Raw genomic sequence first — 112831 nt, forward strand, 5'->3', positions numbered from 1 at the left:
GTTTCCAGCGCTTATCCCAGAGTCAGGGGCAGGTTGCTCACGTGTTACTCACCCGTTCGCCACTGATCCACAGAGCAAGCTCTGCTTCACCGTTCGACTTGCATGTGTTAAGCACGCCGCCAGCGTTCATCCTGAGCCAGGATCAAACTCTCCGTAAAAGAAAAATACTGACAACGACCGGAATAGGCCGAAGCAGCGAGTTTGAACTGACCAAAAAGATAAATCATTGCTGACTATCCATACGCCGACACCCGAAAGTGCCGGACTTTGATCCAAAGGAATCTCACCTCAGCCAAAGCTGAGATCGAGGTTATTTGGCATTTGACAAGTGCACGCTGTTGAGTTCTCAAGGATCGGATGCTCCCACACCACCCCCGCAAGGGCTTCGTAGTGAGGCAACTTCTCTACCTTAGGACGACGCTCTGAGACCGTCAAACCCGACACGCCGACGATCTCGAGAGACCGTGATGTTCGGATGACGGCGGAGAGCTCGTCCCGATGACCCGTCCTAGACCTGAGGTCAGACCCAATCGCAGAGCGACTGTTTCTTTTTGGAGGGGGTGGTTCGCCAGCTTGAGGGCGGCGGGCCTTTCGGCCTCTCGCTCTTCCCTGTGGGGCGAACAAGTAATAAGTTACGCGGGGTTCGGAGACTGGGCAAATCAGCCCCGCATCCCGGGCGTGTCGAGCCCGTGGACCCGTTCAGCGCTTGTAGTTCGGCGCCTCGACGACGATCTGCACGTCATGCGGGTGGGACTCCTTGAGGCCCGCCGAGGTGATGCGGACGAACTTGCCTCGCGACTTGAGTTCCTCGACCGTGCGGGCTCCGACATAGAACATCGACTGCCGGAGTCCGCCCACGAGCTGGTATGCGACGGCTGACACGGGGCCGCGGTAGGCGACCTGCCCCTCGATGCCTTCCGGGATCAGCTTGTCGTCGCTCGGCACATCGGCCTGGAAGTAGCGGTCCTTCGAGTACGAGGTCTTCTTGCCGCGCGTCTGCAAGGCGCCGAGGGAGCCCATCCCCCGGTAGAGCTTGAACTGCTTGCCGCCCTGGAAGACGACTTCACCGGGCGACTCGTCGGTACCGGCGAGGAGCGAGCCCAGCATGACGGTGTCGGCACCCGCAACGAGAGCCTTCGCGATGTCTCCGGAGTACTGCAGACCACCGTCCGCGATGATCGGAACGCCGGCCTCGCGCGCTGCGAGCGACGCCTCATAGATGGCGGTCACCTGCGGAACCCCCACTCCGGCCACCACGCGCGTCGTGCAGATCGATCCAGGACCGACTCCGACCTTGACCGCATCCACTCCGGCATCGATGAGGGCCTGCGCCCCTTCGCGGGTCGCGACGTTGCCGCCGATCACATCGATGTGTGCGAAGGAGGCGTCCGCCTTGATCCGCTTGACCATATCGATGACGCCGGCGGACTGACCGTTGGCGGTGTCGACGACGATGACGTCCACACCCGCATCCCGCAGCGCTTCGGCGCGCTCCCACGCGTCGCCGAAGAAACCGATCGCCGCGCCCACACGGAGCCGGCCCTGATCGTCCTTCGTAGCGAGGGGGTACTTCTCGCTCTTGTCGAAATCCTTGATGGTGATGAGGCCGGCGAGCTTGCCTTCGTCGTCGATGAGCGGCAGCTTCTCGACGCGGTGATGCGCGAACAGGGCGATGACCTCGTTGGCGCCGATGCCGACCTTGCCGGTCACCAGGTTCTCGCTCGTCATGACGTCGCGGACCTTGGTCGTCTGGCGCTCGAAGCCCGAGACGAACCGCATGTCGCGGTTCGTGACGATACCCACGAGCTTGCCGTCCTCATCGATGACGGGAAGACCGGAGATGCGGTACTGACCGCACAGGTTGTCGACTTCTTCGATCGTCGCGTCGGGTGTCGTCGTGATCGGGTCGGTGATCATGCCCGACTCGCTGCGCTTGACGCGATCCACCATGGCCGCCTGGTCGGCGATCGACAGGTTGCGGTGGATGATGCCGATGCCGCCCTCGCGGGCGATGGCGATCGCCAGCCGCGATTCGGTGACGGTGTCCATCGCCGCAGAGAGAAGAGGAGTCGCGACGGTGATGCGTCGCGTGACCCGGGACGAGGTGTCGGCCTCGGACGGGATGACGTCCGTGTGGCCGGGCAACAGCAGGACGTCGTCGTACGTCAGTCCCACGAATCCGAACGGGTCGTTGTGCTCCATGTGCTCTCCTGCGTCGAACGGCTTGTCTGAATTCTAAGGCGCGGAACGCTCCTTTCATTCCCGAGACCTGGGATCTGGCCAGACCGCGGGGTGTCGATGGTTGCGGCAGGGAAACACAGCGGCAACAATCGCTGGATACGGTCGTGTGGCGCCGGGGGCACCCGTACCTCTGCGCGCTGACCATGCTTCAACCAGGAGGTGTCGGTGACGACCACCCGCTCTGTGCGCGCCCGCAATCGATGGCGACGCGTACTCGTAGCCCTTACCGCCGGAGTCTTCTCCGGCGCTCTGCTGTTCGGCCTCGCGAATCCCGCGGTCGCCGGCACGCAGGACCCCGAGGACTTCCCGTTCGCCGTACAGGGCAACGTGCGGGTGGCCGGTGACCCCGTCGAGGGCGCCACCGTCGTCGTCTCGGGCGGTGAGTACACCGGAGAGGCCCAGACCGCGGCCAACGGCTCGTGGCGGGTACCCGTCCCCACGAAGGACGTGCCGTACACGGTCGAGCTGGTCGAGGACTCCCTCCCCGACGGCGTGACCGCGCCCGACGGTTTCCAGTTCACTCAGGAGGTGGAGTTCGGGGCCACGAGCAACGTGACCCGGAACTTCACGCTGGGAGCGGCGGAACGGACGACGACGTCCTTCGTCGACCAGTTCCTCTCCCGCGCGGTGAACGGTCTGAACTTCGGCCTCATGCTGGCCCTCGCGGCGATCGGCGCCTCCCTCGTGTTCGGCACGACGGGCCTGTCGAACTTCGCCCACGGTGAGATGGTGACCTTCGGCGCACTGGCAGCGCTCTTCCTCTCGGTCGGACTCGATGTCCCGATCTGGGTCGCGATCCCGCTGGCGGTGATCGTCTCGGGGCTGTTCGGATTCGGAATGGATGCCGGCCTCTGGCGACCCCTTCGCCGGAAGGGCATCGGCACGGTCCAGCTCATGATCGTGTCCATCGGTCTCTCGCTTGCGCTGCGTTACGTCTTCCAGATGTTCATCGGCGGCGGCACCGTCACCCTCCCCGGCGGGGAGACCTCGGTGATCGCGGGCCTCGGACCCGTCCGTCTGACGGTCACCGACGTCGTGAGCATGGGCGTCTCGATCGTCGTGATCATCGCCTTCGCGTTCTGGCTGATGCGCACACGCATCGGTCGCGCGACGCGGGCCGTCTCGGACAACCCGTCGCTCGCGGCCGCCAGCGGCATCGATGTGGATGCCGTCGTCCGCATCGTCTGGATCATGGCCGCAGCTCTTGCAGGCCTGTCGGGCGTCCTCTGGGCGTACTTCCGCCCCGGCATCAAGTGGGACATGGGCACCAGCATCCTGCTGCTCGTCTTCGCGGCCATCACGCTCGGCGGTCTCGGAACCGCCTTCGGCGCCCTCGTGGGCGCGATCATCGTGGGCCTGCTCGTCGAGGTGTCGACGCTGTGGATCCCCTCGGACCTCAAGTACGTCGGCGCGCTCGTCGTGCTGATCGTCATCCTCCTGTTCCGTCCGCAGGGTCTCCTCGGACGCCGCGAGCGAATCGGATAACCGCGCATGGACATCCTGCAGATCCTCAACAACACCGCCGCGCAGATCCTTTCGCCGGTCACGCTCGGATTCGTCCTGGCCGCCATCGGGCTCTCGGTGCACTTCGGCTTCGCCGGCCTGCTCAACATGGGTGTCGCCGGCTTCATGGCCATCGGCGCCTACGGCTTCGCGATCTCGACGCTGACCTTCAACCTGCCTTGGTTCGTCGCCGCCCTCGTCGGACTCGTCGGCGCGGTGCTCTTCTCCGTCGTGATGGGCATCCCGACGCTGCGGCTTCGCGGCGACTACCTGGCGATCGTCACCATCGCAGCGGCGGAGATCGTCCGCCTGCTGTTCCTCACCGCCTCGTTCCGCGAGGTGACCGGCTCCGCCGACGGACTGTCGGGGTTCCAGGGGAGCTTCCGCTCCTTCAACCCGCTTCCCCCCGGGCGCTACGGCTTCGGGCCGTGGACGTACCAGTCCGACCAGTGGTGGGTCATCATCGTCGGCGTCATCACCATCTCGATCGTCGTCCTCTTCGTGTGGCTGCTCATGCGCAGCCCGTGGGGCCGCGTCATCCGCGGCATCCGCGAGGACGAGGACGCCGTCCGCTCGCTCGGTAAGAACGTCTTCGCGTTCAAGATGCAGGCGCTCATCGTGGGCGGCGTCATCATCGCCGCCGGCGGCATCCTGACGGCCATGGGGACCAACGTGAACCCGAACGTGTACGTCACGTCGCAGACCTTCTACGTGTGGACCGCTCTGCTGCTCGGTGGCGCGGCGACCATCTTCGGCCCGGTGCTCGGCGCCGTGCTGTTCTGGGTGGTCCGCGCATTCCTGTCCAACCTGCTCCCGGCCCTGTCGCAGATCGGCGTCCTGCCGTTCCTGTCGTCGGAACAGAGCCAGATGCTCGTGTTCGTCCTGGTGGGTGTCGCTCTCATGCTGCTGGTCATCTTCCGGCCGCAGGGCATCCTCGGAAGCAAGAAGGAGCTGACCTTTGTCCGCTGACGTCGCGCCCCCCGCTCCCCGGCCCAAGGCCACCGGCCTGCACAAGGGCGAGATCCGCCCCGGTGTCGAGAAGGTCGACCCGATCATCGTCGCCGACGGGGTCAAGCGTGTCTTCGGCGGTCTCACCGCCGTCGACGTCGACCACCTCGAGATCCCGCGGAACGCCATCACGGCGCTCATCGGCCCCAACGGTGCCGGCAAGACCACGCTGTTCAACCTCCTGACCGGCTTCGACAAGCCCAACGAGGGCACCTGGTCGTTCGACGGCCAGAACCTCGCCGGCATCCCGGCCTTCAAGGCGGCCCGGATGGGCCAGGTGCGCACCTTCCAGCTCACGAAGTCGCTGGGCCTGCTCACGGTGCTCGAGAACATGAAGCTCGGCGCGCCCGGTCAGGGCGGCGAGAGCATCTGGCGCGGCATCCTCCCCTTCCTCTGGCGCAAGCAGGAGACCGTCATCGAGGAGAAGGCCCGAGGCCTGCTGCAGCGCTTCAAGCTCGACGCCAAGGAGAAGGACTTCGCGGCCTCGCTGTCCGGCGGCCAGCGCAAACTGCTCGAGATGGCACGAGCGCTCATGAGCGACCCGACCCTCGTCATGCTGGACGAGCCCATGGCCGGCGTGAACCCGGCACTGACGCAGTCGCTGCTGGACCACATCCTCGACCTGAAGGACCTCGGCATGACGGTGCTGTTCGTCGAGCACGACATGCACATGGTCCGCCACATCGCCGACTGGGTCGTCGTCATGGCCGAGGGCAAGGTCGTCGCCGAAGGTCCGCCCGACACCGTCATGAAGGAGCAGGCCGTCATCGACGCCTACCTCGGCGCCCACCAGGACGTCGACCTCGGCGTGGTCACCGGCCGCTACGAAGGCGAACTGACCGCTGAGGCACAGGAGCTGGTCGAGGAGCAGCACAAGCTGCAGGACGCCGTCGAGGCGGATGCCACGACCCACGCTGCGGAGGACTCCACGGCACCCGGTACCCCGGGCTCCACGCCCGGAACGGAGGACAAGAAGTGAGCGACACCGCCGCATCCCCCGCGGGCTCCACCGCGACCGCACCCGCACAGAACGTCGTCGAACTCCGCGATGTGCACGCCGGCTACCTGCCCGGTGTCAACATCCTCAACGGCGCGAACCTCACGGCCGCCAAGGGTGAGCTCATCGGCATCATCGGCCCCAACGGCGCCGGCAAGTCCACGATGCTGAAGGCGATCTTCGGGCAGGTCAAGGTCCGCTCCGGTCAGGTCGTGCTGAACGGCGAGGAGATCACGGGCCTGCGGGCCAACAAGCTCGTCGCCAAGGGCGTCGGCTTCGTGCCGCAGACGAACAACGTGTTCCCGAGCCTGTCGATCGCGGAGAATCTGCAGATGGGCGCCTATCAACGGCCGAAGGTCGTCTCGGAGCGCATCGAGTTCGTGACCTCGATCTTCCCCGACCTCGCGAAGCGCCTGCAGCAGCGGGCGGGTTCGCTCTCGGGCGGCGAGCGGCAGATGGTCGCCATGGGCCGCGCGCTCATGATGGACCCCTACGTGCTGCTGCTGGACGAGCCGTCGGCCGGACTCTCGCCGTCCCGCCAGGATGAGGCGTTCCTGCGGGTCTCGGAGATCAACAAGGCCGGCGTCACCACGATCATGGTCGAGCAGAACGCGCGTCGATGCCTGCAGATCTGCGACCGCGGCTACGTCCTCGATCAGGGCCGCGACGCGTACACCGGCACCGGTCGCGAACTGCTCAACGACCCGAAGGTGATCGGCCTGTACCTGGGCACGCTGGGCACCTGACCCACGAACCGTACGACGCCGCCCCCGGTCCTCAGGATCGGGGGCGTCGTCTTTCACGCGCGCAGCGGATGCGGGGATGCGGGGCGTACGAGTTTGCTGTGCCCGGCTTTGCCCTGCGAAGCGATGCCGGGCCATATGAGAGCGGCCCCGGTCCGAAGACCGGGGCCGCACCTGGGATCGTCGATCAGCCGATGCTGAGGAACGAGTTGTTGTTGTCCGCGTCGTACTGGAAGATGCCGATCGTCGCCTCGGTCGGGTCGCCGACCTCGTTGAACTTGATCGCACCCGAGACGCCGTCGTAGTCCGCGACCTCACCCGAGATGATGATGTCCGCGCACTCCTCGTACGTCGTGCACTTCGTGCCGCCGTTGGTGCCCGACACGTTCTGCAGGTGCGCAGCCACGTCGGGGCCTTCCGCCGAGCCGGCCTCGAGCGCCGCGAGCGCGAGCAGGATGACCGCGTCGTAGGACTCCGGAGCGTAGGTGAAGTCGGCGAGCTCGGGGTTACCCTCGCCCGTCCAGAACGACTGCAGCGTGTCACGGAACGCCGTGATGCTGTCGGGGTCGACGGCCGGGTAGGTGCCCTTGGCGCCTTCCATGGTGCCCTCGGGGAACTCGTCACCGAAGTTGGCCAGGTTGCCGTCCACGAGGTACATCTTGTCCGACGGGAAGTCGGCACCGACGAGCTCGGGGATGATCGTCTTGACCTCTTCGAACGTGATCAGCGCGATCGCGTCGGGGTCAGCGGCCAGCACGTCCTCTACCTGGGCCGAGAAGTTCGTGTCGCCCGTGTTGTACAGGGCGGCCGAGACGACCTCACCACCGGCGCTCTCGAACGCCGCCTTGGTGAAGCAGGCGAGGCCCGTGCCGTACGAGTCGTTGAGGATGATCAGGCCGAGGGTCTCGGCGCCGTCGTTCGCGATCAGGTTGCCGAGCACCTCGCCCTGCAGGGTGTCGGACGGAGCCGTGCGCCAGTAGAGACCGTTGTCCTCGTAGCCGGTGAAGGCCGCGGACGTGTTGGCCGGCGAGAACTGGATGGCGTCGGCCGCGATGACCTGGTCGATGAACTGCAGCGACGTACCGGACGATGCGGCACCGATGATCGCGGTCGCGCCGGCGTTCAGCAGGCGGGGGATCTCGGTCTCGTACGCCTTGTTGTCGGTGTCGCCGGAGTCGCCCTGCTCGAGGTTGATCGTCACACCCTTGGCGGCTTCGTTCACATCGGCTGCGGCGAGCTCGGTGCCGGCGATCTCGGGCGGGCCGAGGAAGGCGAGGTTACCGGTGACGGGGAGGGCCGTTCCGATCGTGTACTCGAGGTCGGTGGCCGGACCCTCGGAGGTCGAGGTGTACTCCGGGGTGTACGAAGCCGGTTCGGCCTCGTCGCAGTTGACCGGGAAGTCGAAACCGGCGGGCTCTTCGGAAGCGCCGCCGGAGGCAGTGGGGGTCGAGGAACCGGCGCAGCCGGCCAGGACCATTGCGCTCGCACCGATCAGGGCGATGGCGCCCATGACCTTTGCGGAACGCGAACGGGAGAGAACGCTCATTGTGCTCCTTGCTGTGGTGACACGGGTCAGTTCGGGACCAGCCCGGTGTGTTCAACCTAGCGGCGCGCTCGTCTCCTCAATGTTGCCGTTCGTTAACGATGTGTAACGAGGTGGGCACGCTCCCATAATGGCCGCGAAAAGCGGCATCGGTCAGCTCAGACCGGGTCGGGGACGACCGTCTGCGCCCCCGTCCGGCTGCGTCGTGAGGACACGAGGGAGTCCACCGTGAAGACCGCCACGGCGACCCAGACGAGGCCGAACCCGATCCATCGCTCGAACGGCATGGGCTCCCCCAGGATCAGGACACCGGTGAGGAACTGCATGATCGGGGCGACGAACTGAAGGATGCCGACGACGGTGAGCGAGGTGCGTCGAGCGCCGGCGGAGAAGAAGAGGAGAGGGATCGCGGTGACGGCACCGGCCAGCAGGAGCAGCACCGTGTGCCCGGTGCCTTCCCGGCCCATCGTCAGGCCGGAGGTGACGCCGACCAGGACGAGCTGGAGGACGGCGATCGGCACGAGCCAGAGGGATTCGAGCGTGAGGCCGCTCACGGCATCCACTGACTGGCCGATCTTCTTCTTGACGAGTCCGTAGGTCGCGAAGCTCGCCGCAAGGGCCAGGGCGATCCACGGCACGCGCCCGACGGCGACGATGATCACGATGACGGCCGCCCCGGCGATACCGACGGCGACCCACTGCGCGGTGCGCAGGCGTTCCTTGAGCACGATGACGCCGAGCAGGACGGTCGCGATCGGGTTGATGAAGTAGCCGAGGCTCGTCTCGACGACGTGACCCGTGAGGGTGCCGATGAGGAAGACCTGCCAGTTGACGTAGATGAGCAGGCCCGCCAGCACGGTCCAGAGCATCAGACGGCGATCGCGCAGGATGACCCGCATCCGACCCCATCCGCGCGTGATCGCCAGCAGCGCGACGCAGAAGACCAGGCTCAACAGGATGCGCCAGCCGACGACCTCCCAGGGCGTCGTCGGCGCGAGGCTGACGAAGTACAGCGGCAGGAAGCCCCACAGCACGTAAGCCGAGAAGACGAAGATCGCGCCCAGGGACTTCTCGCGCGCGGCCTGCTCGGGTGTCATGAGCACAAGCCTACGACGGTCATGACAGCGCACACATCCCGCGGACTGCCGACCGCCGTGCGGATCCTGCCATCGGCATGGCGGACAACGAGAGAGGGCCCGGATGCCGACGCATCCGGGCCCTCTGCTGATCGCTGGGCGTCAGCGGACGACGACCGCCAGGACGTCGCGAGCCGACAGGACGAGGAACTCGTCAGCGCCGAACTTCACCTCGGTGCCGCCGTACTTGCTGTACAGGACGCGGTCGCCGACGGCGACATCGAGCGGAACGCGGTTGCCGTTGTCATCGATGCGGCCGGGGCCGACGGCCACGACCTCGCCCTCCTGGGGCTTCTCCTTGGCGGTGTCAGGGATGACCAGGCCACTCGCGGTGGTCTGCTCGGCCTCGACCTGCTTGATGACGATGCGGTCTTCGAGCGGCTTGATGGAAACCGACACGGTCTACCTCTTTCTTGCTGGTGGGGTCCTGCGACAAGACTCATCAGCACTCGCCTTGCGAGAGTGCTAACGAAAGTCTAGAGCGCGGTTGGCACTCATGCAACGCGAGTGCCAACAGGATGACGGATGCCGCGGCGCCTAGGCTTGCGGAATGGAACAGGCCGAACTCACCGCCCTCCTGACACCCCAGGGACTGCGGCTGATCGACGAGGTCGGGCCCCTGCCATCCACCTCCGAGGTCGCCTCCGCCGTTTCGCGCCTGCGCGCCGCCGGCCACTCCCCCGACCTGGTGTCCGCCGTCGTCGGACAAGCCCACCTGCGCGTGCGGGCGGAGGCGAAGTTCGGTCCCTTCGCCGACCGGATGCTCTTCACCCGCGCGGGGCTCGAGCAGGCGACGCGTCTCGAGATCGCCGCCCGCCACGCCGGTCGGTTCCGCGATGCCGGGATCGCCCGCGTCGCCGACCTCGGCTGCGGAATCGGCGGCGACGCGCTCGGCCTCGCCGGCATCGGACTCGATGTGCTCGCCGTCGACGCGGACGAGACCACCGCCGCGCTCGCCGCGTACAACCTCGCGCCCTTCGGCGACGCCGTCACGGTGCGGCACGGTCGCGCCGAGGACACGGACCTCGACGGTTGGGACGCGGTGTGGCTGGACCCCGCCCGCCGGACGGCGGGTCACAGCGAAACCAGCCGCACCCGCCCCGAGGACTGGTCGCCGTCGCTCGACTGGGCCTTCGCCCTCGCGGAGCGGATGCCGGTGGGCATCAAGCTCGGACCGGGGCTGGACCGGGGCCTCATCCCCGACGACGTCGAGGCGCAGTGGATCAGCGTCGACGGGTCGACCGTCGAGCTCGTGCTGTGGTCGCGGGCGCTGCGGCGCCCGGGCGCGACCCGTTCCGCCCTCGTGCTCCGGGGCGGTGCCGCGGCCGAACTCACCGCCGCGGCCGATGCCCCCGACGAGCCCGTCCGGGAGCTCGGCACGTTCGTGCACGAACCCGAGGGCGCCGTCATCCGTGCGCGCCTGATCGGCGAGGTCGCGCGCGAGCTGCAGGCGGGGATGGTGGCCGACGGCATCGCCTACCTGACCTCGGATGCCGCGCTGACGAACCCCTTCGTGCAATCGTTCCGCGTGCGGGAGGTGCTGCCGATGAAGGTCCCGGCGATCAACGCGGCCCTGCAGGCGAGCGGGATCGGCACGATCGAGATCAAGAAGCGGGGTGTCGACGTCGACCCCGCGCAGTTCCGGCGCAAGCTCGCGCTGCGCGGCGACGCATCCGCGACGCTCATCCTGACGCGTGTGGGCGAGGGTCGCGGCGCGAAGCGGGTCGCGGTCCTCGCCGACCGGGTGTGACCTAGCCCGCGAGGCCGCCCTGCATGGCCGCCCACCACAGCCACCCGGCGCTGTAGACCAACGATCCGAGGCTGAGCCCGAGTCCCCACAGCGCCGTCTCGCGCTTCTCCCACGGGCGCCGGAGAGCGAGGACCGCCAGCACGACACCGATAAGACCGACCGGGAAGCCCCAGCCGACGAAGCACGCCAGTACGAGCGCCAGCGACCCGAACAGCAGCGACCACCCGGCGCTGCGCGGCAGCGCGGGCGCCGGCGGGATCCAGCGGATATCGGGAGAGGCGACCTCGGCGGGGTCCGGGTGCACCGCGAGCGGCGGCGCCACCGGGAGGGGCTGCGTCAGCTCCCGACGGAACCCGCCGCGGTGCGCGCCCGGGAGGACCGAATCGGTCGGCGCGAGCACGACGTCGGAGGATGCCGGTTCGACGGCGGCGGGCTGATCCGCAGCGGGCGCGGCGGGCGGCGGCATCCGCTCGTCGGTCATGACGCCGGCTCCACCTGGATGGTCGTGACGGGGAGGGTCGAGTCCGCACCGAAGGCGTGGGTAGAGGCGGGGCGACCGCTCATGATGAGCTCGGACGCGAGCGCCGCAATCATCGCCCCGTTGTCGGTGCACAGCGACAGCGGCGGGATGCGGACGCTGACCCCGGCGGCCTGCGCGCGCTCGAGCGCGACGTCGCGGAGGCGCTTGTTGGCGATCACGCCGCCGCCCAGCAGAAGCCGGGGCACATCGTGACGCGCGCACGCGTCGAGGGCCTTGGTCACGAGCACGTCGACGACGGCTTCACGGAAGGATGCCGCCACGTCGGGCACCGACACGGGTTCCCCGGCCGCCTCGCGCTGCTCGACCCACCGCGCGACGGCGGTCTTCAGGCCGGAGAAGGAGAAGTCGTAGCGGTGCGCGGCCATGTCGGACGCGCGCGACATCCCGCGCGGGAACCGGATCGCCTGCGGGTCGCCCGACGCGGCCGCCCGGTCGATCTCGGGGCCGCCCGGGTAGGGCAGACCGAGGATCCGGGCGATCTTGTCGAAGGCTTCGCCGGCGGCGTCGTCCATGGTCTCACCGAGCAGCTCGACGTCCGAGACGAGGTCGCGCACGAGGAGCAGGGACGTGTGCCCGCCGCTCACGAGCAGCGCGACGGTCGGGTACTCGACCTCGTCACCGGTGAGGATGTCGGCGGCGATGTGACCCACGAGGTGGTTGACGGCGTAGAGCGGCGTGTCGAGGCTGACCGCCAGCGCCTTCGCTGCGCCCACGCCGACCATGAGTGCCCCGGCGAGTCCCGGACCGCTCGTGACCGCCACGGCGTCGAGGTCAGTGAGGTCTACCTGCGCCTCGGCGAGCGCCGCCTCGATCGCCGGCTGCAGCGCCTCGAGGTGGGCTCGGGCAGCGACCTCAGGGACGACTCCCCCGTAGCGGGCGTGCTCGTCCATGGAGCTCGCGATCGTGTTCGACAACAGCGTTCGGCCGCGGACGATCCCGATGCCGGTCTCGTCGCAGCTCGTCTCGATGCCGAGGACCAACGGCTCCCGCGTCATGTCAGCACCATCCTTCGGCGGCGGTCGGTGCCGTGGTGTGCCGGGCTTCCCAGGCGACGAGGTTCAGCTGCATGACGATCGCGTCGACGTCGTCGGGCTGGTAGTACCGCGGTCGGCGACCCACCTCGGCGAATCCCTCGGAGAGGTACAGGTCGGCCGCTCCCGGATTGTCGGCCCGCACCTCGAGGAACACCTCGCGCGCGCCGCGCGAGCGGGCGGTGGCGAGCAGTTCGCGCAGCAGCGCGCGTCCGCGGCCGTGACCGCGCGCGTCGGCGGCGATGGCGATCGTCTGGATGTCGGCATCCGCTGCGCCCTGCACGGCCCGGACACCGCCATAGCCGACCAGGCGCCCAGCCTCGACGTCGACGACGTACCGGCCGTGCGGGGAGGCGAGCTCCCCCGCCATGAGTGCCTCGCTCCACGCATCCGTGGGGAAGGACGCACGCTCGAGGCGCATGATGTCGTCGAGATCGGCGACGGTCGCGGTGCGGAGGGTCACGAGCCGACCTTCTTCCGCGCACCGGGGAGCGTCACGTCGGGCGCCCGCAGGTAGAGGGGCTCGCCGAGGGACTCGACCCGGTCCGCCGCGACCGCGCGCGCCGCCGCGAGCGCCACCATGGCGCCGGGGATCGCCGTCACGTCGCGGCGGTCGACACGGTGCCCCGCGAGAGCGTCGTCGATGCCGTCGCGAGGGACGAGTGTCGCCTCGGTCACCCGCCGCGGGAGTCCGTCGTCGTCGACGCCGTCGTAGACGGTGTACGCGAACTCGCGCCGGCGCGCGTCGGTGACGACCGCGAACGGCGGGACGTCCGCGAACGGGTCCGCCAGCAGGATCGCCAGAGCCGCCGCGTCGTGGCTGCGCACCGGGACGACCGGGATGCCGCGGCCCAGCGCGAACGCCCGTGCCGCCGCGATGCCGACCCGGAGCCCCGTGAACGGGCCGGGGCCCATCCCCGCGGCGACGTGGGTCAGGGCGACGGGCTCCGGGACGCCGGTCGCGCCGATCGGGCCGTGCGCGGCATCCGCCATCACCTGCTGGAGCAGGGAGCCGATGATCTCGGCGTGGCCGAGCGGGTCCGCGCTGGCGACCTCGGCGCGCACCGCACCGTCGGCATCGGTCACGGCGACGGCCGTGCCGAGGGACGTGTCGATGCCGAGGATCACAGCATCAAGGGTATCCGGGCAGACGGATGCCGCGATGCGGCCGCAGGCTCACGGATGACGCGTGACGGTGACGATGCGCGGGGCGGCGTCTTCGAGCTCGGCTGCGTAGGGGCCGGTCGTGCCGCAGGCGTTGTCGACACCGGTGCCGCTCCAGCCGCGCTCGATCTCGAGTTCCCACCACGAGTCGACGAGTCCGTCGACCATGCCACGGCCCCACTCGACGATGGTGACCGAACGGTCGGGGTCGAGCCCCAGGTCGTCGAGCTCGGCCGGGGAACCCAGCCGATAGGCGTCGACGTGGACGAGCGGCGGACCGTCGACCTCGGACGGGTGGGTGCGTGCGATCACGAAGGTGGGGCTCTGCACGGGTCCGCGGACCCCCAGGCCCTCGCCGATGCCCCGGGTCAGGGTCGTCTTGCCGGCGCCGAGAGGACCGGTGAGGACGAGCAGGTCGCCGGGCCCCAACACCGCGCCGAGCTCTCGCCCGAGCTGCTCCATGTCATCGGGGGAGGCGATCTCGCGTCGTCCCTCGAACTGCTCCATCCCGCTCATGACCGCACCTCCCGTCGCGGTACGCGCGGACCGATGCGCGTGACGATCTCGTAGTTGATGGTGCCGGCGGCCTCGGCCCAGTCGGTCGCGGCGGGGACGCCCGTCGTCGGGTCACCGAACAGGACCGCCTCATCGCCGACGGCCACCGGAACGTCGCCGACATCGACGACGAACTGGTCCATCGCAATACGTCCGGCGACGCGGAACGTGCGCCCGCCGATCGAGACGGGGCCGGCACCGGAGGCCGCGCGGGGGACCCCGTCGGCGTATCCCATCGAGATCAGCGCGAGTGTCGACTCGCTCGTCGTGCGGTGCAGGTAGCCGTAGGAGACTCCCTGCCCGGCGGGCACGCGGCGTACCGCGGCGACGGCCGCGCGCAACGTCATCGCCGGACGCAGGCCCAGGTCGGCCGACGACCGGTCGTCGAAGGGCGAGAGGCCGTAGATCGCGACCCCGAGCCGGACGCAGCCGAGCCGCGCCTCGGGCAGCGAGAGCGCGGCATGGGATGCCGCGATGTGCCGCAGCGTCGGCCGCAGCCCGGCGGCCCCGGCGGCGGCCTGCGCGACCGTGAAGCGCGACAGGGCGGTGCGGTCGTCGTCCGCCGACGTGTTCGACAGGTGACTGAAGATGCCGACGACGCGGATCGCGCCCTGCCGCTCGAACTCCGCCGCCTCGGCGAACACCGTGCCGTAGTCGGCCGGCGCGATCCCGTTGCGACCGAGCCCCGTCTCGACCTTGAGCTGCACGGTGACGGGCCGTTCCGGCGACCCGGCCGCTGCGGCCGCGCGCAGCTGATCCAGGCTCGACACCCCCAGCTCGATGTACGCCGCGGCTGCCTGTGCGAAATCCGCACCCGGAGCGTGCAACCACGCCAGCACCGGGGCGTCGATGCCCCCGGCGCGCAGCTCGAGCGCTTCGCCCACGTCGGCGACGGCGAGGCGCGCCGCGCCGCCGGCGAGCGCGGCACGGCCGGAGCGGACGGCGCCGTGGCCGTACCCGTTGGCCTTCACGACGGCGATCACCTCGGAGTCCGTGACCCGCGCGAGGTGCCGCACGTTGTGCTCGATCGCGCCGACGTCGATGACCGCTTCGCGCGCGACGCCCTCCGGCATCCGGGTCATGCGACGGCCTCGGCGACGACGTAGGCCGTCGCGAGTCCCGCGTCGTGCGAGAGCGACAGGTGCACGGCGGTGATCCCGCGGCCGGCGACGGTCGCGGCGGTCTCTCCGGAGAGGGCGAAGACGGGGCGCCCCGACGGTTCGGAGGCCACCTCGATGTCGGTCCAGTGCACGCCGTCCGACCCGCCGAGCGCCTTGATGAGCGCCTCCTTCGCCGCGTACCGGGCGGCGAGGGAGTGCGGTTTGAGGCTCTGCTCGGCGGTCGTGAACAGACGCTGCATGAGCTTCGGGGTGCGGGCGATGGACTGCTCGAACCGCGGGATGTCGACGAGGTCGACACCGATGCCGATGATCATGACCCCTCCCCCCTGGCCGCGTCTGCGGCATCAGATCAGGATATCCGGGGTGCGCGGGAGGACGGTCGCGCGGCGCGGCCGGAACGCTCAGCCGACGGCGAGGCGGACGACGCGCTCGACGGCGTCCAGACCGGGCGAGAGCTGTGCGTCGGAGCGTGCGTAGGTCTCGCGGGAGCGGCCGTACGGGTCGACGACGTCGTCGTCGGCGGGGTCGGCGGGCGGCAGCACGAGCCCCCGCTGCCCGGCGAGGACGGCGAGCGCGCCGCGCAGACGGTCCCGCGGCTCCGCGCCGACGGCGCCCGCCCGCAGCGCCTCGTCGGGGGTCGCCGCGGCGAGGCGCTCGAACTCCCGGATCGTGAACGTGGTCCGCAGGTGGCCGGGGGCGAGCTCGACCACTGCGCGCCGGTGGTCGCGATCCATGGCGAGCACGAGGTCGGGTCCGCGCAGGATCGCCTCGGTCAGGTACCGCGACCCGTGCGCCGCGATCCGGTCGGCGGCCACGCCGCGCGCAGCGGCGAGCTCGGCGGCTTCGACCGGCATCCGGACACCCTCTCGGGCTCGGATGCCCGCGCTCGTCGCGACGACACCGAGGTCCGCGAGGCGCTGCTCCAGCACGAGGGCGGCCAGCGGCGAGCGGCAGATGTTGCCCGTGCAGACGGTGAGGATGTGGATCACGGGGAGCCCTTCGAGACGGATGCCGCGGCTCGCCCTGCACCGATGTCACCGCCTCGGTGCTCGGCGGGACGGTGGCGCGGGGGCGGGACGCGGACGGGCACCCGATACGGTAGGCCCGTGCAGGATCAGCTTAGCGACGGCCCCTCGTCCCCCGCGGTCGATGCGGAGACCCCGCTCGCCGAGCCCGAAGGCGAGAAGCCCCGGCGTCGCGGGCGCCGCCGGAAGCGCACCGACTGGCGTCTGGGCGGTACGGGTGTGCGGCCGTGGAACGGCAGCCTGCTGCTCATCGCGCTGATCAGCTTGGGCGCCGCGATCTTCGCGGGGTCCCTGGTGCAGCTGCTCTGGAGGTCGCCCTCGGCGCCCCTGGTCTCGACGGCGATCCTGTGGGTCGGGATGATCGTCCCGGTGGTGGTCGCCTTCCGCCGCGGGCGCCCCTCCGGGTTGCTCCGCTTCCGCAGCGCCGACCTGATCTGGGGTCTCGCGCTCGGTCTCGGGCTGCGGGTGATGGAGGGATGGGTGACGGATGCCGCATCCCGCCCGTTCCCGACGACGAACGTGACCTCGACCTGGCTATGGGCCGGAGCCCTCCCGGCGGGGCTCGTCGGCCCCGTGATCGAGGAGTTCTTCTTCCGCACCGTCGTCCTCGTGGCGATGTACGGGCTGCTGCGGCGCACCGCGGGACGCCTGGCGGCGGCCGTCGCCGCGGTGCTGGTCTCGACGGCGACGTTCATCCTCATCCACGTCGTCGACGGATCACTGCCGCTGGGAGAGTCGCTCTCGGTGGGCGCCGTAGGCCTCGTGTGCGCGACCCTGGTCATCCTGACCGGCCGGATCTGGGGCGCCGTGCTCGCGCACATCGTCTACAACACGGTGATGCTGCTCCTGATGGCCGCGGGCGCGGCCGTCTCCGGCGGGCAGTGACACCACCCGCCGGAGCGATCCGCTTGGGTCAGGGGCGACCCATGCCGAAGTAGGTCCAGCCCGCGGCGCGCCAGGCGGCGGGGTGGAGGGCGTTGCGCCCGTCGACGACGACGCGACCGGCGGCCAGGGATGCCGCGTGCTCGGGCGCGAGCTCACGACGGTACTCGTCCCACTCGGTGACCAGGATGACGGCGTCCGCGCCGGTCAACGCCTCGTCGCGGTCGGCGACGTACGTGAGCTGCGGGTGCTGGCGACGCGCGTTCTCGATCGCCTCGGGGTCGGTGAGGGTGACGCTGGCGCCGAGTCCGTGCAGGCGGACGGCGACATCGAGTCCGGGAGAGTCGCGGATGTCGTCGGAGTGCGGCTTGAAAGCGGCGCCGAGCACCGTGACCTTCTTGCCGTAGAGCTCGCCGCCGAGGCCCTCCACCACGAGCTGGACGGCGCGCTCGCGGCGGCGCATGTTGATCTCGTCCACTTCGCGCAGGAACGCGACCGACTCGCCGCGTCCGAGCTCCTCGGCACGGGCGGAGAAGGCGCGGATGTCCTTCGGGAGGCATCCACCGCCGAAGCCGATGCCGGCGCCGAGGAAGCGGCGGCCGATACGGGCGTCGTGGCCGATCGCGTCGGCGAGCATCGTGACGTCGGCGCCGGCGACCTCGGCGATCTCGGCCATCGCGTTGATGAAGCTGATCTTGGTGGCGAGGAACGCGTTCGCCGACACCTTGACGAGCTCGGCGGTGGCGTAGTCGGTGACGATGAAGGGCGTGCCCTTCGCGATCGACGGGTGGTAGACCTCGCGCAGCACCTGCGTGGCACGCTCGCCCTCGTCACCGGCGGGTACTCCCGCGACGAGGCGGTCGGGGTCGACGGTGTCCTGGACGGCGAAGCCTTCGCGGAGGAACTCGGGGTTCCACACGAGGGTGGCGCCCGTCTCGCTGACGCGGGGGGCGAGGGATGCGGCGGTGCCGACGGGAACGGTGGACTTGCCCGCGACGATGTCACCCTCGGACAGGTGCGGCAGCAGCGCGTCGACGGCGGCGTTGACGTAGGTGAGGTCTGCGGCGTAGCCGCCCTTGACCTGCGGCGTGCCGACACCGACGAAGTGGACCTTCGCACCGGCGGCGGCGGCGAAGTCGGTCGAGAACGACAGTCGTCCCGAGGCGATGCCCTCGGCGAGGATCTCGGACAGGCCGGGCTCGAAGAAGGGCGCCTCGCCGGCGGCGAGCGACGCGATCTTGCGCTCGTCGACGTCGATACCGACCACCTCGTGGCCGATCGAGGCCATGGCGGCGGCGTGCACGGCGCCCAGGTAGCCGCATCCGATGACAGAAAGTCGCATTGAGAAGTCCCTCCACAACGGCACCGTGTCGTCGGCGCCCCGGTCGTGTCTACCAGATTCCGATGACGGTCATTTGTCGCGGGTGTGTCATCCGGCATCGCGATCGTGTCAGCGCAAGCGGGCCGTCGCGCGTGCAGGCGGCGCGGCCAGCGTCTCTTCGACCCAGCTCTCCAGACGCCAGGCCGGGACTCGGAAGAGCCGCGCGACATCGAAGACCGGATACCCCGCTTCGAGCACGGCAGCGACGGCGAACTGCTGGGGCGAGGTGAAGGCCTGGGCGGGCAGGACCTCGCGGAGATCGCGCAGCGACCTCGGAGTCGCGGCTCGGTGGCCACGGTGCGGCGGGTCGGGCCATTCTGAGACCGGGACGCCGTTGATCGTGATGGGAGCGCCGATCTCGGCGGGGCCGCCGCCGACGAGGGGCTCCCGATCGGCCGGGTGCGCCCGAGGGGACGGCGACGCCGAGTCCGGATGCACGGCGGGCGGGGCCGCGCCCGCGACGCCGACGAGAGCCGGTTCCGGTGCCGCCTCGGCGACGGAGGCGCCGGCATCGGGCCCGTAGAGCTCGATCTGCCGGCGGCCGTACTGGACGATCGCGTCCTCGAGCAGTCGGCGCAGTTCCGTGCGTCGGCGTCGCCGCACGATCGCGAACGGAAGACCCACGGCCGGGATCAGGAGCACGAGCAGCCAGAGCCATCCCATGGGGTGGTGATCCAGCCAGAGCAGCAGGGCCGGGCGGTAGCTCCACGCCGCCGTATCGACGAAACGCTGCGTGACGCTCGCGCCATCCTCGGCGCGCACCGGCGTCTCGCCGAGCCCGCGGATCCGGTTGGCGCTGAGGACGATGTGCGCGTCGTCGCTCACCGACACCCCCTGGCCTTCGCCGACGGTGATGGTGTTGCCGCGGAGTTCGACGCGCGCGCCGCGGAGCTCGACGCCGGTGGCGGGGCCCTTCATCCGCGAGGTCGTCACCGTCGCGTCCCCGACGTCCCCTTCGACGCGCAGCGGGATGCCGCCGGTCGAGACCAGCGTCGAGTCGGTGACCTCCACCGTGTGGGCGGGACCGATGATGCGCAGCCCGCCGGCCACGCCGTTGGTGGTCAGGTCCTCCACGGTGACGCCGTTGCCACCGTCGATGAGGACTCCCCCGGTGCGGTTGTCGAGTGCGGTGACGCCCTCGAGGAGGAAGTCCGCCATGACGTAGGTGGTCGCTCCCCCGGCGTTGGGTCCGGTCGCACGAGGCCCGCCCGCGATCCGGACGCCCACCCCGTCGGAGTGGCTGACGGTGGTGTCGACGATCGCGACGCGAGACGCTCCGCGATTGACCACGATGCCGTCGCCGCCCGTGCCGGTCAGCACGGCATCCTGGATGCGGACGCCGCGGGATGCCCCCGTGACGTTGATCCCGGATACGACGGGCGCCTCCACGGTGACCCCGGTGACGGTCGAATCCGCGACCTCCGAAAGGTACAGGCCGAAGGCCAGCCGACGATGAGTGGTGTCGGTGAGGACCGCCTTCGCGAGTCCCGGGTCTGTCGCTGTGACGGAGACTCCCCCGGTACGGCCGCTCCAGAATCCGAGGTCGGAGAAGTCGGTGTGCGAGGCCTCGAGGACGCCGTTGCGCACCATGAGGTAGCCGCGTCCGTCGCTGAGGTCCCCATCGGGCGCGTCCGCCGCCGAGTCCCAGGATGTGATGACGAGCGGCTTCTTCTCCGCCCCGTTCAGCGTGATGTTCCCACCCCAGCCGACGAGCTCCGTGTATCCGACGGTGTGACTCAGGAAGCGGATCGTGGTCCCGGGGGCGTCGATGCGCAGTGTCGCGCCGGAGCGGACGATGACCGACTTCGTGAGGTCGTACGTGTTCTTCGCGCTGAGGCGCAAGGCACGCCGGTCGACGAGGTCCGCGATGCCGTAGGGCTCGGCTCGTGCCGAGAGCACGACGACGCCCATCTTCGCCAGGAGGGGGTCGTCCCACGCCATCCTCGACACCAAGGTCAGCGCTGCATCATCGACGGCGGCGATCGTCTCGCCTTCTGTCACCTGGACCCGTTCGGTGAGATCCTCGCCCCAGGTCTTCCCGCCCGCCGCCGAGGTCGGTGTCGGTGTCGCGGTAGGCATGAGTCCGAGCTGATCCAACAGCTCCTTCGTGAGCGAGTCCGTCGGCGTCGGCGCGGGCGACGCCGACGCGCTGGGCGTCGGGGCACCGGCATCCGCTCCCGATTCGGACCACGGCAGCGGGACGCGGCCGACGAGGTTCGACGCGACGACGATCCCGACGGCGAGCGCGACGGTCAGCAGCACCATGACCGTGCGGGTGACGGCGGTACGGCGCAGGGAGGTCTCGCCGCGTTCCTCGGCGGAGATGGCAGGGGGCTGCTCGGGGGTCGTCACGAGGCTGCCACCGTCTCCGCATCGTGCGCGCCGGAGAGGCTCGCCTCGGTCTGGCCTTCGCCGCCGCGCGTGGTGGCCGAGCGGGTCAGCCATCCCTGCTTGTTCATCGTGAACAGCGCGAACGTCTTGATCGGCAGCGCGACGAGGATGATCATCGCGGTCACGAGTGGCAGGAGGACGATGTCCTCCGGCCGGCGCCAGAGGTGGGAGAACCCGCGGATGCCGCGACCGACGACTGTCCAGATGACGGCGACCAGCAGGGCGGGGACCGGGTGCTCGGAGCGCACGGACAGGACGACGTAGGCGAGCGCCGTGAACATCGTCACCGGCGTGAAGAGGATCTGCATCATCGCGATCTGCGAGATCAGCGGCACCTTGAAGACCCACCCCTTGCCGATCGCGGTCAGGTAGCAGCGGTAGGAGTTGCGGCTCCACCGCACCCGCTGCTTCACGAAGGCGCGGAAGGTACCCGGGAACATGGAGAGAGCGCGCGCACTGTCCTGATGCGTCACGCGGAACCCCTGAGAGAGGACGAGCCACGTCATCCGCCCGTCGTCACCGGCGACGCACTGGCGCCCGAAGAACATCTCGCGTTCGAGCTTCTCGACCTGCGGCACGATGACGCTCGTCCGGTAGGCCGCCGTGCGCCCCGAGGCGCAGATGACGCCGCCGAAACGCCCCATCGCGGGTGCGTAGTCGGTGTAGCGGAGGTCGATGATCCAGTCGGCGACGCGCCGCCACACGCTGCTGCGCGGGCGGTACACGTTCTGGCGGGTGGAGACGGCGCCGACGGATGGGTCGATGAACGGCATCTGCACGGCGTCGTGCAGTCCCTCCTCCCACGATGTGTCGGAGTCGGCGAAGATCACGAGCTCGGTGTCGACCATCCGCATCCCGTGGCCGAGTGCGGATCGCTTGCCATGATGCTCGAACATGACGACCTCGACGGTCGGATACGCCAGGGCTTCGATGCGCTCCTGGGCTTCGGTGTCCTCCGTGTCGAGCACGATGATGATGCGCGTGGGTCCCTGCGCGACCCACGTGCCCAGGCACCGCACGAGGACGTCCGGATCCTCACGGAACGACGGCACCACGACGGTCGTCGTCGTCCGGAAGTCGTTGACGACCGGCCGCGCGGTCGCCGACAGGACCTTGCGGATCGCCCAGTAGCCCCACGACACCACGCCGAAGATCCCGAAGGGCAGCACCCACCACACGTACGACACCCACTCGGCAGGCATGACCGTCCCCCAGTACGGCTCCACCGCTTGGGGTCGACGAAGCCTCGACCGCCTTTCGGGTCGGCGGTCGGATGCCGCACAGCGTAGCGGTTACGCGCGGCGCTGCGCGAGAGATGACGCGATCAGGGCGTGCAGGCGAGGCTCGCACGCACCTCGGCGCCGCTGGCCGTGCGGTTGTCGCAGCGGATGACGCTGCCCTGCGTCCGAGCCGCCCCGGCGACATCGATCGCGTAGGCGTCGATGGCCGCGTCGATGGTGTTGCCCTCGATCACGGCGCGCCCTCCCCACCCGTCGGCCACCTGCTGCACCTCGATGCCGATGCCCGCCGAGGTCACCCGGTTGCCGGCGATCCGCCAGTCGTTGCCTTTCACGTCCACGGCCGAGTCGACCACGGCGACATCCGAGAGGGTCAGGGTGTTCGCCTCGGCGACCCCGCCCGAGCTGCCCTCCTTGATGTCGATCGCCTCGGCCGTCGTGTCCGAGACGGTGTTGCCGACCAGACGATTGCGGTCGCTGCGGTCCGGCTCGCAGCCGGTGTAGCGACACCAGTTCGACTCCGCCGACCCGACGTAGATGCCCTCGCCGTACTCGGCGGTGACGATGCCGGTGCGGCGCACGCTCGAGTTCGAGACGGTGCTGTCCGTGGTGCCGGACCGCAGGTGGATGCCCTCTTCGCCGATGTCCTCGACGACGAGACGGTCGAAGACGATGTCGGATGCCGCATCCGCGACGATCCCCTTCGACGCGCCCGTGATCGCGAAGCCCGCGATGCGCCAGTGCGCGGCGCCGTCGACGTGCAGGGCGTAGCCCGTCGTCGCGTCCCCTCCGTCGATGCGCGCCTGCGCCGATCCGCAGAGGACGATGGGCGCTGCGTCCGAACCGGAGGCGCTGACGACGAGCCGGCCCGCGTACGTGGTGTCGGCCAGGCGCAACACGTCTCCCGGAGCGGCCGCGTCGACGGCTCGCTGGAGGTCCTCGATCGACGAGCCCACCACGCGCGCACCGGTCGGGCAGGACGGCGCCGACACGGGTGCGGCCGGGGGTACGCAACCCGCCGCACCCGTGAGAACCAACAGCGTCGCGGCGAGGGCGAGGGGGATGTGTCGTGCGCGCACTGCCTCATCCCGTCGCGGGGCGCGCGACCGGCGCCCGTCTCGGCAAGTGTAAAGGGGTGACGCGCCCGGCCCGGATCGCTATCCTGGGCGCCAACAACGCACCATCACTCCGAGTTCTGACATCACCTCACCCGAAGAGGACGTCACGATGAGCACCTCCGCAGAGGGCGCCCCGGAGGCCGGATCGACCCAGCCCCCGCACACCGGCGTGCCCGAATTCACGCCCGACGACCGTGTCGCCCCCGAGGACCAGTCCCTCCTCTGGCCGGACGCGCACCTGCTGGCCGCGCCGCCGCCGGGCTACCAGCCGCTCGAGATGCCGGCGGCGTGGGAGCCCGAAGCGCAGCCCGCCCCGGCACCCGGCTACCCGCCGCAGGCGGCCGGACCGCCGCCGGCCGCAGCGGCGCAGCCCGTCGCTCCCTCGATCGGGGCGACACCGGTGGCGCCGCCGGCGTCGCAGCCGTGGCCGTACGCGCCCTTCGCACCGTCTGGCCAACAGCCGCCGGCGCCCGAGCCTGCACCGCCGCCCGCGACCGGGCCGGTACCGGGTTACGTCATCTCCGTGCCCTACGAAGGCTCACCCGCTCCGGCCGCGCCCACCGCGCCGAAGCCCCCCGCGCGTCCGGCGACGCCGCGGAGCTTCCGCGACCTGCGCTACGGTCCGCTCGCGGGGCGGGATTTCGGCTCGATGCAGGAGTTCGCGGTCGCGGCCGTCCTCGAGGCAGGCTACGCCGAGGAGGACGTCGCTCGGTTGTTCCGGTTCGCGCCGTGGCAGCTGCGCGCTTGGGTCGACGAAGCGCGGAACGCCTCGTTCGGGCCGGGCGGTGGCCCGGGCTGATTCACTCGACCGTGACGGACTTCGCCAGGTTGCGCGGCTGATCCACGTCGAGGCCCTTCGCAGTGGCGAGACCCATCGCGAAGATGTGCAGCGGCACGACCGCCAGCAGCGGCTCGAAGAGAGGGCCGGCGAGCGGGATGCGGAGTACCTCGTCGGCGAACGGGAGGACGGCGGCATCCCCTTCTTCGGCGACGGCGATCACACGAGCGCCACGGGCTCGGATCTCCTGGATGTTCGAGACGACCTTCTTGTGCAGCTCCCGCGACGCGCGCGGCGACGGCACGATGACGAAGACGGCCTGACCCGGCTCGATGAGCGCGATGGGTCCGTGCTTGAGCTCGCCGGCCGCGAACCCTTCGGCGTGGATGTAGGCGAGCTCCTTGAGCTTGAGGGCGCCCTCGAGCGCGATCGGGTACCCGACGTGACGGCCGAGGAAGAGCACCGACTGGGTGTCACCCATCCAGCGGGCGAACTGCTCGATGTGCTCCTGCTCCGTCTCGAGGACGCGGGCGATGCCGGCCGGGATGGCCTCGAGCTGCGCGACCGCGTCGCTCGAGACCTCGGGCGAGAGGGAACCGCGCACCCGACCGATGTGCAGGGCGAGCAGGTACAGCGCAGTGATCTGCGCCACGAACGCCTTCGTCGAGGCGACGGCCACCTCGGGGCCGGCGTGGGTGTAGACGATCGCGTCGGACTCGCGCGGGATGGTCGCGCCCTGGGTGTTGCAGATCGAGAGCGTCTTCGCGCCCTGCTCACGTGCGTACTTGACGGCCATCAGGGTGTCCATGGTCTCGCCGGACTGCGAGATCGAGACGACGAGGGTGTCGGGACCGATGACGGGGTCGCGGTAGCGGAACTCGTGGGCGAGCTCGACGTCGACGGGCACCCGGGTCCACTGCTCGAGCGCGTACTTGCCGACCATGCCGGCGTAGGCGGCGGTGCCGCAGGCGATGACGATGACGCGGTTGATGCCGATGAACAGGTCGTCGAGGCCGTCGAGTTCGGGGATGACCACGGTGCCCTCGTGCAGCCGCCCGCGGAGGGTGTTGGCGACGGCTTCGGGCTCCTCCGAGACCTCCTTCGCCATGAACGACGACCAGCCGCCCTTCTCGGCGGCCGACGCGTCCCACACGACCTCGAACGGCTCGACCTCGACGGTTCCTCCCGCGAAATCGGTGACCTCGACGCCCTGCGGCGTGATGGCGACGATCTGGTCCTGCCCGATCGCCAGCGCGTTGCGGGTGTGCTCGACGAAGGCCGCGACGTCCGAGCCGAGGAAGTTCTCCCCCTCGCCGAGCCCGATCACGAGCGGCGAGTTGCGGCGCGCTCCGACGACGAGACCAGGCTCGTCCCGGTGCATCGCGAGCAGCGTGAACGCACCCTCGAGTCGGGCGACGACGCCCCGGAAGGCGGCGACGAGATCACGGGATGCCGCGAACTCGCGCCCGAGCAGAACGGCGGCCACTTCGGTGTCGGTCTCGCTGCGGAACGTGTAGCCCTCGGCGAGCAGCTCGGTTTTCAGCTCGGCGAAGTTCTCGATGATGCCGTTGTGGATGACGGCGAGCTTGTCGTCGTCGGCGAGGTGCGGGTGCGCGTTGGTGTCGGTCGGCCCGCCGTGCGTCGCCCAGCGGGTGTGTCCGATGCCGGTCGTCCCGTCGGGCATCGGGTGCGCGGAGAGGTCGTCGCGCAACACCTGCAGCTTGCCGGCGCGCTTGCGCATGTCGAGGTCGCCGTCCCGGTCGATGACGGCGATGCCGGCGGAGTCGTAGCCGCGGTACTCGAGACGGGCGAGGCCCGAGAGGAGGATGGCCTGGCTGTCCCGAGGCCCCACGTATCCGACGATTCCACACATGCGCTCCATGCTAGGTGCGGGCGGCTGGGACTCCGCCCCGCCGCGAGCGCCGGGCGCGTCGCCTCCGGCAACGGCAAGGGGTGGTGCCGGAAACATGCTTTTGGTACCCAGGTAGTTCCGCGTCCCCAGCGCGGCCGTGCCCCCCACACGATGGAGTCCCCCATGTCCGCATCCCTCCGCGCCCGCCGACGGTCGGCGCTCGCCCTCACCGCCGCTCTCGCTCTCGCCCTGTCCGTTCTGCCCGCCGGTGCGGCGTCGGCCGCGGTGTCGACCTCGTGCACCGGCACGACCCAGTCCGCCGTGCAGAAACGCATCCTCGCTGACGTCAACGCCGCCCGGAAGGCGAAGGGCAAGTCGGCCCTGTCGCTGAGCTCGGCGATGTCGACCGTCGCGGTGAACTGGTCGGGCAAGCAGGCCGCCGCCAACCGGATGAGCCACAACCCCAACTACGCGTCGCAGATCCCGAAGGGGTGGACGCGCGCGGGCGAGAACGTCGCCTTCGGGTACACGCCGCAGAAGGTCACGGCCGCGTGGATGTCCTCCACGGGACACCGCGCCAACATCCTCGGCTCGTACAACCGCATCGGCATCGGCGTGGCCTGCTCGTCGAAGGGTCTCCCCTTCTACACACAGGTCTTCGGGTACTACCCGGCCAGCTGAACCAGGCGGGGCGGTGTGCCGGGTCGTAGACTCGCGCTCACATCGCAGCGTCGCGTCGCCGCCGAGGAGGACCGATGCCCGACACCCCGCCCCGCCCGCCGCTGCCGCAGGGGACCCCGCCACGACCGCCGCTTCCGGCGCCGGGGCGGCGAACGCGGGCATCCGTTCCCGCCCTCGTCCTCGCGGGGTACGTGCTGGCGCTCGCGCTCATCGCGTTCTGGCCGACGCCGGTCGATGCCGATGTCGCCCCGCTCATCGACGCGCTGTCGCGGCGTCTGCCTGCCATCACCCGGCCCCGGGTCGAGTTCGCGGCCAACGTCGCCCTGTTCGTCCCGTTCGGCGTGCTGCTTCCGTTGATCCTGCGCCGCTCGCTCGAGCTCGTGCTGCCGATCGCGATCGTCGCGACGGTCACGATCGAGTGCATGCAGGCGCTGGCGCTCGCGCAGCGCGTCCCGAGCGTGCTCGACATCATCGCGAACGTGACCGGAGCGAGTGTCGGGATGCTGGGGCTCGCCCTGTGGCGGAGGGCGCGGCGCGCGTGAGTCAGAGCTTGCGCAGGCGCACCGTCTCGACGGTGTGGTCGGCGGCCTTGCGCAGCACCAGCTTCGCCCGGTGGCGAGTCGGTTCGACGTTCTCGACGAGGTTCGGCAGGTTGATCTCGTTCCAGTAGCCGAGGGCGCGCGTGACGGCCTCCTCGTCCGAGATGTCGGCGAACACTTTGAAGAACGAGTTGGGGTTGGAGAAGGCCGCCTCGCGGAGGGCGAGGAAGCGGTTGACGTACCACTGGGCGATGTGGTCGTGGTCGGCGTCGACGTAGATGGAGAAGTCGAACAGCTCGCTGACGGCGATGTCGTGCGGGTTAGGCGCGGGCGCGAGGACGTTGAGTCCCTCGACGATGATGACGTCGGGACGCCGCACGGTGACCTGCGCGTCGGGGATGATGTCGTACCGCATGTGCGAGTAGTACGGCGCCCTGACCTCGGCCTCCCCGGACTTCACCGCGAGGAGGAAGTCCACGAGCGCCCGGCGGTCGTACGACTCGGGGAAGCCCTTTCGGTCCATGATCCCGCGCCGCTCGAGCTCGGCGTTCGGGTAGAGGAAGCCGTCCGTCGTCACCAGCTCGACTCGCGGGGTGCCCGGCCAGCGACTCATCAGTTCGCGCAGCAGACGTGCCACGGTCGACTTTCCGACGGCGACGGATCCGGCGACCGCGACGATGAACGGCGTCGTGGCATCCGTCTCGCCGAGGAACTCCGCGGTGTCGGCGCCGAGGCGCTTGGTCGCCGACGCGTAGAGCGAGAGCAGTCGACTGAGCGGAAGGTAGACCTCGCGCACCTCGGTGATGTCGAGACGGTCGCCGATGCCGCGCAGCTGCACGACCTCGGTCTCGGCGAGGGGCTGCTCCATGCCGGCGGCCATCCGCGCCCATTCGGCACGGGGGATCTCGCGGTACAGCGAATCGTTCGTCGTCGGCGGCTCGTCGGGGGACATTGCCGCAACTCTAGCCGTGCCGCCGACGCCCCTTACGCGCGCGCGTGCGCGTCCGCGTGCCGTACCCTGAGATCCGGTGTTCCATCGCGGCGATTCTGCCGCTCTCGACGGGGGTTTTCTCATGTTCCGACGCGTGCTGGCGGTCGCGACCGCGCTGGTGCTCGCGGCATCCCTCGGCATCGCCGGAACACCGACATCGGCGGATGCGGCCGGACCCGGCTGGTACAAGACCTCCGGCTCGCGGATCGTCAACGCATCGACGGGCAAGACCGTCACGCTCAAGGCCACCTCGTGGTTCGGGATGGAGACCGAGACGTGCGCGCCGCACGGCCTGTGGTCCATCTCTGTGAAGCAGGGGATGGCGCAGATCGCGGGCATGGGATTCAACACCGTGCGGCTCCCCTACGCGAACGAGTGCCTGAGTCGGAAGAATGCGACCTCGATCAACACGGCGATGAACCCGACGCTCGCGAATGCGACGCCGCTGAAGATCATGGATGCCGTCATCGCGACCGCGCGCTCGTACGGGCTGCGCGTGATCCTCGACCGCCACCGTCCCGGTACGGACGCGCAGTCGGAGCTCTGGTACACCGACAAGTACTCCGAGAAGCGGTGGATCTCGGACTGGCGGATGCTCGCGGCACGCTACAAGTCCGACCCGACGGTGATCGGTGTCGACCTCCACAACGAACCCCGGGGCAACGCGTGCTGGGGTTGCGGTGTGCGCTCACGGGACTGGCAGGCGGCCGCGGTGCGCGCCGGGAACGCGGTCCTGGAGGTGAACCCGAAGCTCCTCATCATCGTCGAGGGCGTGCAGTTCGCCCCCGACGGGAGCGCCACCTGGTGGGGCGGCAACCTGCGCGGTGTCGCGAAGAAGCCGGTCACCCTCAAGGTCAAGAACCGCGTCATCTACTCACCGCACGAGTACCCGTCGTCGATCTCGGATCAGCCGTGGTTCCACACCTCCAACTACCCGGCGAACCTGCCGGGCGTGTGGGAGCGGAACTGGGGCTTCATCGCGACGAAGAAGATCGCCCCGGTGTTCGTGGGCGAGTTCGGCACGAAGCTGCAGACGACGTCCGACAAGCAGTGGCTCGCGAAGCTGACCGCATACATGAAGGGCAAGGGGCTCAGCTGGGCCTACTGGTCGTTCAACCCGAACAGCGGCGACACCGGTGGTCTGCTCAAGGACGACTGGTACACGCGCGACAAGGCGAAGCTCGCAGCGTTGAAGCCGATCCTGACACCGAAGAACGTGCCGTACCCGGCGGCGCCGACGCCTGCGCCCCAGCCGTCGCAGCCGCAACCCCAGCCCTCGCAGCCGCAACCGCAACCGTCGCAGCCGCCGGCCGTCGGCGGAACGTCGACGGCCTCGTCGAACGGGGTGTCGGCGACGCTCACCGTGACGAGCGCGTGGGAGGGCAAGTACCAGGTCGGGCTCTCTCTGACCGCACCTTCGTCGGGGAAGGTGCGCGCGTGGACGGCCTCCTGGGCGTCGCCGGGCGCCAGGGCGGTCGACAATGCGTGGGGCATGTCGTGCTCCGTCGCGGGATCCGGTTCGTCGTCTGCTCGCGTCACGTGCCGCGGTACCGAGTGGGGTGTCGCGAACCTGACGAACGGCGCGCGCGTCGACGTCGGCGTCATTCTGAGCGCCGCCCAGCCGCCCGCGAAGCCGAAGCTCTCGCTCTCGGTCACCCGCTAGCCTCGGATCGTGCGCCTCGGAGTCCTCGACATCGGCTCGAACACCGTCCACCTGCTGGTCGCCGATGTGCACCCCGGCGGGCGTCCGCTGGCGGCGACGAGCAACCGCACCGTGCTCCGGCTCATGCGCTACCTCGAACCCGACGGATCGATCAGCGCGGAGGGGGTCGACGCGCTCGTCGCGGCGGTCGAAGAGGCCCGTGCGGTCGCGGAGCGCGAGAACGTCGTCGAGCTTCTCGCGACCGCCACGAGCGCGGTGCGCGAGGCGACCAACGGCGCCGAGGTCATCGCCCGCATCGAGACGGCGCTGGGGCAGGACCTGCAGGTGCTCGGCGGCGAAGCCGAGGCGCGCTTCACCTTCCTCGCGGTGCGCCGGTGGTTCGGCTGGTCGGCCGGGCAGATCCTCCTCTTCGACATCGGCGGCGGGTCGTTGGAGCTCGCCGCGGGGCGCGACGAACTGCCCGAGGTCGCGGCATCCGTCCCCCTCGGCGCCGGCCGCATGACGGTCGAATACCTGCACGACGACCCGCCCGGAGAGGATGCCGTCGAGCAGCTGCGCGAGCACGCGAAGGCGGCCCTGAAACCGGTCGTCGCGCTCATGTCCCCGCAGCCCACGCCCGAGCACGTCGTCGGCTCGTCGAAGGCGATCCGCTCGCTTGCGAAGCTCGTCGGCTATCCCGCGCCCGGATGGGCGGGCAGCGAGCGCATGGTGCTGCCGCGTGGGACGCTCGGGTCGTGGATCCCGCGGCTGGCGCGGATCCCGGCATCCGCTCGGCAGGAACTGCCGGGGATCACGGCGGACCGCACCTTCCAGATCGTCGCGGGTGCGGTCGTGCTGCACACCGCGATGACGGCGCTGCAGGTGGACGAGCTCGAGGTATCGCCGTGGGCGCTGCGCGAGGGCGTGCTGCTGCGCTACATCGAGTCGCTCAGCTGGAACGCTCCGACGGTCTGAGCGCTACGGCGTGACCATGCCGCCGTTGACGTTGAGGGTCTCGCCCGAGACGTAGCTCGACTCCGCCGAGGCGAGGAAGACGAACGCCGGCGCGATCTCGGCGGGCTGACCGGCCCGCTTGTACTCGTTCTCCTCGTCGAACGCCCGCATCTGCTCGTCGGAGACTCCGTCGCTCACCTGCAGCGCCGACCACACCGGGCCGGGCGCGACGACGTTGACCCGGATGCCGCGGGGAGCCAGCTGCTGTGCGAGACCCTTCGACAGGTTGTTGATCGCCGCCTTGGTCGCCGCGTAGTCGAGGCGGTCGGGAGCCGGCTTGTAGGCCTCGAGCGAGGCGGTGCTGATGATGGATGCCCCGGGCGGCATGTGCACCAGGGCGGCCTTCACGATCCAGAAGAACGCGAAGACGTTGGTCTCGAAGGTCTCGCGGAACTGCTCGTCGGAGAGGTCCTCAACGCGGGGGACGGCGACCTGCTTGCCGGCGTTGCTCACGAGGATGTCGATGCCGCCGAGGACGTCTGCCGCCTCCGCGACGAGTGCGCGGCACTGCTCGCGGTCGCTGATGTCCGCGACGATGGCATGACCCCGCACGCCGGCGTCGGCGATGACCTGCAGCACGTGCTCGGCATCCTCCTGCTCGTCGGGCAGGTGCACGATCACGACATCGGCTCCCTCGCGCGCGAACGCGATCGCCGCCGCGGCGCCGATGCCGGAGTCGCCGCCCGTGACGAGCGCCTTGCGCCCCCGCAGACGGTCCGATCCGCGGTAGGTCGACTCGCCGAGGTCGGGGACCGGCGTCATGCGCGCCTGCACGCCCGGCTCGGGCTGATGCTGCGGGGGCGGCTCGATGCGGGCATACCGGGTGACGGGGTTGTCGAAGGTGTACTGATCGGTCATCGCGCCACCGTAGGTCGGGATACGGCATCCGCTCGCCCCCTTGCCAGCGGCGGCTCGCGGTGGCAGGGGTCGCGTGCCGGGCCGCCGGGATCATGACAGGTGCCCGCCCCCCGCGCAACCGTTCTGTCGAGGTCCCCCGCGTTCCTAGAGTGAGCGCGTGCCGAGCGACCCGTCCCCCACCCCCGAGTGCACCGTCTTCTTCCTGCCCGGGTTGGGGCTGGATGCCACCGCTGCCGACCCGATCATCGCCGCCGCCGATCCGCGGATGCGCATCGTGGGCGTCGACCTGCTCGACCGCGGGCGCGCGGCATCCGTCGACGATCTCGCCGACACGGCGCTCGAGCGGATCGCGGCCGAGGCCGACGGCGGTCCGTTCCTCGTGTGCGGGCACAGCCTCGGCGGCAAGGTCGCCGCCCGCGTCGTGGCGCGTGTACTCGCCGGCACCGAGCCGGTGTTCGGGCTCGCGGGGGCCGTGCTGCTCGCACCCTCTCCGCCGACGCCCGAGCCGATGCCGGACGACAAGCGCGCCGAGATGCTCGAGACTGCGCAGGGCGAGCACCTGTCGCGGGAGGATGCCGCGGCCTTCGTCGCCGCGAACGTCGCCGCCCCGCTCCCCCACGCCTTGCACGTGACCGCCGTCGACGCGATCGTGCGACAGCCGGCATCCGCCTGGCGGGACTGGCTCACGGCGGGCAGCCTCGAGGACGCGACCCGCCTGGTCGGGGTCCTCGATCTGCCGGTGGTCGTCCTCGCCGGAGAGGACGACGACGCTCTCGGCGCGGATGCGCAGCCCGCCCTGGTCGCCGACGTGTACCCCCGCGCCCGCGTCGAACGGATGCCGGGTGCCGGCCATCTGCTGCCGTACGAGGCTCCCGAGCGGGTCGCCGCCGCGCTGGCCCAGCTGTGGGATGCGATCCGCGCGTCGGCCCCGACGGTGCCCGCGGAGTGGGGACGCGTGCTCGCGTCCCCACGCGTGGACGTCGCCGTGCGGCGCACGTTGGCCCACCGCGCGATCGCGGACGACCCGCACCGCGTGCCGCGCGCGCTCACCGCTGCGCAGGTGCAGACCCTGCGGCGGATCGCCGACCGGATCGTGCCGCAGCAGGGAGCGGCGATCGACGTCGCCGCGCGGATCGACGACATGCTCGCCGACGGCGGGACGGACGGATGGCGGCCCGCGGGGTCTCCTGACGACACGATCGCCTACGCGCGCGGACTCGACGCGATCGCCGAGATCTGGCCGGGCGACGCCGCGCAGCAGCGCGCGCTGATCACGCGTCTGATCACCGACGGGATGCCCGCGGCCGGTCTGGGGGCCGACGGCATCCGCTCCTGGTTCGAAGATGCACGCAACGACATGCTGCGCGTGTGGCTGTCGCACCCGGCCTCGCTCGCGCGGATCGGGTTCGACGGCTTCGCGATCGGCGGCACGGGCGCGCGACCGGCGGGGTGGACGGTGATCTCCGGCGGCGCACGCGAGTCGTGGGAGCCGGCCGAGCTCGGCGAGGGCGCCGCATGAGCGGCGACGGTCGCCGGGTGACGGACGCCCCGGGGATGCGGCGGTTCGACACCGACGAGGTCGTGGACGTCGTCGTGGTGGGCACGGGTGCGGGCGGCGCTCCGCTGCTCGCCCGCCTGGCCGAGGCGGGCTTGCGGGTCGTGGCGCTCGAGGCGGGCCCGGACTTCGCGCCGGGCGAGTTCACCCCTGACGAGTTCGAGTCGACGAAGATCAACTGGATGTCCGAGCGCCTGAGCGGCGGGGAGGACCCGACGGCGTTCGGCCCGAACAACAGCGGGTACGGCGTCGGCGGCAGCACCCTGCACTGGGGTGCGTTCACCCCGCGCCCGGACGTGCGCGACCTACGACTGCGCACCGAGACCGGGCAGGGCCGCGACTGGCCCATCGACCACGCGGAACTCATCCGCTACATCGCGCGTGTCGAGTCCGACATCGGCGTGAGCGGTCCCGCGCACTACCCCTGGGATCCGGCCCGCCGGTACGCCTACCCTCCGGTGCGGCGTAACGGCTCGTCGGACGTGATGGTGCGCGGCTGCGACGCGCTCGGCATCACCGCGACCGACGGCCCGGCCGCGATCCTCACCCGCGACCGCGATCAGCCGTACTACGGCCTGCGTCCCGCGACGCTCGACAACGGCGACATCCACCAGGGCGACCGGTTCGGCGCGAAGGCGACGACCGCGAACACTTACCTGCCCGCCGCGGTGGCGGCCGGCGCCGAGGTGCGCCCCGACTCGTTCGTGCACGGGATCGAACAGGATGCCGCGGGCCGGGTGACCGCCGTCGTGTACCGCTCGGGCGGCGTCGACGTGCGCCAGCGCTGCGCGGCCCTCGTGCTCGCCGCGGGTGGTGTCGAGACGCCGCGCCTGCTGCTGCACACGGATGTCGCGAACGCCAACGGTGCGGTCGGACGCGGGTTCATGGCGCACGGCGCCGTGCAGGTCTGGGGCCGGTTCGACGAGCAGATCCGCGGCTACCGCGGGTACCCGTCGTCGATCATCAGCGAGGACTTCGTGCGCCCCGACGACGCCGACTTCGTCGGGGGCTATCTGCTGCAGAGCCTTGGCGTCATGCCGCTGAACTTCGGCACGCAGCTCGTGCGCGGGGCGGGCCTGTGGGGCGAGGAGCTCATGTCGGCCGTCGACGAGTACCCGTTCAGCGCCGGCATCGGCATGAACGGCGAGTGCCTGCCCGACGACCGCAACGCGCTGACGCTGAGCGACGAACTCGCCGAGGACGGGATGCCGCGCGCCGAGATCTCGTTCTCGCAGGGTGACAACGAGCGGGCCATCGACCGGCACGGCGTCGCGGTGATGGAGCGCATCCTGCGCGCGGCGGGGGCGCGCAGCACGCGGGTCACGCAGCGCTCGGCGCACACCCTGGGAACCGCGCGCATGAGCGACGACCCCGACGACGGCGTGGTCGACGCATCCGGTCGGTCGCACGAGGTCGAGAACCTCTGGATCTGCGACAACTCGACCTTTCCGAGCGCACTCACCGCCAACCCGGCGCTGACGCAGATGGCGCTCTCGCTGCGGACAGCCGACCTCATGCTCGCGGGGCGCTGAGGTCGGGCGTGCGTGGGCGTGTTGCGTTCACGGATGCAACAGATCCGCCCCGACACGCCGCTCCGCGACCCACGGATGCCGCATGTCGCCCGGCATCCATTGCATCCGTGCACGGCGCACCCGCATCCGGCAACTCCCCCGACACACGCCTGCGCTAGCCTGACCGCAGATCCTCGTCAACGGCGACGAACCACCGCTGTTCTGGGGAGGAACTCATGTCTGCTCGCTCGTCGATCCGACGTCGTCGCAAGCGGTCCGCTCCGAAGCCGCCGGGCCTGCCGTGGTGGGCCTACGTCGCGCTGGCGGTGACCGCGCTCGGTGCGATCGCCCTGGTGGTGGCCGCGCTCATGGAGTACTGACTCAGCCGACGCGTGACGCACGCGGCGCCCACCACGGCCGCCGCGCCGCCGGCGTCGGCGCCGCTGCGCCGTCGAGGCTGAGCGGCACGGGCACCTCGAGCACGACGGCGTCGTCGCGCTGGTAGATGCGCGCCCCGGTACCGAGCACATCTTTCGCCCGCAGATCGGTACCCGCGACGGGTACGCGGTCGAGCACACCGATCGACCACGTGCGCACGATCAGGGTGCCGTCGGCGACATCGACCGACAGCCACACCTTTCTCGCCTCGGAGTGCTTGATCGCGTTGACGAACCCTTCGTTGACGACGGTCGCGACCCGGCGTGACAGCGCGGGCTCCTGCAGGGCGTCGGTCGCCTCCGGAGAGATGTCGCTCGATACCCCGAGCACCGAGCTCCAGGTCGCGACGAGCTCGAAGAGGTCCTCGTGCGCGCTCTGCAGCGTGCCCTCGAGCGCGGCGGAGTCGGCTTCCGCGATGAACGCGAGGATGGAGTCGAAGGCGGCATCCGTCTCTCGCCGGAACGTCTCGATGTCCTCGGGCGTCAACTCCCACTCGTCGGCGGCGGCCGCCAGCAGCACGCACCTGCCCTGCACGCGACCGTGGAGCACGTGCGCCGCATTGCGCAGCGGACGACGGGCCGAGGCGGTCTTCGCGGTCAGCGTGCGGGCGACGAGGCTCAGCACGGTTTCGAGGCGGTGGGCGCTGTCGGCGGCGCGGGCGATGGCGTCGGTGCACGCCGCCAGGGCGATCGCGACGAGCGGCAGCGAGATCAGTGGGACGAAGCGGGTCGGATCGGTCGGCCCGAGGATGCCCCACGCCACGACGGTCATCGCGACACCGGCCACGAGCCATACGGCGACGAGGACCCGTCCGCGCCGCGCGGGCGACCTGCCGCGCGAGAGCCACCGGATGAGGGCGTCGGCGGCGAGCGTCACCGGAGCGCCGGCGAGGATCGCCGCGAGCGCGGCCCACGGTCCGTTCACGTGGTGCGCGTACGGCACCGCACCAGTAAGGAAGACGAACCCGGTGAGCAGATACGGCGCGGGTCGCAGCATCGTCAGCGGCGAGCGCGACGCCGTGTCGACGGTGTGCTCGCCTGTGTCGCCCTCGACGGCGCGCAGGTCGAGCGCCGCGCGTTCCTCGAGGCGGTGGCTGGCGGCGCGCACCACCTCGGAGTACTCGCGGACGGCGGCGAAGTCGATCGTCCCGCCGAGCATCTCGTCGCGGCGCCGCCGCAGGCTCGAGATCAGCGGGGCGAGCATCTGCCGGTTCTCGGACTCGAACCGCGCGAGTCGGCGTCGGCCGGCGGTCAGAGCCGCGATCGCGTCGGTGAGCCGTCGACGCGAGCCGCGGGTGAGCTCGACGGAGCGTACGGTCATCGCGATGATCGACAGGCCCGCCAGCCACACGAACACGTTCGACCCGATGCGCGCGCCGAGCCCGTCGAGGTCGGGAGCTGCGTCGTAGAGCCCGACGTAGATGGCCTCGTTGACGAACGGGCGGATGCCGGCGGCCAGGGCGACCGCGGTGAGGACGAGGATGCCGCGGTGCGACGCGCGGCGCAGGCGTCGCTCGGCGAGCGCGACGGGCACGAGCAGCAGCGCGAGCGCCGCCACCCCGAGGAAGCCGACGAACACGACGTGCGCGAAGCCCGCGACGTCGCCGAAGTGCTGGAACGGGGCCATGACGGTGACCGAGATGAGGATGCTGATCCACAGCGCAGCGGGCGAGAGGAAGGCACCACTGCTGACGGCATCCCACCACACGTGAGCGCCGAGACCGATGCGTCGCCGAAGGGCGGCGGGTGCGGGATCTCCCCCGGCCATGTTTCGTCTTTCCCCGGTGGGCCCGGGCTGGCCCGGCGACAGTCTAGCGAGAGGTCAGGCGCGGTGCGCGTGAACGTCGGGGGCGATCGGCGCGTGCGGCTGAGGTCGCTTCTTCGTGCGGGCGCGGACGAAGTCGCCCACCCGGCGCGACAGCTTGTGACTGGGTATCTCGACGATCTTGAAGAACACCCACGACAGCGGGATGGACAGCACGATGCTCACGAGCGCGGCGATGCGGAGGTTCTGGTCGCCGAATAGATGCGCCATGGAGATGACGACCGGTTCGTGGACGAGGTAGAGGCTGAACGAGATGAGCCCGAACCACTGCATGACGCGGCTTTCGAGGAAGCGCCGGAAGATCGGCACGACGATGGCTGCGATCACGGCGACGACCGCGCCGATCGTGGTGACGGCATCGAACGGCTTGACGAGGAACCGGAGGGACTCGAACGGCCGGATGAGCCACGGCGAGACGAGCAGGATGGGTGCGACGAGCAGGAGCAACGCCTGCGTGCCCCGGCTCGGCTTCCATGCCCGGATGGTCGGCAGCCAGGTGGCGATGACGACGCCGATGAGGAACATGGGCAGGTAGACCAGGGCACGGTTGCCGAGCGATGCCGAGACCCCGATCCCCACGATCGCGGCGATCGCGAGGATCCAGTTGTAACGGGCGAACCGAACGCCGAGGAACACGAAGACCGGCAGCAGGAACGAGAAGGCGATCTCCCACTGCAGCGACCACAGCGGGCTGACGAGGTCTCCGGTGCCGAAGAGCAGGGTCGCGTCGCCCCAGATCGCTCCGGGGCTGACCGGCTTGCTCGTGATGTCGAGCCAGGCGCTCTCCATGCCGCGGTCACGCGGGATGATCAGCACCCACCCGAGGTAGACGATGATCGCCGCCCACACCGGCAGGTAGAGACGCAGCAGTCGCTGGGGGTAGTAGCCGACCCACGAGAAGTCGCGGCCCTGCTTGAGCACGGGCAGGGTGAGGACGACGCCGCTCAGGACGAAGAAGATGAAGACCGCCCCCGCGCCGTCCCAGAAGATGTGGAGGGGCGTGTAGGCGAGGAGCTCGGGAAGTCCATTCTGTGCGCGGCCCTCGAGGTAGGGCTCCGCGAACAGCGGGAACGTCAGCATGATGTGGTGCACGAGGACGATGAGCGCGGCCAGTCCGCGCAGACCGTCGAGCGATGTCAGCCGTTTCATGGATCTCCCGGGCGTCCGCCGACGGCCGTGGAGAGATGCGGTCACGCGTCACGTCGGGTCAAAACGTCGAGTGAAGTGTACGTGAACGGGTGCGGCGGGCCCCGGCATCCGTCTGTGAGTCGTGGGACCGCGAGAGGTAGTCAGACGCCTCGGTCACCCGAGCACTCGTGATCGAACGCGGGAAAAGTGACCTCCGCGGCGGTCCCGCCACCCTCGGCGGGAACGAGTCTCACGGAGGCGTTCATTCCGGCGAGAAGGTCGCGAACGATGGGGAGTCCGAGACCGGTGCCCGCGATACCGCTGTCGGTGGCGGTCGACGAGCGGTAGAACGAGTCGAAGACCCGTTCGTGATCTCCCTCCGGTATTCCCAGGCCATGGTCGCGTATGACGAGCCGGACGCTGCCCTCTCCTCTCGTTACACTCACGTCGATGACGCCACCGTCGGACGAGAACTTGATCGCGTTCGTGAGGAGGTTGGTTGCAACGCGTGCGAGATCGGTCTCGTTGGCACGCACGATGACGGATCGAGAGTCGAAGGTGGTTCCCACCACGAGCTGCCGACGCTTGATCTCGTACCTGAGGTCGTCGATGCTCTGCGAAAGTGCCCCCACGAGATCGACGGGGCCCGCCTCGCTGAGTTGTGAGTCCCGGCGCTGACGAGCCGCGGCGAGAAGGTTCTCGACGAGTTCGAGCATGCGGTTCGCATTGCGCAGGATGATCTCCGCGTAGCTGTGCTGCTTTCCTTCACGGGACTGGTCGACTAGTTCCTCGGCGAACCCGGTGATGGAGGTGAGCGGAGTCCGCAGCTCATGGGTCACGCTCGCGATGAAGGTGTCGCGCTGATCATTGATCTCACGCAGCGCCTGCACGACTTGCTGCTCCCGAGCGAGGCGCGCCGCCATGCGGGCCTGGCTGTCTCGCGCATCACGCAGATCATCGATCTGGATGAGGTACACCCTCCCGTAGTCGCTTCGCTCCAGGGCCTCGATTCGGGCGCTCATCGGGACGTCGCCTCCCAGTGAGCCCTCCGAGATGGTGAGGGTCTCCGAGTCCCCGAGGGTGCGGATGGCGCCAGCGAGGATGCTGGTCGGCGAGAGCTGCAGGGGTGGCCCGTTGCCCCCCGGTCTCAGCTCGTTCTTCATCAGTTCTCGCGCGATCGGATTGATCTCCACCACCTCGAGTCGCGAACCCGCCCCTTCCTGCAGGATCACATAACCGCCTTTCGCGCGCGCGAACGCGTCGTGGAGGATCCGACGCGAACCATCTCGTTGCGACGAGGCGCGCTCTCGCTCGATCTGCGAGGAACCGATGCACAGGACGGTGACGATGAGAACTACCGCGTAAAGCTGGACCAGGTTGGCAGTAGTGAGTGCGCCCGCGTGGGAGGCGAAGGGGCCCCCGCCGAGGACGGTGAGAAGGGTAGCGAGCACGATGACGAGTACTGCATGGGCGTAGGCGACCCGAAGCGACTGGGTGAAGGCCGCCCAGAGGACGAACACGACACAGACGAACGCGATCGGGTTCGCCGCACCGGGGATGAACACGACAGCCGTCACAACAAGGCTGGCGAGGAGGACAGCGATGCTCCCGAGCGGCCGCATGCCGCGGCGTTCGCGCGGCAGAATCACGCAGGGGGTGACGAGGATGATGGCCGAAGCGTGCGAGGCGAAGATCGAGAACCCCGCCGCGAGTCCATTCCCTCCGATCACGAAGGTCGCGACGCCGAGGAGGACTCCGGCCACACCCGCGGCGACCAGGGCTGCAGCGATGAACCGGCCGACGCCGGCGAGACGTCCGATGTCGGGCATGGCGCCTTTCGTGCCCGACAGACGTGCGACGATCAGGACCTCCAGTGCGGCGGCGATCGCGGCGCAGAGGATGACCGCAGGCACCCGTCCTCCCGCGACGGAGGAAAGGGCGACGGCGATGCCGTAAGGCAGCGCCACCCACAGCCGGGCCCGGGGCGTCACAGCCACGCCTGCGGCGGCGGCGATCCCGACAGCGGGCCACCACCACGCCAGCGACGCGTTGCCCGCCGTGACGATGATGCTGGAGGCCGCGACGATGCCGCTGATCGCAACGATGACGATGATGACGGCGATGTGCGGACCGCGCCTGAGCCCGCGGATCGAGTGGGCCAGGCTCACATACGTCACACGATGAGGCTATCGGCGTTTCCGGCGATGCCTCCACGGGGGTCGGAAACGACGAACGCCCGGGTCCATGATCGGCCCGGGCGTTCGCTGGGGAGGCTTACTTGAACGCGTCCTTCACGTTCTCGCCGGCCTTCTTGAGGTTGGCCTCGGTCTGGTCCTGGTGGCCTTCGGCTTCGAGGCGCTCGTTGTCGGTCGCCTTACCGGCGGCCTCCTTGCCCTTGCCGGTGAGGTCCTGGGCGGCGTTCTTGATCTTGTCGTCGAGTCCCATGATCTGGTCCTTCCGTCGATCCACCCGGAAGCGGCGCGTTCCGGGACTGCCCACGCTAGGCAGCCGCCCGAAGCGAGCCAACCCCTGGCAATTCGGGCCGGGATGGGTTAGCGGGTCTTGGTCGACGGGGCTCGGGTTGTCAACCGCCCGGGCGTCGGTGACGGCGCGACCTATCGTGACGGGGTGGGAGAAGAAGTCGAGAAGCAAGAGATCACGGGCGCCGATCGCACCCTTCATCGCGAGAAGATCCGTCGCAATCTCGACGTGTTCGAGCGGATGCTGCGCGAAGCGCGCTTCGACACGGTTGACCCGATGACGGGACTCGAACTCGAACTGAACCTCATCGACGCGGTGGGCGACCCCGCGATGCGGAACGAGCAGGTGCTGCGGGCGATCGCGGACCCGGCGTTCGTGACCGAGCTGGGGCGGTTCAACGTCGAGATCAACGTTCCGCCAGCGAAGCTCCGCGAGGGCGGCCTGACGACGTTCGAGGACGGCCTGCGACAGAAGCTCAACGATGCCGACGTGCGGAGTGAGGATCTCGGCGCGCATCTGGTGATGATCGGCATCCTGCCCACGCTGGCGGAGCGGCATCTGGATCGCAGCACGCTGAGCGCGGACTCGCGGTACGACCTGCTGAACGAGCAGGTGCTCGACGCGCGCGGCGAGGACATCGCGATCTCGATCGCCGGCCGGGAGCGGCTCGAGACGACGGCCGACTCGATCGTGCCCGAGGCGGCGTGCACGAGCACGCAGTTCCACGTGCAGACGTCACCGGCACAGTTCGCGGCGTACTGGAATGCGTCGCAGGCGATCGCGGGCGCCCAGCTCGCGGTGGCGGCGAACTCGCCGTATCTGTTGGGTAAGGAGTTGTGGCGCGAGTCGCGCATCGCGTTGTTCGAGCAGGCGACCGACACGCGCAGTGAGGAGTTGAAGGCGCAGGGGGTGCGTCCTCGGGTGTGGTTCGGCGAGCGCTGGATCACGTCGGTGTTCGACCTGTTCGAAGAGAATGTGCGGTACTTCCCGGCGCTGCTGCCGATCATCGACGACGAGGATCCGCTCGAGGTGCTCGAGTCGGGCGGGGTGCCGTCGCTCGCAGAGCTGAAGCTGCACAACGGCACGGTCTATCGATGGAACCGTCCGGTGTACGACGTCGCCGATGGGATGCCGCACCTGCGGGTGGAGAACCGCATCCTCGGCGCGGGGCCGACGGTGGCTGACACGGTCGCGAACGCCGCGTTCTACTTCGGTCTGGTGCGCTCGCTCGCGGAGGATGAGCGCCCCGTGTGGTCGCGCATGCCGTTCGCGACGGCGCGGGAGAACTTCCAGTCGGCTGCGCGGGTGGGCATCGACGCGCGGCTGTCGTGGCCAGGCGTCGGGCAGGTGCCCGCGACCGAGCTGGTGCTCGAGACGCTGCTGCCGCTCGCTGCCGAGGGTCTGGACGCGTGGGGTGTCTCGCCCGCCGAGCGCGACCGCTATCTCGGGATCATCGAGGGCCGGTGCGTCGCGAAGACGAACGGCGCCGAGTGGTTCGCGAAGCGGATGCGGGCGCGCGAGGGAATGGAGCGTTTCGACGCTCTCCGCGCGACGCTGCTGGAGTACCGCGAGGCGATGCACACGAACCAGCCGGTGCACACCTGGGCGTGACCGCCCGGGTCTGATCCGTCGTCGACCCGCCGCGGTCGCCCGGTGTGAATTCCTCGGCCCGCGCACTGCCCCGCCGCCGCGTCACGGCGCTCGCGCCCGTCGCCGGAGCGCCCCGCCTCACGACGCTCGCACCCTCACGCTCGCACCCTCTCGCCGGCACGCCCCACTTCACGACGCTCGGCACGCGCCCTCGCCGGCGCGCCCCACCTCACAACGCTCGGCACCCGTGCGGGCTCGCGCCCACCTCACGACGCTCGCGCCGGTGCCCTCTCGCCGCCGGTACGCCATCCGGCGCGGTCGGGCGGCGGATCCCACAGCCACCGCAACGGCGACTTCGACCTCAGCGGCACGGGTTCGCGGCCGCTGCTCGGCGGCGCGTGCAGTTCGAAACCCGCGTCGTCCCGCTCGATCCGCCACCCGTTGTTGTGCAGCAGCAGGTGATGGAACCGGCAGAGCAGGACTCCGTCATCGGTGTCGGTCACTCCGCCCTCGGACCACGGCACCCGGTGGTGCGCCTCGCAGTACGAGGGTGGCCGTTCGCATCCCGGCCACAGGCATCCGCCGTCGCGCGCGGCGAGCGCGATGCGCTGCGCCCGGGTGAACAGTCGCTCGTCGCGGCCGACGGCGAGGGGCTTGCCGGCGGCATCCGTGTCGATGCGGATGCGGCCTCCCGCGCACTGTGCCCGATCGACGACCGAGCCGGGCAGCGCACTGCCGCCGTCCTCGACGATCCCCGTCGCTCCGTGTCGGCCGAGTGGATCGGCGGCAGCGTCGGTCACGATGACGCGCACCCCGGGTTCCCTGGCGCCGAACACGTCTTTCGCGGTGGCGAGCGCCCCGGCGCGGAGCACGTCGACCAGCACGTCGTACGATAGCTGCTCGTTCGTTCGATCGTCACCGACGAGCGCCTCGCTCTCGGCGCGCTCGCCCGCGGTCATGAACCGCGGTCCGCCGCGGCGGGGTCGCAGCGCCGCGTCGAGCACGCTCCGCAGCCAGGGCCCCATCTCGTCGTCGAGGAGCATCGAGCCGCGCGAGAATCCGTCGCCGTCCGTCCACAGGCGGAACGACCGCCGTTCGAAGCGACGCGCGAAGCGCTCTTCCGCTCCTGCGGGGTCGAGCATGTCGCGCAGCGTGCGCGCCTGCCCGGTCAGCTGCTCCACGGTCCACTGGTCCTCCTCATCCGCCAGCCGTCCCGCTGCGCGCGCCCATGCACCGTCGAGCGCCGGACGCGGAGGATCGCCGAGCCCGCCCAGGATCGCCCCGTACTGCGCCGGCGACAGCGCCCCCTCGTAGAGTCGCCGATCGAGCACCTCGTGCCACGCCGCCGCGCCACCCCCGGCATCCGCTGCCGCCACCACACCCGCCCCGACGAGCGCCTCCCCGACCCGCACGGCGCGTGTCGCCTCGGCCCGCGTGATGCCGGTGGTCGCCTGGATCAGCTCCACGGGCGTGCGGTGCCCGGTTCCGGCGGCGAGCCCGCCACTGCCCCGCTCGCGGCTGGAGCGCTGCGCGACGACGCCGGCGAGCACGGCTTGCAGCACGCCGATCTCGCGAATCAGCGAGCCCGCTCGCGCGATGAGCAGACGCACCTGATCGTCGTCGAGTCCCGCGACGGATGCCGCCAGCCCAGACGCATCCACGTTCAGCGCGTCGACGGCCAAAAGGCCCTCAACACCGCTCCGCAGATTCGTCGTGAATGACATATTTGTACGATGCCATAGACCACCGACATCCGAAGTTATGTTCCCCAAATTGTGGATAACTCCCGAAGTCAGCCGGCCACCACCTCGGTTTGCACGTTCCGCTGGGCCCGACGTTTGGGACGCAGCTTCATGGCGTGACGTTCGAGCAAGAACCAGCTCGCGGCGGCGAGTGGCAGGGTGAGCAAGATGGACAGGACGCTGAACAGCGGCACGCCGAGTGCGGCGAGGCCGAAGCTGGCGAGCACCTGTTGCACCGGCATCCCGTAGATGTAGACCCCGTAGGAGATGTCGTTCTCGAATCGCAGGCGTGGGTGCTTCAGCATCGCGCCGAGTCCGAGCATCAGGTACGCCCACGGCAGGGCGCCGATCGCGCGGTAGTCGGGCAGCACCATGCTCGCCGCGGTCACGGCGGCGGCGGCGCCGAGGAGGGGCCAGCTGACGGGGATGCGGTGGGCGTACTGCTCGATGAGCATGCCGGCCGCGAACATGATGCCGAAGCGGGACCCCTGCACGGCCCAGTAGTTCTCGACCGGGCCGTAGGCGGTGGCGAGCAGGCCGATGAACGTGAGTCCGAAGATGATCGGGACGGTGGCGCGAAAGCGGTAGAGCGCGAGCAGGCCGGCGGCGAGGACGCCGAGGTAGCAGAGGAATTCCCAGAACAGCGTCCAGAGGGATCCGTTCCAGTAGCCCGGGTACGGCACGTTCAGGGGCGTGCCGCCGATGCTGTGGTCGAAGATGCGCAGGGCGGCGTTCTGCAGGACGTACCTGAGGTTGTCGAGCGAGATGACGTCGAGGTAGGTGCGACCGGTGACGAGTGCCGTGGTGATGGGCGCGATAACGAAGGCCGTGAGGATGAGGCACACCCAGAACGCGGGGAAGATGCGCAGCGCACGGGCGGCGAGATAGCGCCACCAGCTCGGGTTGCGCTTCCAGCTGCCGTAGATGAGAAAGCCGCTGATCGCGAAGAATCCGTCGACGCCGAGCAGGCTGAGCGCCTGGTGGGCGGGCGGCCAGTCGACTGTGTTCCCCGTCAAAGGGAATGAATGCCAGACGATCACCGACACGGCGAGCATCAGGCGGATGAAATTGAGCGCGTTCATCCGCGGGTCGTACACGCCCCCAAGCGTGCGAAAACGGTGTGGTCCCCTCACTCTCCGGAGGTTACAGGGGATGCCGCGTCCTACATAGATGTGCTGCGCGAGTAATGGATCCCCATGCCGGTCTCACATCACCGCCGACGTGACGATCGGCTCATCGCGCGGAACGTCGGTACCGGGCGCCCTCGATGGGCGCCGCACGCGATCCACCATCGCGACGACCGCCGCCGCAACCAGGAAGAGACTCACGATCCAGAGGGCCAGCGCCGGACCGCCGGAGGCCCGCCCGGCGAATGTGAGATCGGTGAGGTGTGCGTAGTAGACGATCAGGGCGAGTGCCATACCGACAGCCGATCCGACCCGCTGTGCGCACTGGATCAATGACCCGGCGACGCTGGACCGATGCCCCGGCGCGTGCAGCAGAGTGCGCGCCTGATTGGCCGGTGCCGCCAGCCCGGCACCGAATGAGCTCATGCAGAGCAGACCGGCGACGAGCGCCGGCAGGGCGTCCCGCGGAGAGACGGCGAACGCCAGCCCACTCGCGGCGACAGCGACGGCCCCGACTCCGGCGCCCATGGCTACGACGACCCCGTTCGTCGGCGAGACGCGACTCGCGAGCCATGAGCCGGCGATGCTCGCGGCGGCTGCCGGCAGCATCCACAGAGCGGTCTCCAGCGGCGTGAGCAAGCCGATCTGCTGCAGGGCGATCGTGACGATGAGCGTTCCCGCGGTGCCCGCCGCGTGCATGAAGCCCGAGATGAGAACCCCGCTGCTGAGATGCGGAAGTCGGAAGAGGGTCGGGTCGACGAGCGGCTCACGCGAGCGGCGGACCGTCCGTCGTTCATGGACGACGAACACACCCAGAAGGACGCACCCGATACCGGTGACGATCAGCATCCAGGGGGCGAAAGGGAGCGACTGCGAGACGGCACTAAAAGGCGCGATCGTGAGGATGACACCGGCCGCGAGCAGTCCCGCACCGACTCCGTCGAACCCACGCCGACGTTCGGTCGGAGGCTCCCGGACGACGACGATCGTCGCCGGAATGAGGACGACACCCACGGCCACGGTCACCAGGAAGAGCACTCGCCAGCCGATCTCCGGGGCGAAAGCGTCCATGATGACCCCCGCGAGGACCGGTGCGAGGAGGGACGTGAGCGAGGTCACAGCTGCGAGCGCCGCCAGCGGTTTGGCACGCTCCGCGGCGGGATAGATGCGTTGGATGAGACCCAGAACCTGCGGCATCAGGAGGCCTGCACCGACCCCCTCCACAACCCGAGCAAGTACCAGAACCTCGACCGTCGGCGCGACCGCGCAGACGACGCTCGACGCCGTGAAGATCGCGAGCCCGGTGAGGAACACTCCCTTACGGGAGAGCACGTCTCCGATCCGGCCCGCCGGGAGCAATGTGGCGGCGTACGCGACCGTGTAGCCGACGAGCATCAATTGGATGGTGATGGGGTCGCCGCCCATGTCCTCTTGGATGACCGGGAGGGCGATGCCCAGCTTGGACACGTCGAGGATGGTGAGCGCGGCGGCCCCGACGAGCACGACGAAGACGAGTCTTCTGCTGCGCGGGGATCCGGCGTCGAGGAGCGGTCCCGCAATCTTCCTGCGCCGAATCATCCGGATCCTCTCCACGGAAATACCGTCGTAACGTCTGAAACCATATAACAGTATTGGAGTACCGGAACACACTACGAGATTGGGTTTGAAATGAGCGGTCGCACGGCGCTGATCATGATCGACATGCAGAACATGTACCTGGAGCAAGAGCGCCGCAGTGCGCTCGGTTGGCCTCCCATCTACAACTTCGACGCCGTGGTCGCGGAGTGCGCGGCACTGCTGGCTGAGGCGCGGCACGTGGGCATGCCCGTGATCTATACGCGGCAGACGTCCCGCACAGACAGCGCGGACATGACGCCCAGCATGCGGCGGCTCCTGGCTGACGCTCCCGACGAGTCTCCGATCGGAGACGACCGGGAGTGGGCTTCCCAGATTCTCGATGCCGTCGCGCCCGCCGACGGCGACATCGTCATCGAGAAGCACCGGTGGGATGCGTTCTTCAACACGGATCTCGACCCCATCCTGCGAAACCTCGACGTGACCCGCTTGATCGTCGCGGGCCTGCAGACCAACGTCTGCGTCGAGACGACGTCGAGGACCGCGATGATGAAGAACTTCGATGTGGCCGTCCCCGAGGACGCCGTGTCGACCGACGGCAAGGCGCTCCACATCAACGGACTCGACTCGCTTCGCGTTCTGTACGTCGAGGTCGCTCCCTGGCGTGAGCTCATTGCGGACTCAGCCGCGTGGGATCGCCGCTTCACGACTCCGGGCTACGGGCGGACGGCCGAAGATCTGAGCACCATCCCGGCATGACCGAGAGCCGACCGCGACCCGGCGATCTCGTCAGCGCCGGGTCGCGTGCTCGGCGTGCGGCATGACCGCCGCCACCGAGGCATCCGGGTCCGTGAGCACCTCTCGAAGCTGCTCGAGCCAGCCCAGAGTCAACGACGTCTGCCGCAGCCAGAGCGTGTAGAGGGCTCGTCGATTGCGCCACACCGGACTGTCGTGATCCTCGCGCTCGTCCTCCCAGTTGTCGAGCAGGTGGCTGAGGCTGAAGTGGCGCTGCCGCTGGAATGCGACCTCGGCGTCGAGCAGATACTCCGCCTCATCCCTCTGCAGTACCCAGAGGTTCAGCAGACGCAGCGCCGCATCGTCCCGGACGCCGTGGTCCGGTTGATCATGCAGGAGCCACCGACGCAGTTCGTCGTAGCCGGCGTCGCTGATGACGTAGCTCGTGCGGCCCCGCTCGTTGCGCTCGCTGATCTCGATCAGCCCGCGGGATTCCATCTTCGTGAGCTCGGAGTAGACCTGAGACGGACTGGCGTGCCACGCACGGTCATTGACGTCGTTGAAGCTCGCGTTGAGGTCGTAGCCGGTGCGCGGCTTACCCCTCGACAATGCGGCGAGTATCGCGTGGCGCAGTGCCATACGTGTCCTTTCTCCGACGAACAGTGTCGAGAGTCGCGCTCATGCTAGCGACAGATCGGTTCCCGCGAGGGGATCGGCGGCCGCTGCGAGAAGCGTCACCGTCTGGAAACAGTACCGAAACAGTACCTCAGTGCATAATTCCAATTATGGACTACAAAGCCATGACACAGAACCGGTTCCTCCGGTTGGTTGCCGGTCGCGCCGTCATGACGGTCATCACCGCGCTGTTCATCGCGATCGTCGTCTTCTTCGCCATCCGCGCCATCCCCGGCGATCCTGCCCTGACGATACTCGGCACCGAGAGCAGCCCCGAGGAACGCGAGCAGCTGCGAGCGGTGATGGGGCTGGATCAGCCGATCGTCACGCAGTTCTCCCTGTGGCTCGGACAGCTCATCGGCGGCGACCTCGGCTACTCGTACAGTCAAGGCCGACCCGTCACCGACATCATCGGCCCCGCCCTCGTCAACACGATGATGCTGGGGGGCCTGGCCAGCGTCATGGCCATCGCGCTGGCTCTCATCATGGGGAACCTCGCCACGACGAGGTGGCGAGCCGTGCGGCGGACCATCGACGGGGCTGAGTCGTTCTTCCTCTCGGCGCCTCAGTACACGATCGCGCTCGTCCTTCTCATCGTCTTCGCCGTCCTCCTGCCCGCGTTCCCCGCGGGCGGGGTCGCGACCCGCGGCGACGGGAGCGTCGGCGACATCCTTTCGCACCTCTTCCTTCCCGCCCTCGCACTGGCGCTGGCACCCGGGGCTCAGATGGCGCGGTCGTTGAAGACGTCCATCGCGACGTTGCAGGCCACCGATCTCCTGCCCACCTTGCAAGCCCGTGGGCTTGCTCCGTGGCGCCTCGCGATCCACGCGCACCACAACGCGCTTCCGCCGATGATCACCGTCCTGGGGATCCAAGTCGGGACGATGCTCGGGGGCGCTCTGTTCGTCGAGCAGATCTTCAGCATCCCCGGGCTGGGTGCTCTCATCGTGCAGTCGGTCAGCCTTCGCGATTACACGCTCGTTCAGGCTGTCGCTCTGCTGATCGCCATGGTGTTCGTCGTCGTGCTGCTGCTCGCGGACGTCGTCAACGCCCTCCTCGATCCCCGCATCCGAAAGGGACGCGCATGACCCTCCTGTCAGGGGCCCGCCTGTCGCCGGCCGCAACGGCAACGGCACCCCGTTTCCACCGTCGGTCTCTGTTGAGTCGGATGCCGCTCCGCTCCAAAGTCGCACTGGTCATCATCATGTGCTTGGCGGCCGCAGTTCTCGCCGCGCCGCTGCTCCCGTTGGCCGACCCCCTCACCGGCAGCCTGTCGGAGCGGCTCCTCCCCTTCTTCAGCCAGGGGCACGTGCTCGGGACCGACACGCAGGGGCGGGACATGCTCAGTCGGCTCGTGTACGGAACGCGCACGTCACTGATCGTCGGGGTGGTCCCCATCGTCATCGCGACCGTCACCGGGCTCGCGATCGGCACGGTCGCCGGCCTGTCCGGCAGATTCGTGAACACGGTGCTGATGCGTGGCGTGGATCTGCTCTTCGCCTTCCCCGGCGTTCTGCTGGCACTCCTCCTGGCGATCTCGATGGGGGTGGGCCTCGGAACGCTCCTCCTCGCGCTGACTCTCGTCTGGATCGCACCGGTCTCTCGTATCGCCGAGACCGAGGTCTCACGAATCCGTGAGCTGGACTTCGTGACTGCAGCCCGATCGAGCGGCGCGACCGCAGCCTCCATCCTGGTGCGCCAGATCGTTCCGGTGTCCCTGCCGGCCGTGCTGGCCTACTCGACATCGCTGGTGGGTGCCAACGTCGCCATCTCGGGAGGCCTCGGGTTCATCGGACTGGGCGTGCCGTCACCTCAACCGGAGCTCGGGTCGATCCTCTACGAGATGCAGGCGGCCGTGTACAGCGATCCCAGCTTGGCGCTGGCTCCCGTGGTCATGATCCTGCTGCTCTCCATGCTCTTCCCTCTCGTCGGCGACGGCGTACGGGATGCCATCTCTGGAAAGGGACGCGAGTCATGACCGACGTCACACCCGCCGGGGGGCTGGATCCCGCCGTTCCCCTCGTCTTGGACGCTTCCCGCATCACCGTGCGATTCCCGCAGGCTGGGCGCTCGCATCGCACGGTGATCGAGGATCTCGGTCTCGGCTTGGAGCGTCGACAGGTCACGGTCCTCTTGGGCGAATCCGGCAGCGGCAAGTCGGTTTTCGCGCGGGCGATCACCGGGCTCTCGGCGAAGACCGCCCGCGTGACGGGTTCCGCCGTCTTCGACGGCGTCGACCTCGTCCAGGCGTCAGCCCGCGAGCTTCGTCGACTGCACGGCGAGCGCATCGGCATGGTGCCGCAGGATCCGAACTCGTCGCTCGACCCGATGCGCCGAATCGGGGGCCAGATCGCCGAGACACTGCTGCAGCACCGGCAGGTGACGTCGCGACGCGATGCCATGCTCCGTGCCGAGGAACTGCTCGAGCGAGTGCAGATCCGCGAGCCTCGGCGCGTGCTGCGGTGCTACCCCCACGAGGTGTCGGGTGGGATGCGGCAGCGCATCGCCATCGCCATCGCCATCAGTTGCGGACCCGAGTTGATCGTCGCCGACGAGCCGTCGAGCGCGCTGGACGCGTCGGTCGGCCGCCATGTCGTCGGACTGCTCGATGATCTGCGCGAACGCCTTCACACCGCCATCTTGTTCATCACCCATGACATCGGCATCGCCGGGCTGATCGCTTCTCAGGCTCACGATCGGGTCGCCGTGATGCTCGGCGGTCGGATCGTCGAGTTGGGTTACGCGCCCGAGGTGCTCCGCAATCCGCAGCATCCCTACACGCAGGCGCTGATGGCAGCCGAGCCGTCCGCTGCAGTGGCGCGAGGGTCGCTGGCAGTGGTTCCCGAAGACGTCCGCACCCGCCGTGATTGGGGTCCGTTGCGCGAGGTCGCGCCTGGCCACGCAGTGGCCGCGGGCGAGGAGGAGGCAGCATGACAGCGGTACTGCGCGGTGTCGGAGTGACCAAGAGATTCGGGGGCTTCACCGCCGTCGATGACGTCGACTTCGCGATCGAGCCGGGACGCACTCTCGGCGTCGTCGGCGAGTCGGGAAGTGGGAAATCCACGCTGGGTCGCATCGTGATGCGCCTCCTCACTCCGGATGCGGGCAGCGTCACACTCGATGGCCACAATCTCTTCTCGATGAGCCGGTCGACCCTTCGGCTCGCGCGCCGCATGTTCCAGCTCGTACCTCAAGATCCGCGAAACGCCCTCAACCCGGCGATGACGGTCGGGGAGAATCTGGCGTTCCAACTGCGAGCACAGGGCGTGCCTCGCAACGAATGGCGAGCGCGATCTGCGGACCTGCTCGAGATGGTGTCGTTGACGGCGGACTACACCCACGCCTACCCGCACGAACTCTCGGGCGGACAGGCGCAGCGCGTCGCCATCGGTCGGGCGATCGCCAGTCGCCCCCGATTGCTCGTGTGCGATGAGGCCGTCTCGGCACTCGACAAGTCCGTTCAGGCGCAGGTGCTGAACACGTTCGCCGATCTGCAGAAGCAGCTCGGCGTGGCCATGTTCTTCATCACACACGATCTCGCCGTGGTCGAGCACATCGCCGATGACCTCCTCGTGCTGAACCGCGGCCGGGTCGTCGAAAGCGGCGAGACGCATTCGGTCCTGGCGGCGCCCGCCGATCCCTACACCCAAGAACTTCTGGCAGCTCGTTCCGTGATGCACGCCTGAAGAATGCTCCATCCCGCACCCGACAGAGTCACCTGAGGAGTCACATGCACCACTTCATTGCACGATCTCGCCGCGCGGTGGCCGCCACAGCCATCCTGGTGGCGGGCGGACTAGCCCTCGCAGCCTGCGCCGGTTCATCCTCGACGGGTGACTCCGGCGGCGAGCAGGAGCTCGTCATCGCCTCGCAGATGGCGTCGTTCCCGAGCCTGGACACGGGCGCGATCACGACTGCTGGATACGAGGGTCAGCGCCTCATCGGAAATCTGGTCTACGAGGGGCTGACCAAGCGCGACGTGTCCGACCCGAATGCGCCGGCCGGAGTCGCGCCCGCGCTGGCGTCGTCGTGGGAGGTTTCGGACGACGGCCTTTCGTACACCTTCTCCCTTCAGGAGGGGGTGACGTTCCACGATGGCGCCGAATGGAATGCCGACGCGTTGATCTACAACATCACGCGCTACATGGATGAGAACGACCCGAACTACGATCCCGTGCTCATCACGTACTACACGGTCCTGACGTTCGTCGAGAACGTCGAGAAGGTCGATGACATGACAGTGACCTTCACGCTGAAGGAGCCGTTCGCGTTCTTCTTGGCCGACCTGTACAACGTGTACTTCGCCAGCCCGGATTCGCTCGAAGAGGCGGGCGCCGCGGGGCAAGCCACCAACCCGGTCGGGACGGGCCCGTTCGTCTTCGATTCGCTCGAGCAGAATCAATCGATCTCCTTCGTCCGGAACGACGACTACTGGGGCGATGTGCCCAAGCTGGACCGGCTGACCGTCGAACTGATCCCGGATCCCTCCGCACGGACCGCCGCGCTCCGGTCGGGACGGGTCGATTGGATCGAGGCCGCGCTTCCTGACGACCTCGAGAGCCTCGAGTCGGCAGGGTTCGTGGCGACGGGCAACGCTTTCGACTGGGAGTGGTCGTGGCAGCTCATGACCGGCGAGGAACCGTTCGACGACATCCGCGTGCGTCAGGCCATGAACTACGCCATCGATCGGGAAGCGATCGCGGATGACCTCCTGCACGGAACCGCCGCGCCGGCGTATCAGATGTTCGCCGAAGCGAGCCTCTATTACACCGAGGAGGACAACATCTACTCCTACGACCCCGACCGGGCGCGCGAGCTCCTGACCGAGGCGGGGTACCCGGACGGCCTGGACGTGACTGTCGGCTATATCACCGCAGGATCGGGCGCGATGCAGGCACGCGCCATGAATGAGGCCCTCCAGGCGCAGCTCGCGGAAGTCGGCATCGACGTCTCTCTGGAGCCGGTGGACTTCTCGGGCATGTACGCGAAGCTCGGTGAGGGGAACACGGGATGGCAGGCGGCGAATCAGGCGTTCAGCCTCGAGCAGCCGTCGAGCTGGAACGGGTTCTGGTTCGGGTGCGACGGCAACTTCTTCGGGTACTGCAACGAAGAGGCGCAGGCGCTGTACGACCAGGCGCTGGTGACGGTGGACGACGACGAGCGAGCCACCCTCTTGACCGAGGTGGGGCACCTCGTGACGGAGGATGCCGCATGGATGTTCGTGGTCAACGACACCGCACCTCGTGCAATGTCGTCCGCGGTGCAGGGCTTCGAGCAGCCGAAGAGCTGGTGGATCGACTTCACCGGCATCTCGATGGCTGACTGACCCCACGAGTGAAGGGCGGGGGGTTCCGGCGTCATGCCGGACCCTCCGCCCTTCGCCGTGTCGGCTCTGATCAGCCCCGCACAACCGCCGCGAGCCGCTCCGCAACCCGCTTCGCGTCCGCCTCGGACGCCGCCTCGACCATCACACGCACGAGCGGCTCGGTCCCCGACGGGCGCAGCAACACGCGCCCGGAATCACCGAGCTCGGCTTCCGCCTCAGCAACGGCCGACAGCACATCGGCATCCGTCGCGCGCGACCGCTCGACACCCTTCACGTTGATGAGCACCTGCGGGAACACGGTCATGACCTTCGCGAGCTCCGAAAGCGGCTTCCGCTGACGGGCAACCTCCGCCGCGATGTGCAGGCCAGTGAGCAGGCCGTCACCCGTGGTGGCGTAGTCGCTCATGATGACGTGCCCGCTCTGCTCACCGCCGAGCGAGTAGCCGCCTTCGTTCATGCGCTCGAGAACGTACCGGTCGCCGACGGCAGTCGTTTCGAGGTGGATGCCGTGGGCCGCCATCGCGCGATGCAGACCGAGATTGCTCATCACGGTCGCGACGAGGGTGTCGTCCTTCAGCAGACCGCGGTCTTTCATCGACACGGCGAGGATCGCCATGATCTGGTCACCGTCGATGATGCGCCCGTCGGCGTCGACGGCGAGGCAGCGGTCGGCGTCGCCGTCGTGGGCGATGCCGAGGTCGGCACCGGTGCGCAGCACTTCGGCGATGAGCTTGTCGAGGTGGGTCGAGCCGACGCCTTCGTTGATGTTGAGGCCGTCGGGGTCGGCACCGATGACGGTGACCTTGGCGCCGGCATCGCGGAAGGTCTCGGGTGAGACGCCCGAGGCGGCACCGTTGGCGCAGTCGAGCACGACGTGCAGGCCGCGCAGGCTGGTGCGCAGTGAGGCGAGCAGGTGCACGACGTAGCGGTCTTCGGCGTCGGCAAACCGGCTGATGCGGCCGACGGCTCCCCCGGTGGGGGCGAGCTTCGGTCCGGCCATGGCTTCTTCGATGCGCTGCTCGACCACGTCAGGCAGCTTGACTCCACCGCGGGCGAAGATCTTGATGCCGTTGTCAGGTGCCGGGTTGTGCGATGCCGAGATCATGACGCCGAAGTCGGCGTCGATGTCACCGACGAGGAATGCGGCGGCCGGGGTCGGCAGCACACCGGCATCGAGCACGTCGACGCCCGAGGATGCGAGCCCCGCGGCGACGGCTGCGCTGAGGAAGTGACCCGAGACCCGGGGGTCGCGTGCGACGACGGCCGTGAGACGGCGTCCGCTGCGGCGGCGGGCTTCGGCGATACGACCCTGGCCCAGGACGACCGCGGTCGCCTGGGCCAGGGTGAGCGCGAGATCGGCGGTGAGGGGGCCGTTCGCGAGGCCCCGCACACCGTCCGTCCCGAACAGTGCCATCGAAGGATTAGCGCTTCGAGTACTGAGGAGCCTTACGCGCCTTCTTGAGACCAGCCTTCTTGCGCTCCTTGACGCGAGCGTCACGCGAGAGGAAGCCGGCCTTCTTGAGGGTCGGGCGGTTGTTCTCTTCGTCGATCTGGTTCAGCGACCGAGCGATGCCGAGGCGCAGGGCGCCGGCCTGGCCCGAGGGGCCACCACCCGAGATGCGGGCGATCACGTCGTAGCCACCGGCGAGGCCGAGGATCGTGAACGGGTCGTTGATGAGCTGCTGGTGCAGCTTGTTGGGGAAGTAGTCCTCGATGGTGCGGCCGTTCACCGTGATGGTGCCCGAGCCGGGAACCAGGCGCACGCGGGCGATGGCCTGCTTGCGACGGCCCACAGCGGCGCCGGGGACGGAGAGGACGGGACGAGCCGGGGCGGCCTCAGCGGTAGCCGGGGTCTCGGTCGAGTAGTTCTCAGGGGTCTGGTCGAGGGAGTCAGCGATCTTCGCCATCAGATAATCCTTGTTCTTCTCTGCGGCGCTTACTGGGCGACCTGGTCGAAGGTGTACGTGGTGGGCTGCTGGGCCGCGTGCGGGTGCTCGGCACCGGCGTAGACCTTCAGCTTCGACAGCTGCTGGCGACCCAGGCTGTTCTTGGGGAGCATGCCGCGGACGGCCTTCTCGACGGCGCGCACCGGGTTCTTCTCGAGGAGCTCGGCGTAGCTGACCGACTTGAGGCCACCCGGGTAACCGGAGTGGCGGTAGGCCTTCTTCTGCTCGAGCTTCTGGCCGGTGAGAGCCACCTTGTCGGCGTTGATGACGATCACGAAGTCGCCGGTGTCGACGTGGTTCGCGAAGGTGGGCTTGTGCTTGCCGCGCAGGAGCGTGGCAGCATGCGAGGCGAGGCGGCCGAGGACGACATCGGATGCGTCGATGACCACCCACTCACGGGTGATCTCACCGGCCTTGGGGGTGTACGTGCGCGTCACAGTAGTGCTGCTTTCATTGATTCGAACGGAGAGGTTCGTGAATCCCACTCCGGGGTGGTTCGCTCGGGATGCCGGTCGAACACGCCAGTGGAGGGCTCACGTTCGCGGTGCAAGGCCAGCAGGACGCAGGCACCAAAAAACCAGCGTACATGAGTTTGCGCCTAAGACTCAACGGCACTCGCCCTCAGCTACCTCACCAGAGTGACGTTCGGCAACTCTCTCAACGACTGTTCGTAGACGCCAGTCAGCTTGTGATAGCCGGCCTCCACCAGATAGACCTGCTTTCCTAGCACCGCGGCGGGCAACGCAATGTGCAGCCGATCGGAAATCACGACATCAGCCTCGGACACGGCTCGAAGGTAGAAGCTGAACGTTGAGTACTCGAGCGCGCTGACGTCCACGCTGGTGACTCTGTCGAAGTCGCCGGTTCGGACTTCGTGACCCGCCGCTGCCACACGCTCCAGCAGCTGCGACCCTGCGGCCTGAAGGCGCCTCTGGAAGAGTCGCCGAGCGACAGCGGACCTCATCCCGTGAGGCAGCGCAAAGAAGGCACCTCGCGCGGCACGCTTGAGGAGTGATCCGCCCGAGGCCACCCCGCTGCCCGCTGGTTTAGCAGCGCGGGACTCGCTGTCAGTTCGCCCGCCAACTAGCATTCGCCGACCCAAACCAGTCGAGCGAGGCGAATAGGGACGCAATACATCTTCGACGAAGCGATTGCCGGACGCGACGACGTCGTGATCAAGTAGCAACTGCACGCCAAGGGCTTTGAGATCGCCACCCCAGGTCGATTCAGTCTTCTCAAATGAGTACCGTTCGCGGAAGAACCACACGGCCGCCGCGGTCCTACCTTCGAAGATGAAGGAGGGATTGACGGTCTCGAAAAGCGCCGATGATGGAAAAATGACGAGCGGCAGGTTGGGGTAGTCAACGATCCGCTCTCGAAGGATCGAAGGAAACTGGTAGACCTCGAGCAATGCACCGTTGGGCGGGACGATGATCAGGTCCGCTGCAGCTGGGATAACGCGTTCGATACGCAGCTCCGACAGCATGCGGTCAAACACGGCGTGCATCAAGAAGTCACCGTTGTTGCCCAACGCCCGCCCGGCGCGATCGGTCATTTCGACGACGTACGCCTTAGCACCGCGCCACGCGGAAAGCTGATCAAACAGCTGGTCGCACGAAGGCCAAGCTGCCGCCTCGTGTCTGCTCGATCCGTCCATAAGACATCCTCTTCCTGGAGTCACGCGAGGCCGGCGCGGTATGCGGCCGCTACCGCGCGAACTGAGAACTCATCATGTGCATACTGGCGAGCTGCCTGGGACATTTCTGCCCACTTACCGGGCTCCGCCGCGATCTCCCGCAAACGCTCGACCATCTCTCCCAGCCCGGCAATCACAACCCCCCCGCCGCTTCTACGAACTATTTCACCCATGGCGCCGACGTCAGTCACGACCGAGGGGAGGCCCGCGAACATCGCCTCCGCCAGTGCGCCGGGGAGCCCTTCGGCTTTCGACGGCAGCACGAACGCTGCCAAAGGTTGACCGTAGACGGGTGACGTCTCTGGAACATAGCCAAGTAGGGTGATCCACTCTGTGATGCCTTCTGTCGCCGCGATGAACTCCTTCTCGTACCCCGCATCGACGAATGGACCAACGAAGATGGCGCGGGCTGGAACGCCCGCTTTGCGGAGGGCACGCACCGTCTCCACGACTAGGTGAGGCTGCTTGACAGGGCCGAGCTTGCCGCAAAAGAGCAATGGGAAATCCTCAACGGGCGGCGCGACTCTCTCGACTCGGAAGTCATCGCTGACGGGGTTTGCGATGCGAACCACTCGTCGATCCTTGGCCCCTAGCGCGAGCGCCTCGGCACGAATGCCGTCCGACAGCGCATAAATTCGATGGGCCCGACGGACAACTCGTTGAAGGAGAAGCCGCTTCGCTGCACTTGAACGCTTCCCCGATGTACGCAGATCCCCGTTCTGCAGCACAGGCAGTATCAACAGGTGGGTGGACCGCGGGACCAGGAGGGCCGGGAACAGGTTCATCCAATACGCGCCATGCAGATGTATATGGGAATACCGTCGCGCCGTTGTCAATAAGAGCCAACAGGCCCTCAGCGCCCAAATGATCTGTGTCACGATTCCGAGCCGATCACCTCGAACCAACTCGATGTTCTCCCGAGCCCAGCTGGCACCACCCTCATCCTTGCTGCGGCGCCGATATGCGAGATCGATCGAAATCCCGCTCGCCCCCGCCAACTCGCCGAACAAGCGCTCCTGAAGGGTCACGGGGCCGGAGTACGCTCCCGCCGTTCCCCAGGGCGACAGAACAAGAATTGCCTTCACCATCATTCAGCTTGACCCGATCGCACTCGCAAAACGCATGGCGCCTGCGATGAGGCGGCTCTTCAACGGTGTAGGTGGCGTTCGATCGATGATCCGAGGTTGCTTCCCGCGGAACCAACCGTAAACCTCGCGCCGGCCCACGTTCATCCCCTTCGCGGACAGAAAGGCGGATCCACTTCTCCCGCCGAAGTGGTGCACATACTGCTCATGCTCGGAAAACCCGGAGGCTGCATAACCCGCCACCAGGATCGCAGCTTGCTGTTTCGTCACGGACCACCACCATTGATGCCCCTCATCGAGCGGAAAATTGCGGTATATGTGCGCGTCCATCAGGAGGCAGTAGCCGTCCAGTCGGAGTGGGTCCGTTGCAACACCGTAGGAGACCGCTCCCTCCTTATGATGCGAAAGCAGGCGCACTAGCCAATCCGGGCTCCTGATCTCGACATCGCTGTTCAACAGCAAGAAGTGGGTCGATTCCTGTGCCGCCATTCCTGCGGCGATGTTGTTGCCGCCTGCAAACAGCGTATTGACCTCGGACAGGTGGAGCTTGTCTATAAGGCCTTCGTCCCAAAGTTTTGTGACCAGGTCCACTGTCTCTGGCCCTGACGCGTTGTCGACCACTATGACTTCATACGCGACTTCATCCGTATTTCTCCGGAGACTGCGGATCGTCAGCTCCACATACTCCGGAGCATTGTGAGTCAAAATCAGAATGCTCACGAACGGATCGTTAGACGTCATCACACTGCCCTTTTCCTCGGAATGATTCGACCTTTGGATGTCCGCCACGCGAGCACTGCAAGCCAGACGAGCGCCTGAGCCGCTGCAACGGACAAGAGAATGAATGGATAGCTGCCGTCCACAAGCACGCTAGATGACAGGAGCGCGGTTGATAGTGCGATGGAGACCGCGACGAAAGCTATGGCAAACCAACCGCCCGAGCGCAGCACCACAATCATTCGCACGATACCGAAAAGCAGGCGCCAAGCCGTGAGTATCAGAGCAAACGTGACCAGATCGACTTGCGCGAGCGTAAGTGCAATCAAGGCGGACGCTACCGTCTCTATGGCATTGAAGACTGTGCTTTGCCACCATTGCTTGTTCGACTGCTGGTACCCCTCCAGAACTGGACCTATCAGTCTGATCGGCAGGCTCGCCATCATAACGATGGCGACGGGGACTGCGGCGCGCCAATCAGTAGGAACGATCGGGCCGAGGAAGACAACCGCAGCGCTCAGCCCCGCCACGGCTAACGTCACTGCGGCACCGAGAATTTGGGAAAGACTCACGGCCAACCTCACACGGCCGGGCCCCGACTCTTCTCCAAAAGCCGATAGGGCGACTCGCGCGAGGGGAACTGCGAGGAGACCAGAAATACCGAGCGAGAGTTGGAATGCGAGGTAATAGAGCCCCAAAGTCTCCTTATCGGTGACGAACTGCGCGACAAAGAAGCCGATTTGCAGCGGCAGCGTCATCACCAACGAATTGATCGCCCATGAGAAACGTTCCCAGATCGTGACAGGTTCGGGATTTTCTTCGCGCTCCGCGACCTGCTTCCGGAGGCCTCGCAGAAGCGCGATTTGGACCACGTAGTAGAGGAGCGTCGGAATGGCCAACGCTAGGGCATTTCCCAACCAGATCGCGAGTCCCACCCCGACGAGGAGTTTGAGAGATGCTGCGACCAACTGAGCGATCACCAGTTTCGCGTACGCTCGAACCTTGACTCCCGCTGCGTAGTACACATCGGCCTCGCCCTGGAAGGGAATGCTAAGTGCGATAATCAACGCCAAAACACCACCCTCGGCGCCAGCAGCCAAGAACACGACAATCGCTGCAACTAACGCAACCGCCATCAGTACGGCGTTCTGACGTCGTGTTGCGCGTATTAGTCGACGGAACGAATTCGACCTCCCAGACAAGTAACCATTGACTTCGCCGAAGTTTGCGATGCTGGTGAAGAACGTCAACGACGAAAGCGACGCTGCCCAGAGGCCAAATTCGGCAGGAAGCAACCAGATCGCCAGGACAAGCTGACTCGCCGCCGAAAGACCTCGCACGGCCGCGGTCCCAACGGACAGCGAAACCGCCCCTCGCAACACACCCCCCGCGGGACGTCGTCCGGCCTCTCCCGCGCTCGCCAGGCTCATCGAAGCCTGCCACTACGGGTCGACGCGATCGAAAGCCCAGTCTCGGCGCCTTCCTCGTTACCGAAGAAGCCTGCTCGACGGGAGGCAGCGAGGGCGACGACAACTAGCCCGCTGAAGAAGATGCCGAACCCTCGATTCTCCGTTGGAAAGCCATTCAGGACAGTGCAGAGAACAAGACCGATCGCAACCATCGAATAAGTCGGCGCCTGGAGTTCTCGAATAGTTGAGTACTTCCGGGACCGAAAGACGGCGAGGAAAACAAGGAAGACGGCCAAGACGATCGCCACGGCACCCAGGAGGCCGAACTTTGCCAGGACGACGAGCGGTGTGTCGAGAGTGAAACTCCCATCATCGGTGTAACCCGAGCGAACCGAGGGGAAATTAATTCCCAGCCCTCGTCCAAGCCATGCATTGGACAACCATATCTGAAGAGTCCAGTCGTATGCATTCGACCTGTCGATAATGGACCCGTCTTGCTGGATTGCTGACCAGCCAGAGTCGAGAACTCGGTCAAAAAAGTCTAGCCGCCGGGCTGCAATACCACCGCCGAACGTCTCTGAAAAGGCGATCACGACCCCGAAGGAAATGAGCGCGGCGATTCCGGCGAAGATTAGCCGCGCCGTCCGTTGCATGAGGCCGCGACGACTGAACACCGCGGCTAAGACAAGCCCAACGACCGCGAATATCGCCGGCTGGCGTCCACCGGTGCTCACCAGAATCGCGATCTGCGTTAGTCCGAGAAGAAGCCAAGCTAGACCGGTCGTCTTGCTGTTGAAATACATCGCGAGCGCGAGGGCTATGCCTGCGAACACAGGCATAGAGGACGCCAAGCCGAGTTGCGAGAATCCAAGAACATCACCGCCTCTCCTCGACAGCCAGGTCGTGAGCGCGAGCGCAGCCGCGATGAATGACGTTGCCGAAACCACCACTGTGACCGTTCGCCAAGACAGCTTTAGACCGGATTCGACCCCGACCATCAGAAGAGCTGGAAGGGACAGGTACCCAACCGCGTCACGCAACCAGGAATCAGGAGTAGCGGGTCCGAAACCTAGTTGCAGCAGAGTGAGAATCGGCACGACCATCAAAATTATGGCCGCCACCATGATGGGTTTGACAACCTCGCGGTCCAGTGGGGCAGCACTGGACCAGCGATCGCGAAGAGACCAGAAGGACCAGGCTCCGAACGTCAAGCACAGCGCGACGAACGCGAATTTGAGTTGAGCACCCACGGCCGCGTTCTGGAATAGGAAGAGGGTGCCGCCGAGGACCACGCTTAGTCGAATAAGCGCCGGGGGTATCCACCACGCCAGACACAAAATGACCATTGCTGCAAAGCTGATAAGAATCTGACCCGACACCGCGCCCGCGAGGGCCAGTGCGACGCCGACTGCGACAACGGACGTCACGCGTCGTAACCATCGGTTCCGAATATGCGCCCCCTGCGTGTTACCCACGAGCTTGAAACCTCGCCAATAGCTTCAGGTGATCGGCTTGTTCGGCTTCCGTGAACCGATAGCGGACCAGACGCGCTGGGTTGCCAGCAACTATGCCGAACGCGGGTACATCCTTAGTCACCACGCTCCCCGCTGCAATCACCGCGCCGTCCCCGACCGAGATGCCACCCAGGAGGACGGCGGATGCCCCGATCCACACGTCGCGTCCGATCGAGATACGGTCAAGCTGCTGAGCTTCCCGGTCCCCAACCCATTCGCTGAGCGCGATCGGAACGCCCAACTGATCTATCCGATGGTCGAGTCTCCCCACGATCTGAACGCCACGTGCGATCAGGGCAAAGTCGCCGATCGAACCGTCGACCTCCACCAGCGAGCCTTTGCCCACCGAGACGTTCGCTCCCAGCGTCAAGCCATGCGGGCTGCCTACGTAAGATCCCAGACCGAGACGGAGTCCTGGACCGTGTGTCACGTTCCGGCCCAACTGGCGGCTGTTGATAATTCTTCGCGCCAAACGCTCGACGGGCCTGGGCAGTCGACTCCGATTCGCCGGAATCAGTGAAGCTGTCACGCGGGCCACCCCTCATCGTTCAGACTCTGGTTACGTCCTTCAAGCGCGTCAGCTAATCCCGTGGCCATCTGTTCGGCTGAGTATGCCCGACGGACGACCGCCGACAGACCTACGCGATCTCGGCTCGGCGCACCCTCGACCTCCGTCATGATCGCCGCTGCCAACGCCTGCGGGTTATTGCTCTCGAAGAATTCGATGCCGCCCAACCTCGCCAGCTCCACTTCGGGCGCATGCGGCTCATCTCTGGCGATAAGGACGGGCACGCCGAACCCAAGTGCTTGGGTGACGCTGAGCCCGGCGTACCCGGGCGAGACCGCCGCCGCAACCCGTTTGTAGAGCGCTCGCAGATCGAGCGGAGCAGTTATCTCGCCGTGGAAGATCGCTCGATCTGCAACGCCCAGTTCCGTGGCAAGCCGCTTTAAGCGAACCTCTTCCTCCCCGGCGCCGACGATCTCGGCAACTACACCAGCCGACTTGGCTCTCGGTTCGGCCAGGGCTCGTATCAAGAGCTCGACCTTCTTCGATGGCACCAATCTGCCCACGTACAAGACCGAGCTCACAGAGGATTCAATCGACGCCGGAATCATCTGCTCCGCCGGGTACAGCGAGTTGGGCGCTACCCATAGCGGAACCCCAGGATTCATCTCACGAGCTGGCAAGACGCTGTCATAGCCGTACAGAATGGTCCCGTTGGCGAGACCTCTCATCAACTCCCTGAGCCGACTCGTGGCACTGTCTCTTCCCTTTCTCGGGCTTAGATGACCCCACAGCAGCGTCCTTCGTCCGAGTGCCTTCCGAAGCAGCAATAGCAGCCAGCTAGTAAGGCTCCTCGGATTCAAGTCCAAGACGGTTGCCTCAGCTCGGATGGCTTGCCCCCAGCCACCCACTTGGAGGAGGGCGCGGCCAAGAATCGATATGTTCCGGACCGGCCTATAGTCTCCGGGCGCGATTCCTGTGCGCACCGACCTGTCGAGTTGACGAGGCCCGGAAAAGATGACCAGGTCGCTACCGAACCTACGTCTTAGAACGTCGACACAAGCTTGGCGGTAAAAGGGGAGCACCGCTAGGTAAATCACAAAGCGCGGTTTGCTGACACGTCGGATCGCGAAGGGTGACCTACTCATTCGAACCGATCACCAACCACCCTGCACTCGGCGCCCGCAACAATCGATCCGGGCGGGATCACACCGGACACGACCGTAGTCGGGCGAACCAGAGCAGACCGCCCGACCTCAGCGCCGCCGAGAACGACACACCTGCTAGTAATCCAGGCCCCGTCCTCAACGGTGATCGGTCGCGTAATGAGGGCCATATCTTTGCGATGCCGGTGGCTGCCCGTCGTGAGGAACGTCTCCTGAGAGATGACGGCATCGTGCCCGATGTGGATGTGGTCCTGATTGTGGAACCAGACTCCTTCGCCGATCCACGAACGATCGCCAATGTGCAACTTCCAGGGGAACTTCACGCGTGTCCGGGGGCGAAAGACGACGCCGTGCCCGATCTCGGCGCCGAAGGCGCGAAGTATCCGCACCCGGACACCCGAGCTGATTTGCCACGCGTTGGTGACGAAGAGCAGTTCACACACCGCCCAGAGATAGACGACCCACCTCGGTCGATCCCACGCCGCACGCTCTCCAGGGGCCTTGGAAAGGTCGATCACCGGGATGTCAGACATCGTCCACCTTCTGAAACCAGACCGAAACCGACGCGCGGCTAGGGTCATGAACATGTCGCGTCCCGCCCCCGCAGTCACTGTACTGGGAGTCAATTACCCTCCCGAGCCGACCGGGATCTCCCCCTACACCGGTGCGATGACGCGCGGCCTGACGAGGCGTGGATACCGGACTCACGTGGTCACGACGCATCCTCATTATCCGGAGTGGCGTGTATCGCCAGGTTACGGACAGTGGTCACGGAGGGAACATCTCGACGGCGCCGACGTGCTCCGACTGCGGCACTACGTTCCCGGCAAGCCCAGCGGCATCCGTCGTCTGCTCTCCGAACTGAGCTTCGGCGTGCGCCTGCTGACCGCACCTCTGCAGCAGCCCGACGCGGTCGTCGCCGTGTCGCCGGCCCTCTTCTCTTCTGCGGCCGCGGCGCTGCGGGTGAAGATGTTCCACCGCAAGACGCCCCTGGTCGTCTGGGTGCAAGACCTCTACTGGCTGGGACTCCGCGAGACCGGTCAGGCCGGCGGGCTGAGCAGCAAGATCATCCAGCTGACCGAGAAGTGGCTGCTCTCGAACGCCGATCGTGTCGTCGTCATCCACGACCGCTTCGCCGCCCGGGTGAGCGAGGACTTCGGCATCCCGCGCGACCGCATCCGCGTCGTCCGCAACTGGACGCACCTCGCCCCGACTCCCCCTGTCGACCGCGCCCAGGCACGCGCCGCCCGCGGCTGGGGCGACGAGGTCGTCGTGCTCCACGCCGGCAACATGGGCATCAAGCAAGGCCTCGGCAACGTCGTCGACGCGGCACGGCTCGCTGCCGAGCGCGGCGAGAACGTGCGGTTCGTCCTCATGGGCGGCGGCGGTGAGCGCGACCGCCTGCGCGCCCTGGGCGACGGCATCCCGACCCTGCAGTTCATCGACCCGCTGCCCGATGCCGAGTTCTCGGCCACCCTGGCAGCCGCAGACATCCTGCTCGTCAACGAGTACCCCGGTGTCAGCGAGATGGCCGTGCCCAGCAAGCTGACGTCGTACTTCTCCAGCGGGCGGCCCGTCATTGCCGCGACCGACGAGAAGGGCATCACCGCCGACGAGATCCGCTCCGCCGGCGCCGGCGTGGTGGTGCCCGCCGGCAGCCCCAAGGCATTGCTGAACGAGAGCCTCGCGCTCGGGCGCGACCACGCCCGCGCCGACGATCTGGGGCAGAACGGCAAGCGTTACCGCGAGACGGTGCTCGACGAAACATTCGCGATCGATTCGTTCGCTACTCTGCTCCAAACGCTCATCGATGGAGACCGTGCGCGGTCCCCGCGGACGGCGTCGCGTCGGCGAGCAGACAGCCTCGTCTAGCCCAGGGGGAACATCACTGTGACCAAGCGCGCACTCATCACCGGCATCACCGGACAGGACGGCTCGTACCTCGCCGAATTGCTGCTGTCGAAGGGGTACGAGGTGCACGGGCTGATCCGTCGCGCGTCGACCTTCAACACGCACCGCATCAACCACCTGTACGTCGACCCGCACGACCCGTCCGCGAAGCTGTTCCTGCACTACGGTGACCTCAGCGACGGTGCCCGCATGGTGACGCTGATGAGCGAGATCAACCCCGACGAGGTGTACAACCTCGCCGCGCAGTCGCACGTGCGCGTCTCGTTCGACGAGCCGGAGCACACCGCGGACACCACCGGGACCGGCACGATCCGCCTGCTCGAGGCGGTGCGGCTGTCAGGAATCAAGACGCGGTTCTATCAGGCATCCACCTCGGAGCTGTTCGGTGCGACCCCTCCCCCGCAGGGTGAGGACACCCCGTTCTACCCGCGCTCCCCGTACGGGGTGGCGAAGCTGTACTCGTACTGGATCGTGAAGAACTACCGCGAGGCGTACGACATGTTCGCCGTCAACGGGATCCTGTTCAACCACGAGTCGCCGCGTCGTGGGGAGACGTTCGTGACCCGCAAGATCACCCGTGCCGTCGCCCGCATCAAGGCCGGGGTGCAGAAGGACCTGTACCTGGGCAACCTCGACTCCACCCGCGACTGGGGGTACGCCGCCGAGTACGTCGAGGGTATGTGGCGGATGCTGCAGGTCGACGAGCCGGAGGACTTCGTCCTCGGCACCGGTGTCGGGTACACGATCAAGGACTTCCTGGAGACCTCGTTCGGTCACGTCGGGCTCGACTGGCAGGAGTTCGTCAAGTTCGATGAGCGCTACCTGCGGCCCACCGAGGTCGACGCGCTCATCGGCGACCCGTCGAAGGCGGCCGACAAGCTCGGCTGGGTTCCCACCATCGACGGGAAGGAACTCGCGAAGCTCATGGTTGACGCCGACGTGGAAGCACTCGAAAAGGGTCCCGAATGGATCGACACGGTGAACCTAGCCTCGTGGGGAACCAAGTGACCACCGCCACCGACGGCGTCACCTACACCCCCACCCCCCTCGACCGCGACGCGACCTTCTACGTCGCCGGACACCGGGGGCTCGTGGGATCGGCGATCGTCCGCAAGCTCGAAGCCGAAGGGTTCACCCACGTCGTCGGGAAAAGCTCCGCCGAGCTCGATCTGAAGAACCGTGACGACGTGTTCGCCTACATGGCCGAGATCAAACCCCGCTATATCGTGCTCGCTGCGGCGAAGGTCGGCGGGATCCTCGCCAACAGCACCTACCCGGTCGACTTCCTCTCCGACAACATGCGGATCCAGACCAACGTGCTCGACGCGGCGCTGGCGAACGACGTCGAACGGGTCGCGTTCCTCGGGTCGTCGTGCATCTACCCGAAGTTCGCCGAGCAACCCATCCGCGAGGATTCGCTGCTCACCGGGCACCTCGAACCCACAAACGACGCGTACGCGATCGCCAAGATCGCCGGCATCCTGCACACCCAAGCGGTGCGCCGCCAGTACGGGCTGCCGTGGATCAGCGCCATGCCCACCAATCTCTACGGGCCGAACGACAACTTCTCCCCGAAGGGGTCGCACGTCCTCCCCGCCCTCATCCGCCGCTACGACGACGCCGCCAAGAGCGGCGCCGACGCGGTGACGAACTGGGGCACCGGCACCCCGCGCCGCGAGTTCCTGCACTCCGACGACATGGCCGACGCCGTCCTGCACCTCCTCGAGCACTACGACGGACCCGACCAGGTCAACGTCGGCACCGGCAGCGACGTCACCATCCGCGAGATCGCCGAGACTATCGCCGAGGTCACCGGGTTCACCGGCGACACGAAGTGGGACACCACCAAGCCCGACGGCACACCGCAGAAACTCCTCGACGTGTCCAAGCTCGCCGACGCCGGCTGGACCGCGAAGATCAGCCTGCAAGAAGGCCTCGAACGCACCGTCGCCTGGTACCGCGACCACGCCGACACCATCCGCGAGTAACCCGTGACCTACCGTCACGTCGTGCTCTTCCGCATCCACGACGATGTGGAAGAACACGACGTCGACGCGGCCATCGACGCACTCCGGTCTCTGGCCGACCTCCCGTGCGTCGAGAGCTGGCACATCGCCCGATCGCTCGACGACCGCAAAGGCCGCATCCTCATCGAAGAAGCAACGTTCGCTGACGAGACCGCCTTCGCCGTCTTCCGCGCCGACCCGCGTCACCGCGAGGCCGCCGCGCAGATGGCCGGAATCTCGGACTGGTGGATCGGCGACTACCGGGTCTGAAGCACGCGCGCGAGCAGATCCGCGGACCCCGGCCACATCGGTGACGGGAGCGCGTCGACCGGGAAGAACCGGAAGTCGAGTGCCTCGTTCCGGGGGGACGCGACGCTGGTCAGCCGCGTCAGGTAGGTGAGCCCGACCGAGTGCTTGCGAGGGTCGTCACCGTGCACGGTGCCGTCCGATGGGGCGAGTTCGGGCGGAAACCACTGATAGACGTGCTGCGGCTGGTCGCTCTCCACCTCAACGCCCGCACCGAGAGTGTCGAGGGCGTGTCGATCGATCGCATCGCGCAACGTCTCTCCTCGCAGGACGCGACCACCGAGGTGACACCAGACCTCGCCGAAGGGCGAATGGCGCATGATCAGCCCGACCAGCATCCCTCCCGCGGCATCGATCTCGATCGGAAAGAAATCGACACACAGGATCGGCACGGACCGTTCGACGAGCTCGTAGACATCGTCAGGCAGAAACGTCACTCGATGATCTTCGCGCAGTCGAGCAGACTCCCCGGCGTCATTTGCCCGACACACCCCTGTGGCAGACTGAGCCGAATTGATCGGACGCCCGACGGGGCGGAGGCACGAGAGGCACCATGGAGCTCAGCGACTACATCCGCGTCCTCCGCAAGAACTGGCTCATCATCGTCGTGCTGACGCTCGTCGGTCTGGGAGCTGCCGCAGCGTACTCGCTGACGCGCACTCCTATTTATGAGTCGTCGAGCAGCGTCGCCGTCTCGACGCAGACCGGCGGCACGGCATCCGACATCCAGCAGGGCGCCAACTTCGCGCAGACGCGCATCAACACCTACGTCGGACTGGTGCGGACGCCCATCGTCCTGAACCCCGTCATCGCCGAGCTCGACCTCGGCGTCACGGCTGAGTCCCTCGCCCAGCAGGTCACCGCCTCGTCCGCCCTCAACACGACGATCATCACGATCACCGTGTCCGACCCCGACGCCGTCGCGGCGGCGGACCTCGCCAATCAGATCGCCGCCAGCCTGTCGACCGTCGTCCCCGAGATCGAGCCGCAGATCGACGAAGGCGGCAGCCCGATCCGCCTCACCCGCGTCAGCGACGCGCAGCCGGCCCTCGCACCCGCCAGCCCCAACGTCCCGCTGAACCTCGCGCTCGGCGCGCTCGTCGGGCTCGCGCTCGGCATCGGCATCGCGGTGCTCCGCACCGTCCTTGACAACAAGGTCCGCACCCCGCGCGAGGCGGAGCAGATCACCTCCTCCCCGTCGCTCGGCGCGATCGCCTTCGACACCAAGGCCAAAGATCGCCCGCTCATCGTGCACGCCGATCCGCTCAGCCCCCGCGCCGAGTCGTTCCGCGCCCTGCGCACCAACCTGCAGTTCCTCGACATGGGCGGCCGTTCGAGCTTCGTCATCACGAGCTCGGTCCCCAGCGAGGGCAAGTCGACCACGACGATCAACCTCGCGATCGCGCTCGCGGATGCCGGCAAGAAGGTCGCGCTCCTCGACACCGACCTGCGCAAGCCCAAGGTCGCCGAGTACCTCGGCGTCGAGGGCGGCGTCGGCCTCACCGACGTGCTCATCGGACGCGCCAGGGTCGGCGACGTCATGCTCCCGTGGGGCGGCCGCAGCATGTTCGTTCTGCCCGCGGGCAAGATCCCGCCGAACCCGAGCGAACTGCTCGGATCGAAGCAGATGGGCACCCTCCTCGAGGTCCTCGAACGCGACTTCGACGTCGTCCTGTGCGACGCTCCCCCGCTGCTGCCCGTGACGGATGCCGCCATCCTCGCCCGCAGCACGAGCGGCGCGATCCTCGTCGCCTCGGCCGGCAAGGTGACCCGCCACCAGCTCGAGGGCGCCGTCGAGGCGCTGCACACAGTCGGGGCGAAGGTCGCCGGGTTCGTCATGTCGATGGTGCCCACCCGCGGTCCGGACTCGTACTACAACGGCTACGGGTACGGTTACGGCTACGGGTACGGCGGCTACGGCTACACGCAGGAGCAGCCGAAGGCCGCGCGCGGTCGTAAGCGTAAGACGCCCGTCGCCGTCGTCCCCGACACCACCCCCGCAATCGGGGACATCGGGTTCGACACGCGACGCGAAGCGCGCGACGCCGGCGACACCGCCGTCCGCTGACCCATGGCCCGCCGGTCCCCGGTCCGCCGAGGCCTGCCCTCCGTCGTCGTCGCCGTTCTCCTCGTCGCGCTGACGGTCGCTGTCGGCGGCCTCGTCGTGCTCGCACTGCAACGCGGACAGGGCACGACGACCGAGCGGGTCGCCGACCCCCTGCCGGTGGTGTCACCGTCGCCGTCGGTCACGGCCTCCTCGGCGCCGCCGGTTGTTGCGGCGCCGGGCTCGGCCGAGCGATTCCTCGCCGTCGGCGACGGCGTGATCTGGCGGGCGACCGCGGGCATCTGCGGCGACACCGCTCCCGTCGTCGAACGCTCCGTCGACGAGGGGGCGACCTGGACCGACGAGACACCCACCTACCGTGAGATCGGGCAGGTCCGCAGCCTCCTCCCCTTCGCCGACACGCAGGCCACCCTCGTCGCCGACGTCGGTGACGACTGCGACATACAGGCCCTCCAGACCTTCACCGACGGCGCCTTCTGGTCGCCCTACGAAGAGGTCCTCGCGAAAACCGCCTACCTCGCAGACGACACCGTGGTGATCGACGGCACCTCCCTCAGCGCGCCCTGTGCGCAGCCGTGGGGCCTACGTGCGTCGGGCGACACGGTCGCCTTCGTCTGCGACGGCACCGCCTACGAGACGGTCGCCGGCCAGACGACGCGTCTCGCCGACGGTGTCGTCGCCCTCGACGTCCACGACGGCGCGGTCGTCGCCGCGACGGTGACGCCCGACTGCGACGGACTGCAGCTGTCCACGTTGTCGACCGCGGGCAACGCGGAGGCGATCGCCTGCACCGACGCCGATCCTGCCTCGCCCATCGCCCTTGCCCTCACCGACGACGCGATCTGGCTCTGGAAAGGTGACGCGCTGACGTCCACACCCCGCTGAGTCTGCCGCTACGCTGCCCATGACGGCCGTGCAGAAAGGGGGGACGGTGACTCGTCATCATCGTCGCGCCGCGCTGCGGGGTCGCCTGCGCACGTCTCTCACCGTGCTGGCGGCACCCTTCATCAGCGGGGAGTACTTCACCCGCTGGTCCCTGATCATGTCGTTCGTCGTCGGCACCTTTCTGAGCGTGCCGAGCGTCGGCATCCCCTCCTTCGACGGATACCTGCGCGGCGTCGCGGTCGCGGCGGTCGGGTGGATGCCGCTCGCCGCCATCGGGCTCGGTGCCGCGTACGCCGAACGACGACTCGCGACGAGTCCGGGCGAGCGAGTGGCCGTGATCGCTGCCGCCATCGTCGGCTTCTCTGCCGCCCGTCCCTTCCTCAACGACGCGGTCAGCTCTGCTCTGTTCGGCCTCTCGACCGGGGGCAACTGGGCAACCCGCATCACGACGAATGTCGTCACGTCGGTCATCCTGTTCACCGTCTGCGCCATCGCCGTGACCCATCACCGACGCCTCCGCGCCACGACGCGTCGACTTCGATCCGCGAGCGCGCTCATGCGGATCAGCATCGCCGAAGCCGCCCACCTGCAGAGCACGGTACCGACCGTCCTGGCTCAGATCGCCGACGATCTGACGCGCCACCGCGACCGTCTGCTCGCCGGCCCCGTCGACTACGACGCCGTCCGCGACTACTCCACGCGCGTGCGCTCCGCGAGCCACCGACTCGACGAGCTGACGCAGTGGCCGCCCGACGACACGTCGGTCGACGTCGACGTCGACGACGCGCGTGGTGTTCCGGTGCTGGCTCGCCTCAGCGACACGCCACCGCTCAGCGTCGGACTGACGTACGTGGCAGCCACCATCCCCTTCGGTCTCACCCACGGCGGACCGTCGGTCGTCGTCGCCGCGGTCACCGCCTGCGCAGCCCTCGACCTCGCCGCGACCTTCCTCCTGCGGCGGGCACGAGGACTGCGGGTGACCCTGCGCGGCCTCCTCTTCCTCACGACCTGGGCCCTCGTGGGCGTCGGAGTCCTGGCCCTCACCTACGCGCTGCTTCCCCACGTCGGTGCACTGGGTCTCGTGCCGCTCCTGGCCCTCCCCCTCACCGCGGCGATCATCAGCCTGTCCGTCGACGCCTATCGCCGAGCGCGAGCCGAGGAGGTCCGCGCCACCTCGACGCTTCGCTCCGCGGCGCGCACCCTCGCGACGGCGGTCGAGTCGGCGCGGGCACCCCTCCGACGGGCGAGCGACCTGCTCCACGGTCGTCTGCAGAGCCGATGCGTGATCCTCGCCGCCCACGTGGACGAGACTCCCGCCGACGCGGCTACCATCGACACCTTCCGTCCGCAGACCGACGAAGTCCTGGACGAGCTGCGGAGCGGCGCGAACCACGCCGTCGAGGAGACGATAGAAGACCTCGTCGAGGCGTGGTCCGTCGTCATGGACGTCCGTGTCGGAGCCGAGCCCGAGGCGCGCGCAGCCTTCGACGACCCCGCGATCGGAGAAGAGGCGAGCCGGTTGGTCAATGAGGCGCTCGTCAACGCGGTGAAGCACTCCGCGGCGCGCGAGGCCTCCGTCGAGATGGAACGCACCGACGATCGGCTGCGACTGCGCATCAGTAGCCCCGGCATCCTGTCGTCACGGGCGCTTGTCTCCCCGGCGACCGGGCTCGGGACACGTGCGGCCGAGACGACGCTGCGCCAAGTGGGTGACCAGGTCGTCCTCGAGCGCGAGTTTCCGCTGCCGCCGCCGTGACCCGGTCGGTCAGCCCGCGAGGAGCGTCTCGACCCGCTCGCGCAGCTGTCGCGGCGTGAACGGCTTGACGACGTAGTCGTCGACGCCCGCCGCCCTCGCGCGCGAGACGTCCTGCGGCGACGAGCGCGCCGTGAGCATCATGATGCGCGTCCGGGCGAAACCCGGATCGGACCGCAGCTCCGAGCACACCTCGATGCCCGATTTGATCGGCATCATCCAGTCGAGGATGACCACATCCGGATGCCGGGCGTGCGCAGCATCCAATCCCGCACCGCCGTCGTGTGCGACATCGACCTCGTGGCCGACGCGCGAGAGCACCTGCTGCAGGAGCGACGCCACATCGACGTCGTCCTCCACCACCAGCACATGCGCCACGCGGTCACCTCGCGTCATCGTGCCGACTCCGAACGTCGGCGATGGTGCTGACATTACACTCCGACCTTTCGTCCATACGCTGGTTGTATCGAACCGGTTGTACGGTGTACGCGTGACGACGACGGAGGGGCATCCCGCCGCGCCGAGGCGCGCCCGCCGGCGCAGCATCGCGTTCTGGATTCTCGCCCCGCTCTCGGTCTTCGCCCTCGCTCTCCTCGGATTGGGCCTGCAGGCCGTCGATGTTCCGATCGCATTCTGGTGGCCGGCCGCCGGAGTGTCCCTCGCCTTCGTCCTGCGCACCGCGCCGTCTCACCGGTGGGTGGCGATCGCACTCGTGTTCGCGCTGACCTCCTCCGCCAACGCCATCGCCGGCCGTCCCGCCGCACTCGCCGTGCTCTACGGGCTGTTCAACACCGTCGAGATCGTCATCGTCGTCGTGCTCCTCAGCCGCCTCGGTGAGCCGTTCCGTCTGGATTCGCTGAAGCACGCCGCTCGGTTCACGGGCGCGGCTCTCGGGGGCGCGCTCGTCGCAGCCGCGGGGATCGCCTCGGCGAACACACTGCTGGGGACGGGCTCATTCTTCCCGGCATCGATCATCGCCTTCGCCTCGCACAGCTCGGCGATGATCCTGATCGGCAGCCTCGCCATCCTGCCCCGCGACCGGAGCAGGCACGTCCGCCTTGTCGAGATCGCTGCGCACCTCCTCGCCGTGGGAACCGCGATCTTCCTCGCTTTCGGACCACCGGGGTACACACACCTGTCCTTCCTCGTCTTCGCGATCCTCGCCGGCGCATGCCTGCGATTCCCGATGCGCCTCGCGGCGTGGCTCTCTCTGCTCACTTCCGTCGCGGTACTCGTGCTGACCCGCACCGCCGGCGGTACCTCCCGCGTCGGGATCGTCGAATCCGCCGAGTCCGCCGTGACGCTCGTCGTCTTCATGAGCGCCGTCGGCGTCTTCACCGTGCTCGTCGCCGCGGCCCGACACGAGAGCCTCGCGAACGCCGCCCTCGCGGTGCAGGCTGCCCACGAGATCGCCACCGCCGAGCGGACCCGTGCCACCGCGATCGCTCAGCAGCTCGACCTCGAACGGCAACGAGAGGACTTCACCACCGCGACGAGCCACGAGTTGCGGACGCCCGTCACGAACGTGCTCGGATACACCGACCTGCTCGCGGAGTCGGCGCTCACAGCCGAACAGCGCAGCTGGGTCGACGCCATCCGTCGCGGCGCGGCCCGACTGAAGGACTTGATCGACAGCCTCACCTCCCCGGGCACCGGGGGTGATCCCGACCGTTTGCCGGTCGACACGCTCATCGACGACATCTGCGCGGCACATCACGCTGACGCACTGTCGCGGCGGACAACTCTCGACACAGTGCATTCCGGACACCACGTTCTCGCGGTCGAAGCGGACGTACGCCGAGCCCTCTGGGGCCTCGTCTCGAACGCGATCACCTTCGCCGAGGGCGGCACCGTCTCGGTCAGCGCTTACCGCATCGGGGACGACGTCGCGGTCGTCGTTGCTGACGATGGACCCGGGATGTCCCCTGAGACCCTCGGGAGCGCGTTCGAACGCTTCTACCGCGGCCGCGAGGCGGAAGGGCGCACCGCGAGCGGGATCGGCCTCGGGCTCGCCACCGCCCGCGAGCTCGCTCGACGCAACGGTGGCGACATCACACTTGCCTCGCGACCCGGCGAGGGTGTCGTCGCCACGCTCCGACTGCCGGCGGCACCGACGACCTAGACCGATGACGTCTCGGACACACGCGTGTTACAGGCCCCTGCTACGGTGCATCCGAGAGGTCGTGAGAACCCTCTCACGTGGGGGAAAAGATGGCGAGCACGGTGACTCCCGAGACAGCGGGTGAGCGGATGCCGCGCGCGATCGCATCCGCGCCGACAGCCCCCTGGCGCCGCGTCTACGCCCGACGCCTCTGGGTCAGCGACCTGCTCGTGCTCATCTGGGTCGTCTACGGCACTCAGATCGCCTGGTTCGGCCTGGGGGCGGCCGAGATCGCCATCCGCTCGGGCCGCGTGGGGGGCGAGATCTCGTACTGGGGCTTCTCCACCGCCCTCATCCTCGTCTGGATGCTGACCCTCAGCCTCGCCGACACCCGCGACTACCGCGTGATCGGCGCCGGCTCCGCCGAGTACGCCCGCATCGCCCGCTCCAGCGTCACCCTCTTCGGCATCATCGCGATCTTCGCCTTCCTCACGCAGATCGAGGTCGCGCGCGGCTTCCTGCTCATCAGCCTGCCCCTCGGCATCCTGGTCCTCCTCTTCGAACGGTGGCTCTGGCGACAGTGGCTCATCGCGCAGCGTCGCACGGGCCACTTCTCGGCGCGGGTCCTGCTCGTGGGGTCGCGGCAGTCGGTCGTCGACATTGCGAACGAGCTCGTCCGCACCCCGAGCGCGGGGTACCACGTCGTCGGCGCCTGCATCCCCGGTGCGGCGGTGGCCGACACCGTGGACGGCACCGACATCCCGATCATCGGCTCGATCGCGTCCCTGAGCAGCGCGATGACCGTCACGAATGCCGACACTGTGGTCGTCACGAGCACCGACGAACTGCCCGCCGACAAGGTGAAACAGATCTCGTGGAGCCTCGAAGCGGGTCGCCAGCACCTCGTGATCGCCCCCGGCATCGCCGACATCGCCGGCCCCCGCATCAGCAGCCGCCCCGTCGCCGGCCTCCCCCTGCTGCACGTCGAGACGCCGCGGTTCAGCGGAGGCCAGCGGGTCGCCAAGCGCATCCTCGACGTGACAGCCGCGTCGCTCGGCGTGATGCTCATCAGCCCGGTCCTCCTCTTCCTCGCCATGTCGATCCGCCTGTCCAGCCCCGGCCCGATCCTGTTCCGCCAGGCCCGTGTCGGTCACGGCGGTCGCGAGTTCACGATGCTGAAGTTCCGCTCGATGGTCATCGACGCCGAGGAGCGCCTCGCCGCGCTGCTCGAGCAAGAGCGCGATGCCGGCAACACGGTCCTCTTCAAGATGAAGAACGACCCGCGGGTCACGCCCATCGGACGCATCATGCGCCGCCTCAGCCTCGATGAACTGCCGCAGCTGTTCAACGTCATCGGCGGATCGATGTCGCTCGTCGGGCCGCGCCCGCCGCTCCCCCGCGAGGTCGAGCTCTACGCCGACCACGTCCACCGCCGGTTCCTCGTGAAGCCGGGGATCACCGGGCTCTGGCAGGTGAGCGGTCGCTCGTCGCTGACGTGGGAGGAGTCCGTGCGACTCGATCTCTCGTACGTCGAGAACTGGACGCTCGTGGGCGACCTCGTCATCCTCTTCAAGACTGCCAGGGCCGCGCTCGCGCCCGGTGAGACCGCCTTCTGACATCGCCCCGTCCGCACGTGGCTACACTGGCGACGGAGCCACCTGATGCCGACAACCGAGAGCCGCTGGGCTGACAGTCAGCTCATCGGCACCCGTGTGAGATCGGTCTGGCAGTGGCAGCTGATCTTCACCTTCAGCGTCGTCGTCATCACGGTGGTCGTCAGCATCCTCGACGTCGAGCTCCTGGCAACCCCCGGCTACCTCGTCGGCGTCTTCGTCATCATCATCTGCTCCATCGCCACACTGGTCACGCCGTGGGCCCGAGTTCCCCGCCACGCGGCCTTCGTCCTCCCCCTCACCGACATCGTCGCTATCGGATTCCTCGCCCTCGTGGAATCGAGCCTCGGGTATCTTTGGCTCTTCCCGATCGCGTGGATCGCGACGTACTTCGGCACCGCCGAGATCGTGCTCGCCATCAGCGCCGTCGCCGTGATGAGCCTGGCCGACCCGTCGCGCTGGGGCTTCTCGTCCGACGTGATCGTCGAGCTGCTCATCGTGGTGCTGGCACTCGCCTTCCTCGCCATCACGATCGCCGTCGGCGCACGACGGACCCGCGCGTTCCGCGTCCTCGCCCGCAATCAGGCACAGCGGCTGACCGCGACCGTCGACCGCGTGCAATCGGCCGAGCAGCGCGTCAACGCGGTCTTCGACTCGATCTCGGTGGCCCTCGCGCGCGTCACGCGCGGCGGCGAGATCGTGTCCGCGAACGCCGCGTACCGCGCGCTCTACTCCCTCGACACGCAGGACCTCCGCTTTCCTCTCGGGGGCGCCGTCGAGTACTCCGACTACCGCGGTCGCGCACTCAGTCCCTCTGAAACCGCGATCGCCCGGGCCGGCCGCGGCGAGGTGGTCGAGAACGAGCGCCTGTGGCTCTTCGACCGCAACGGCACCTGGCGCGCCCTGGGATTGTCGATCCGCGACGCGGCACCGAATTCACTCGGCCAGCGCACCGCCGTCATCGAGCTCGCCGACCTCACCGCCGTCGCCGACGCCCAGCGCGAGCGGCCGCACGTCACGAGAGTGGTCGCGCACGAGCTGCGCAACCCGCTGACCGTGATCCTGGGGCACGCCGACCTGCTGCTCGAAGGGTCGAACCTGACCCCCGGCCAGCGCGACCACCTCGACGTCATCGAATCGGCCAGCGAGCGGATGCTCACCCTCATCCAGGGCCTGCTCGCGCAGTCGACGGATGCCGCAGACCATCACGCGCAGTTCGACGCCGCCCAGCTCGTGGAGGCTTCCATCGAGGCATTCGAGCCCGCGGCATCCGCATCGGCCCTCACCATCGACCCGATCGTCGCCGGCCCCCTCCCCGTCGACGGCGACGAATTCCGCCTGCGGCAGGTGGTCGACAACATCATGAGCAACGCCATCAAGTACAGCGACCGCGGCACGCTGCGCGTCGTCGGAGGGCTCGATGACGACGGGTGGGTCGTGATCTCGATCGCCGACGAGGGTATCGGGATGACGTCGGACGACGTGGAGCGGGTGTTCACCCCCTACTTCCGTGCCCAGAACGCGCAGGAGGGGTCGGTCCCGGGCACGGGCCTCGGCATGGGCATCACTCGCGACATCGTCGAGGCGCACGGGGGTAGCATCACCGTGGAGCGCTCTCTCGGACGCGGGACGACCGTCACGGTCCGGCTCCCCGCCGCAGGTCGCGAGGAGGGGGGTGAGCGATGACGCACGTCGACGTGACGATCGTGCTGGTCGCCTTCGCCACCGCCTGCACGATCATGATGATCGGCCTCGGATTCCTGCCCTACCCCGGACGAGCCGCCGCCATCTGGTCCTCGGGGTTCGCCGTCGCCATGCTGAGCTGCTACCTGCTCGTCGCCGCGGACCAGGTCGACTCGAGCATGGTCCGTGCCGCCGCGCACGGTCCGATCCTGTGCGCCTCCGCGTTCATCTGGGTCGGCTTGCGTGCCCGCCGCGGGCGCGAGCCGATCATGCTGATCCCCACGATCACCGTCTTCAGCGTGCTCACCGTCGCCCTGGGCCTCACCGCCGAGACGGCGGCGTACGGCTGGGTCTTCCGCGTCGCTTTCGCCGTGGGAGCCGTCGTCGCCGCACTGACGGTGTGGGAACTCGCCCGGCTGCGTAAACCCGAGCTGGAGATGTCACTCCCCCTGCTCGTCGCCTCGGTCGGGTTCGTCGGCCTCGCGGTGCTCGTCGGCATCGACGGCGTCACCCGATGGGTGAACGGACAGAGCGGACAGCCCGAGGCGGCCATGTCGGGGCTCTACGCGCTCAACGAGCTCGTCGCCCTGCTCTACCTCGTGTGCGCGCTGGTCACCCTGCTCTACCTCGTGCGTCGCGGCCAGCAGAGTGCCGACCCGCAGCGGGCACCCGACTTCTCCACGATCGCGCGCGACCGCCTTGCCCGCGCGCAGGCCGCCGACGATCGCTGGTGGTCGCTTCTCGACATCCGGCTCGACGACCCGAACGAGCTGCTCGAAGCCTCGAGCGGGCGCGCCTTCCAGCGAGTGACGGCCCGCTTCGCCAGCGACATCCGCGACGTGATGCCTCCCGAGGCCGACCTCCACTTGGTGTCGCGGACGCAGGTCCTCGTCCTGCTGCCACGACCCGACACCGCAGTGCGGGCACTGATGTCGAAACTGCTCGAACGCGTCGGAACGTTCACCGATCAGCAGGCCGTGCCGGTGCGCCTCTCGGCGAGCATCGGCGTCGCCGCCGCGCCGCTCGCGGACTGGGACCTCGATCGCCTGCGGGCCGCCGCCGGCGACGCTGCCGCGCACGCTCAGGTGTCGGGCGGCGACCGGTGGGAGCGCGCGGTCTTCGCCCCCTGATCGGGCTCGCGAGTTCGTCACCGTAGGATCGTGCCGATGCCCGAGACGTTCCTGCCCCCCGCCGCCCGCACCGCGGGCCGCATCGTCGTGTGGGTCCTCGGGCTCGCCCTGCTGTTCCTGCTCTTCGCCTTCGGGTGGATCGCGGTGCGCGGGTACCTCGCGTACGACCACCTGTCGAGCGCCCAGAAGCAGGCGCCGGCGATCGCCTCGGACATCGGTGACCTCAGCGCCGCCGGTGAGGCGATCGACGAGATCGCCCGGCACACCGCCGCTGCGAGAGAGCTGACCTCCGACCCCCTCTGGCAGGGCGCCGAGGGCGTGGCATGGCTCGGCCCCCAGCTCGCCGCCTTCGCCGACGCCGCGGCGGCTGTCGATGACGTGGTGACGGGGACCGTGAAGCCCATCGCATCGGTCGCCGACGGATTCGGCGTCGAGGCCTTCATCCCCGTCGACGGACGCATCGACACCTCGGTGTTCGCCGCGCTCGCGGAGCCCGCCACCGACGCCGCGGAGGTCGCGGCATCCTCTCGGAACAGCGTCGCTGCGATCGACCGGACGCCGCTCGTCACGCCCGTCGCGAGTGCGATCGACCAGCTCGGCGACCTGATGGCGCAGGTCGCCTCGGGCACCGACACCCTCGCCCGAGCGAGCCGCCTGCTGCCCTCCATGCTCGGGTCCGACGGCGCGCGCAACCACTTGTTGCTGGTCCAGAACAATGCCGAATGGCGCACCCTCGGCGGCATCGTCGGCTCCATGACACCCGTCCGAGCGGATGACGGGCGCCTGTCCCTGGGCGACCAGATCCAGGCACGGTCGACGACGAAGTACCCGGACTCGATTCTCGACCTCGGTGAGTACGGCTCGATCTATCAGGCGAAGCCGGGGCGCTTCCTGCAGAACATCACACAGGTGCCGGACTTCCGGCTGACCGCCGAGTTGGCGAGAGAGTTCGCCGCGCGCGAGGACGTCGCGGTCGACGGCGTCATATCGATCGACCCTGTCGCACTGTCCTACCTTCTGAAAGCGACCGGTCCCGTGCGGCTGCCCACCGGGGACGAGCTGACGAGTGCCAACGCGGCGGGCTTCCTGTTGAACGGCGTCTACCTCACGTACGACGATGCGAATGCGCAGGACGCAGTGTTCTCCGGGGCGGCGGCAGCAGTCTTCGCCGCACTGACCGCAGGCGATGTCGACCCCGGAGCACTGATCACCGCGCTCGGTCGCGCTGGCACGGAGCATCGCCTGTACCTCTGGAGTGCTCGCGAGCAGGATCAGGTGATCCTCGACGGAACAACCCTGGCCGGCGCACCGCCCGCCGACTCGTCCGATACAGCGCGCTTCGGCGTCTACTTCAACGACGGCACCGGTTCGAAGATGGACTGGTACGTCACCCCCGATGTCGAGTTGGCATGGACGGGCTGTGCTGCGGGTTCCACACCGCGGACGATCTCCCTCACCGTGACGCTGACAAGCACAGCCCCTGCCGATGCTGCATCGGCTCTCCCCCCCTACATCACCGGAGGTGGTGCATACGGCGTGCCAGCCGGAACCGCGCGCACCGTCGGCGAGGTTTATCTCCCAGAGGGCTTCGAAGTCGCGTCGTCGGCGATCACGACCGGTCGCGGATTCAGCGGAGGCATGGTCGGCGACCGACAGGTGCTGTCGTACTCGATCGACCTGAAGCCGGGGGACTCTCAGACGGTGACCATCGACGTCATCGCTGACACCGACATCCAGAACGCCGAAGCGTGGGTCACCCCCACGGCGGACGCCGACCGGTCGCCGATCGTTCGTGCCACGTGCGCCTCTAACGACACCGGCGTCACACTGGGCTGACCTGACACGCCACCCGATCGTCATCCGACCGAAACCCCAGGTCCGAGCCCCTCGGTTACACTCAGGTTAGTACCCGGCCCGAAAGCAGCACCCCCATGCGCCGTCCCCCCCGCGCCCTCCTCACGACCCTCGCCCTCGCGGCAGTGATCGTCGGCGCGCCCGCCGCGGCCCACGCCTCGACAATCTATCCGCCGGTCGACGCCTGCCAATCGGATGCCGCCGGCGCCGGTCCGGGTTCCACCATCAGCTTCTCGTGCGACGCAACCACGTTCGGCGCGAACGAGACCGTGACGGTGACGGTCACCGGTGAGAACGGCGCCGCCGCGACGTTCGCGATGGTGAACATGGCCGTATCGACGGCGAGCGCCGTCTATCAGTCCGACGCCGATGGCGCCCTCCCCACGGTGCGGATCACGCTGGCGTCCGACGCCCGCGGCGTCTACAACGTCGCCGCCGTCTCGGCGACCTCCGCCGGCGGCACGGCGAGCGCCGTGATCGACACGAGTCAGAGCAGTGACCCGCTCGTGCGCGCCGGCTTCGACGGCAGCCAGCTCATGGGTCTGTGGATCGGTGCCGGTGCGCTCGTCGCCGCGGGTGCCGTCATCTTGGTCGCGACCGGCCTGCGCCGTCGCCGCGACCGCATCGACGACTGACTCAGGCGACGTTCGGCTTCGACCGGACGATCGGCTTCGCCGTCACCAGGATCGGCAGATGGTCGCTCGCACCCTGGGGCAGCGTGCGCACCTGCTGGATCTCGAACCCGCTCGAGGTGGCGAAGTCGTAGTAGCCCTTGAAGAACTTGTACCGCGTGTACGTCCGCGCATCGCTGAGGCTGAGCTCGTACCCGCTCTCGCGGATCACCTGCCCGAGGTTCTCCTTGAAGACGGGGTAGTTGAAATCGCCGACCATCAGGATCGGCGCACCCTTGCCGAGCGTCGAGAGCTCGCGGAGCGCCGCGCGGATCTGATGACGGCGCAGCGAGTTCAACGCGGTGAGGGGCGCCGCATGGAACGACGCGACGATGAACTTGGTGCCGTTGTCGATGTCACGCAGGTGCAGGCCCAGCATCCGCTCGTCGGCCGGTTTGAGGACGATGTCGTGCAGCGACTTCTTGAGAGAGAAGGTGCGACTGGCCCCGGGACGGAACCCGTTCTCGCGGTAATAGATCGCCAGACCCAGGCGGTTCGATCGCGTCGCGTCGGCGAGCACCAGGCCCCCGATACGCTCGGGCATGTCGGTCGTGTCCACCTCTTGCAGGCACAGCACGTCGACGTCGTAGCGGCTCACCAACTCGGTCAGTTCGCCCGCTGCGGCGTGCTTGCGCAGGTTGTACGAGACGACAGTGATCATCGGAGTATCAGCCTATGACTAGAGTTCAAGAGTGGCTCCCAGGAAGAAGCTGCGGATGCCCCCGGCCCGCGTACTCGTCCCCGTGGGCATCGTGCTGGGACTCGTCGTCGTCCTCGTGCTCATCGGCGTCATCGGGAACGCCGTGACCCGGGGATTCGAGGCTCTCACGGCACGTGCTCCCGAGATGGGCACGACGGTGATCGCGCCGACGCAGGCGAAGGTCGCGGCGGCCGCTCGCGACCTCTCCGGCGAGCAGAAGGATGCCGCCGAGTACCTCGCGGCACAGCCAACCGCCTACTGGCTGACCCCCGAACAGGACCCCATCGGCACCGCGGGCGGAACCGTCCTCGACCTCATCTCGCAGGCGCGCGATCAGAGCCGATCGGTGGCGCTGGTGATCTACGGACTGCCCGGTCGCGACTGCGGCAACCACTCCTCCGGCGGGCTGTCGGAAGAGGACTACCCGATCTGGCTGCGCGAGATCGGCGCCGCCCTCGAGACCGCGCCGGACGTGCAGAAGATCGTCGTGCTCGAGCCCGACAGCATCGCGCTGTCACAGGAGTGCGGCAACGTCGCCGAGCGGGCGCGCCAGTTGAGCACGGCCGTCGACATCATCACCTCTCCGGACACCTGGATCTACATCGACGGCGGGCACAGCAACTGGCTGCCCCCGCAGCAGATGGCGGACCTGATCACCGAGATGGGGGTGATCGACCGCGTGCGGGGTTTCGCGACCAACGTCTCGAACTATCAGGCGCCCGCCGACGAGTTCGCGTATGCGGCATCCCTGTCGTCACTGCTCGGCGGCGCACACGCCGTCGTCGACACGTCGCGCAGCGGCGCGGCGACCTCCGGCGGGGAGTGGTGCAACCCGCCCGGACAGCTCGTGGGCGAGCCGGGCGGCTCGTTCCACGACGCGGTGGTCGACACCAACCTCTGGATCAAACCGCCCGGCGAGAGCGACGGCCAGTGCGGCGGCGGCCCCGCGGCCGGCGTCTACTGGCCCGAGGCGGGCGTCGAGCTGACGCAGGACGTCCGGTGAGTCGCCGTCATGATGCGCAAGCCTGTCACGTGCCGCTGTGTAGCATGAGGACCGACTTTCACACCGGAATCGGGGGCTACATCGATGAGTGATTCGATGTCGATGCATAAGACGGCGGTCATCGTCGAAGACGATCCCGACATCCGTCATCTCATCGTCGAGGTGCTCGAGGCCGCCGGATTCTCGACCGTCTCGGTCGGTAACGGCATCGACGGCGTGCGCGCCGTGCTCTCGTACCAGCCGCTCATCACGACCCTTGACGTGAACATGCCCGGGATCGACGGGTTCGAGGCGGCCCGCCGCATCCGGGCTCAGAGCGACACCTACATCATCATGATCACCGGTCTCGAAGAAGAGGCGGACGTCGTCCTCGGCCTCGGTGCGGGCGCCGACGAGTACGTCGTGAAGCCGTTCCGCCCGCGCGAACTGCGGGCCCGCGTCGAGTCGCTGCTGCGCCGCCCCCGGGCCACCGGCACGACCGTCGCCCAGGCGCCGCGCCAGGAGGCGACCGGACCGTCGTTCCCCGGCGCACGGCCCGCGGCCCCGCAGTACGACGCGGTCCCGACCTCTCCCGTCTTCGACGAGCGCATCATGACCCCGGTCTACAGCGAGCAGCCGCAGCAGGGGAACGCGGTGGTCCTGCCGCCGCAGATCGCTCCACAGCCGGGCGTACAGCAGCAGGGCGCGCCGCAGCAGGCGATGCCCCCGCAGGGTGCGCCGCAGTACGGCGAGCCGGCGCCGGTCGCGCATCCGGGCAACGCGGTGGCCCCGGCATCTGCTGTTCCGCCCGTGGGCGGTCCCGGGTGGACCGTGCACCGCGACCTCGCCGTGCACGCCGAGCACCGAGTCGTCCTCGTGGCGGGGCGCGAGCTGACCCTCACCCGCACGGAGTTCGACCTGCTCTCGACCCTCATGGAGTCGAAGCGGCGCGTGCGCAGCAAGGCCGACCTCACGCTCGTGCTGCGCGGGGAGTCCTACGTGACGAGCTACTTCGTCGGCGAGGCCGACAAGCGCGCCATCGAGGCGCACATGACCAACCTGCGCCGCAAGCTCGGCGACAACCCGAACAACCCGCGGTACATCGAGACCGTCCGCGGCGTGGGCTACCGCCTCACCTCCGAGACCGTCGCCGGCGCCTGACCGCGCGCCGCGCCGCGGCATCCGCTACCCCTGCGCGCGGATGCAATGGATGCCGCGCGACACCCCGCACCGTCGCGCGACCACCCGGCGTGTCGCCGAGGATCCATTGCATCCGTGAACGCGGCGCCGCGAACGACTGAAGCCCCCGGAGACATCCTCCGAGGGCTCTGTCGAGGCGGGGTCAGACCTTGTACCCCTGGTGGCGCTGGAACAGCTTGATGGCCATCGTGAGGGTCTGCAGCACCGTGACGACACCGACGATCGGCCAGCCGACCCAGAGGATCGCGGACTGGGTGATCGGGTCGAGCAGGTTCCAGATCACGGCGATCGCGATGGCGACGATGGCGAGGATGATGAACGGCGTCCAGTGGCCGAAGCTCACGCCACCCTTCTCGGCGCGCGCCTGCAGCGCCCAGTTGTCGACCTTCTTCTTCGAGAGGAATCGGGTCCACGACCTGATGAAGTGACTGATGCGGATCCACATGAAGATCTCGGCGGGGAACAGCAGCACGGCGAACGCGATGTCGCGCGAGTTCGACTTCTCCATCGCGCGCGCCATGCGGAAGTTCAGCCCGGCCGCGACGAGCGGCGGGATGAGCCACCACGGCGAGAACACGAAGGCGTTGATCGACAGCGAGGCGACGAGGAGCGTGAGGAACGCGACGCGGACGAAGAAGTTCGTCAGCATTGAGAACTGCTCGAACCAGCGCAGACGCAGGTTCGGGTGGAACGGCTGCCCCTTCGTGTCGCCGCGCTGACCCGGCCACATGAGCTCGATGGCGCCGTAGGTCCACTTGACCTGCTGCGCGTCGTACCCCTTGAGCGTGGTCATCCCACCGACATCCGCTCGTGCGAACGGGCTGATCTTGGTGAGGTATCCGGCCGACTTGATCTGCAGCGAGAGCAGCGAGTCCTCGACCTCGGAGTCCTTGACCCACGGCGAGTTCTGGTGGTTCTCCTTCATGACGTCGCGCAGGGCGGTCGTCGAGAAGATCGAGAACTGTCCGCCGAGGACGGCCATGTTGCGGCCGCGCAGCAGGTTCTGCATGTTGAAGGCCGCGAACTGCGTGCGCTGACCGGCGATCAGCCACTTGGCGATGAAGCCCTTGATGGGGCGGTCGTCGATCGTGTAGATCGCGGAGATGCCGCCGATGCGCGAGTCCGACACGGCCTCGTTCTCCAGGTACTCGACCGCGCGACGGTCGGCGGTCGTGTCGCCGTCGACACCGAGTAGGTAGTCGTACCCCTCGACGAGGGCGTAGCCGTAGTTGAGCGCACCGACCTTCTTGTCGGGGTTCTTGCCGATGTCGTGGACGAAGACCTCGGTGAACTGCAGTCCGAGCTCGGTCTCGACCTCGTGCGGGCCCGAGAACTCGGACGCGATCTTGACGGTGTCGTCCGAAGTGTTGTTGACGACGACGTGGATGACGTCGGGCACGCGGCTCTGCTCGAGGAGGGAGCGGATGACATCGGCGATCGACTCGGCCTCGTTGTAGGCCGGGACGACGCACCCGATCGTCGACCGGTGCACCGAGTGGTTCTCGAGGACCGAGGCGAAATCGTCGGCGAACTCGTCGACCGGGACGAGCTCGCCCGGACCACCGGGCGAGGCGGCGTAGCCGACCTGATCCGGCATCGCCTGCCAGGACCCCTGCGGAGCGACATCCTGCCACTGCGCCTGCGGCTCCTGCCACTGCTGCGCCGGCTGCTGCCACTGCTGTTGCACGGGCTGCGGCTGAACCGGCTGTGCGGGCTGCGCAGCCTGCTGCCACTGCGGCTGCTGCGCGGCCTGCCACGTGGGCTGCTGGCCCCACTGCGCGTCGTGCCCAGGCCACGCACCGGCCGGCGGCTGCGCCCCCGCGGGTTGCGCGGGCTGCCAGCCCTGTGGGCCGGGGATGTACGGACTCGTCACGTCGGTTCCTCGAACTGCATTCACGGAGTGGTGGGACCGCCGGTACCGGGGGTGGTGGTCCACCCGTCGGTACCCGTGGTTCCCTGGGAGCCGTCGTCCGACGACGTGCCGTCCGTTGCGCCCCCCGTGGACCCCTCGGTCTCTGTCTCACGAGGATAGATCGCAATCGGGATGACCGGGTAGACCGTCTGCTGCACGAACGACTTGTCGTCGTTGGCGGTGCCCTCGACCCAGACATCGAGCGCGAACTGCAGCGTGATGCCGTAGGTGTCCGGCGGCAGCTGGTTGATCGTCGTCTCGGGGACGAGCAGACCGCCCTGGTAGCTGTTGATCAGCAGGCCCTTGCTGGAACGGATCGTGTCGGTCGGCACGAGGGTGCGCGGGTCGGCGCTGAACTGGAACGGCGAGCTCACCTGGTTCGAGGCCTGCGCCGTCTGCGAGGAGATCGACACGTTCGACAGGTAGACACGACGCTTCTGCTTGAGCACCGCCTTCTCGTCGACGCGGGTGTCCTTGACGTTGACGGCGAAGCCGAAGGTCTTCGCGTTGTCGGGGTACCACTCGCGGGTGCGCTTGGAGTCGACGGCCCAGAAGTCGAGGATGATGTTGAGCCCGTCGGCGATCTCGTACGTCATCTGCACGGAGCCGTCGTAGGTGAACTGGGAGTCGAACGGCATCTCCACCGTGCCGGTCGCGGGCGTCGCGTTCGGCGCGGGAGTCGCGGCCACGTTCTGGCTCGTCCCCGAGATGGAGTTGAAGGCCTCGACGACCTGAGCACACCCCGACAGGGACAGCGCTGCCGCAGCGGCCAGGGCGACGACGCCGAGCCGGCGACGGGCGGTGGGACGGATGGACATTCGCGAACCTCGTTCGATGAGAAGGATGAAGGGCACCGGCGGCGGGGTTCGGGTCGCCGCCGCCAGTGCCACGTCCTCACCGTAGGGGCCAAAAGTCTCGCTCACCGGTGACTTCGCGAAGCCTCGCGCTGCTCTTTACCGGATCTTGAGGTTCTTGAGGTTCAGCCGGATGCCGCCTGCTGCGCGATCGCGACCGTCACGGTGTCGGTCGCCGTCTGCTTCGCGTACTCGTCGGCCTTGGGCTTGGTCTGCACGAGGAAGTCGTACGTGAACTGCAGGGTCACGTAGGTCGCCCCCTCGGGGACCTGGCCGACGTTGAAGGTCTGCGAGTAGCTGTAGGGCTTCAGGACCAGGTAGCCGTTCTTGACGCTGGCCGCGTCGACCTGCGGGTCGAGAGCGGGGAACGTCTCTTCGGCATTGGCCGGGACGGCGAGCATGGTGGCCTTCTGCAGGTACACCTTCTGGCCGTCGTTCGGGGTGATGGTGGTGAGCAGCGACAGGCTGACGGGCTTGACGGCGTTCGCCGTCCATCGGTCCATCCGCAGGTCCGACCAGTAGTTGACCGCGACGCTGACCGCACCGGCCTTCAAGTCGCGCTGGGTCGAACCGCTCGAGAGGTCGTTCTCGACGGGGGGCGCGACGACGACCGGGGGGCTCGACACCACGGGCGTGGCCGAGGGCGACGGACTCTGCAGCGCCCAGGGCGACGGGCCGCAGCCCGACAGCACGATGGCGCTCCCGACGACCGCTGCGGCAGCGGCCAGACGCATGGTACTCATCCGCATCATGACCCCTCCCTGCGGTGCCGTCAGTCTACAAGCGCGGATGCCGCGGTCCGCCCGCCGCCGATATGTCGAAGTGCGACACTGTTTACCTGATCGAAACCGGCTCTAGTTGTTGTTCCTGAGCGAATCCTGAATACTGGTGACGTCCAACCAACGAGGGGCGGTCGGTTGGATCTTTTCATGCCGTCCGAGCCTCGAACTCACGACGACCGAAAGAAGCACCATGAAGAACAAGATCAGCAAGGCGGCGGCGGCTCTCGCCATCGCCACCGCGGCGGTCTTCGCGGCTCCGGCCGTCGCGAGCGCCTACACCCCCTCCCCCGTTGTGGAGAGCGGTCCTGGGACCATCGCTCCCGGCGGCACCGGCACCTTCACGTTCGCGGACTTCCTCCCGGGTGAGGGTGTGCAGTTCACCCTCACCGGTGAGAACGGCGCCGGAGCGACTCTCGCGTTCGTCTCCTTCGCTGTCAGCTCAACCTCCACCACGAAGGATGCCGACGCAGACGGAAACGCTTCCGTCGAGGTCACCCTCCCGTCCAACGCATCCGGCGAGTACACGCTGGCCGCGGTGGGTCTCGAGAGCGGCACGTCCGCGTCGACCACCATCGGTGTCGCCGCAGCTGCCGGCGGCGACGGCGGTCCCGTCCTCGGTGAGACCGGTTTCGACGGTGACGCGCTCCTCGGCCTCTGGGTCGGCGGCGGCGTCCTCGTCCTCGCCGGTGCGAGCATCGCGGTCGCGACCTCGGTCCGCCGCACGCGTCGGGCATAAGGCACTCGCGAACCATCGCACGACGAAGAACCCCCGGGCCACGGTCCGGGGGTTCTTCGTCGTCCAGCGCCGCCGCTCAGTCGTCGGCGGCACCGAGCTCGCGTCGCGCACGCGTCTGCTCGGCGCGTGCCGCGAGCAGATCGTCAGCCGGGTAGCCCACCTCGGTGAGCGTCAACCCGCGGGCGGCCAGCACCTTCACCTCGTTCGTGCGGACGAGCTCATCCCGGATCTCCGCGACCCGGTCGATCCCGATCCGCCCCTCCCCGACCGCGACGCACGCGCCGACGAGGGCGCGCACCATGCTGTGGCAGAACGCATCCGCCTTCACCGAGGCGATGAGCACGCCGGACTCGTCGCGTCGCCACCCGTACTCGAGCAGTGTGCGGATCGTCGTCGCCTCTTCACGCGGCTTGCAGTAGGCCGCGAAGTCGTGCAGGCCGCGCAGGCTGCGAGCCGCGGCATCCATCGACGCCACATCCAGCGACGCGGCGACCCAGGTCGTGCGGCCTCGCTCGAGCGGGTCGTACCCGGTCACGCGGTCGGCGACGCGGTACGCGTACCGACGCCACACGGCCGAGAAGCGGGCGTCGAACCCCTCCGGCGCGACGCCCACGCGGCGAACGGCGACGTCCGGGTAGGGACCGAGCACCCCGTTGATGCGCGCGGCGAGCGCCTCGGGCTCGGGCCGACGCCCCGACAGCAGCCGGCGCTCCTGCGCGTCGGTGAGATCCAGGTGCGCGACCTGCGCCGAGGCGTGCACCCCGGCATCCGTCCGACCGGCGACGACCAGCCGCGGATCTCCGCCGAGGATGCGGGCGATCGCCGCTTCGAGCGTCCCCTGCACGGTCCGCAGACCCGGCTGCCGCGCCCAGCCTCGGAAGTCGGTGCCGTCGTAGGCGAGATCGATCCGCAGGCGCACGGTGTCAGCCTATCCGCGCCGGTCAGACCGCCGCGTCGACCTCCGACCGCACGGGCGGGTCGGCGCCCTCGCGCGACACGGTGATGCCGGCGGTGACGGCGGCACGGCGGAGCGCGCGCTGCAGGGCGGCGGCGTCGCCGGCCAGCAGGTCGGCATCGTCGACGAGGCTCGTGATGAGGCTCGCCATGAAGGCGTCGCCCGCGCCGATCGTGTCGGCGACCTCGACGGCGAGGGGCGCGACCTCGACGAGACCCGAGGCTCCGAGACCGAGAGCTCCCTCACCGCCTCGTGTCATCACGACGATCCGCGGGCCGAGTGCCGCGATGGTCTCGAGAACCTGCGCCGCGGGAACGCCCGGGTAGAGCGCCTCGGCATCCTCGTCGCTGAGCTTCACCAGCGTCGCGGCAGCGAACGCGCGCTCGGCGACCGGCAGCGGGTCGGCGCCCACGAGAGCCGGCCGCACGTTCGGGTCGACAGTCACGATCGTGCCCGCCTGCCGAGCCCGTCCCAGGGTCGACAGCGCGACTTCTCCCCCAGGCTGCAGGAACAGCGCGATCGACCCCGAATGGACAAGGGATGCCGTCGCTGCCGCCTCCGCTGCCGCCTCCGCGTCGAGCTCCCACACGATGTCGAACTCGTAGGCGGCTGAGCCGTCGGCGCGCAGCCGCGCACGAGCGGTCGAGGTCGCGGCATCCGTCCACGAGGCATCGTGGACGGATGCACCCGACGCGCCCACCTGGTCGGCGATGCGCCGTCCGCGGTCGTCGCGACCGAGGCGTGTCAGCAGCGTCGCCGGCACGTCCTGCCGTGCGATGCCGACCGCGACGTTGGCGGGGCTGCCGCCGACGAACTCGACGTCACCGCCCTCGCGCTCGACAATGTCGATGAGCGCCTCGCCGATGACGAGGACGGAGGGCCGAGAGGTCATGCCCTCACTTTCGCACGTCGCCCGCGGGCGCGCACATCGATGTCACCGCACGACGGCCGTCACCTTACGACGGCCGTCACCGTGGGCAGGTGCGAAAGGAGCTCCTGACTGATCGACCCGAGGAGGAACCGCGCGATCGCTCCGCGGCCGTGAGTGCCGACGACGACCATGCGCGCGTCGGCCGCGATGCCCGCGAGCACCTGCGAGGGATAGCCGCGCTCCACACGACGGACGATCCGCAGGTCGGGGTAGCGCGACGACAGTCCGGCGACCGAGAGCGCCAGCACCTCCTCGGCCGTCGACTGCATGTTCGCGAGGTACAGGTCGGGGTAGACCTCCATCGCGTTCCGCGGCGTGTGCACCGGGGTCCACACGTTGACGGCGATGAGCGGCTCTCCGAGGCGATCGGCCTCCGCGGCGGCGAACTCGATCGCGTGCTCCGACACGTCCGAGCCGTCGATGCCGACGACGACCCCCATGCCCTCGCCGAGGTCCCGGTCGGGTATGACGACGACGGGGCACTTCGCGCCCGCCGCGATCCGGATGCCGTGGACCCCGCGCGCCGGCCCCGTGCCCGGTCCGCGGTAGTCGCTGCCGATGACGAGCAACGCCGCGCCGGCGGCGGCATCGATCAGCTTCGTGACAGGGTTGCCGGATTCGACCCGCGTCGACGCCGACACACCGGCATCCCTCACCCGTGCCGCCTCGCCGTCGAGCAGCTGCTGCGTGGCGGTCTGCGCCGCGCCGAGCACCTCCGCCTCGCCGACCGCTCCCACCGCACCGCCGACGACCGACACGAGCTCGACCGACTGACGCCGACGCGCGGCGCGATCGATCGCCCAGTCCACCGCGCGACGCGAGACGGGAGCGCCCGTCACTCCGACGATGATGTTCCCAGTCATGCTGCACGTCCCTTCTGGGGGCGATGCGCCTGCCGGATCGCGGTGACGTCTGCGGCGCTCGTCCGTGTCTCGGTGATGCCAACCTATCCGGCAGCGGGCGGGGCGGGAAGAGGCGGGCCCGTCCAGGATGCCGACCTAGACTGGATGCCGCGAACCGCCCACTCGCCCTCGACCTCCCCCGCTGCCCCGACATGACTCGACCTCCTTCCGCGCGCCTGTCAGGCCTCGACGGACTCCGCGCCGTCGCCGTGCTGCTCGTCGTCGTCTATCACCTGTTCCCGGCCCTCCCCGCCGGGTTCCTCGGCGTCGACGTGTTCTTCGTGCTCTCGGGCTTCCTCATCACCACCCTCCTCCTGCGCGAGCGGAAGGCGCACGGACGCATCGGTCTCGTGGACTTCTGGCGGCGCCGTGCCCGGCGTCTCCTGCCCTCGATCGGAGTCGTCGTCCTCGTGGCCGCCTCGCTCGCCTGGATGGTCGGTGGCGACATCCTCGTCGGCCTCGGCGGGCAGCTTCTGGGCGCAGCGACCTTCTCGTACAACTGGGTCGCCGTCGCGAACGGGTCGTCGTACTTCGGCGGAGGTCTCGACTCCTCCGCCCCCGAACTGCTCCGCAACCTCTGGTCGCTCGCCGTCGAGGAGCAGTTCTACCTGCTGTGGCCGCTGCTGCTCCCCCTCGTCCTGCGGCTGCGTCGCGGCCGCGCGACGGTCGCAGTCGGGTTGGCTGCGGCATCCGCTGTCGTCGCGGTGCTGCTCTCGGGCGACGGGGCGACGCGGGTGTACTACGGCACCGACACGCACGCCTTCGGGCTGCTGCTCGGCGTCGCGCTCGCCTTCGCCCGGCCGGCCGAGCGCGGGCGCGGGGTGCCCGCTGTCGTCGGCGGCGCTGCCCTCGCGAGCATCGTCGCCCTCGCGTTCGTGACCCCGGGCGACGGGGTGGAGACCTTCCCGGGGCTGCTGGTCGCGGCATCCGTCCTCACCGTGGTCGCCATCGCGGGCGCCGTGCGCCCGGGCTCGCGCCTCGGACGCGCGCTGGACGCCGCGCCGCTGCGATGGATCGGGGAACGCTCCTTCGGGATCTACCTCTGGCACTGGCCGCTCGTGGTGATCCTGACGGTCGCGACCACGCGCTCGTCACCCGACGTCGCCGTGCCGCTCGAGGTCGCTCTGCTCACCCTGGCCCTCACCCTCCTCGCCGCGGAGGTGTCGTTCCGCTTCATCGAGCAGCCGGTGCGCCGGCTGGGCTTCCGCGCGTCGCTTCTCACCGTCGGCCGGGCGTTCCGCGGGGGTCCGGTGCGCCGCCTCGCCGCGACGACCGCGATCGCCGCCGGCGTCCTCGTCGCCGCCGGCACCACGGCGGCCGTCGCCGACGCGCCCCCGATGGCCTCGAGCGAAGCCGCCGTCCGCGACGGGCGCGCCGCCCTCGACGCGGCATCCGCTCGTTCGCATCACGCGACGCTGCCCGGCGTCGCCGTCCGCAGCGACGGTGCCGTCCTGCGGCCCGAATGCCCGTCCGCGCACCTGAGCGACGACGACGGGCTCTGCGCGCCGCCGGACGGCCGCCCCGCGCCTCCCGCCGAGATCCGCGTCGCGGGCGCCCGGGTGACCGCCGTGGGCGACTCGGTGATGCTCGCCTCGGCCGGAGGATTGCTCGACCGGATGCCGGGCGCCGAGATCGACGCGAAGGTCTCACGGTCGATGGGTGCCGGTGTCGCCGTCGTCGATCGTCTCGCCGCACAGGGACAACTGCGCGACTACGTCGTCGTCGGGCTCGGAACAAACGGACCGGTCGATCCCGACGACCTGGCCCGGCTGAAGAAGGATGTCGGTCCGAACCGCACCCTCGTCCTCGTGACCGCCCACGCTCCGCGCGACTGGATCCCGGGCGTGAACGAGGAGCTGGAGTCCTTCACCGCGCACACGCCCGGCGTCGCGATCGCCGACTGGTCGGGGGCGATCGCCGGTCACGAGGACCTGCTGGCGGGCGACGGCATCCACCCCGGCGCCCGAGGCGGGCAGCGATACGCCGACACGGTCGCCGAGGCGATCGACAGCGTCGAGAACGGCCGTGCGCAGCTCCGCTACCGCGTCGAGCTCGCCCAGTGGGCCGTCGCCAAGGCGTTCGGCTCCCCGCGCTGAGGCCGCCGTCCCGCCGGGAGGCGCGCGGCGGCGCCGCCTCGTCCGCCCTGGACCGGTGCCCGCATCATGTGCTCGCGACGAGAACACACGTCGCGACCCGTACGCAGCGTGTGTCCTCGTTCCGAGCACATGATGTCGACGCAGGGGCGAAGCCGGAGACGCGTCGCGCGGGCACGAGAAAGGGCCCGCCCCGAAACGGGGGCGGGCCCTCGGATTCCCTCCGGGGAGGGAGCCTTACTTGGCCTCTTCGGCCTTCTCGTCCTCGGACGCGACGGCGTCCTCGGCGGTGGCTTCGGCAGCGGCGCCCTCCTCGGGCGACTCGGCACCGGCGTCAGCGGCGTCCTCAGCGGGCGTCTCGACCTCGGTCTCCTCGGCAGCGGGCTCCTCGGCGGCCGGCGCAGCGGCAGCCGGAGCAGCCTTCTTCGACGACTTCGCCTTCGGGGTGACGGGCTCGAGGACGAGCTCGATCACGGCCATGGGGGCGTTGTCGCCCTTGCGGTTGCCGACCTTCGTGATGCGGGTGTAGCCACCCTCACGCTCGGCGACCAGCGGCGCGATCTCGGCGAAGAGCTCGTGCACGACGCTCTTGTCGCCGATGACCGACAGGACGCGGCGGCGTGCGTGCAGGTCGCCGCGCTTGGCGAACGTCACCAGGCGCTCGGCGAACGGACGCAGACGCTTGGCCTTGGTCTCGGTCGTGGTGATCGACTTGTGCGTGAACAGCGCGGCAGCGAGGTTCGCAAGCAGAAGACGCTCGTGGGCGGGGCCGCCACCGAGGCGGGCACCCTTCGTGGGCTTGGGCATGTCAATTACTCCTGGAAAGAAATTCAGTCAGTGGACCGGGGCGAACCGGAGTCCGATCAGACGGTCTCGTCGTCGTAGCCGCCGTAGAAGTGCGCACCGTCGAACCCGGGGACCGAGTCCTTCAGCGACAGACCGAGCGAGACGAGCTTGTCCTTGACCTCGTCGACCGACTTCTGACCGAAGTTGCGGATGTTCATGAGCTGCGTCTCCGAGAGGGCGACGAGCTCGGACACCGTGTTGATGCCCTCGCGCTTGAGGCAGTTGTACGACCGGACCGACAGGTCGAGGTCCTCGATCGGCATCGAGAGCTCGTTGGTCAGGACCTCGGCGACCGGCGCAGGGCCGATCTCGATGCCCTCGGCCTCGACGTTCAGCTCGCGGGCGAGACCGAACAGCTCGACCAGCGTGCGACCGGCCGAGGCGACGGCGTCGCGGGGGCTGATCGAGGACTTGGTCTCGACATCCAGGACGAGCTTGTCGAAGTCGGTGCGCTCACCGGCACGGGTGGCGTCGACGCGGTAGCTGACCTTGAGGACGGGCGAGTAGATCGAGTCGATCGGGATCTGACCGGCCTCGGCGTACTCGTTGCGGTTCTGCGTGGCCGAGACGTAGCCGCGGCCGCGCTCGATCGTCAGCTCGAGCTCGAACTTCGCCGAATCGTTGAGCGTCGCGATGACCAGCTCGGGGTTGTGGACCTCGACACCCGCGGGAGCGGAGATGTCGGCGGCCGTGACCTCGCCGGCGCCCGTCTTGCGCAGGTAGGCGGTGATGGGCTCGTCGCGCTCGCTGGAGACCACCAGCTGCTTGATGTTGAGGATGATCTCGGTGACATCCTCCTTGACACCCGGGACGGTGCTGAACTCGTGCAGCACGCCGTCGATGCGGATGCTGGTGACCGCGGCACCCGGAATCGACGACAGCAGGCTGCGGCGCAGCGCGTTGCCGATCGTGTAGCCGAAGCCCGGCTCGAGGGGCTCGATGACGAATCGGCTACGGAAGTCGCCGACCTTCTCCTCGGTCAGAGTGGGACGCTGTGCAATGAGCACTATGTGTTCCTTTCAGTCACGTGACCGCTATATGACACGTGCAGTTGGTGAAGTGTTGAGTTGTGTCCGGGATGCCGGGGCGCGACGCACGTCGCCACCCCCGGCATCCGTCGAGGATCAGACGCGGCGGCGCTTCGGGGGGCGGCAGCCGTTGTGTGCCTGGGGCGTGACGTCCTGGATCGAGCCGACCTCGAGGCCGGCAGCGGTCAGCGAACGGATCGCGGTCTCGCGGCCCGAGCCGGGGCCCTTGACGAAGACGTCGACCTTCTTGACGCCGTGCTCCTGCGCCTGACGCGCAGCGGACTCGGCGGCCATGCCGGCAGCGTACGGGGTCGACTTGCGCGAGCCCTTGAAGCCGACGCCACCCGAGGAAGCCCAGCTGATGACCGCACCCGAGGGGTCGGTGATCGAGACGATCGTGTTGTTGAACGTCGACTTGATGTGGGCCTGGCCCAGCGCGATGTTCTTCTTCTCCTTGCGGCGCGGCTTGCGCGCAGCGGACTTGGCCTGTGCCATGTGAGTGTTCTCCTAAACCTGTGGCGGCCGCGCTTTAGCGCGCCTTCTTCTTGCCGGCGACGGTGCGCTTGGGACCCTTGCGGGTACGCGCGTTGGTCTTCGTGCGCTGGCCGCGCACGGGCAGGCCGCGACGGTGGCGGATACCCTCGTACGAGCCGATCTCGACCTTGCGGCGGATGTCTGCGGCGACCTCGCGGCGCAGGTCACCCTCCACCTTGTAGGTGCCTTCGATGTGGTCGCGGAGGGCGACCAGCTGCTCGTCGGTGAGGTCCTTGACGCGGATCGACTCGTCGATGCCGGTCGAGCTGAGGATCTCGACGGAGCGGGTACGGCCGATGCCGTAGATGTAGGTGAGGGCGATCACCACGCGCTTGTCGCGCGGGATGTCAACGCCGGCAAGACGTGCCATGCGATGTCTCCTAGGAGTCAGTGGAGGTGTGGAGCAGGATCGGTGCCCGGGCCTCCGACCCGAGGTGTCCCCCGCTGAGCGGGTTCTGATCCTGCCGAGATGTGTTCAGTTGTGAGCCTGCGAGGCCGCGCCGGGGCGCGGCATCCCATCAGCCCTGGCGCTGCTTGTGACGCGGGTTCGACTTGCAGATGACCATGACGCGACCGTGGCGACGGATGACCTTGCAGTGGTCGCAGATGGGCTTGACGGAGGGGTTGACCTTCATGATTTTCCTGATTCGCTGTCTTCGCCGACGCACACGGGTGTGCGGGGCGTTACTTCTCGACCGGTCTCAGCGGTAGCGGTAGACGATGCGACCGCGCGTGAGGTCGTAAGGCGAGAGCTCCACGACGACGCGGTCTTCGGGGATGATGCGGATGTAGTTCTGCCGCATCTTTCCGGAGATCGTGGCCAGGACCTTGTGACCGTTGCTCAGCTCGACGCGGAACATCGCGTTCGGGAGAGCCTCGGAGATCACACCCTCGATCTCGATGACACCGTCTTTCTTCGCCATACGCTCGCTTACAGTTGGCAGACCGGTCGGTCTGCGGTGAGTGGGGATTGTGGTGACACGCCGAAACAGGCGCAACGCACCAAAGATTTAGTGTACGTGATATCGGGACGACCCGCCACTCTGCGTGTCGCCTGCGTGCTCAGCCCGCGGACAGTCGCGAGAGGATGTCGGCCTGCGGGTCGTAGGTGACCGGGACGAGCTCGTCGTTCACGAGGAGGGTGGGGGTTCCCGTGGCACCCTCGGGCAGCTCCTGCGACTGGGCGAAGCTGACGTACTCGTGGTCCGTGATCGACTTCTCGAGATCCGCGGTCATGTCGACACCGGCATCTTTCGCGATCTGGATGAGTTCGTCGTCGGTCAGTCCGGGGGTCTGCTCCTCGGGCCGGTTGTCCCACAGCGCCCGGAAGAAGGCGTAGGCGTTGTCGGGGTCGGCCTCGGCGACGGCGTACATGGCGGATGCCGCACGGCTCGAGTACTCCGAGCCCTGCGAGAGCCGGTCGAGGATCGTGACCGGGTGCACCTCGAGCGTGATGCTGCCGTCGTCGACGAGACCCGAGATCGTCTTGCCCTCGGTCTCCTCGAACTGACCGCAGTAGGGGCACATGAAGTCGACGTAGGTCGCGACCTTGTCGGGACCGTCACCGAAGGTGATCGCTCCGGTCTCGCGGTTGATGCCGCTGGCCTGCGGGACGGGACCGGGGTCCGACGCCTGGGAGTTCAGCACCGCGACGACCGCGACGACACCCGCCAGGACCGCGACCACGGCGACACTGACCCAGATCGCGAACCAGTTGGTCTTGCCGGTGGCCGTCGCCATGTGCGTGTCCTCCTCAGGAGATCGGTGTGGGGGTGATGCCGAAGGCCGCGAGTCCCGCGGCGCCGCCGTCGGGGGCGGTCAGCACCCAGATGCCTCCATCGTGCACCGCGACGCTATGTTCCCAATGGGAGCCGTCCTCGCCGTCGACGGTGCTGACGGTCCAGTCGTCGTCCTCGACCAGGGTCGACTCGTCTCCGGCCACGATCATGGGCTCGATCGCGACGCACAGCCCCGGTCGCACCTCCGGGCCGAGGTCCGCGACGCGGTAGTTGAAGACGGTCGGGCCCTCGTGCATCTTGCGGCCGATCCCGTGACCGACGTAGTCACGGAGGATGCCGTACCCCTCCCCCGACGCCTCGACGTAGGTCTGCACCGCGTCGCCGATCTCGCCGACGCGCGAAGCCGACGCGAGCGCGGCGATCCCGGCCCACAGCGACCCCTCGGTCACATCCGACAGCCGTTGACGACGCTCGACGAGCTCGGGCCGGTCAGGGTCGGGCACGACGATCGTGATGGCCGAATCACCGTTCCACCCGTCGAACTGCGCACCGCAGTCGATGGACACGATGTCGCCGGGCTGCAGGACCCGGTCACCGGGGATGCCGTGGACGACCTCCTGGTTCACCGAGATGCAGGTCGTGTGGTGGTACCCGCGGACCAGCTGGAAGTTCGACTCCGCTCCGCGGGCGAGGATCGTCCGCTCCGCGATGGCGTCCAGCTCCGCGGTCGTCACGCCGGCTCGGACAGCCGGACGCACGGCGTCGAGGGCCGCGGCGGTGATGAGCCCCGGTTCGACCATCGCACGCAGCTGCGCGGGTGTCTTGTAGATGGAGCGCCCGAAGACCATCAGGCGGAGATGCCGCGCGCCGCGAGCGCTGCGGTGATGCGCGCGGTGATCTCATCGAGCGATCCGACACCGTCGATCTCGTCGACGATCCCCCGCTCGCGGTACACGTCGAGGATCGGCGCCGTCTCGGATTCGTAGATCGAGAGTCGCTTCGCGATCGACTCCTCGTTGTCGTCGGCGCGGCCCTGCTCCGCAGCGCGACGCGAGAGGCGCGCGATCGACTCGTCTCGCGGGACCGACAGCTCGATGACCGCCGTCAGCGGCTCGCCGCGCCCGTCCAGGAACGCGTCGAGGTGGCCGACCTGCGCGAGGTTGCGCGGATACCCGTCGAGGAGGAAGCCGTGCGCGGCATCCTCTTGCGACAGGCGGTCGCGGACGATCTCGCTCGTCAGCTCGTCGGGCACGAGGTCGCCGGCGTCGATGATCGCCTTGACCTTGAGGCCGAGCTCGGTGCCGTCCTTGACGTTCGCGCGGAAGACGTCGCCGGTGGAGACCGTGGGGATGCCGAGCAGATCGGCGATCCGCGCCCCCTGCGTCCCCTTGCCCGAGCCCTGCGGGCCGATGATCAGGAGGCGGGCGGGGGTCTGCGTCATCGGAGGAGTCCTTCGTAGTGGCGCTGCTGGAGCTGGGCGTCGATCTGCTTCACCGTCTCGAGACCCACACCGACGATGATGAGGATCGAGGCACCACCGAACGGGAAGTTCTGGTTGGCACCCACCGTCGCGAGGGCCAGGAGCGGAAGCAGGGCGATGAGGCCCAGGTAGATGGAACCCGGCAGGGTGATGCGGGTGAGGACGTAGTCGAGGTACTCCGCGGTGGGACGACCCGCACGGATGCCGGGGATGAACCCGCCGTACTTCTTCATGTTGTCGGCGACCTCGACGGGGTTGAACGTGATCGCGACGTAGAAGTAGGTGAACCCGATGATGAGCAGGAAGTACACCGCCATGTAGAGCGGGTGGTCACCGTTCACGAAGTTCGCCTGGATCCACGAGACCCAGCCGGGAACGCTTCCGTCCGCTGCCGGGTTGGCGTTGAACTGAGCGATCAGCGCCGGGATGTAGAGCAGCGACGACGCGAAGATGACGGGCACGACACCGGCCATGTTGACCTTGATCGGGATGTACGTGTTGCTGCCGCCGAGGGTGCGTCGGCCGACCATGCGCTTGGCGTACTGCACCGGGATGCGCCGCTGCGACTGCTCGACGAAGACGACCAGGGCGACGGTCGCGATGCCGACGGCGAGCACGAGGAGGAAGATCTCGAAGCTGCGGGCGACGGCGATGCTCCACAGCGCCGACGGGAAGGTCGCCGCGATGGAGGTGAAGATGAGGAGCGACATGCCGTTGCCGATGCCGCGCTCGGTGACGAGCTCGGCCATCCACATGATCAGGCCCGTACCGGCGGTCAGCGTGACGATCATGAGGAGCTGTGCCCACCAGGCCTCGTCGGTGAGGAGCTGCTGGCACTCGGCGACGCCGGTGATGCCGAAGAGCTGACCCGAACGGGCGACGGTCACGAGGGTCGTCGACTGCAGCAGAGCCAGCGCGATCGTCAGGTAACGGGTGTACTGGGTGAGCTTGGCCTGGCCGGCCTGACCCTCCTTGTAGAGGGTCTCGAAGTGAGGGATCACCACGCGGAGGAGCTGCACGATGATCGTGCCGGTGATGTAGGGCATGACGCCGAGCGCGAAGATCGACAGCTGCAGCAGCGCACCGCCCGAGAACAGGTTCACCAGCGAGAGCAGGCCCTCGGTCGACCCGGACTGGTCGAGGCAGGTCTTCACGTTCGGGAAGTCCACGAACGGAGCCGGGATGTGCGCGCCGAATCGGTAGATGGCGATGATGCCGAGCGTGAAACCGATCTTCCGACGGAGATCCGGAGTGCGGAAGACCCGCGCGATGGCGCTGAACAAAGGGATTTCCTCCAGTGGGATGCCGGGCGCGCCGGGGCACGCCGCATTCCAACATACGGCAACAGGGGCCGGAGGTTACCCTCCGGCCCCTGGCACGTGATTACTTGATCGAACCGCCGGCGGCAACGATCTTCTGCTCGGCCGAACCCGAGACCTTGTCGACGGAGACCGTCAGCGCGACCGAGATGTCGCCGGTGCCGAGCACCTTGACCTTCTCGTTCTTGCGCACGGCTCCCTTGGCGACGAGGTCGGTCACGGTGACGTCGCCACCGTTGGGGTACAGCTCCGCGAGCTTGTCGAGGTTGACCACCTGGTACTCGACGCGGAACGGGTTCTTGAACCCGCGCAGCTTCGGCGTACGCATGTGGAGGGGCATCTGCCCACCCTCGAAGCCCACCTTGACCTGGTAACGAGCCTTCGTACCCTTGGTACCGCGGCCCGACGTCTTACCCTTCGAGCCCTCACCGCGACCGACACGGGTCTTCGCGACGTTGGCACCGGGGACCGGACGCAGGTGGTGGACCTTCAGCACGCCGGGGCGCGCCGCATCCTTCTTCGGGGCAGCCTTTTCGGCGGCGGGCTTTGCCGCAGCCTTCCGGGTTGCCGGCTTCTTGGCCTTGGGCTCGACGGTCTCGACCGTCTCGTCCTTCTTCTCAGCCATCAGTCGATCTCCTCAACCTTCACGAGGTGCGCGACGGTCTTGATGTACCCGCGCGTCTGCGCGTCATCGGGACGAACGACGGAGTCGTTGATCCGCTTCAGACCGAGCGAACGCAGCGTGTCACGCTGGTTCTGCTTCTCGCTCACCTTGGACTTGACCTGGGTCACCTTCAGACGAGCAGCCATCATGCACCCACCTTTGCAGCCTTGGCAGCGTCAGCCTCGGCACGGACCAGACGCGCGGGGGCGACCTGGTCGAAGTCGAGACCACGACGCGCAGCGACGGCGCGCGGCTCTTCGAGCTGCTTCAGCGCTGCGACGGTCGCGTGCACGATGTTGATCGTGTTCGACGAACCCAGCGACTTCGACAGCACATCGTGGATGCCGGCGCACTCGAGGACGGCGCGAACCGGACCACCGGCGATGACACCGGTACCGGCAGCGGCCGGACGCAGCAGCACGACACCGGCAGCAGCCTCACCCTGGACGGGGTGCGGGATGCTGGAGCCGACGCGCGGCACGCGGAAGAAGTTGCGCTTGGCCTCCTCGACACCCTTCGAGATGGCGAGGGGGACCTCACGCGCCTTGCCGTAGCCGACGCCGACGAGGCCGTTGCCGTCGCCCACGACGACGAGCGCCGTGAAGCTGAACCGGCGACCACCCTTGACGACCTTCGACACGCGGTTGATCGTGACGACGCGCTCCAGGAACTGGTTGTCGCCCCGGTCACGCGAGTTGCGGTCGCGGGTCTGGCTGCGCTCGCGGCCACCGCGGCGCGGCTCGCGCTCGCGCTCGGCGGGCGCCTCGGCCGTAGCCGCAGCCGCAGCGGGCTGCTCGGTCGCGGTCACTTCGTTCTCCTTGTTCTCGGTCACAGGTTCAGACCTCCTTCGCGAGCGCCGTCGGCGATCGCAGCGACGCGGCCCGCGTAGCGGTTACCGCCGCGGTCGAACACGACCGTGTCGATGCCGGCAGCCTTCGCACGCTCAGCGACGAGTTCGCCGACCTTGCGGGCCTTGGCGGTCTTGTCACCCTCGAACGTGCGCAGGTCGACCTCGAGGGTGGAGGCCGATGCGACGGTGAAGCCCTTGCTGTCGTCGACCAGCTGGACGAAGACGTGGCGGGCGGAGCGGGTCACGACGAGACGCGGACGCGCCTCGGTGCCCACGATCTTCTTGCGAAGACGGGCGTGACGACGCGAACGTGCGTCGGACTTCGACTTGAGAGCCATGGTTACTTACCACTCTTTCCGGCCTTGCGGCGAACGACCTCGCCCGCGTACCGCACACCCTTGCCCTTGTACGGCTCGGGCTTGCGGATCTTGCGGATGTTGGCAGCTGCCTCGCCGACGGCCTGCTTCGAGATACCGGCGACGGTCACCTTGTTGTTGCCCTCGACGGTGAGCGTGATGCCCGCCGGAGCCTCGACCAGAACCGGGTGCGAGAAGCCGAGCGCGAACTCGACCGCCGTGCCCTTCTGGGCGACGCGATAACCGGTGCCGACGACCTCGAGGCCCTTGGTGTAGCCCTGGGTCACGCCGATGATGTTGTTGTTGATGAGGGTGCGGGTGAGCCCGTGGAGAGCACGCGACTCGCGCTCGTCGTCGGGGCGGGAGACCAGAACCTGGTTCTCCTCGACCTTGACCTCGATGGGCTGTGCCACGGTGAGCGACAGCTCACCCTTGGGGCCCTTGACGGCGACGTCCTGGCCGGAGACCGTGACGGTCACACCGGCGGGGATGTCGATGGGAAGACGTCCAATACGCGACATGTCAGATCACCACACGTAGGCGAGGACTTCCCCGCCGACGCCCTTCTGCTCGGCCTGGCGGTCCGTGAGGAGGCCAGAGGAGGTGGACAGGATCGCGACACCGAGGCCACCGAGGACCTTGGGAAGCTCGTTCGACTTCGCGTACACGCGGAGGCCGGGCTTCGAGACGCGCTTGATGCCGGCGATCGACCGCTCGCGGTTCGGGCCGTACTTCAGGGTCAGAGTGAGGGTCTGGCCGACACGGGCGTCGGAGACCTCCCAGCCGGAGATGTAGCCCTCCTGCTGGAGGATCTCGGCGATGTGCGTCTTGAGCTTCGAGCTCGGCAGCGCGACGGAGTCGTGCTGCGCCGAGTTCGCGTTGCGCAGACGGGTCAGCATGTCTGCGACCGGGTCTGTCATCGTCATAAGTGTGTTCCTTTAGTCATGAGGTTTCGACTGCCGTTACACGACAGGCGACCTTCTATGAATGAGCGATATTCAGTTGTGCAGTCGTTCGGCCCCGGAGCACGCCCCGAGGCCGAACGATCGATCTTATCGGATCACGCCTGAGCGTCGGCCGACTTGAACGGGAAGCCCAGGTGCTTCAGGAGCGCCCGACCCTCGTCATCCGTCTTGGCCGTCGTGACGATCGTGATGTCGAAACCGCGGACGCGGTCGATCTTGTCCTGGTTGATCTCGTGGAACACGGACTGCTCCTGGAGACCGAAGGTGTAGTTGCCGTTGCCGTCGAACTGCGTGGCCGACAGTCCGCGGAAGTCGCGGATGCGGGGCAGAGCGAGGTTGACGAGACGGTCGACGAACTCCCACGCGCGGTCACCGCGAAGGGTGACGTGGGCACCGATGGCCTGGCCCTCGCGCAGCTTGAACTGCGCGATGGACTTGCGGGCCTTGGTGACGACCGGCTTCTGGCCGGTGATCTTGGTGAGGTCGTCGACCGCACCATCGATCACCTTGCTGTCGCGCGCAGCCTCACCGACACCGGTGTTGACGACGACCTTGACGAGACCGGGGATCTGCATGACGTTCGCGTAACCGAACTCCTCCTGCAGGGCCTTCTTGATCTCGGCCTGGTACTTCTGCTTCAGGCGGGGCTGGATCTTGCCAGCCACCGCGGCAGTTGCGTTGCTCATGTTCAGAGGTCCTTGCCGCTCTTCTTGGCGTAGCGGACGCGGACGGTGCGCTTGACGCCGTCCTTCGTCTGCTCCTCGACGCGACGGCCGACACGGGTCGGCTTCTTCGTCGACGGATCGACGATCGCCACGTTGGAGATGTGGATCGGGGCTTCCATCGTCTCGATGCCGCCCGTCTTGGTGCCGCGCTGCGACTGGCCGACGCGGGTGTGCTTGGTGACGTAGTTCACGCCCTCCACGACCACGCGGTTCTGCTCGACGAGGACCTCGAGGACCTTGCCCTGCTTGCCGCGGTCGCCGCCCTTGTCCTGCTTACGGCCACTGATGACCTGAACCAGGTCACCCTTCTTGATGTGCGCCATGATCAGATGACCTCCGGTGCCAGCGAGACGATCTTCATGAACTTCTTGTCGCGAAGCTCACGGCCGACCGGGCCGAAGATGCGGGTGCCGCGGGGCTCCCCGTCGTTCTTCAGGATGACGGCGGCGTTCTCGTCGAACTTGATGTACGAACCGTCGGGACGACGGGTCGACTTGACGGTGCGGACGATGACGGCCTTGACCACATCGCCCTTCTTGACGTTGCCGCCCGGGATCGCGTCCTTGACGGTCGCCACGATGACATCCCCGACACCCGCGTAGCGGCGGTTGGACCCACCGAGCACACGGATCGTGAGGAGCTCCTTGGCGCCGGTGTTGTCGGCGACCTTCAGGCGAGACTCGTTCTGGATCATTGCTTACTTCGCCTTCTCGAGAATCTCGACCAGGCGCCAGCGCTTGGTGGCGCTGAGCGGACGGGTCTCGTTGATGAGGACGAGGTCGCCGATGCCGGCGGTGTTCTGCTCGTCGTGAGCCTTCACCTTCGACGTGCGGCGGATGACCTTGCCGTAGAGGGGGTGCTTCACGCGGTCCTCGACCTCGACGACGATCGTCTTGTCCATCTTGTCGCTGACGACGTAGCCACGGCGGGCCTTGCGGTACCCACGGGCGTTGACGTCGCGGACGTCGTGCTCGGCGGACTCGTGACCGGCGGCCACGGGCGCCGCAGCGGCATCCTTCTTCTCAGCCATCACTCGGCCTCTTCCTTCGCGGCCTCAGCGGACTCGTCCGCCTTCTTGGCCTTGCTCTTCTTCGCCTTGGTGGCCGTCTCGACCGGGGCGGGGGTGGCACGGATGCCGAGCTCCCGCTCGCGGATGACGGTGTAGAGCCGCGCGATGTCGCGCTTGACCGCACGGATGCGGCCGTGGCTCTCGAGCTGGCCGGTGGCCGACTGGAAGCGCAAGTTGAACAGCTCTTCCTTGGCCTTGCGCAGCTCCTCCACGAGGCGCTGGTCTTCGAACGTGTCCAGCTCGCTCGGGGCGAGCGTCTTGGTGCCGACGGCCATTACGCGTCGCCCTCCTCGCGCTTGATGATGCGTGCCTTGAGCGGCAGCTTGTGGATGGCACGGGTCAGGGCCTCGCGAGCGAGCTGCTCGTTGACGCCCGCGACCTCGAAGAGGACGCGACCCGGCTTGACGTTGGCGACCCACCACTCGGGGGAACCCTTACCGGAACCCATGCGGGTTTCGGCCGGCTTCTTGGTGAGCGGACGGTCGGGGTAGATGTTGATCCACACCTTTCCACCACGCTTGATGTGACGCGTCATGGCGATACGAGCGGACTCGATCTGACGGTTCGTCACGTAGGCGGGCGTGAGGGCCTGGATGCCGAACTCACCGAAGCTGACCGTGGTGCCGCCGGTGGCGGCGCCGTCGCGCTTCGGGTGGTGCTGCTTGCGGTACTTGACCTTGCGGGGAATAAGCATCAGGCAGACGCTCCTTCTGCGACGGGGGCCTCGCTGCGCGGGCCACGGCGACGGTCGCCACCGCGGTCGTCACGACGTGACTTCGGCGCGTTGGCCTGCTCGCGAGCGAGCTCCTTGTTGGTGAGGTCGCCCTTGTAGATCCAGACCTTCACGCCGATGCGGCCGAAGGTGGTCTTCGCCTCGTAGAAGCCGTAGTCGATGTTCGCGCGGAGGGTGTGCAGGGGCACACGGCCTTCGCGGTAGAACTCCGACCGGCTCATCTCGGCGCCGCCGAGGCGGCCGGAGACCTGGATACGGACACCCTTGGCACCGGCGCGCTGGGCACCCTGCAGACCCTTGCGCATCGCGCGGCGGAAGGCCACACGGGCGGAGAGCTGCTCGGCGATGCCCTGAGCGACCAGCTGTGCGTCGGCCTCGGGGTTCTTGACCTCGAGGATGTTCAGCTGGATCTGCTTGCCGGTGAGCTTCTCGAGGTCGGCACGGATGCGCTCGGCCTCGGCGCCGCGGCGGCCGATCACGATGCCCGGACGGGCGGTGTGGATGTCGACGCGGACGCGGTCACGCGTGCGCTCGATCTCGATGTTGCTCACGCCGGCACGGTCGAGCGACGTCGTCAGGAGGCGACGGATCTTGACGTCCTCCGCCACGTAGTCGGCGTAACGCTGCCCGGGCTTGGTGGAGTCCGAGAACCAACGCGACACGTGGTCGGTGGTGATGCCGAGGCGGAAGCCGTACGGGTTGACCTTCTGTCCCATTACTTGCTCGCCTTCTTGGTCTGGGCAGCCGGGGCGGACTCGGCGACCTCGGGGGTCGAGAGCACGACCGTGATGTGGCTGGTGCGCTTCTTGATCTGGAACGCGCGACCCTGGGCGCGGGGCTGGAAACGCTTGAGCGTCGTGCCCTCGTCCACGTACGCGTTCTTCACGTACAGGTCCTGCTCGTCCAGGAACTCGTTGTCCTTGTCGGCCTTCACACGAGCGTTCGCGACCGCAGCGGCCACGAGCTTGTAGATGGGCTCGCTGGCACCCTGGGGAGCGAACTTCAGGATGGCGAGAGCCTCCTGAGCCTGCTTGCCCTTGATGAGCGCGACGACACGACGAGCCTTCTGAGGGGTCACGCGGATGTGCTTCACGCGTGCGATGGATTCCACCATTTGTACTCCTCCTCTTCCTCTCTCTGAGAGCGTCGCCGCGTCAGCGGCGACGGCCCTTCTTGTCGTCCTTCTCGTGGCCGCGGAAGGTGCGGGTGGGCGCGAACTCGCCCAGCTTGTGACCGACCATGGTCTCGGACACGAACACGGGGATGTGCTTGCGTCCGTCGTGAACGGCGATGGTGTGACCCAGCATGGCCGGGATGATCATCGAACGACGCGACCAGGTCTTGATGACGTTCTTGGTACCGGCTTCGTTCTGCGAGACGACCTTGCGAAGCAGGTGCTCGTCGACGAAGGGGCCCTTCTTAAGGCTGCGAGGCATCTTCCTCTACTCCTACTTCCGCTTCTTGCCGGCGTTGCGACGGCGAACGATCAACTTGTCGCTTTCCTTGTCGGGGTGCCGGGTACGACCCTCGGCCTGACCCCAAGGAGTGACGGGGTGACGTCCACCGGAGGTCTTACCCTCACCACCACCGTGCGGGTGGTCGACCGGGTTCATGGCGACACCGCGGACGGTCGGGCGGATGCCCTTCCAGCGGTTACGGCCGGCCTTACCCCAGTTGATGTTGGACTGCTCGGCGTTGCCGACCTCGCCGATGGTGGCGCGGCAGCGCGCGTCGACGTTGCGGATCTCACCCGAGGGCAGACGCAGCTGCGCGTACGGGCCGTCCTTCGCCACGAGGCGGACGGACGCACCGGCCGAGCGCGCCATCTTCGCGCCGCCACCGGGACGGAGCTCGATGGCGTGGATGACCGTACCGGTCGGGATGTTGCGCAGGGGCAGGTTGTTGCCGGGCTTGATGTCGGCGCCGGCGCCCGACTCGACGATGTCACCCTGCGACAGCTTGTTCGGGGCGAGGATGTACCGCTTCTCGCCGTCGACGTAGTGCAGCAGCGCGATGCGCGCGGTGCGGTTGGGGTCGTACTCGATGTGAGCGACCTTGGCGTTGATCCCGTCCTTGTCGTTGCGACGGAAGTCGATCACGCGGTACTGGCGCTTGTGGCCACCACCGATGTGACGGGTCGTGATGCGGCCCTGGTTGTTGCGACCACCGGTCTTCGCCAGCGGGCGAAGGAGCGACTTCTCGGGCGTCGACCGGGTGATCTCAGCGAAGTCGGCGACCGACGAACCGCGACGACCGGGGGTCGTGGGCTTGTACTTGCGAATAGCCATGTCTCTAGTCCTCTATCCCAGCTGTCAGCCGACGGCCGTGAAGATGTCGATGGTGCCCGACTTCAGGCTCACGATGGCGCGCTTGGTGTCCTTGCGCTTACCGGTGCCGAAGCGGGTGCGGCGGGCCTTGCCCGGGCGGTTGAGCGTGTTCACCGACGCGACCTTGACGCCGAAGATCTTCTCGATGGCGAGCTTGATCTCGGTCTTGGTGGCGCGCGGGTCTACGAGAAACGTGTACTTGCCCTCGTCGATGAGCCCGTAGCTCTTCTCGGAGACGACCGGCTTCAGGATGATGTCGCGCGGGTCCTTGTTGACGGCGGTCATGCCGAGACCTCCTCGGTGGCGCCGGCCTTCGCAGCGACGAACGCGTCGTAGGCGGCCTTGGTGAAGACGATGTCGTCGGAGACGAGCACGTCGTAGGCGTTGAGCTGGTCGAACGTGAGCACGTGGACGTACGCGAGGTTGCGGACGCTCTTGACGCTCAGCTCGTCATCACGCGTGATGACGACCATGACGTTCTTGGTGGGCGCGAGCTGAGCCAGGACCGCCGCAGCGGCCTTGGTCGAGGGCGCACCCTCGATGCCGAACGAGTCGATGACGTGCAGGCGCCCGCCGCGAGCCCGGTCGCTGAGCGCGCCCAGCAGGGCGGCGGCGACCATCTTCTTGGGGGTGCGCTGCGAGTAGTTGCGCGGCTTCGGACCGTGGACGATGCCACCACCGGTCATGTGCGGCGCGCGGATCGAGCCCTGACGGGCGTTACCCGTGCCCTTCTGCTTGAAGGGCTTGCGGCCGGCACCGGAGACCTCACCGCGACGCTTGGTCGAGTGGGTTCCCTGGCGAGCCGCCGCGAGCTGCGCGACGACGACCTGGTGGATGAGGGGGATGTTCGTCTTGACGTCGAACAGCGCGGCGGGCAGCTCCACGGAGCCGGCCTTCTTGCCGTCTGCCTTCACGACGTCGAGCGCGAGAGTCGAGTCAGCCATGATCAGGCACCCTTCACTGCGTTGCGGACGTAGACGATGCGGCCACGAGCACCGGGGACGGCGCCCTTGACGAGCAGCAGACCCTTCTCGGCGTCGACGGCGTGCACCGTGAGGTTGAGGACGGTCACGCGCTCGCCACCCATACGGCCGGCCATGCGCATGCCCTTGAAGACGCGGCTCGGGGTCGACGACGCGCCGATCGAGCCGGGCTTGCGGTGGTTGCGGTGCGCACCGTGCGAAGCCGAGACGCCCTTGAAGTTGTGACGCTTCATGACACCCGCGGTGCCCTTGCCCTTGCTGGTGCCGACGACGTCGACCAGCTGGCCGGCCTCGAAGGTCGCGTCGACGGTGAGCTCCTGACCGAGTGAGTAGTCAGCGGCATCCGCCGTACGCACCTCGGTGAGGTGGCGACGCGGGGTCACGCCAGCGGCCTCGAAGTGAGCCGTCTGGGGCTTGTTGACCTTGCGGGGGTCGATCTGGCCGTAAGCGATCTGCACGGCGTTGTAGCCGTCGCGCTCGGGCGTGCGCACCTGGGTCACCACGTTGGGGGCGACCTCGATGACGGTGACGGGAACGACCTTGCCGTTCTCGTCCCAGACCTGGGTCATGCCGAGCTTGGTGCCCAGCAGGCCCTTGGAAACCTTGGAGTTGATGTCAGCCATGATGATCGACCTCAGAGCTTGATCTCGATGTTGACGTCGGCCGGGAGGTCGAGACGCATCAGCGAGTCGACGGCCTTGGGCGTCGGGTCGATGATGTCGATGAGGCGCTTGTGGGTGCGCATCTCGAAGTGCTCGCGGCTGTCCTTGTACTTGTGCGGCGAACGGATCACTGCGATCACGTTCTTCTCGGTCGGAAGGGGCACCGGGCCCACGACCGTCGCGCCCGCACGGGTCACGGTGTCGACGATTTTGCGTGCCGACGAGTCGATGACCTCGTGGTCATACGACTTCAGGCGAATGCGGATCTTCTGTCCCGCCATTGTCTGCTCACTCTCTTTCTCGCGTCGTACCTCGGGGGCATTGGACGCACGGGGCGCGTACGCGCCGGGCACTTCTCCCCGCCCGAAGGCGAGGAATCCGTCACCGCTGTTCTGATGTCAGTCCGCAGGAGACCTGCGGCATCCGCACCCCGCACGCACGCGTGCGAATCCGTTTCCGGAGTGGGGTGTGGGGATGTGATGTTCTGCTGCCCGCGGCCTAGGCTCGTCGCCTATGCACTGCCCTGGCAGTGATCCCGCGCAGAGCGCAGGAATGTGGAACCTGTACAGTCTACGTGCCGTTCGGGCGTGTCGCAAACCCGGGCGTGTCGCGCGTGAGGGTACGCTCCCCCGGCCGCGCTCAGTGGGCAGTGCGACCCGGCGCCACCACAGCGCTCAGAGTACGGAACAGGATCTGGATGTCCTGCATGAACGACCAGTTCTCGACGTAGTAGAGGTCGAGGCGCAGTGCGTCCTCCCACGACAGCGTGGAGCGCCCGCTCACCTGCCAGAGTCCGCTCATACCGGGCTTCACGCGCAGCCGGCGGTGGGCGGCGTCGTCGTAGAGCGCCACCTCGGCCGCGCGCTGCGGCCGCGGACCGACGAGGCTCATCGTCCCGACGAGGACGTTGAACAGTTGCGGCAGCTCGTCGATCGAGTGCTTGCGGATGACCCGCCCGACCTTCGTGATGCGCGGGTCGTCCGCCACCTTGAAGAGCGGGCTGTCACTGGTCCCCTGCAGATCGAGCAGGCTCGCGAGCTGGTCGTCGGCATCCGCCACCATCGAGCGGAACTTCAGCATGCCGAACTCGTCACCGCCGAGCCCGACCCGCGGCTGGCGGTAGATGACGCGACCGGGTGTCTCCGCCCGGATGGCGATCGCGGTCGCGAGCATGACCGGCGAGAACACCACGATGAGTGCGACCGAGCCGATGATGTCGAAGGTCCGCTTCACGAAACGACGCACGCCGTCGAGCCGGGGGAACTCGACGTGCACGAGCGGCAGGCCGGCCGCGGGACGGGAGTGGATGCGGGGACCCGCCACGTCGGTGAGGGCCGGCGCCACGACGAGGTTGCCGTTTCGGTCCGCCACGTCCCAGCCGAGCTGACGCATCATCTCGGGGTGGACCTCGTCAGCACCGGCGATGATGATGGTGTCGGCATCCGTGGCATCCATCGCGTCGACCGCGTACGCGAAGCCGCCGACGACCGGGACGTCACTGACGGACTGACGGCCGCGGACCTCGGTCACGACTCCCACGATGTCGAACCCCGACGCCTCGGCTCGGCGGATGGCACGGATGATCGAGCCCGCCTTCGCCGGCTCACCGAGTACGAGGGCCCGATACACGTACTTCGAGCGCCGCTGCTGTCCGCGGAGCCAGAGCCGCCACAGCCACCGGCTGAAGATGAGAGCGACCAGACCCACCGGCATCGCGACGAGGAACAGGCTGCGTGAGACCTCGATGCGGAGGAAGAACGCGATCGCGACGAACAGTGCGAAGACGGCCACGGTGGCGTTGACGATCCGGCGGTACTCCTGCTCGCCGGTCCCCACGATCTTGCGATCGCGCGTCTCGAAGACACCCAGAGCGACGAGCCAGACGATTCCGAGGAGGATCAGCGCTGCGACGTAGGGAATGCGCGGCCCGCCGTCCCAGGTGACGTCACGCCGCTCATCGGGCAAGACCAGCGTGAAGAAGCCGACGAGGACGGCCGCGACCACCACGATGTCGCTGTAGACGAGGCGGCCGGCGAATCGTGCCGGCCAGTCACGTGACGAGCGCCGAGCCGGGACGACGACCGCCGCGCGATTCACCCGGCGATCCGAGCGTCGGACCCGTGGCGCGGTCCAAGTCGCAGCCGCCCGCCTCAGCACGCGACTCCCTCAGCCGCCGCGAAGGGTGCCGACGACCGAGCCGACAGCAGCCGCAGCGCGGATCGGATCACGGAGGTCAGCCTTCCTGTCGACGACGCAGCCAGGTCGCACCGCTCTGCGCGTCAGGTCGCGCCGTCGACGACGTGTGCTGCGAATCTCTCAGGATGCTACCAAACCGACCGCATTCGACCAGGCGTTGGATCAATGACAGGTGTCGGTGACCGTCGTCTCCGTCTCGTTGATCATGGGCGTCGTCCACAGCGACAGCGGGCCGAAATCGCCCTTCCCGTTGAAGGTCGCGGTCACGGTGAAGCTGCCGTCCGGTCGCAGCCGTGCCTGGAAGGGCTCGACGACACGTCCGAGATCGACGTTGCCGGTCCGGAAGGCGGAGGCGCCACCCGTGGTCTCTGCGGACGCGAGCTCCATTCCGGGAGGCGCGTACATGTAGACCTGGGTCCCGAAGTAGGCGGCGCGCTGACTGCGGCTCTGGACGTACCGCGGCAGTTGCTCGGCGTCCGCCTGGCTGATGTCGAGCGAGACCGTCGCGGTCGTGGTCAGGGTCGTCACGCCATCGGCGCAGGACATCGTGGATTCGACGGCGGTCTTCGTGTAGTAGTCGATCTTCGACGCCGACACGTTGCGGAAGAAGACGCCGTTCACGGTCTCGGCGGCGTTGTCGGTGGGCAGGATGCCGGAGAGCCGACCAGACTCCGAGATCATCTGCTGGGTGTCCGGATCCTCACTCCACGCCAGGATGCTGCCGGCGTCGATGCTCTCGCCAACGGCCCACGCCATGTCCTTGATGTTGAAGTCGCCGCCCGCGATCTTCTCGAAGACCGCACTCGCAACGCCGGCGAAGAACGCGTCGGACTTCAGATCCGGGTCCGTGTAGGGATCCCAC

Annotated in this window: 117 protein-coding genes and 1 rRNA gene (1 of these 118 cut by a window edge); 38 read left to right on the forward strand and 80 right to left on the reverse strand. The window is 68.2% G+C overall.

Going from position 1 to position 112831, the window contains the following annotated elements:
• Together ACIGEP_RS07585 and guaB are read right to left on the reverse strand one after the other, a co-directional pair.
• Positions 1-158: ribosomal RNA gene (locus ACIGEP_RS07585) — 16S ribosomal RNA — on the reverse strand; the annotation flags it as partial.
• A gap of 541 nt (positions 159-699) precedes the next feature.
• Positions 700-2202 carry an IMP dehydrogenase gene (gene guaB, locus ACIGEP_RS07590; protein ID WP_396661033.1) on the reverse strand — a complete coding sequence of 501 codons (1503 nt, stop codon included), beginning with the start codon at positions 2200-2202 and terminating at the stop codon, positions 700-702.
• A gap of 204 nt (positions 2203-2406) precedes the next feature.
• Here guaB and ACIGEP_RS07595 point away from each other — a divergent pair, with 204 nt between their 5' ends.
• The 4 genes from ACIGEP_RS07595 to ACIGEP_RS07610 are packed head-to-tail and all read left to right on the forward strand — an operon-like array spanning position 2407 to position 6495.
• Entirely contained in the window at positions 2407-3726 is a 1320-nt protein-coding gene (locus tag ACIGEP_RS07595; RefSeq protein ID WP_396661034.1) for a branched-chain amino acid ABC transporter permease, read from the forward strand.
• 6 nt (positions 3727-3732) lie between these two features.
• Positions 3733-4713: a branched-chain amino acid ABC transporter permease gene (locus ACIGEP_RS07600; protein WP_396661035.1), complete on the forward strand. Its 981-nt coding sequence runs from the start codon at positions 3733-3735 to the stop codon at positions 4711-4713.
• Positions 4703-5731, forward strand: a complete 1029-nt coding sequence (locus tag ACIGEP_RS07605; protein WP_396661036.1) for an ABC transporter ATP-binding protein — start codon at positions 4703-4705, stop codon at positions 5729-5731. Before ACIGEP_RS07600 ends, ACIGEP_RS07605 begins: the two co-directional genes overlap by 11 nt.
• Complete coding sequence (locus ACIGEP_RS07610; protein ID WP_396661037.1) at positions 5728-6495, forward strand: ABC transporter ATP-binding protein; 768 nt, start codon at positions 5728-5730, stop codon at positions 6493-6495. Before ACIGEP_RS07605 ends, ACIGEP_RS07610 begins: the two co-directional genes overlap by 4 nt.
• Before the next feature lie 184 nt (positions 6496-6679).
• On the opposite strand, the gene ACIGEP_RS07615 is transcribed toward ACIGEP_RS07610, so the two are convergent.
• The 3 genes from ACIGEP_RS07615 to groES form a co-directional block, all read right to left on the reverse strand.
• Complete coding sequence (locus tag ACIGEP_RS07615) at positions 6680-8038, reverse strand: ABC transporter substrate-binding protein (RefSeq protein ID WP_396661038.1); 1359 nt, start codon at positions 8036-8038, stop codon at positions 6680-6682.
• Between the two features lie 155 nt (positions 8039-8193).
• Positions 8194-9132, reverse strand: coding sequence for an EamA family transporter RarD (rarD, locus tag ACIGEP_RS07620; RefSeq protein ID WP_396661039.1), 939 nt, complete (start codon positions 9130-9132; stop codon positions 8194-8196).
• A 141-nt stretch (positions 9133-9273) separates the two neighbouring features.
• Positions 9274-9570 carry a co-chaperone GroES gene (groES, locus tag ACIGEP_RS07625; RefSeq protein ID WP_017203655.1) on the reverse strand — a complete coding sequence of 99 codons (297 nt, stop codon included), beginning with the start codon at positions 9568-9570 and terminating at the stop codon, positions 9274-9276.
• Between the two features lie 151 nt (positions 9571-9721).
• Between groES and ACIGEP_RS07630 the strand changes: the two genes are divergently transcribed.
• Positions 9722-10921, forward strand: coding sequence for an SAM-dependent methyltransferase (locus ACIGEP_RS07630; protein WP_396661040.1), 1200 nt, complete (start codon positions 9722-9724; stop codon positions 10919-10921).
• Position 10922: 1 nt separating this feature from the next.
• Here ACIGEP_RS07630 and ACIGEP_RS07635 read toward each other — a convergent pair whose 3' ends face one another.
• The 8 genes from ACIGEP_RS07635 to ACIGEP_RS07670 form a co-directional block, all read right to left on the reverse strand.
• On the reverse strand, positions 10923-11402 hold the full coding sequence (locus ACIGEP_RS07635) for a hypothetical protein (protein ID WP_396661041.1): 480 nt from the start codon (positions 11400-11402) through the stop codon (positions 10923-10925).
• On the reverse strand, positions 11399-12457 hold the full coding sequence (tsaD, locus tag ACIGEP_RS07640; RefSeq protein WP_396661042.1) for a tRNA (adenosine(37)-N6)-threonylcarbamoyltransferase complex transferase subunit TsaD: 1059 nt from the start codon (positions 12455-12457) through the stop codon (positions 11399-11401). Before tsaD ends, ACIGEP_RS07635 begins: the two co-directional genes overlap by 4 nt.
• 1 nt (position 12458) lies before the next feature.
• Positions 12459-12956: a ribosomal protein S18-alanine N-acetyltransferase gene (gene rimI, locus ACIGEP_RS07645; protein WP_396661043.1), complete on the reverse strand. Its 498-nt coding sequence runs from the start codon at positions 12954-12956 to the stop codon at positions 12459-12461.
• Positions 12953-13621, reverse strand: a complete 669-nt coding sequence (gene tsaB / locus ACIGEP_RS07650; protein WP_396661044.1) for a tRNA (adenosine(37)-N6)-threonylcarbamoyltransferase complex dimerization subunit type 1 TsaB — start codon at positions 13619-13621, stop codon at positions 12953-12955. Before tsaB ends, rimI begins: the two co-directional genes overlap by 4 nt.
• Positions 13622-13669: 48 nt before the next feature.
• Positions 13670-14173: a tRNA (adenosine(37)-N6)-threonylcarbamoyltransferase complex ATPase subunit type 1 TsaE gene (tsaE, locus tag ACIGEP_RS07655; protein WP_396661045.1), complete on the reverse strand. Its 504-nt coding sequence runs from the start codon at positions 14171-14173 to the stop codon at positions 13670-13672.
• A complete protein-coding gene (gene alr, locus ACIGEP_RS07660) occupies positions 14170-15294 on the reverse strand; it encodes an alanine racemase (protein ID WP_396661046.1) in 1125 nt (374 codons plus the stop codon). Before alr ends, tsaE begins: the two co-directional genes overlap by 4 nt.
• Positions 15291-15647, reverse strand: coding sequence for a holo-ACP synthase (locus tag ACIGEP_RS07665; protein WP_396661047.1), 357 nt, complete (start codon positions 15645-15647; stop codon positions 15291-15293). The genes alr and ACIGEP_RS07665 overlap by 4 nt, the downstream gene beginning before the upstream one ends.
• Before the next feature lie 87 nt (positions 15648-15734).
• Positions 15735-16322 (reverse strand): low molecular weight phosphatase family protein, encoded by a 588-nt coding sequence (locus ACIGEP_RS07670; protein WP_396661048.1) that lies wholly within the window; start codon positions 16320-16322, stop codon positions 15735-15737.
• A gap of 117 nt (positions 16323-16439) precedes the next feature.
• On the opposite strand from ACIGEP_RS07670, the gene ACIGEP_RS07675 reads away from it, so the two are divergent.
• Positions 16440-17243 (forward strand): lysostaphin resistance A-like protein, encoded by an 804-nt coding sequence (locus ACIGEP_RS07675; RefSeq protein ID WP_396661049.1) that lies wholly within the window; start codon positions 16440-16442, stop codon positions 17241-17243.
• A 28-nt stretch (positions 17244-17271) separates the two neighbouring features.
• Here ACIGEP_RS07675 and ACIGEP_RS07680 read toward each other — a convergent pair whose 3' ends face one another.
• The 4 genes from ACIGEP_RS07680 to ACIGEP_RS07695 all read right to left on the reverse strand — a co-directional run bounded on the left by ACIGEP_RS07680 (position 17272) and on the right by ACIGEP_RS07695 (position 23329).
• On the reverse strand, positions 17272-18582 hold the full coding sequence (locus ACIGEP_RS07680) for a UDP-glucose dehydrogenase family protein (RefSeq protein ID WP_396661050.1): 1311 nt from the start codon (positions 18580-18582) through the stop codon (positions 17272-17274).
• A gap of 108 nt (positions 18583-18690) precedes the next feature.
• Positions 18691-20973 carry a right-handed parallel beta-helix repeat-containing protein gene (locus ACIGEP_RS07685; RefSeq protein ID WP_396661051.1) on the reverse strand — a complete coding sequence of 761 codons (2283 nt, stop codon included), beginning with the start codon at positions 20971-20973 and terminating at the stop codon, positions 18691-18693.
• The gene (locus tag ACIGEP_RS07690; protein ID WP_396661052.1) at positions 20970-22214 is read right to left on the reverse strand and encodes a glycosyltransferase; all 1245 of its coding nucleotides are present in this window, start codon (positions 22212-22214) and stop codon (positions 20970-20972) included. Before ACIGEP_RS07690 ends, ACIGEP_RS07685 begins: the two co-directional genes overlap by 4 nt.
• A 122-nt stretch (positions 22215-22336) precedes the next feature.
• On the reverse strand, positions 22337-23329 hold the full coding sequence (locus ACIGEP_RS07695; RefSeq protein ID WP_396661053.1) for a right-handed parallel beta-helix repeat-containing protein: 993 nt from the start codon (positions 23327-23329) through the stop codon (positions 22337-22339).
• A 148-nt stretch (positions 23330-23477) separates the two neighbouring features.
• On the opposite strand from ACIGEP_RS07695, the gene ACIGEP_RS07700 reads away from it, so the two are divergent.
• Positions 23478-24167: a hypothetical protein gene (locus ACIGEP_RS07700; protein WP_396661054.1), complete on the forward strand. Its 690-nt coding sequence runs from the start codon at positions 23478-23480 to the stop codon at positions 24165-24167.
• A 1-nt stretch (position 24168) separates the two neighbouring features.
• Here ACIGEP_RS07700 and glmS read toward each other — a convergent pair whose 3' ends face one another.
• Complete coding sequence (gene glmS, locus ACIGEP_RS07705; protein WP_396661055.1) at positions 24169-26019, reverse strand: glutamine--fructose-6-phosphate transaminase (isomerizing); 1851 nt, start codon at positions 26017-26019, stop codon at positions 24169-24171.
• Positions 26020-26181: 162 nt separating this feature from the next.
• Here glmS and ACIGEP_RS07710 point away from each other — a divergent pair, with 162 nt between their 5' ends.
• Together ACIGEP_RS07710 and ACIGEP_RS07715 are read left to right on the forward strand one after the other, a co-directional pair.
• Positions 26182-26679, forward strand: a complete 498-nt coding sequence (locus ACIGEP_RS07710) for a CAP domain-containing protein (RefSeq protein WP_396661056.1) — start codon at positions 26182-26184, stop codon at positions 26677-26679.
• A 74-nt stretch (positions 26680-26753) separates the two neighbouring features.
• Complete coding sequence (locus ACIGEP_RS07715) at positions 26754-27221, forward strand: VanZ family protein (RefSeq protein ID WP_396661057.1); 468 nt, start codon at positions 26754-26756, stop codon at positions 27219-27221.
• A gap of 1 nt (position 27222) precedes the next feature.
• Here the strand turns inward: ACIGEP_RS07715 and coaA are convergent, their stop codons facing one another.
• Positions 27223-28170, reverse strand: coding sequence for a type I pantothenate kinase (gene coaA / locus ACIGEP_RS07720; RefSeq protein ID WP_396661058.1), 948 nt, complete (start codon positions 28168-28170; stop codon positions 27223-27225).
• A gap of 121 nt (positions 28171-28291) precedes the next feature.
• Between coaA and ACIGEP_RS07725 the strand changes: the two genes are divergently transcribed.
• A complete protein-coding gene (locus tag ACIGEP_RS07725) occupies positions 28292-29872 on the forward strand; it encodes a cellulase family glycosylhydrolase (protein WP_396661059.1) in 1581 nt (526 codons plus the stop codon).
• Positions 29873-29881: 9 nt separating this feature from the next.
• Positions 29882-30826, forward strand: a complete 945-nt coding sequence (locus ACIGEP_RS07730; RefSeq protein WP_396661060.1) for a Ppx/GppA family phosphatase — start codon at positions 29882-29884, stop codon at positions 30824-30826.
• A 3-nt stretch (positions 30827-30829) separates the two neighbouring features.
• Here the strand turns inward: ACIGEP_RS07730 and ACIGEP_RS07735 are convergent, their stop codons facing one another.
• On the reverse strand, positions 30830-31723 hold the full coding sequence (locus ACIGEP_RS07735; RefSeq protein ID WP_396661061.1) for an SDR family oxidoreductase: 894 nt from the start codon (positions 31721-31723) through the stop codon (positions 30830-30832).
• 157 nt (positions 31724-31880) lie between these two features.
• Here ACIGEP_RS07735 and ACIGEP_RS07740 point away from each other — a divergent pair, with 157 nt between their 5' ends.
• From ACIGEP_RS07740 to ACIGEP_RS07750, 3 genes are all read left to right on the forward strand, one after another.
• On the forward strand, positions 31881-33242 hold the full coding sequence (locus tag ACIGEP_RS07740; RefSeq protein ID WP_396661062.1) for an alpha/beta fold hydrolase: 1362 nt from the start codon (positions 31881-31883) through the stop codon (positions 33240-33242).
• On the forward strand, positions 33239-34810 hold the full coding sequence (locus tag ACIGEP_RS07745; protein ID WP_396661063.1) for a GMC family oxidoreductase: 1572 nt from the start codon (positions 33239-33241) through the stop codon (positions 34808-34810). The genes ACIGEP_RS07740 and ACIGEP_RS07745 overlap by 4 nt, the downstream gene beginning before the upstream one ends.
• Positions 34811-35025: 215 nt before the next feature.
• Entirely contained in the window at positions 35026-35169 is a 144-nt protein-coding gene (locus ACIGEP_RS07750) for a hypothetical protein (protein ID WP_396661064.1), read from the forward strand.
• Position 35170: 1 nt separating this feature from the next.
• Here ACIGEP_RS07750 and ACIGEP_RS07755 read toward each other — a convergent pair whose 3' ends face one another.
• The 4 genes from ACIGEP_RS07755 to ACIGEP_RS07770 all read right to left on the reverse strand — a co-directional run bounded on the left by ACIGEP_RS07755 (position 35171) and on the right by ACIGEP_RS07770 (position 40624).
• On the reverse strand, positions 35171-36994 hold the full coding sequence (locus tag ACIGEP_RS07755; protein WP_396661065.1) for a hypothetical protein: 1824 nt from the start codon (positions 36992-36994) through the stop codon (positions 35171-35173).
• A gap of 54 nt (positions 36995-37048) precedes the next feature.
• Entirely contained in the window at positions 37049-38200 is a 1152-nt protein-coding gene (locus ACIGEP_RS07760; RefSeq protein ID WP_396661066.1) for an acyltransferase family protein, read from the reverse strand.
• 140 nt (positions 38201-38340) lie between these two features.
• A complete protein-coding gene (locus ACIGEP_RS07765; RefSeq protein ID WP_396661067.1) occupies positions 38341-40356 on the reverse strand; it encodes an ATP-binding protein in 2016 nt (671 codons plus the stop codon).
• A 97-nt stretch (positions 40357-40453) separates the two neighbouring features.
• Positions 40454-40624 (reverse strand): CsbD family protein, encoded by a 171-nt coding sequence (locus tag ACIGEP_RS07770; protein WP_396661068.1) that lies wholly within the window; start codon positions 40622-40624, stop codon positions 40454-40456.
• A gap of 183 nt (positions 40625-40807) precedes the next feature.
• Between ACIGEP_RS07770 and ACIGEP_RS07775 the strand changes: the two genes are divergently transcribed.
• Entirely contained in the window at positions 40808-42271 is a 1464-nt protein-coding gene (locus ACIGEP_RS07775; protein WP_396661069.1) for a glutamate--cysteine ligase, read from the forward strand.
• Positions 42272-42516: 245 nt separating this feature from the next.
• On the opposite strand, the gene ACIGEP_RS07780 is transcribed toward ACIGEP_RS07775, so the two are convergent.
• From ACIGEP_RS07780 to ACIGEP_RS07790, 3 genes are all read right to left on the reverse strand, one after another.
• Positions 42517-43974, reverse strand: coding sequence for a DUF222 domain-containing protein (locus ACIGEP_RS07780; RefSeq protein WP_396661070.1), 1458 nt, complete (start codon positions 43972-43974; stop codon positions 42517-42519).
• Between the two features lie 68 nt (positions 43975-44042).
• On the reverse strand, positions 44043-45074 hold the full coding sequence (locus ACIGEP_RS07785) for an acyltransferase family protein (protein ID WP_396661071.1): 1032 nt from the start codon (positions 45072-45074) through the stop codon (positions 44043-44045).
• 123 nt (positions 45075-45197) lie between these two features.
• Entirely contained in the window at positions 45198-46697 is a 1500-nt protein-coding gene (locus ACIGEP_RS07790; RefSeq protein ID WP_396661072.1) for an MFS transporter, read from the reverse strand.
• 90 nt (positions 46698-46787) lie between these two features.
• On the opposite strand from ACIGEP_RS07790, the gene ACIGEP_RS07795 reads away from it, so the two are divergent.
• Positions 46788-47453: a cysteine hydrolase family protein gene (locus ACIGEP_RS07795; protein ID WP_396661073.1), complete on the forward strand. Its 666-nt coding sequence runs from the start codon at positions 46788-46790 to the stop codon at positions 47451-47453.
• 30 nt (positions 47454-47483) lie between these two features.
• Here ACIGEP_RS07795 and ACIGEP_RS07800 read toward each other — a convergent pair whose 3' ends face one another.
• On the reverse strand, positions 47484-48068 hold the full coding sequence (locus ACIGEP_RS07800) for a PadR family transcriptional regulator (RefSeq protein WP_396661074.1): 585 nt from the start codon (positions 48066-48068) through the stop codon (positions 47484-47486).
• Between the two features lie 161 nt (positions 48069-48229).
• Between ACIGEP_RS07800 and ACIGEP_RS07805 the strand changes: the two genes are divergently transcribed.
• The 5 genes from ACIGEP_RS07805 (at position 48230) to ACIGEP_RS07825 (ending at position 53430) form a co-directional block, all read left to right on the forward strand.
• Positions 48230-49192 carry an ABC transporter permease gene (locus tag ACIGEP_RS07805; protein ID WP_396661075.1) on the forward strand — a complete coding sequence of 321 codons (963 nt, stop codon included), beginning with the start codon at positions 48230-48232 and terminating at the stop codon, positions 49190-49192.
• Between the two features lie 122 nt (positions 49193-49314).
• Positions 49315-50082 carry an ABC transporter permease gene (locus tag ACIGEP_RS07810; protein WP_396661076.1) on the forward strand — a complete coding sequence of 256 codons (768 nt, stop codon included), beginning with the start codon at positions 49315-49317 and terminating at the stop codon, positions 50080-50082.
• On the forward strand, positions 50079-51038 hold the full coding sequence (locus ACIGEP_RS07815) for an ABC transporter ATP-binding protein (RefSeq protein WP_251581956.1): 960 nt from the start codon (positions 50079-50081) through the stop codon (positions 51036-51038). The genes ACIGEP_RS07810 and ACIGEP_RS07815 overlap by 4 nt, the downstream gene beginning before the upstream one ends.
• Entirely contained in the window at positions 51035-51790 is a 756-nt protein-coding gene (locus tag ACIGEP_RS07820; protein ID WP_396661077.1) for an ABC transporter ATP-binding protein, read from the forward strand. Before ACIGEP_RS07815 ends, ACIGEP_RS07820 begins: the two co-directional genes overlap by 4 nt.
• Positions 51791-51834: 44 nt before the next feature.
• A complete protein-coding gene (locus tag ACIGEP_RS07825) occupies positions 51835-53430 on the forward strand; it encodes an ABC transporter substrate-binding protein (RefSeq protein ID WP_396661078.1) in 1596 nt (531 codons plus the stop codon).
• 70 nt (positions 53431-53500) lie between these two features.
• Here ACIGEP_RS07825 and glmM read toward each other — a convergent pair whose 3' ends face one another.
• The 11 genes from glmM to ACIGEP_RS07880 all read right to left on the reverse strand — a co-directional run bounded on the left by glmM (position 53501) and on the right by ACIGEP_RS07880 (position 64001).
• Positions 53501-54844, reverse strand: coding sequence for a phosphoglucosamine mutase (gene glmM / locus ACIGEP_RS07830; RefSeq protein ID WP_396661079.1), 1344 nt, complete (start codon positions 54842-54844; stop codon positions 53501-53503).
• A 7-nt stretch (positions 54845-54851) separates the two neighbouring features.
• Positions 54852-55337: a 30S ribosomal protein S9 gene (gene rpsI / locus ACIGEP_RS07835; protein WP_396661080.1), complete on the reverse strand. Its 486-nt coding sequence runs from the start codon at positions 55335-55337 to the stop codon at positions 54852-54854.
• Positions 55338-55366: 29 nt separating this feature from the next.
• Positions 55367-55813: a 50S ribosomal protein L13 gene (gene rplM / locus ACIGEP_RS07840; protein WP_396661081.1), complete on the reverse strand. Its 447-nt coding sequence runs from the start codon at positions 55811-55813 to the stop codon at positions 55367-55369.
• 188 nt (positions 55814-56001) lie between these two features.
• A complete protein-coding gene (locus tag ACIGEP_RS07845) occupies positions 56002-57033 on the reverse strand; it encodes a hypothetical protein (RefSeq protein WP_396661082.1) in 1032 nt (343 codons plus the stop codon).
• Positions 57034-57053: 20 nt separating this feature from the next.
• Positions 57054-58100 (reverse strand): glycosyltransferase family 4 protein, encoded by a 1047-nt coding sequence (locus ACIGEP_RS07850; protein WP_396661083.1) that lies wholly within the window; start codon positions 58098-58100, stop codon positions 57054-57056.
• A gap of 63 nt (positions 58101-58163) precedes the next feature.
• Positions 58164-58877, reverse strand: coding sequence for a glycosyltransferase family 2 protein (locus ACIGEP_RS07855; protein ID WP_396661084.1), 714 nt, complete (start codon positions 58875-58877; stop codon positions 58164-58166).
• Between the two features lie 20 nt (positions 58878-58897).
• Positions 58898-60304 carry an oligosaccharide flippase family protein gene (locus tag ACIGEP_RS07860; RefSeq protein WP_396661085.1) on the reverse strand — a complete coding sequence of 469 codons (1407 nt, stop codon included), beginning with the start codon at positions 60302-60304 and terminating at the stop codon, positions 58898-58900.
• Entirely contained in the window at positions 60301-61710 is a 1410-nt protein-coding gene (locus tag ACIGEP_RS07865) for a hypothetical protein (protein WP_396661086.1), read from the reverse strand. Before ACIGEP_RS07865 ends, ACIGEP_RS07860 begins: the two co-directional genes overlap by 4 nt.
• 40 nt (positions 61711-61750) lie before the next feature.
• A complete protein-coding gene (locus ACIGEP_RS07870; protein WP_396661087.1) occupies positions 61751-62167 on the reverse strand; it encodes a CatB-related O-acetyltransferase in 417 nt (138 codons plus the stop codon).
• Between the two features lie 155 nt (positions 62168-62322).
• Positions 62323-63033 carry a glycosyltransferase gene (locus tag ACIGEP_RS07875; protein ID WP_396661088.1) on the reverse strand — a complete coding sequence of 237 codons (711 nt, stop codon included), beginning with the start codon at positions 63031-63033 and terminating at the stop codon, positions 62323-62325.
• A gap of 413 nt (positions 63034-63446) precedes the next feature.
• Entirely contained in the window at positions 63447-64001 is a 555-nt protein-coding gene (locus ACIGEP_RS07880; protein WP_396661089.1) for an acetyltransferase, read from the reverse strand.
• Positions 64002-64053: 52 nt separating this feature from the next.
• On the opposite strand from ACIGEP_RS07880, the gene ACIGEP_RS07885 reads away from it, so the two are divergent.
• Genes ACIGEP_RS07885 through ACIGEP_RS07900 form a run of 4 tightly spaced genes read left to right on the forward strand, consistent with a single transcriptional unit; the run spans position 64054 to position 67655 of the window.
• The gene (locus ACIGEP_RS07885) at positions 64054-65340 is read left to right on the forward strand and encodes a glycosyltransferase family 4 protein (RefSeq protein ID WP_396661090.1); all 1287 of its coding nucleotides are present in this window, start codon (positions 64054-64056) and stop codon (positions 65338-65340) included.
• Between the two features lie 18 nt (positions 65341-65358).
• Positions 65359-66387, forward strand: a complete 1029-nt coding sequence (gmd, locus tag ACIGEP_RS07890) for a GDP-mannose 4,6-dehydratase (RefSeq protein ID WP_396661091.1) — start codon at positions 65359-65361, stop codon at positions 66385-66387.
• Positions 66345-67367: a GDP-L-fucose synthase family protein gene (locus ACIGEP_RS07895; RefSeq protein ID WP_396661092.1), complete on the forward strand. Its 1023-nt coding sequence runs from the start codon at positions 66345-66347 to the stop codon at positions 67365-67367. Before gmd ends, ACIGEP_RS07895 begins: the two co-directional genes overlap by 43 nt.
• Before the next feature lie 21 nt (positions 67368-67388).
• Positions 67389-67655 (forward strand): Dabb family protein, encoded by a 267-nt coding sequence (locus ACIGEP_RS07900; protein ID WP_396661093.1) that lies wholly within the window; start codon positions 67389-67391, stop codon positions 67653-67655.
• On the opposite strand, the gene ACIGEP_RS07905 is transcribed toward ACIGEP_RS07900, so the two are convergent.
• Positions 67643-68128: a DUF4916 domain-containing protein gene (locus tag ACIGEP_RS07905; RefSeq protein WP_396661094.1), complete on the reverse strand. Its 486-nt coding sequence runs from the start codon at positions 68126-68128 to the stop codon at positions 67643-67645. The two genes, ACIGEP_RS07900 and ACIGEP_RS07905, sit on opposite strands and share 13 nt — an antisense overlap.
• Before the next feature lie 116 nt (positions 68129-68244).
• Between ACIGEP_RS07905 and ACIGEP_RS07910 the strand changes: the two genes are divergently transcribed.
• From ACIGEP_RS07910 to ACIGEP_RS07920, 3 genes are read left to right on the forward strand one after another with little or no spacing between them, the layout of a single operon-like run.
• Positions 68245-69759, forward strand: coding sequence for a polysaccharide biosynthesis tyrosine autokinase (locus ACIGEP_RS07910; RefSeq protein ID WP_396661095.1), 1515 nt, complete (start codon positions 68245-68247; stop codon positions 69757-69759).
• Between the two features lie 3 nt (positions 69760-69762).
• On the forward strand, positions 69763-70641 hold the full coding sequence (locus tag ACIGEP_RS07915) for a hypothetical protein (RefSeq protein ID WP_396661096.1): 879 nt from the start codon (positions 69763-69765) through the stop codon (positions 70639-70641).
• 46 nt (positions 70642-70687) lie between these two features.
• A complete protein-coding gene (locus ACIGEP_RS07920) occupies positions 70688-72397 on the forward strand; it encodes a hypothetical protein (RefSeq protein ID WP_396661097.1) in 1710 nt (569 codons plus the stop codon).
• A gap of 9 nt (positions 72398-72406) precedes the next feature.
• On the opposite strand, the gene ACIGEP_RS07925 is transcribed toward ACIGEP_RS07920, so the two are convergent.
• Positions 72407-72772 carry a response regulator transcription factor gene (locus ACIGEP_RS07925; protein WP_396661098.1) on the reverse strand — a complete coding sequence of 122 codons (366 nt, stop codon included), beginning with the start codon at positions 72770-72772 and terminating at the stop codon, positions 72407-72409.
• Between the two features lie 112 nt (positions 72773-72884).
• On the opposite strand from ACIGEP_RS07925, the gene ACIGEP_RS07930 reads away from it, so the two are divergent.
• The 6 genes from ACIGEP_RS07930 (at position 72885) to ACIGEP_RS07955 (ending at position 81410) form a co-directional block, all read left to right on the forward strand.
• On the forward strand, positions 72885-74516 hold the full coding sequence (locus tag ACIGEP_RS07930) for a sensor histidine kinase (RefSeq protein ID WP_396661099.1): 1632 nt from the start codon (positions 72885-72887) through the stop codon (positions 74514-74516).
• A gap of 89 nt (positions 74517-74605) precedes the next feature.
• Entirely contained in the window at positions 74606-76111 is a 1506-nt protein-coding gene (locus tag ACIGEP_RS07935) for a sugar transferase (RefSeq protein WP_396661100.1), read from the forward strand.
• Positions 76112-76156: 45 nt separating this feature from the next.
• The gene (locus tag ACIGEP_RS07940) at positions 76157-77794 is read left to right on the forward strand and encodes a sensor histidine kinase (protein ID WP_396661101.1); all 1638 of its coding nucleotides are present in this window, start codon (positions 76157-76159) and stop codon (positions 77792-77794) included.
• Positions 77791-78921: a hypothetical protein gene (locus tag ACIGEP_RS07945; RefSeq protein WP_396661102.1), complete on the forward strand. Its 1131-nt coding sequence runs from the start codon at positions 77791-77793 to the stop codon at positions 78919-78921. Before ACIGEP_RS07940 ends, ACIGEP_RS07945 begins: the two co-directional genes overlap by 4 nt.
• A gap of 36 nt (positions 78922-78957) precedes the next feature.
• Positions 78958-80757, forward strand: a complete 1800-nt coding sequence (locus ACIGEP_RS07950) for a DUF4012 domain-containing protein (protein ID WP_396661103.1) — start codon at positions 78958-78960, stop codon at positions 80755-80757.
• Positions 80758-80852: 95 nt separating this feature from the next.
• Positions 80853-81410, forward strand: a complete 558-nt coding sequence (locus ACIGEP_RS07955; protein WP_396661104.1) for a cell wall protein — start codon at positions 80853-80855, stop codon at positions 81408-81410.
• 1 nt (position 81411) lies between these two features.
• On the opposite strand, the gene ACIGEP_RS07960 is transcribed toward ACIGEP_RS07955, so the two are convergent.
• Entirely contained in the window at positions 81412-82107 is a 696-nt protein-coding gene (locus tag ACIGEP_RS07960) for an endonuclease/exonuclease/phosphatase family protein (RefSeq protein ID WP_396661105.1), read from the reverse strand.
• 31 nt (positions 82108-82138) lie between these two features.
• Here ACIGEP_RS07960 and ACIGEP_RS07965 point away from each other — a divergent pair, with 31 nt between their 5' ends.
• Both ACIGEP_RS07965 and ACIGEP_RS07970 read left to right on the forward strand, forming a co-directional pair.
• Positions 82139-83149, forward strand: coding sequence for a glycoside hydrolase family 6 protein (locus tag ACIGEP_RS07965; RefSeq protein WP_396661106.1), 1011 nt, complete (start codon positions 82139-82141; stop codon positions 83147-83149).
• 84 nt (positions 83150-83233) lie between these two features.
• Positions 83234-84289, forward strand: a complete 1056-nt coding sequence (locus ACIGEP_RS07970) for a response regulator (RefSeq protein WP_396661107.1) — start codon at positions 83234-83236, stop codon at positions 84287-84289.
• A gap of 181 nt (positions 84290-84470) precedes the next feature.
• On the opposite strand, the gene ACIGEP_RS07975 is transcribed toward ACIGEP_RS07970, so the two are convergent.
• The 3 genes from ACIGEP_RS07975 to ACIGEP_RS07985 form a co-directional block, all read right to left on the reverse strand.
• Positions 84471-86201, reverse strand: a complete 1731-nt coding sequence (locus ACIGEP_RS07975) for a glycosyltransferase family 2 protein (RefSeq protein WP_396661108.1) — start codon at positions 86199-86201, stop codon at positions 84471-84473.
• Between the two features lie 20 nt (positions 86202-86221).
• Positions 86222-87058 carry a fructose 1,6-bisphosphatase gene (locus ACIGEP_RS07980; RefSeq protein WP_396661109.1) on the reverse strand — a complete coding sequence of 279 codons (837 nt, stop codon included), beginning with the start codon at positions 87056-87058 and terminating at the stop codon, positions 86222-86224.
• Between the two features lie 161 nt (positions 87059-87219).
• Positions 87220-87837 (reverse strand): hypothetical protein, encoded by a 618-nt coding sequence (locus ACIGEP_RS07985; RefSeq protein WP_396661110.1) that lies wholly within the window; start codon positions 87835-87837, stop codon positions 87220-87222.
• A 229-nt stretch (positions 87838-88066) separates the two neighbouring features.
• Between ACIGEP_RS07985 and ACIGEP_RS07990 the strand changes: the two genes are divergently transcribed.
• A complete protein-coding gene (locus ACIGEP_RS07990) occupies positions 88067-88612 on the forward strand; it encodes a hypothetical protein (protein WP_396661111.1) in 546 nt (181 codons plus the stop codon).
• Between the two features lie 76 nt (positions 88613-88688).
• Here the strand turns inward: ACIGEP_RS07990 and truA are convergent, their stop codons facing one another.
• From truA to ACIGEP_RS08005, 3 genes are read right to left on the reverse strand one after another with little or no spacing between them, the layout of a single operon-like run.
• On the reverse strand, positions 88689-89531 hold the full coding sequence (gene truA, locus ACIGEP_RS07995) for a tRNA pseudouridine(38-40) synthase TruA (RefSeq protein ID WP_396661112.1): 843 nt from the start codon (positions 89529-89531) through the stop codon (positions 88689-88691).
• A gap of 22 nt (positions 89532-89553) precedes the next feature.
• Entirely contained in the window at positions 89554-90459 is a 906-nt protein-coding gene (locus tag ACIGEP_RS08000) for a PfkB family carbohydrate kinase (RefSeq protein WP_396661113.1), read from the reverse strand.
• A gap of 59 nt (positions 90460-90518) precedes the next feature.
• Positions 90519-91361: a universal stress protein gene (locus tag ACIGEP_RS08005; RefSeq protein WP_396661114.1), complete on the reverse strand. Its 843-nt coding sequence runs from the start codon at positions 91359-91361 to the stop codon at positions 90519-90521.
• A gap of 191 nt (positions 91362-91552) precedes the next feature.
• On the opposite strand from ACIGEP_RS08005, the gene ACIGEP_RS08010 reads away from it, so the two are divergent.
• The gene (locus ACIGEP_RS08010; protein WP_396661115.1) at positions 91553-93496 is read left to right on the forward strand and encodes an acyltransferase family protein; all 1944 of its coding nucleotides are present in this window, start codon (positions 91553-91555) and stop codon (positions 93494-93496) included.
• A 234-nt stretch (positions 93497-93730) separates the two neighbouring features.
• Here ACIGEP_RS08010 and rplQ read toward each other — a convergent pair whose 3' ends face one another.
• The 32 genes from rplQ to ACIGEP_RS08170 form a co-directional block, all read right to left on the reverse strand.
• Complete coding sequence (gene rplQ, locus ACIGEP_RS08015; protein ID WP_396661116.1) at positions 93731-94300, reverse strand: 50S ribosomal protein L17; 570 nt, start codon at positions 94298-94300, stop codon at positions 93731-93733.
• 56 nt (positions 94301-94356) lie between these two features.
• Positions 94357-95346, reverse strand: coding sequence for a DNA-directed RNA polymerase subunit alpha (locus ACIGEP_RS08020; protein WP_251581834.1), 990 nt, complete (start codon positions 95344-95346; stop codon positions 94357-94359).
• A gap of 117 nt (positions 95347-95463) precedes the next feature.
• On the reverse strand, positions 95464-95862 hold the full coding sequence (rpsK, locus tag ACIGEP_RS08025) for a 30S ribosomal protein S11 (RefSeq protein WP_018171470.1): 399 nt from the start codon (positions 95860-95862) through the stop codon (positions 95464-95466).
• Between the two features lie 34 nt (positions 95863-95896).
• Positions 95897-96271: a 30S ribosomal protein S13 gene (rpsM, locus tag ACIGEP_RS08030; RefSeq protein ID WP_251581832.1), complete on the reverse strand. Its 375-nt coding sequence runs from the start codon at positions 96269-96271 to the stop codon at positions 95897-95899.
• A 148-nt stretch (positions 96272-96419) separates the two neighbouring features.
• Positions 96420-96536: a 50S ribosomal protein L36 gene (gene rpmJ / locus ACIGEP_RS08035; RefSeq protein WP_005050492.1), complete on the reverse strand. Its 117-nt coding sequence runs from the start codon at positions 96534-96536 to the stop codon at positions 96420-96422.
• Positions 96537-96602: 66 nt separating this feature from the next.
• Positions 96603-96824 (reverse strand): translation initiation factor IF-1, encoded by a 222-nt coding sequence (infA, locus tag ACIGEP_RS08040; RefSeq protein ID WP_017201569.1) that lies wholly within the window; start codon positions 96822-96824, stop codon positions 96603-96605.
• Positions 96825-96963: 139 nt separating this feature from the next.
• A complete protein-coding gene (locus tag ACIGEP_RS08045; RefSeq protein ID WP_396661117.1) occupies positions 96964-97641 on the reverse strand; it encodes a DsbA family protein in 678 nt (225 codons plus the stop codon).
• A 13-nt stretch (positions 97642-97654) separates the two neighbouring features.
• A complete protein-coding gene (gene map / locus ACIGEP_RS08050) occupies positions 97655-98488 on the reverse strand; it encodes a type I methionyl aminopeptidase (RefSeq protein WP_396661118.1) in 834 nt (277 codons plus the stop codon).
• Positions 98488-99081 (reverse strand): adenylate kinase, encoded by a 594-nt coding sequence (locus ACIGEP_RS08055; protein WP_396661119.1) that lies wholly within the window; start codon positions 99079-99081, stop codon positions 98488-98490. The genes map and ACIGEP_RS08055 overlap by 1 nt, the downstream gene beginning before the upstream one ends.
• The gene (secY, locus tag ACIGEP_RS08060; RefSeq protein ID WP_064003319.1) at positions 99078-100403 is read right to left on the reverse strand and encodes a preprotein translocase subunit SecY; all 1326 of its coding nucleotides are present in this window, start codon (positions 100401-100403) and stop codon (positions 99078-99080) included. Before secY ends, ACIGEP_RS08055 begins: the two co-directional genes overlap by 4 nt.
• 100 nt (positions 100404-100503) lie before the next feature.
• A complete protein-coding gene (rplO, locus tag ACIGEP_RS08065; RefSeq protein ID WP_396661120.1) occupies positions 100504-101064 on the reverse strand; it encodes a 50S ribosomal protein L15 in 561 nt (186 codons plus the stop codon).
• A complete protein-coding gene (gene rpmD, locus ACIGEP_RS08070) occupies positions 101064-101249 on the reverse strand; it encodes a 50S ribosomal protein L30 (protein ID WP_020098644.1) in 186 nt (61 codons plus the stop codon). Before rpmD ends, rplO begins: the two co-directional genes overlap by 1 nt.
• Entirely contained in the window at positions 101249-101935 is a 687-nt protein-coding gene (gene rpsE / locus ACIGEP_RS08075) for a 30S ribosomal protein S5 (protein ID WP_020098643.1), read from the reverse strand. The genes rpmD and rpsE overlap by 1 nt, the downstream gene beginning before the upstream one ends.
• The gene (gene rplR, locus ACIGEP_RS08080) at positions 101932-102291 is read right to left on the reverse strand and encodes a 50S ribosomal protein L18 (protein WP_251581810.1); all 360 of its coding nucleotides are present in this window, start codon (positions 102289-102291) and stop codon (positions 101932-101934) included. The genes rpsE and rplR overlap by 4 nt, the downstream gene beginning before the upstream one ends.
• 2 nt (positions 102292-102293) lie before the next feature.
• On the reverse strand, positions 102294-102830 hold the full coding sequence (gene rplF, locus ACIGEP_RS08085; RefSeq protein ID WP_396661121.1) for a 50S ribosomal protein L6: 537 nt from the start codon (positions 102828-102830) through the stop codon (positions 102294-102296).
• A gap of 6 nt (positions 102831-102836) precedes the next feature.
• A complete protein-coding gene (gene rpsH / locus ACIGEP_RS08090) occupies positions 102837-103235 on the reverse strand; it encodes a 30S ribosomal protein S8 (RefSeq protein WP_396661122.1) in 399 nt (132 codons plus the stop codon).
• Between the two features lie 134 nt (positions 103236-103369).
• Complete coding sequence (gene rplE / locus ACIGEP_RS08095) at positions 103370-103960, reverse strand: 50S ribosomal protein L5 (RefSeq protein ID WP_396661123.1); 591 nt, start codon at positions 103958-103960, stop codon at positions 103370-103372.
• A 2-nt stretch (positions 103961-103962) separates the two neighbouring features.
• Positions 103963-104322, reverse strand: coding sequence for a 50S ribosomal protein L24 (rplX, locus tag ACIGEP_RS08100; protein ID WP_396661124.1), 360 nt, complete (start codon positions 104320-104322; stop codon positions 103963-103965).
• Between the two features lie 2 nt (positions 104323-104324).
• On the reverse strand, positions 104325-104693 hold the full coding sequence (gene rplN, locus ACIGEP_RS08105; RefSeq protein ID WP_064003326.1) for a 50S ribosomal protein L14: 369 nt from the start codon (positions 104691-104693) through the stop codon (positions 104325-104327).
• Positions 104694-104696: 3 nt separating this feature from the next.
• Entirely contained in the window at positions 104697-105029 is a 333-nt protein-coding gene (gene rpsQ, locus ACIGEP_RS08110) for a 30S ribosomal protein S17 (protein WP_251581804.1), read from the reverse strand.
• On the reverse strand, positions 105029-105343 hold the full coding sequence (gene rpmC / locus ACIGEP_RS08115) for a 50S ribosomal protein L29 (protein WP_018187344.1): 315 nt from the start codon (positions 105341-105343) through the stop codon (positions 105029-105031). The genes rpsQ and rpmC overlap by 1 nt, the downstream gene beginning before the upstream one ends.
• Positions 105343-105762 carry a 50S ribosomal protein L16 gene (gene rplP, locus ACIGEP_RS08120; RefSeq protein ID WP_217528404.1) on the reverse strand — a complete coding sequence of 140 codons (420 nt, stop codon included), beginning with the start codon at positions 105760-105762 and terminating at the stop codon, positions 105343-105345. The genes rpmC and rplP overlap by 1 nt, the downstream gene beginning before the upstream one ends.
• Positions 105762-106517 (reverse strand): 30S ribosomal protein S3, encoded by a 756-nt coding sequence (gene rpsC, locus ACIGEP_RS08125; protein WP_064003328.1) that lies wholly within the window; start codon positions 106515-106517, stop codon positions 105762-105764. Before rpsC ends, rplP begins: the two co-directional genes overlap by 1 nt.
• Entirely contained in the window at positions 106517-106915 is a 399-nt protein-coding gene (rplV, locus tag ACIGEP_RS08130) for a 50S ribosomal protein L22 (RefSeq protein WP_064003329.1), read from the reverse strand. The genes rpsC and rplV overlap by 1 nt, the downstream gene beginning before the upstream one ends.
• 40 nt (positions 106916-106955) lie before the next feature.
• Positions 106956-107237: a 30S ribosomal protein S19 gene (rpsS, locus tag ACIGEP_RS08135; RefSeq protein ID WP_018187348.1), complete on the reverse strand. Its 282-nt coding sequence runs from the start codon at positions 107235-107237 to the stop codon at positions 106956-106958.
• A gap of 12 nt (positions 107238-107249) precedes the next feature.
• Positions 107250-108089 carry a 50S ribosomal protein L2 gene (gene rplB / locus ACIGEP_RS08140; protein ID WP_396661125.1) on the reverse strand — a complete coding sequence of 280 codons (840 nt, stop codon included), beginning with the start codon at positions 108087-108089 and terminating at the stop codon, positions 107250-107252.
• A gap of 24 nt (positions 108090-108113) precedes the next feature.
• Positions 108114-108413 (reverse strand): 50S ribosomal protein L23, encoded by a 300-nt coding sequence (rplW, locus tag ACIGEP_RS08145; protein WP_018187350.1) that lies wholly within the window; start codon positions 108411-108413, stop codon positions 108114-108116.
• Positions 108410-109072: a 50S ribosomal protein L4 gene (gene rplD / locus ACIGEP_RS08150; RefSeq protein ID WP_396661126.1), complete on the reverse strand. Its 663-nt coding sequence runs from the start codon at positions 109070-109072 to the stop codon at positions 108410-108412. The genes rplW and rplD overlap by 4 nt, the downstream gene beginning before the upstream one ends.
• Before the next feature lie 2 nt (positions 109073-109074).
• The gene (gene rplC / locus ACIGEP_RS08155) at positions 109075-109734 is read right to left on the reverse strand and encodes a 50S ribosomal protein L3 (RefSeq protein WP_248170017.1); all 660 of its coding nucleotides are present in this window, start codon (positions 109732-109734) and stop codon (positions 109075-109077) included.
• An 11-nt stretch (positions 109735-109745) separates the two neighbouring features.
• Complete coding sequence (rpsJ, locus tag ACIGEP_RS08160; RefSeq protein ID WP_018171443.1) at positions 109746-110054, reverse strand: 30S ribosomal protein S10; 309 nt, start codon at positions 110052-110054, stop codon at positions 109746-109748.
• Positions 110055-110412: 358 nt separating this feature from the next.
• Complete coding sequence (locus tag ACIGEP_RS08165) at positions 110413-111870, reverse strand: sugar transferase (RefSeq protein WP_396661127.1); 1458 nt, start codon at positions 111868-111870, stop codon at positions 110413-110415.
• Between the two features lie 261 nt (positions 111871-112131).
• Positions 112132-112831, reverse strand: the final stretch of a protein-coding gene (locus ACIGEP_RS08170) for a DUF4012 domain-containing protein (RefSeq protein WP_396661128.1). The gene runs 1082 nt beyond the window's last position; 700 of the gene's 1782 nt are visible here — the last part of the coding sequence; its start codon lies off the right edge, out of view — the gene reads right to left on this strand; it ends in the stop codon at positions 112132-112134.

Source organism: Microbacterium sp. NPDC077663 (assembly GCF_044542795.1).
Lineage (GTDB): Bacteria > Actinomycetota > Actinomycetes > Actinomycetales > Microbacteriaceae > Microbacterium.

Bases quoted from the DNA above. Each gene is read 5' to 3' on its own strand.
- ACIGEP_RS07880 (WP_396661089.1), bottom strand. From the start codon at position 64,001: ATGTCTGACATCCCGGTGATCGACCTTTCCAAGGCCCCTGGAGAGCGT.
- rplV (WP_064003329.1), bottom strand. From the start codon at position 106,915: ATGGTGGAATCCATCGCACGCGTGAAGCACATCCGCGTGACCCCTCAG.
- ACIGEP_RS07635 (WP_396661041.1), bottom strand. From the start codon at position 11,402: ATGACCGACGAGCGGATGCCGCCGCCCGCCGCGCCCGCTGCGGATCAG.
- ACIGEP_RS08005 (WP_396661114.1), bottom strand. From the start codon at position 91,361: ATGACTGGGAACATCATCGTCGGAGTGACGGGCGCTCCCGTCTCGCGT.
- alr (WP_396661046.1), bottom strand. From the start codon at position 15,294: ATGACCCGGATGCCGGAGGGCGTCGCGCGCGAAGCGGTCATCGACGTC.
- ACIGEP_RS07785 (WP_396661071.1), bottom strand. From the start codon at position 45,074: ATGAACGCGCTCAATTTCATCCGCCTGATGCTCGCCGTGTCGGTGATC.
- rpmC (WP_018187344.1), bottom strand. From the start codon at position 105,343: ATGGCCGTCGGCACCAAGACGCTCGCCCCGAGCGAGCTGGACACGTTC.
- ACIGEP_RS08010 (WP_396661115.1), top strand. From the start codon at position 91,553: ATGACTCGACCTCCTTCCGCGCGCCTGTCAGGCCTCGACGGACTCCGC.
- rpsI (WP_396661080.1), bottom strand. From the start codon at position 55,337: ATGGCGAAGATCGCTGACTCCCTCGACCAGACCCCTGAGAACTACTCG.
- ACIGEP_RS07875 (WP_396661088.1), bottom strand. From the start codon at position 63,033: ATGAGAGGTCTCGCCAACGGGACCATTCTGTACGGCTATGACAGCGTC.
- ACIGEP_RS07940 (WP_396661101.1), top strand. From the start codon at position 76,157: ATGCCGACAACCGAGAGCCGCTGGGCTGACAGTCAGCTCATCGGCACC.
- ACIGEP_RS07845 (WP_396661082.1), bottom strand. From the start codon at position 57,033: ATGGACGGATCGAGCAGACACGAGGCGGCAGCTTGGCCTTCGTGCGAC.
- ACIGEP_RS07805 (WP_396661075.1), top strand. From the start codon at position 48,230: ATGACACAGAACCGGTTCCTCCGGTTGGTTGCCGGTCGCGCCGTCATG.
- ACIGEP_RS08000 (WP_396661113.1), bottom strand. From the start codon at position 90,459: ATGACCTCTCGGCCCTCCGTCCTCGTCATCGGCGAGGCGCTCATCGAC.
- glmM (WP_396661079.1), bottom strand. From the start codon at position 54,844: ATGGCACTGTTCGGGACGGACGGTGTGCGGGGCCTCGCGAACGGCCCC.
- ACIGEP_RS07665 (WP_396661047.1), bottom strand. From the start codon at position 15,647: ATGATCATCGGCATCGGTGTCGACCTCGTCGACATCCCGCGGTTCGAG.
- ACIGEP_RS07985 (WP_396661110.1), bottom strand. From the start codon at position 87,837: ATGAGTACCATGCGTCTGGCCGCTGCCGCAGCGGTCGTCGGGAGCGCC.
- rpmD (WP_020098644.1), bottom strand. From the start codon at position 101,249: ATGGCTGCTCGTCTGAAGGTGACCCAGGTCAAGTCCAAGGTGAGCGAG.
- rpsC (WP_064003328.1), bottom strand. From the start codon at position 106,517: ATGGGACAGAAGGTCAACCCGTACGGCTTCCGCCTCGGCATCACCACC.
- rpsS (WP_018187348.1), bottom strand. From the start codon at position 107,237: ATGCCTCGCAGCCTTAAGAAGGGCCCCTTCGTCGACGAGCACCTGCTT.
- ACIGEP_RS07990 (WP_396661111.1), top strand. From the start codon at position 88,067: ATGAAGAACAAGATCAGCAAGGCGGCGGCGGCTCTCGCCATCGCCACC.
- ACIGEP_RS08045 (WP_396661117.1), bottom strand. From the start codon at position 97,641: ATGGCGACGGCCACCGGCAAGACCAACTGGTTCGCGATCTGGGTCAGT.
- ACIGEP_RS07885 (WP_396661090.1), top strand. From the start codon at position 64,054: ATGTCGCGTCCCGCCCCCGCAGTCACTGTACTGGGAGTCAATTACCCT.
- ACIGEP_RS07915 (WP_396661096.1), top strand. From the start codon at position 69,763: ATGGCCCGCCGGTCCCCGGTCCGCCGAGGCCTGCCCTCCGTCGTCGTC.
- ACIGEP_RS07760 (WP_396661066.1), bottom strand. From the start codon at position 38,200: ATGAAACGGCTGACATCGCTCGACGGTCTGCGCGGACTGGCCGCGCTC.
- tsaE (WP_396661045.1), bottom strand. From the start codon at position 14,173: ATGAGCGGGATGGAGCAGTTCGAGGGACGACGCGAGATCGCCTCCCCC.
- ACIGEP_RS07860 (WP_396661085.1), bottom strand. From the start codon at position 60,304: ATGAGCCTGGCGAGCGCGGGAGAGGCCGGACGACGTCCCGCGGGGGGT.
- rplP (WP_217528404.1), bottom strand. From the start codon at position 105,762: ATGCTTATTCCCCGCAAGGTCAAGTACCGCAAGCAGCACCACCCGAAG.
- ACIGEP_RS07600 (WP_396661035.1), top strand. From the start codon at position 3,733: ATGGACATCCTGCAGATCCTCAACAACACCGCCGCGCAGATCCTTTCG.
- guaB (WP_396661033.1), bottom strand. From the start codon at position 2,202: ATGGAGCACAACGACCCGTTCGGATTCGTGGGACTGACGTACGACGAC.
- rplR (WP_251581810.1), bottom strand. From the start codon at position 102,291: ATGGCTCTCAAGTCGAAGTCCGACGCACGTTCGCGTCGTCACGCCCGT.
- rpmJ (WP_005050492.1), bottom strand. From the start codon at position 96,536: ATGAAGGTCAACCCCTCCGTCAAGCCCATCTGCGACCACTGCAAGGTC.
- rplF (WP_396661121.1), bottom strand. From the start codon at position 102,830: ATGTCGCGTATTGGACGTCTTCCCATCGACATCCCCGCCGGTGTGACC.
- rpsM (WP_251581832.1), bottom strand. From the start codon at position 96,271: ATGGCACGTCTTGCCGGCGTTGACATCCCGCGCGACAAGCGCGTGGTG.
- rpsJ (WP_018171443.1), bottom strand. From the start codon at position 110,054: ATGGCGGGACAGAAGATCCGCATTCGCCTGAAGTCGTATGACCACGAG.
- ACIGEP_RS07910 (WP_396661095.1), top strand. From the start codon at position 68,245: ATGGAGCTCAGCGACTACATCCGCGTCCTCCGCAAGAACTGGCTCATC.
- rplN (WP_064003326.1), bottom strand. From the start codon at position 104,693: ATGATCCAGAACGAGTCTCGCCTGAAGGTCGCCGACAACACCGGCGCC.
- ACIGEP_RS07680 (WP_396661050.1), bottom strand. From the start codon at position 18,582: ATGCGACTTTCTGTCATCGGATGCGGCTACCTGGGCGCCGTGCACGCC.
- rplO (WP_396661120.1), bottom strand. From the start codon at position 101,064: ATGGCTGAGAAGAAGGACGAGACGGTCGAGACCGTCGAGCCCAAGGCC.
- ACIGEP_RS07780 (WP_396661070.1), bottom strand. From the start codon at position 43,974: ATGTCATTCACGACGAATCTGCGGAGCGGTGTTGAGGGCCTTTTGGCC.
- rplQ (WP_396661116.1), bottom strand. From the start codon at position 94,300: ATGCCCAAGCCCACGAAGGGTGCCCGCCTCGGTGGCGGCCCCGCCCAC.
- ACIGEP_RS07935 (WP_396661100.1), top strand. From the start codon at position 74,606: ATGGCGAGCACGGTGACTCCCGAGACAGCGGGTGAGCGGATGCCGCGC.
- ACIGEP_RS07820 (WP_396661077.1), top strand. From the start codon at position 51,035: ATGACAGCGGTACTGCGCGGTGTCGGAGTGACCAAGAGATTCGGGGGC.
- infA (WP_017201569.1), bottom strand. From the start codon at position 96,824: ATGGCGAAGAAAGACGGTGTCATCGAGATCGAGGGTGTGATCTCCGAG.
- rpsK (WP_018171470.1), bottom strand. From the start codon at position 95,862: ATGGCACAGGCCAAGTCCGCTGCGCGCAAGCCGCGCCGCAAGGAGAAG.
- ACIGEP_RS07980 (WP_396661109.1), bottom strand. From the start codon at position 87,058: ATGTCCATCCGTCCCACCGCCCGTCGCCGGCTCGGCGTCGTCGCCCTG.
- rplB (WP_396661125.1), bottom strand. From the start codon at position 108,089: ATGGCTATTCGCAAGTACAAGCCCACGACCCCCGGTCGTCGCGGTTCG.
- rplC (WP_248170017.1), bottom strand. From the start codon at position 109,734: ATGGCTGACATCAACTCCAAGGTTTCCAAGGGCCTGCTGGGCACCAAG.
- ACIGEP_RS07755 (WP_396661065.1), bottom strand. From the start codon at position 36,994: ATGGCCGGGGGAGATCCCGCACCCGCCGCCCTTCGGCGACGCATCGGT.
- ACIGEP_RS07750 (WP_396661064.1), top strand. From the start codon at position 35,026: ATGTCTGCTCGCTCGTCGATCCGACGTCGTCGCAAGCGGTCCGCTCCG.
- rpsQ (WP_251581804.1), bottom strand. From the start codon at position 105,029: ATGGCTGAGAAGAAGGATGCCGCTGCGGCGCCCGTGGCCGCCGGTCAC.
- rarD (WP_396661039.1), bottom strand. From the start codon at position 9,132: ATGACACCCGAGCAGGCCGCGCGCGAGAAGTCCCTGGGCGCGATCTTC.
- ACIGEP_RS07745 (WP_396661063.1), top strand. From the start codon at position 33,239: ATGAGCGGCGACGGTCGCCGGGTGACGGACGCCCCGGGGATGCGGCGG.
- map (WP_396661118.1), bottom strand. From the start codon at position 98,488: ATGGTCTTCGGGCGCTCCATCTACAAGACACCCGCGCAGCTGCGTGCG.
- rplW (WP_018187350.1), bottom strand. From the start codon at position 108,413: ATGACCGCCGTCAACAAGGACCCGCGCGACATCATCCTGAAGCCGGTC.
- ACIGEP_RS07960 (WP_396661105.1), bottom strand. From the start codon at position 82,107: ATGATCACTGTCGTCTCGTACAACCTGCGCAAGCACGCCGCAGCGGGC.
- ACIGEP_RS07790 (WP_396661072.1), bottom strand. From the start codon at position 46,697: ATGATTCGGCGCAGGAAGATTGCGGGACCGCTCCTCGACGCCGGATCC.
- ACIGEP_RS07700 (WP_396661054.1), top strand. From the start codon at position 23,478: ATGAGCACCTCCGCAGAGGGCGCCCCGGAGGCCGGATCGACCCAGCCC.
- ACIGEP_RS07825 (WP_396661078.1), top strand. From the start codon at position 51,835: ATGCACCACTTCATTGCACGATCTCGCCGCGCGGTGGCCGCCACAGCC.
- rplX (WP_396661124.1), bottom strand. From the start codon at position 104,322: ATGGCGCACATCAAGAAGGGTGACCTGGTTCAGGTCATCAGTGGCCGT.
- rplD (WP_396661126.1), bottom strand. From the start codon at position 109,072: ATGGCTGACTCGACTCTCGCGCTCGACGTCGTGAAGGCAGACGGCAAG.
- ACIGEP_RS08055 (WP_396661119.1), bottom strand. From the start codon at position 99,081: ATGACGCAGACCCCCGCCCGCCTCCTGATCATCGGCCCGCAGGGCTCG.
- glmS (WP_396661055.1), bottom strand. From the start codon at position 26,019: ATGTGTGGAATCGTCGGATACGTGGGGCCTCGGGACAGCCAGGCCATC.
- ACIGEP_RS07950 (WP_396661103.1), top strand. From the start codon at position 78,958: ATGCCCGAGACGTTCCTGCCCCCCGCCGCCCGCACCGCGGGCCGCATC.
- ACIGEP_RS07725 (WP_396661059.1), top strand. From the start codon at position 28,292: ATGTTCCGACGCGTGCTGGCGGTCGCGACCGCGCTGGTGCTCGCGGCA.
- ACIGEP_RS07630 (WP_396661040.1), top strand. From the start codon at position 9,722: ATGGAACAGGCCGAACTCACCGCCCTCCTGACACCCCAGGGACTGCGG.
- ACIGEP_RS07710 (WP_396661056.1), top strand. From the start codon at position 26,182: ATGTCCGCATCCCTCCGCGCCCGCCGACGGTCGGCGCTCGCCCTCACC.
- ACIGEP_RS07955 (WP_396661104.1), top strand. From the start codon at position 80,853: ATGCGCCGTCCCCCCCGCGCCCTCCTCACGACCCTCGCCCTCGCGGCA.
- ACIGEP_RS07770 (WP_396661068.1), bottom strand. From the start codon at position 40,624: ATGGGACTCGACGACAAGATCAAGAACGCCGCCCAGGACCTCACCGGC.
- rpsH (WP_396661122.1), bottom strand. From the start codon at position 103,235: ATGACGATGACAGACCCGGTCGCAGACATGCTGACCCGTCTGCGCAAC.
- ACIGEP_RS07800 (WP_396661074.1), bottom strand. From the start codon at position 48,068: ATGGCACTGCGCCACGCGATACTCGCCGCATTGTCGAGGGGTAAGCCG.
- ACIGEP_RS07795 (WP_396661073.1), top strand. From the start codon at position 46,788: ATGAGCGGTCGCACGGCGCTGATCATGATCGACATGCAGAACATGTAC.
- coaA (WP_396661058.1), bottom strand. From the start codon at position 28,170: ATGTCCCCCGACGAGCCGCCGACGACGAACGATTCGCTGTACCGCGAG.
- ACIGEP_RS07615 (WP_396661038.1), bottom strand. From the start codon at position 8,038: ATGAGCGTTCTCTCCCGTTCGCGTTCCGCAAAGGTCATGGGCGCCATC.
- ACIGEP_RS07690 (WP_396661052.1), bottom strand. From the start codon at position 22,214: ATGCCTGCCGAGTGGGTGTCGTACGTGTGGTGGGTGCTGCCCTTCGGG.
- rplE (WP_396661123.1), bottom strand. From the start codon at position 103,960: ATGAGCAACGCAACTGCCGCGGTGGCTGGCAAGATCCAGCCCCGCCTG.
- ACIGEP_RS07970 (WP_396661107.1), top strand. From the start codon at position 83,234: ATGAGTGATTCGATGTCGATGCATAAGACGGCGGTCATCGTCGAAGAC.
- tsaD (WP_396661042.1), bottom strand. From the start codon at position 12,457: ATGACGCGGGAGCCGTTGGTCCTCGGCATCGAGACGAGCTGCGACGAG.
- ACIGEP_RS07735 (WP_396661061.1), bottom strand. From the start codon at position 31,723: ATGACCGATCAGTACACCTTCGACAACCCCGTCACCCGGTATGCCCGC.
- ACIGEP_RS07815 (WP_251581956.1), top strand. From the start codon at position 50,079: ATGACCGACGTCACACCCGCCGGGGGGCTGGATCCCGCCGTTCCCCTC.
- ACIGEP_RS07895 (WP_396661092.1), top strand. From the start codon at position 66,345: ATGGATCGACACGGTGAACCTAGCCTCGTGGGGAACCAAGTGACCACC.
- ACIGEP_RS07715 (WP_396661057.1), top strand. From the start codon at position 26,754: ATGCCCGACACCCCGCCCCGCCCGCCGCTGCCGCAGGGGACCCCGCCA.
- ACIGEP_RS07945 (WP_396661102.1), top strand. From the start codon at position 77,791: ATGACGCACGTCGACGTGACGATCGTGCTGGTCGCCTTCGCCACCGCC.